Source organism: Halomonas sp. AOP30-A1-24 (assembly GCF_052378165.1).
GTDB lineage: Bacteria > Pseudomonadota > Gammaproteobacteria > Pseudomonadales > Halomonadaceae > Vreelandella > Vreelandella citrativorans.
The window spans coordinates 57672-173014 of record NZ_JBQSXL010000003.1; the positions used below are offsets into that span (position 1 = coordinate 57672).

A 115343-nucleotide genomic window follows, 5' to 3' on the forward strand; every position below is an offset into this window, starting at 1 on the left:
GGCATGATGATCCAATCTACCCCGGTGTCGTTCGGCGCCGTGGGCACGCCTATTATCGTGGGCGTGGGCAGCGGGCTGGACCGTGCGGGCATAACGACACAACTGGAAGCGGATGGCTCCACCTGGGGCACATTTTTCCAACTGATCACCAGCGAAGTGGCTATTACGCATGGCATCATCGGCATCTGCATGCCGCTGATTTTGGTACTGGTGATGGTGCGTTTCTTCGGCGCCAACCGCTCCTGGAAAGAGGGGCTTTCGATTGTACCGTTTGCCCTTTTCACAGGCATTTCATTTGTGATTCCTTATATGCTGGTGGGCGTTTTCCTGGGCCCGGAATTTCCCTCCATGATTGGTGCCATGGTCGGCCTGGCGATTGTTGTACCGGCAGCGCGTAAAGGCTTTTTACTTCCCAAAGATACCTGGGACTTTCCGGAATCAACCTCTTGGCCGGATGAGTGGATTGGCAACCTGCAAATCAAGCTTGAAGATGTGGCCGGAAAAGCCCCGATGTCTACCTTTATGGGTTGGGTTCCCTACGTATTGCTTGCGCTGTTCCTGGTAGCCTCACGAACCATTGAACCGCTGCGGGTGGCGCTCACCTCTATCAGTCTGGACTGGAACAATATTCTAGGCGAAACGGGCGTTAGCGGGGGTGTACAGCCGCTTTACCTGCCAGGCGGAATTATTTTGGCGGTAGTGATCGTGACCTACTTCCTGCACAAGATGAATCCGAGCAAAATAAGCGCGGCGGTATCAGAATCCACCAAAACGATATTGGGCGCAGGCTTTGTATTGATTTTCACCGTACCCATGGTACGTATTTTGATCAATTCAGGGGTTAACGGGGCGGACCTGGTGTCAATGCCGGTAATGATGGCGCAGGCAGTTGCTCATGGCATGGGCAACATTTATCCCTTCTTCGCCCCCACTGTGGGCGCCATGGGTGCCTTTATTGCAGGTTCCAATGCGGTTTCTAACCTGATGCTGGCAGAGTTCCAATTTAACGTCGCCCAAACGCTGGGTGTTTCAACTGCCATGATGGTGGCTCTGCAGGCAGTCGGTGCCGCTGCGGGTAACATGATTGCGATTCACAATGTTGTGGCGGCTTCTGCGACCGTTGGCCTGTTGGGCCGTGAAGGTACGACCATTCGTAAGACTATTATCCCCACCATCTACTATCTTGTCTTCGCGGGCATTATTGCGATGGTAGCGTTCTATGTGCTTGGCGTTACGGACCCACTTATGTAGAACATCTGACTAGCGTCACCCTTTACGACACCCCAAGCCTGCCTTGGGGTGTCGTGCTTTAAACGCAAGGAACGTCGTTAGAAAGCCGCGCATTCGTTGATGTGATCGCTAATGTAATAGTTGACGTGCTAATCGATGCGTTTTAGCGAGGTGGCATGCTGCTGGCCGCGTATGACATAGCTTTGCGCGTTCAGCTTAAGCCCTTCTATGGCATCAGCAGAAAGCGTGCGTACTACCCGCGCAGGTGAGCCCACAATCAGCGAGTTGGGCGGAAACACAGCGCCCTCTTTAATAAATGCCCCCGCACCTACTAGGCTATTTTCGCCGATCACCGCGCCGTTAAGCACCACGGCTTGAATACCGATCAAACAGCCATCGCCTACGCTACAACCATGCAGCATGGCCTGGTGGCCCACCGTGACACCGCGCCCCACTTTGAGCGGATATCCTGGGTCGGCATGCAATACCGCGCCATCCTGAATATTGCTCTCTTCGCCTATTTCCAAAAGGTCGCTGTCACCGCGCAACACCGCTTGATACCAGACGCTGGAGCGTGCTTTTAAGGTTACCTGCCCTATCACGTCTGCGGTTTCAGCAACGTACACGTCGTCATGAATATCAGGCTGGTGCTCACCGAACTGGTAAATAGCCACATCGCTCTCCTTTGATTATTGTCATCGCCTAGGCTAGCGTCTGTGTCAGCCGCTGAGCAACGTGAATCTTTTAGCCAGGTACTTTATCAAGCCAGCATTTTCATCAACCAGGCATTTTCATCAGCAAAGCATTACCACGGCTCCATACGCATGGCTGAGCGCTCCAGACGTTCGCTCTCTACTTCCAGCTCCCGTAGCAGCTCGGTAATGCTGGTGAGATGCTCCAGCGCCACCTGCCTGGCCTGTTCGGCGTCGCCTGCGACAACCGCATCATGCAGCCGGGCATGCTGGCGGTTGATCATTTCACGCGGGCCCGTACGGTGGTAAAGATGCTTAACCGAGGCAAATACCGAACTTAGCAGCAGGTCGGTCAGGCTTTGCAGTGTATGTACCAGCACCGGGTTGTGCGATGCCTGGGAGACGGCGAGATGAAAGGCGTGGTCAAGCCGCGCCAGCCGCTCAACGTCAATGCTCTCGGCGTGCTCGGCATAATCCGCCAGCTCCTGGTAGCGCCGGGTAATCAACACGCGGTCCATGGAGGTACCTCTCGTCGCCGCCAAAAAAGCCGACTCTCCTTCCAGCAGAGCGCGCACTTCGAGCAGATCAAACAGCGTGCGCGGGTGATCATGGAACAGGTGCATCAACGGGCTTTTATCCTGCATGGGGAGAAGCGATGCCACGGTTGAGCCATGCCCTTGGCGAGTTTCAATCACGCCTCTGCTACGTAGAATGCGCAGGCCTTCACGCAGCGAGGCTCTGGATACTTTAAGCCGCTCGCAGAGGCGCCGTTCAGAAGGCAGCAGTTGGCCAGGCCGAAAGACGCCATCCAGAATCAAGCGCTCCAAACGGGCGGCAACATGGTCAGGCGTACGCAGGCCAAGTACAGGTTCTTGATTGGAAAAGGACATCTGTTTTCTCTCATCCAGGCGCTGGTTGGTCGCCCATGGCAAGGTAAGATTTACCCGTTGGCAAGCAGGCGGCAGCGCGTTTCAACATCGACTAATTACTGGTCTGACCATTGCACCACACCCTGGACAGCCGCACAAAAAAAGCTCAGATTGATGCCATAGCGAATTGACCGTGCGGTTACCTTTAACGATAAAAAAACCAGAGAAGTTGTGATGAATATTCTCTTTGATGAGCGCCTTGACGGCGAGCTGGTCCACCGCGATAAAGCCGAGGTTTTAAGCGATATACAGCAGGCAGTGCCCTCCATGACCCTGCTGCACCGGGAAGAAGACCTGCGCCCTTTTGAGTGCGATGGCTTGGCGGCGTACCGGGTGCTACCCATGCTGGTGGCGCTGCCTGAGAACCTTGAGCAGGTTGAAGCCCTGCTAAAGCGCTGCCACGCACTTGATGTACCCGTAGTGACGCGCGGTGCGGGCACCGGCCTTTCCGGCGGCGCACTTCCGCTGGAACAAGGTGTGCTGCTGGTAATGTCGCGTTTTAATCGTATTTTAAGCGTTGACCCGGACGCCCGCCTGGCGCGTGTGCAGCCGGGGGTACGCAACCTGGCTATTTCTGAAGCGGCCGCGCCTTACGGGCTTTACTACGCCCCTGACCCGTCATCTCAAATCGCCTGCTCAATTGGTGGCAACGTGGCAGAAAACGCAGGCGGCGTGCACTGTTTAAAGTACGGGCTCACGGTGCATAACGTACTTCGTGTTGATGTGCTTACTATTGAAGGCGAGCACATGACGCTGGGCGCCGAGTCGCTGGATGCGCCGGGGTTTGATCTTCTAGCACTGATGAATGGTTCAGAGGGCATGCTCGGTGTGGTGACTGAAATTACCGTTAAGCTGTTGCCCAAGCCGGAAACCGCCAAGGTCTTGATGGCAAGCTTCAACGATATTGAAAAAGCGGGCCGAGCGGTGGGCGATATTATTGCCGCAGGCATCATTCCAGGCGGGCTGGAAATGATGGACAGGCTAGCCATTAAAGCGGCTGAAGATTTTGTTAAAGCGGGCTACCCCATGGATGCTGAAGCCATTTTGCTGTGTGAGCTGGATGGCGTTGAGGCAGATGTAGATGACGACTGTGAAACGGTACGTCGGGTACTCGAAAAGGCAGGCGCCACACAGATTCAGCAGGCCCGCGATGAGGCTGAGCGAGCCATGTTTTGGGCCGGACGTAAAAATGCCTTCCCTGCGGTTGGCCGTATGTCGCCAGACTACTACTGCATGGACGGTACGATCCCGCGCCGCGAATTGCCGCGCGTACTCAAGGGTATCGCCGCACTTTCTGAACAGAGTGGCCTGGACGTGGCCAACGTGTTTCACGCAGGCGATGGCAACATGCACCCGCTGATTCTGTTTGATGCCAACAAAGAGGGGCAGCTTGCGCTTGCCGAGGACGTTGGCGGCAAGATTCTGGAGCTTTGCGTGGAAGCGGGCGGGTCCATTACCGGCGAGCACGGCGTGGGGCGCGAAAAAATCAATCAGATGTGCAGCCAGTTCCAGACCGATGAGATCCGCATTTTTCATGCGCTAAAAGCCGCATTTGATGCAAAGCGCCTGCTAAACCCCGGTAAAAACATCCCTACGCTTGCTCGCTGTGCCGAATTTGGCGCCATGCATGTGCATAACAATGAATTGCCGCACCCGGAGCTTCCGCGGTTTTGATGGCATAAGGAACACTCATGACCGATCTAGCGATTAACGCCGCAGACCGCGATATTTCTGAGCGCCTGTGTGACCAGGTGCGTAACGCCTATGAAACGCGCACGCCACTGCGTATTGCAGGGGGGAACACTCGTGCGTTTTATGGCCGCCCTGTGGAAGGCCAGCCGCTGCACATGGCAGAGCACAGCGGCATTGTCTCTTACGACCCGGTAGAGCTGGTGGTCACCGTGCGGGCGGGCACACGACTAAGCCTGCTTCAGGCAGCGCTTGCCGAACACCATCAAATGCTCCCCTTTGAGCCGCCCTCCTTTGGTGAGAACAGCACCATTGGCGGCGCTGTGGCCACCGGGCTTTCTGGCCCCCGGCGCCCCTGGGCGGGTGCCGCACGCGACTTTGTGCTCGGCACACGCATTATTACCCAAGAGGGCAAACTGCTGCGCTTTGGTGGCGAGGTGATGAAAAACGTGGCGGGGTATGATCTTTCCCGCTTAATGACCGGTGCCCAAGGCACGCTTGGCGTACTGGCCGATATCTCCTTTAAGGTGCTGCCTGTTCCCACCGCAAGCCACTGTCTGCGCCTGCCACTAAGCCTTGAAGAGGCCTTACACAAACTGGCTGAACTTGGCCGCGAGCCGCTGCCCATCACTGCCGCAGCCTGGCACGCAGGCGAGTTATTTATTCGCCTGGAGGGGGGCGAAAGCTCGGTAAAAGCGACCCGTGAGCGCTTGGGTGGCGAACCGCTGGAGGCCAGCTTTTGGGCCTCGCTGCGTGATCATACCCATGACTTCTTTAAGTACCGCGATGCCCCACCGCTGTGGCGCCTTTCACTCCCTCCGAACACTGCCCCGCTTGCATTGGATATTCCCCAGCAAGATATCTTTTACGACTGGGGCGGCAGCCAGCGCTGGGTAAAAACCTCACTGGATGCAACAACGTTACGCAAGGCATGCCAGGCCGCCGGCGGGCACGCTACCTGCTACACCCCGCAGGCGCAAGGCGGAGCCGCTGAGCCCTTTACGCCATTAAACAGCGTGGTTGAAAAGTATCACCGTAGGCTGAAAACGGAGCTGGATACTCACGCTATTTTTAATCCCGGTCGTCTTTATGCGGCGCTTTAATCAGGAGAACTGATATGCAAACGCATTTTACCGATGCGGATCTTCAAAAGCCGCATATTCAGGAGGCGGAGCGCATTTTGCGCACCTGCGTACACTGCGGTTTCTGTAACGCGACCTGCCCCACTTACCAGTTGCTGGGCGATGAGCGTGACGGCCCCCGCGGGCGCATCTACCTGATGAAGGAGCTGCTGGAAAGCCACGACGACGATGACCAGGTCACCGCAGAAACCCGGCTGCACCTGGACCGCTGCCTGACTTGCCAGAACTGTGAAACCACCTGCCCTTCCGGGGTCGAGTATCACAAGCTATTAAATATCGGCCGCGCTGAAATTGAGCGTCGAGTACCGCGCCCGCCAGCCGAGCGTGCCCAGCGCTACGCGCTGCGTAAAATGATGGTGGAGCCAACGCGCTTCAAGGCGCTGCTTAAACTGGGCCAAACCTTCAAGCCGCTGGTGCCAAGCAAGCTACGCAATAAAATGCCAGCCGCGCCCGTTGATGCCGGCAAACGGCCGGGCAGTACGCAGCATACTCGGAAAATGCTGATGCTAGAGGGATGCGTGCAGCCTGGGTTATCGCCCAACACCAACGCCGCCACAGCGCGGCTGCTGGACCGATTGGATATTAGCTTAACGCCCGTCACAGAGGCGGGCTGCTGCGGGGCCATTGACTTTCACCTCAACGCCCAGGATGACGGCCGAGCACGCATGCGCGCCAACATTGACGCTTGGTGGCCACATATTGAGCAAGGAGCGGAAGCTATTGTTCAAACGGCCAGTGGCTGCGGGGCATTTATCAAAGAGTATGGCTATATGCTCAAGGATGACCCGCGCTATGCTGAAAAAGCCCAGAGAGTCAGTGCGCTGGCAAAAGACATTGTTGAGATACTTCGAGAGGAGCCCCTGGACGCCCTTCAGGTAAAAGAGACTCAGCGACTGGCCTTTCACTGCCCTTGCACGCTACAACACGCCCAGAAGCTTAACGGCGCGGTTGAAAGCGTATTAACCACGCTAGGGTTTACGCTGACCCCGGTGCAGGATGCTCATCTCTGCTGCGGTTCAGCGGGCACCTACTCGGTCACCCAGCCGGAACTCGCCACACAGCTGCGCGACAATAAGCTCAATGCCCTGGAAGCAGGCAACCCAGCGCTTATCGTAACGGCTAATATTGGCTGCCAAACGCACCTGGCAGGCGCGAACCGGACGCCGGTTCGTCACTGGGTCGAAGTGGTAGACGCCGCACTCGCTCAATAAAACTCATTAACCAACCAACAGGAAATACCATGCAAACCAAAGCCGTACTGACGCTTACCGATATCAACAAGATACTTGATGCCGCGCAACAAGAAGCGGACAACAACCGCTGGCCGGTGACGATTGTGGTCACTGACGATGGCGGCCACCTGCTGGCGCTACGTCGCCTGGATGGAGCCGCGCCCTTTAGCGCGGAGATCGCCTCTCATAAAGCGCGTAATGCCGCTATTGGCCGCAAGGAAACGCAGGTGTTTGAAGAGATGATTAACGGTGGCCGCACTGCATTTGTTTCCGCGCCTTTCCCTGGCTTATTGTCTGGTGGCGTTCCAGTGATCGTCGATGGGCAAGTGATCGGCGCGGTAGGTATTTCCGGTGTAAAACCTGAGCAGGACGTCCAGATTGCCAAGGCAGGTGTTAGCGCGGTTGCCTGACTGGCGTAACCAACCAGCGCACATACGAAAAACCCCGGATCATTGATCCGGGGTTTTAGAATTCGTTCGGTATAAACTGAAGGTGCTTAATGGCGGACCGGACGAGACTCGAACTCGCGACCTCCGGCGTGACAGGCCGGCATTCTAACCAACTGAACTACCGGTCCACATATAAGGCACTTAACGCGGTATTACAATGACAACCATTTAAAATGGACTTTAAATGGTGGGTGGTACTGGGTTCGAACCAGTGACCCCCAGCTTGTAAGGCTGGTGCTCTCCCAACTGAGCTAACCACCCAAGGTGTTGATCTTCATCAACGAATCTGCAAGTTATCGTGGCGGACCGGACGAGACTCGAACTCGCGACCTCCGGCGTGACAGGCCGGCATTCTAACCAACTGAACTACCGGTCCGAATAGCGATAACTGCTACAAAGTAAACCGTATGATGATGGCGGACCGGACGAGACTCGAACTCGCGACCTCCGGCGTGACAGGCCGGCATTCTAACCAACTGAACTACCGGTCCGCATTACATCATGCTGATATTACTTTGGTACTGCTTTACGTTTCCAGGCCATCTTTCGATGGTGGGTGGTACTGGGTTCGAACCAGTGACCCCCAGCTTGTAAGGCTGGTGCTCTCCCAACTGAGCTAACCACCCGCTGGTCACGTGGCGCTGCATTCTACAGAAGCCTCGCTGAATGTCAACACGTTATGTTTAAACTTTGTGATTTAAACCAGCGCGTTGCTCACATTCCCGAAGGCGTTCCATGAGCGCGGACGAAGGATGCCGCAAGTGAGGCCGCCTCGTCAATCAAAAACTCATGTTTTAATCCAGAAGCGCGCCGTGGCTTAAAGTCATGGTCACCATCAGTTAGCCAGTCAAGCCTGGTTTGAGGCGTTAATGGATAGCCAATTACTTCTTCACGCGTACCAAACGGGTCACGCTCGCCTTGTAGTATCAATACCGGACAGTGAATATCAGGCCAGTGACTTAACCGACGTTTTTCAGGCGCTTTCGGCGGATGAAACGGATAGCCTGCGGCGATAACACCAGGGCAAGCCTGCTGGCTGGCCAACATCGTCGCAATTCGTCCGCCCATCGACTTTCCGCCCACCCACAGCGGCGATGCCGCCAATGGCGCAAGCAGACGATACCAGGCAGTAAAATGCGCTACCGTGTGAGCAACCGGCGGTGGCGGGCGGCGTTTACCCTGTTGATTAATCTGCTGCATATAGGGAAAGTCAATCGCAAACACCTGAAGCCCCTGGGCTGCCAGCCCATTGATCATGCGCTGCATAAAAGATGACTGATGCCCAGCGCCTGCACCATGCGCCCATAAAATTCGCCCGATATGCGCCCGCCCCACCACTGCCAGCGGCCCAAGCCCCTCCACCAAAAAGAAGCCGGGGGCTTCAGTTTGCGCCAAGGCATCTTCCAGCGCGTCTGGCGGAAGGGGCAAATATCCTGCATAAGCGTCTGGCATCACTGTTTTCTTTCTCCTGGCATTTTAATCCGTTAAACCTTCACTATTCATTCAAGAGTTTTCCGATGGCTGCTACCTTAAGGAAACACTCTTGCCTGATAAAACGTTGATGATACGGTTATTTAAAGCACAGGCAGCGAGGCCATGACAACGTTATCGGCCTCCTCTTGTTACCACTGTGGCAGCCCTGTTCCGAGCAATGCGCCTTGGCATATAACGCTGGATGCCACCACGTACCCGTTGTGCTGCCCAGGCTGCGAGGCCGTTGCCCATGCCATTGTACAGGGCGGCCTGGAGCGCTATTACCAGCAGCGCACTGAGCTGCCCGAAACGCCTGCCGGAGAGACACTCGATAGCGATGCCTGGGCGTATTTCGACAGCCCTGAATTTGAGGCAAAATTCCGGAAAACGTTGCCCTCTGGCGTCGACAGTGACCAGTTAAGCGCTACGCTCGCGGTAGAAGGTATTACCTGTAATGCCTGTGGCTGGTTAATTGAACATCGCTTAAATGCGCTGAAGGGCATCATTTCAAGTGCCGTCGATTTATCACGGCGTCGCCTTCACGTTAGCTGGCAACCCAGCAAGCTTAAGCTTTCCCAGCTACTGGCCGAGCTTGCCGGTATTGGCTACAGCGCCCTGCCTTTTGAGCCAGACCCTGCACAGGAACGCGTGCGCTATAAAAAGCGTCTGTGCGCATTGCGGCTGGGAGTATCGGGGGCGTGCCTTCTCGGTATCACGCTGCTCATGCTTTTTTTGCCGAGTGAAGCACGAGGGGATCTCAATACGCATACTACTACGCTGCTTCACTGGCTTCCCATGATACTGGCAACGCTTATCATGCTGTTTGCCACGCCGCCTTTTTTTCGACAAGCGCTTGTCGATATAAAGCGTGGCTTGTTGGGTCCGGCCGTGCCTACTGCCCTGGCACTGGGCTGCGCTTACCTGGCCAGCGGCTACGCATCGTTTTTTCACACAGGGGAGCACTACGTTGGCATGTACGTTGGCATGATTGCGCTGCTCACAACGCTGTTACTACTTTTTGGCTGCGCTCGATCATTGTCAGGCTTGAGAAGCCCTCAAGACACATTTAAAGGAGCCCTACCCGCCACGACCATTCGGCGTAACCCCGACAAAAGCGAGCGAATTTTACCCGCGTGTGAGCTTTGCCCAGGTGATCGTATCGTAGTGAATGCGGGGCAGCGGATACCTGCTGACGGCGTTATCGAGCAAGGCGCATCAAGCCTGAACACCTCACAGCTCACCGGCGAACCGCTCCCGGTGAGTTACGCTATAGGAGATAGCGTGCTGGCAGGCTGCCAAAACCTCGAAAACCCGCTGGTGATTAACGTAGTCCAACCGCCTGCCCGCGCCCGTATTGCAGCGCTAGGCGCCTTGGTTGGCGCTGCTTTTACTGGGAAGCACCTGGCCAGTATTAATGCGCACGGCGTGCACAAGTGGGCCGTTGGCCTGCTTATCATAACGCTGAGTGTGGCAGCCCTCTGGTGGTGGTTTAAACCGCTAATGGCATTGGATGTACTGCTTTCGCTGCTAATAGCAGGCAGCCCGTGCGCACTGGCGTTGGCAACCCCAGCGGCGCTAACGGTCGCTTACCAGCAGTTACTTACACGAGGCGTGGTGATAACGAACCCTCGCGCCCTGCTTTCATTGGCCACAACAACGCAGTCTGCCGATGAGGCGATAGCGTCTTGCTCAGACGTGGTCATACTCAGCCCACGAAGCGGGCGCGCCGTAGAAACTCTAACCATTGCCCGCGCCGCGCAGCGCTGCATACAACACTCAATGGGCATGGCGGCCTCCATCAGCGTGATAGCGCTTATCTTGGCAGCGGTGGGCGTTCTATCGCCGTTTGGCGCTATTGCGAGCGCAGGCGCCAGTGTGCTTGCCGTCATTGCCAATACGCTACGCTTTTCACACAGGCTATCTACTTCCAACGTATCCACCTCCCATTTATCCACTTCAGCAGTCAAAGGCGTGCCATGAACCCGACCGGGCTTGACCTTCCTCCGCTTATTGCCGCGTTTGTGTTTGGGTTGATGGGCGGGGCCCACTGCATCGGCATGTGCGGAGGCGTCATGAGCGCATTAACCTTTGCCATCCCGCCCAGCATGCGTAGCTCGGCGCGTATGGGCGGCCTACTGCTAAGCTACAACTTGGGCCGAATATTAAGCTACATGACGGCAGGCGCGCTGGTAGCCGCGTTGGGCACCGTGCTTTCGCCCTCACTGCTGGCGCGCCAGCTGTTGCAAGGCGTTGCAGCGCTCATGCTGATTCTCATGGCGCTGTATATTGCTAACTGGTGGAAAGGGCTTTTACGCGTGGAAGCCGTGGGCAAACGATTATGGCGTCACCTTGAGCCCTGGGGCCGACGCTTGATGCCGGTGGTTCATTTCCCTCAGGCATTCGCGCTAGGCGCCATTTGGGGCTGGCTGCCCTGTGGGCTGGTGTATTCAATGCTGGCTTGGAGCCTGGCGACGGCCCGGCCGCTTCAAGGGGCTTTATTAATGGGGGCTTTTGGCCTGGGCACCCTGCCTGCGCTACTGGCCACGGGACTTGCCGCACGCAAGCTTAATCATCTTATTCGTCACCCCGCGACAAGAACCATCGCCGCGCTCGTCATTATCGGCTTTGCCGTATGGCAGCTTTGGGCACTCAACATGCACTCAGGTGGGCATTCAGGCGGACACTCACACGCCAATCATTGACCTGGCGCAACGCACTACAGCGCTATGTTCTCTAGCCTATCGGTAGCTTTTAAAAACGTATTTTCAGCTACCGGAGCGCCTCTTCATGCCTGTATGTGCCACGGCTGTCCCCTCATCCGTTACTGCTACCGCGTCATCCAGCACCCGCTGGGATGACGCATTGCTGCGCCGTTATGATAAAAGCGGCCCACGCTACACCTCCTACCCGACGGCGCTGGCCTTTCACGAAGGGTTTACCGCCGAAGATGCGACCCAGGCCATTGAGCGCAGCAACGCAAGTCAGCGCCCGCTTTCCATCTATGTCCATATCCCGTTTTGTCGCAAAATCTGCTTTTATTGCGCGTGCAATAAAATTGCGACGAAAAACACCGCCCTGGCCGAGTCGTATCTCTATCGGCTAGATCGTGAGATGGTCCTGACGGCCCGTCATCTGGATACAAAGCGCCCTGTCAATCAGTTGCACTGGGGCGGAGGCACCCCTACGTTTCTTTCACTGGAGCAGATGGGCGACTTGATTGACCGCCTGGACGCACGCTTCGGTCTTTCAAACGCACCAGAGCGTGACTACGCCATTGAGATCGACCCGCGCGAAGCCGATGTTTTAACCCTGCGCCACCTGCAGTCTTTGGGCTTCAACCGCCTGAGCCTTGGCGTACAGGACCTGGACCCACGCGTTCAAAAGGCGATTAACCGTCATCAGCCTCGCGTGCTTACCGAAACACTAATGGATGAAGCACACCGGTTGGGCTTTCTCTCGCTGAATCTGGATTTAATCTACGGTCTGCCCTTTCAAACGGAAAGGAGCTTCGCCAAGACGCTTGAACAGGTGATCGCGTTAAATCCGGCGCGTTTATCCGTGTTTAATTACGCGCATTTGCCTGAACGCTTCAAGCCTCAGCGACGTATCAGCGTGGATGACCTGCCAGGTGCGGATGAAAAGCTTTCGATTCTGCGTACGACCATCGACATGCTGACCGCTGCGGGCTATCAACATATTGGGATGGATCACTTTGCCAAACCCAATGACAGCCTGGCGGTTGCCCAAGCCAACGGCACCCTACAGCGCAATTTTCAGGGCTACTCCAGCCATGCCAGATGCGATCTTATCGGTCTGGGCGTGTCAGCTATTTCCCGAATAGGCGATAGCTATGCGCAAAACCCTACTGACCTGGCTAGCTACGAAGAGAACCTGGATCAAGGTCGACTGGCTACCGTGAAAGGCGTACGATTAAATCAGGATGACCTAATACGAGCCGACGTTATCGAACGTTTAATGTGCGATATGCGCCTGGATTTAGCAGCGGTTAGCCGGCAATGGCAGGTTAACGCCAACGACTACTTTGCCAGTGCGCTGGAAAGCCTACGCACTGCTGAACAGGACGGGCTAATCGTTCGCTTGGATGATACGCTTGAGGCGACGCCAATGGGCCGTTTACTGATTCGCCAACTGGCCATGGCGTTTGATGCTTACCTTCCGGGGCACTCAGGCCAACGCTACTCAAGAATCGTTTAACCGGCGGCATCAACGCCTGCGGTAGATAGCCATTTAGGCAAAAGAGAAACAGGGAGATAGTCATGCTACCCTCGACAAGCCAACGACGCTCGCTTCTTCAAGAAGCACGCTGTCAGACCTGCAGCCTAAGCTCGCTTTGCCTTCCACTAGCGCTTGAGCTTGAAGGCATGGGGCAGTTTGATGCCATCATCAGACGCCGAGCACCGCTGAAAAAGGGCGAAACACTGTTTCGTCAAGGCGACCGTTTTACCAGTGTGTATGCCGTTCGCTCAGGCAGCCTAAAACAGGTAACCAGCGAAGGTAATGGCAACGATCAGCTCACTAACTTCTTTTTGCCCAGCGAGCTTGTCGGATTGGACGGCATTGACGAAGAGCACTACCCAGGCAGCGTGATTGCCCTTGAAACCACCACCATCTGCGAAATTCCCTTTGATCGGCTGGACCTGCTTTCAGAGGAGCTGCCGGAGCTTCGTGGTCAGCTGTACCGCAGTATGAGCAAGGAGCTTCGCGATGACCGGCGCATGATGCGCCTGTTGTCGCGCAAAACCGCCGACCAGCGGCTGGCCAGTTTTCTACTGACGCTTTCAGAGCGTTTTCGGCGTCGGGGTTACTCGCCTTACAGCTTTAGGCTTTCAATGGCGCGTGCGGATATCGGCAATTATCTGGGGCTGGCGGTTGAGACGGTCAGCCGTATCTTGAGCCGTTTTCAGCAGCAAGACGTGGTGGCCGTCTCAGGGCGCGAGGTTAACATCCTCGATATGCAGCGGCTTATAGCGCTTGCTGAAGAGGAAGAGCCGGTGATTAGCTCACGTTAAATGCTTCAATACGCCCCGCCATTAGCGCTTCCTGTTTGGCTTCCAGTCCCGCAAAGTCAAACAGGTCGCGGTCGGCTAGCTGCGAAGGCGCGACGTTAGTGACCGCTTTAAACATGCTTTCCAAACGACCCGGATGCTTTTTGTCCCACTCGGCCAGCATTTCCTTAACGACCTGACGCTGCATGTTCGGCTGCGAACCGCACAGGTTGCAGGGAATAATCGGGAACTCCATCAGGCGCGAAAACTCCGCAATATCCGCCTCTTTACAGTAGGCCAGCGGACGAATCACGACATTCTTGCCGTCATCGGAAAGCAGCTTGGGCGGCATTGCCTTCAGGCTGCCGCCAAAGAACATATTGAGAAACAGCGTTTCCAGAATATCTTCACGATGATGACCAAGGGCGATCTTGTTGGCGCCAATTTCTTCGGCAAACCCGTAAAGCGACCCGCGCCTTAACCGCGAGCAAAGCGCGCAAGTTGTCTTGCCTTCCGGCGTTTTTTCTTTCACTACCGAGTATGTATCGCGCTCCAGAATGCGGTACTCCACGCCGAGTTTTTCCAGATACCGGGGCAGTATATGCTCAGGAAAACCAGGCTGCTTTTGGTCCATATTGACCGCCACCAGTGAAAAATTCACCGGCGCATTGCGCTGCAGGTTGCGTAAAATCTCAAGCATGGTGTAGCTGTCTTTCCCCCCCGACAGGCAGACCATGATCCGATCGCCTTCATTGATCATTTGGTAATCGATAATTGCATTACCTACCTCGCGCCGCAGCCGCTTTTGCAACTTGTTGAATTCGCGTTTCTGTTTGGCATCCTCAAGCGCCGGCTGGCCTTGCAGGTCAGGCGTCGGTGCAACGGTTGCCGCGGCGGGGTCAAAATGATCAAGGTGTTGCATGATATAAGCACTGCCAATGGTAGAAGGAGCAGCCGCTATTCTAACAATACTCCCGCCGTTCACCCAACTGGCAAAATCACGTCGTTACTATGATCATAACTACGGTCATCACTATGGTTATCAATACGGTTATCAATACGGTTATCAATACGGCCATCGGCACAGGCACCACTACGCTAGAAGCTAACCCGACTGCGTCATATCACGCTGTAAGCGCATATACAGCAAGGCGCTTGCGGTGGCTTTACCTAGCAATCTCTGGGTCGAGATAGTAGGCACTTGCCAGCAGGCCAACGCCTCGGAAAACGGTTGGGAAGACTCCACTAACGGGTGTAAACGGCGCAATTGGCGTTGATGCAGTTTGGCCACATCGACCTGAACATTAGGTAGCCCAAACCCGAGGTGCGCTCTAAAGGCTCTATTAAGCATGCAAAACTGCTGGTCCAGTTGCCACCCGACCAGCGGCCGGTTGCCAATAAAATCGGTAAACGCATGCAGTGTCTCGGCACAGAGGGGTACCGCCGTGGCGGGATTGTAAAGCTGCTGATGCTGGCGCAGCACCGGCTGGTCAACCGTTTGAGGGTCGGCAAACGTTGCCACCCACGGCTGGCTTGTGTGCACTTGCTGTTGATTAAGTACCACAGCAGCCACACTTAATACCGGCGTTTCACCGGGTAGTGATTCGCAAGCCAGCGCCACTAGCTCTTCCCCCATATAGGGCTGGAAAAGCCAGGCGTAAGGCGAATTCGCATAGCGGCGCCGATCTCGCTCACGCTTAAACGTTCTGCGCAGCGTTTGCCCCAGCAGTGCCATGCCTTTTTTGCTGCCTTGCATAGCGCTGCTCATGAATATTCTAAATGGTAACGATAGGAGAGGCGCTGTTTAAAGTCTTTAACGATATGTAGCGACTCGCGCAATAAATCGCGCTCAAGTGACGAGAGCTCTTGCACCACCACGTGATTGGAGCGCGCATCGTCCATATCCTGCCCGCTAAGTTGCTGTTTAAGACGCAGCTCGGTCAACAGTGAAAGTGCCTCTCCTAAATCATCAGCGGTGCGTCGTTCAAGGCGGCCATCATCAACCAGTGCCGTCAACCTGCCCAGCGTCGAGGTTACGCTGATGCGCCGCTCAAGCGCCATGGTACGTACACCGTGGACAATCGGAAAAATGCCGCCTTTTTTGATATCGATACCGTGCTGAGGCTTTTTAAGCGAACCAAAAAGCGTCAGCGGTGTTGAAAAACGCAGAGCCGCACGCGCAAAGTAGGAAAGCAGAATTTCATCATGGGCACAGCGCGCAAATAGCGCCTCGCGCACGCTTTCAAGTAAACATGGATTCCCTGCCATTGAATGAGCATCCAGCATAATGGCAAGTTTCATTAAACTATCGCCATCGCGCACGTTGGCCCATTGAGCAATACGCTTCTTCCACTGAGAAACGCTGGCAACCCACTCGGGGTTAGAGACCATGATATTACCAGGGCACGGCGGGTAACCCAGTTTTATGAGCGTCTCGGTTAAGGCCTGCATATCATCGGCGACACTTGGCCACTGGGCGTCGTCGTCTAAAATCAGACCGTTATCCTGATCCGTTTTCAAAATTTGCTCGCCGCGCCCTTCACTCCCCATCACCATCAGGCAGCTATGCTGATGATGCTCCTCATTGATAACAAAATCCCAGGCCTTGCTCATAATCCGGCCATTCAAGGCCGCCAGCAGGTCCATGGCAAAATTAAGCTTAACGCCTTGTGCCATCAGGGCTGTGACGAGTTCAGGGGTGCGATGACTAGCAACTGCCAACGTTTCCAAGTCATCAGCCTGCTCCACCTGCAGACTAACAACATAACTTCGGCTGGAAAAATAACTCAGCACATCCGTCAGCTCGACCACGCCTTTTAAGGCGGCCTGCTCCATCACCACAACGCGGGTAACCTTGTGCCGAGTCATTAACACCAGGGCTTCAAACAGGTACTGCTCAGGCGTTACCGTGACAAGGGAGAAGTGCGCCACCTGCCCCACCAGAGTGGCTGACGTGAAGCCGCTCACGACTAGGCCATTGAGCAAATCGGTTTTCGTCACCATGCCAAGCTTGCCTTGGGTGTCCACCAGCAGGCTATCAGCATGGCTTTCGTTAAGCTTTTCAACCGCCCTGGCAATAGTGGTAGAAGCATCCATCAGCAGGGGCGCTCGCATACATTCACTGATGCGAGCCAGCATAAAGCCTGCCATGGTGACGCCACCGTCGGCGCGTTTTTCTGTCAACAAGCGCGCCTTGTGAGCAAGTGACTGCCTAAAGAACTGCTCAAAAGGAGGGTACTGGCGACAAAGCTGGCTAAACAGATGGCTGGGCATGGTGTAGCAAAGGCACTCCTGCTCAGCCTGAAAACGGTAGCGGCTTTTTCCGTTCAAGATGCTAATGGCGCCAAACAAGTCCCCTGCCGTGTAGTGCCCAATGTGAGCACTTGCCGCAGGCAAGGAGGGGTCTATCTCAGCGACGTCTCCCTTATGAATAAGAAAAACGTAAGCACCCTGCTCGCCCATTTCCAGGATAATGTCATCGCGGTCAAAATAGGCAAGGTCCATGCCTCGACGAACATGCTCGCGCCCCGTGTCATCAAGCAACGTAAATGGCAGTTGGGACAGATCAACATCAACCATGGGGCATGTCCTTACACTACAAAAGAAAAAAGCGACGTCCGTAAAATTGGAAGTACGTCAATCAACGGGTGAGGTACTTCTTTCTGGTTTACGGTGTTTAAGAGCCAGCCTACTACTTTTTATTAGTAACGGTAGCGTCAGACTACTGCCTAGCATAAGCCCTTCTCAATAAAGTAAACCAATTAACCCAAATAAGCCTGTACAAAACCTGCCACTAAGAAACACATACTACTCTATATACCTTTATCTATTATTCCAACGTCGCCCGACGTTGGTTTAAACGACTAAAGTAGCACCTCCCCAGCAACTAACCGTTAGTATTGAACGCTATTTTAAAGTAGCAAATATTATCTTTTAACCAAACCCTAGACCATCGTTCAACTAACGAGTAGTCTGCTGAAAAAATGTACGTAAAAACGCTAATATTCAGCCATTTGAAACTCTTTATTTAGTCTATAGTAGATAGTGATACCAAAGTCTGGGATTATTTTTTAGCGATTATTGTCCAGTATTGACAATGCATCATTCAGGGTAATTGCACAGTGCTAACCAAAACTTACCAAAATCTCATAAAACGCTTGTATCAACGGCAATAATCAATAACCAACCAAGAGACAAAACCAAGCGGTAGGTAGTTTTAGCGTGCAATTACCCTGACATGCTAAACGCTATTCCTGGTGAACTTTCCAAACCTAAAAACACAAGTGGAGAGCAACACAATGGCAGATGACAAATCCAATGCTGCGGAATACTGGAAAGCCAACGTTCGTTTAATTACCGGATGCCTTATTGTGTGGGCCTTCGTGTCTTACGGATGCGCGATTTTGTTTAGACCGCTTCTAGCAAGCATTCAAATAGGGGGAACAGACCTGGGCTTCTGGTTTGCTCAGCAGGGCTCGATCCTTACCTTTATTGCTCTGATCTTCTTCTACGCCTGGAGAATGAATCAGCTCGATAAGAAATTTGGCCTTGAGGAGTAAGTCAGAATGAGCCAATTTGCAATCAACCTGCTTTTTGTAGGCGCCTCCTTTGCGCTCTATATCGGTATCGCGATATGGGCGCGCGCGGGCTCCACAAAAGAGTTCTATGTGGCTGGCGGTGGTGTTCACCCGATCACTAACGGTATGGCCACAGCGGCCGACTGGATGTCAGCGGCCTCGTTTATTTCCATGGCGGGCCTGATCGCCTCCGGCGGTTACGCCAACTCAACCTACCTGATGGGCTGGACCGGCGGCTTCGTTATTCTGGCTATGCTGCTCGCTCCCTACCTGCGTAAATTCGGCAAGTTTACCGTTCCAGACTTTATCGGTGAGCGCTTCTATAGCCGTACCGCTCGGGTCGTCGCGGTTATCTGCCTGATTATCGCATCAGTTACTTATGTAATCGGGCAAATGACCGGGGCTGGCGTTGCCTTCTCACGCTTTCTGGAAGTACCCAGCACTTGGGGCATCTGGATCGCTGCGGGAATTGTTTTCCTGTACGCCGTCTTCGGCGGCATGAAGGGCATCACCTATACCCAGGTCGCCCAGTACATCGTACTGATTGTGGCCTACACCATCCCGGCTGTGTTCATTTCCATGCAGTTGACGGGCAACCCCATCCCCATGTTCGGTATGTTCAGCTCCCACACGGAATCTGGCCTGCCACTGCTGCAAAAGCTTGATGATGTCGTCATGGCACTTGGGTTTCAAGATTACACCGCCGACGTCGACAACAAGCTGAATATGGTGCTGTTCACGCTCTCGCTAATGATCGGTACCGCTGGCCTTCCCCACGTTATCATTCGCTTCTTCACGGTTCCCAAGGTGGCTGACGCACGCTGGTCTGCGGGCTGGGCGCTGGTCTTCATCGCTCTGTTGTACCTAACAGCGCCAGCCGTAGCCTCCATGGCACGTCTGAACCTGATGACCACCATTTATCCGGAGCTAACCGGCCAGGTTGAAAATTATGAGGAGGCCAGTGCCGAGCCAATCCTCTACGAAGATCGTCCTGAGTGGTTCCGCACCTGGGAAGAGACTGGCCTGATCACGTTCTTTGACTTTAACGATGATGGCCGCATCCAGTTCTATAACGATGCCAACACTGAGTTTGACGTTATCGCTGATAGTCGCGGCTGGGAAGGCAATGAACTGACGGTCAACAATGACATTTTGGTTCTGGCTAACCCTGAAATCGCCAACCTACCCGGCTGGGTAATTGGCTTGATCGCGGCGGGCGGTATTGCGGCCGCCCTCTCGACAGCGGCGGGTCTGCTTCTCGCTATCTCGTCGGCGATCAGTCATGACTTAATCAAGAACACGATCAACCCGAATATCAGCGAGAAGAAGGAGATGTTAGCAGCACGCATCTCAATGGGCGGGGCTATCTTGCTGGCCACCTATCTTGGCTTGAACCCGCCAGGGTTTGCGGCACAGACCGTCGCCCTGGCCTTCGGTATTGCCGGCGCCTCGCTGTTCCCGGTACTGATGATGGGTATTTTCTCAACTCGCATGAACAGCACCGGAGCCGTGGCCGGTATGCTGTCAGGCCTGGCGTGTACCCTGCTGTATATCTTTACCTACCTCGGCTGGTTCTTTATCCCGGGCACCAACATGCTGCCCAATACGCCGGATAACTGGCTGTTCGGTATCTCCCCGCTCTCCTTCGGTGCGGTGGGCGCCATGATCAACTTTGCCGTTGCCTTCCTTGTCTCTAGCATGACGGCGCCGCCGCCTAAAGAGATCCAGGAGCTAGTGCAAAGCGTACGCTATCCAAAAGGTGCTGGTGCCGCAGTTGATCACTAAGCCATAATCGTTCCTGAATGCGCTCGCCAGAGCGCATTTCACGGAACCCATGTCGAACCGGGCTTCCTTTGGGAAGCCCGTTCTCTTTCAGGAAATCGCTTTATGATATGGCACTTGATTGCCGCTATTTTTGCTGCACTGGCCGCTGCGGGGATTGGTTTGATTCTGCGCAATCTATCTCGCAACCGGCTTCCTAAATGGATAGTGCCGGTGTTTGCGGGGCTGGGTATGCTCGGTTATCAGATTCACGTGGAGTACTCGTGGTTTGAGCACAAACAACACCAGTTACCTGAATCATCCGTCATCGTCAGTAGTGCCACCGGAACAGAAGTATGGCGCCCATGGACGTTTGTTTTCCCCATCACGACCCAGTTTAGCGTGGTGGATAGCGATAACATTATTACCCGCGATATTGAAGGTGATCAGGTGGTAGAGTTTATTCTTTACCAGTTCATTCGCCGTCATACCGATTTTGTGTCTACTCAGCCCTACTTGCTGAACTGCGAAAGCCGTGAACTGGTGCCGCTAAGCAACGAGGCTGGCGAGGCGCAGTTGAGCGAACTTCGTCTCTTGCGCGAAACATCCACGCTGTTAGCCACCGTATGCGGGAATGCCGACGCATAGGAGAGACGCAAGCGTTGCTCTTCGCCTAGAATGGGGCTCTTTACACGCGCCGCTCGCTGGGCGAGATAAACGTTGGTGGGGGAAATAGGCATGTTTCACGGTGGGCTGCTGGTCGCGGTATCCTTTCTTTATATCGCGATTCTCTTCGGTATTGCCTGGCACGGCGACCGCCGTGCCCGTACCCACGGCGCCAGCCGCCGGCGCCCCCTCATGTATAGCCTGGCGCTGGCCATTTACTGCACCTCCTGGACATTTTACGGCGCGGTAGGCCAGGCAGCCACGGCAGGCTGGTCCTTTGCGAGTATTTTTGTTGGTCCTATCCTGACATTTTTACTGTTTTGGCCGGTTCTCGCCAAAATGATCCGCGTTGCCAAACACCAAAACGTCACTTCTATCGCGGACTTTATCGCCTCGCGCTACGGAAAGACGCAGTCGCTTGCCGCGTTTGCAAGCCTGGTCGCGCTGATCGGAACACTTCCCTATATCGCGCTACAGCTAAAGGCTGTCTCGTCCACGTTTAGCGTGCTAACCGATGCCAGCGATAGCGTGGGAAGCCCGCTCTTTGGCGACACCGCCTTTTATGTAGCCGTTATTATGGCTGTGTTTGCCATTTTGTTTGGTACCCGTCATACCGATGCGACCGAGCACCATGAAGGCTTGATTCATGCCGTCGCCTTTGAATCCATCGTCAAACTTGTCGCATTTATTGTGCTAGGCGCCTTTGTTACCTGGGGCATGTTCGATGGCTTAAGCGAGCTAATGGGGCACGCAGAGAGCCAGCTTGGCCTTCAGCGCCAGCTCGCCAACCAGGACTTCGGCCAAAGTTTTTGGGCACAAACGCTGCTCGCGATGCTGGCGATTCTCTGCCTGCCACGTCAATTCCATGTGGCCGTGGTTGAAAATATTCACCCGGATGACGCCACCAAAGCCCGCTGGCTGTTTCCGCTTTATCTGTTGGCTATCGCTTTTTTCGTTGTGCCCTTGGCCGCAGCCGGGTTACTGCTCTTTTCAGAGAGCGGCGTCGAGCCTGATACCTATGTGTTGGCGCTTTCCATGGCCTCGGGCCATGAGTGGTTAGCGCTGCTGACCTTCATTGGCGGGTTTTCAGCCGCCACCGGCATGGTGATTGTTGCAGCGGTCGCCGTTTCCATCATGATCTCCAATGAAATTGTTATCCCGGCCCTGTTCCGGTTGCGCTGGTTTGATACCAAAGCCCGTGACTACGGACGCCTGGTCCTGCGAGCCCGTCGCATCACCATTGCTGTCGTGTTGGCGATGTCCTACGGCTTTTACCGACTCATCGCCGAGCTCACTTCGCTTGCTTCTATCGGCATGCTCTCCTTTGCAGCCGCCGCGCAGTTTGCCCCTGCGGTCATTGGCGGGCTTTACTGGAAACGCGGTAACCGGTTGGGCGTTATCGTGGGGATGAACGCAGGCTTTGCCATCTGGGTTTACAGCCTCTTGTTGCCCGCCATGACGAATGCCGGCGTGTTGCCCCTGGCATGGCTCTCAGACGGCCCGATGGGGATTGCCTGGCTCTCCCCCACCGCCCTTTTTGGCCTGAACCTGGGGGATAGCTTTACCCACGGCGTCATGCTATCGCTGGGCGTTAACCTGTTTTGCTATATCTTCATCTCCCAGGTGACCTCGCAGCGAGTGGTTGAGCGTATCCAGGCCTCGCTATTTGTCGATAGTGTTGAAACGCGCCAGACCTCGGTGAACCGCCCGTGGACAGGTGCCACGACGGTGGGCGACCTAAAAGTATTATGTGAGCGCTTTTTGGGCGCAAGCCAGGTGGAACGGGCATTTGAGGATTACGCGCGCCGCCTGGGCAAGCCACTGGACTACAGCACACGCGCCTCCATTGATGTTATTCAATTTACCGAGCGGTTTCTTGCCTCGGTACTCGGCGCATCCTCGGCACGCATTGTCGTTAACTCAGCGCTACAAGGACGCGGAATCGGCATTTCCGATGTTATCTCTATTGTTGATGAAGCGTCACAGGTACTGGAGTTCAACCGGGCACTGCTGCAGGCCACTATCGAAAACATTAACCAAGGGATTAGCGTTGTTGACCAAAATCTGTGCCTGGTCGTCTGGAACCAACGCTATCTTGAGCTGTTCCGCTTTCCCGACCATTTAATTCGCGTCGGCGCGCCAATTGATCGCATCTTCCGCTATAACGCTCATAACAGCGAATATGGCCCGGGCGACCCCGAAGAGCATGTCCAGCTACTGCTGGATAATATTCGCGAAGGTCACCCTCATCGCTACGTGCGCTATCGTCAGGATGGCAGCGTGCTGGAAGTTCAGGGTAATCCGATGCCCGGCGGTGGATTTGTTTACACGTACCAGGATATTACCCAGCAAAAGCGGATTGAAGAGGCACTGATTCGTTCCGAAAACAATATCCGTATTTACACCGATAATGTCCCTGCGCTCATTGCCTACTTTGATAAAGAGTGCCGCTACCTGTTTACCAACCGCGCCTATGAGCAAGCATTTAACATTGATCGTAATGCGGTGATTGGCCGGCGCTTTGAGGATGTGCTGTCACTTAAGCAGTCAGAAGAGCGTGGCCCTTGGGTCGCCCGAGCACTGAATGGAGAACGGGTAAGTTTTGAAGTCTCCATGCACGTCCACGATGTCATGCGCCATATGCTGGTCACCTATACCCCTCACTTTGGCGACAGCCAGTCGATTCTGGGTTTTTTCTCGCTTTATCAAGATATTACCGAGCGCCGACAAGCTGAAATAGCGCTTGAAGAGACCAATGAAACACTAGAAGAGCGCGTTCGCGAGCGCACCCAAGCACTTTCTGAAGCCAACGCCGCCCTGCGTCAGGAGAACCGTGTTCGCGCCGAGGCCGAGCAGGCCCTGCGCCAGGCCAAGCAACTGGCAGAAGATGCCAACGCCTCTAAAACACGCTTTTTAGCAGCAGCAAGCCACGATTTATTGCAGCCGCTGAATGCTGCTCGACTGTTTACGTCAGCGCTTATGCAAAACGTAACCACTCCGGATACGCAGCGTACCATCGGGCATATTGATAACTCGCTACAGGCCGCTGAAGAGCTGTTGAGCACGTTGTTGGATATCTCCAAACTGGACGCTGGCGCGCTGACACCGCGCCGCAGCCACTTTGCACTCGCCGATATATTCCGCCCGCTGCGCGCTGAATTTGAAGTCATGGCCGATAACCGCGGCCTGGATCTCAACGTTGTGCCAACCCAGCTATGGGTTGATTCGGACCCGCAGATGCTGCGTCGGATCGTGCAAAACTTCCTTTCCAACGCGGTGCGTTATACGCAGGATGGGCATGTGCTGCTGGGCTGTCGTCGCCAAGGACAGCGGCTTTTAATAGAAGTCTGGGACAGCGGCCCCGGCATCCCCGAGTCCAAGCTCACGGAAATCTTTCAGGAGTTCCGCCGTCTGGATCAGGTATCGCGTCACAAGGAGAGTGAAAAAGGCTTGGGACTTGGGCTCTCTATTGCTGATCGCATGAGCCGAGTGCTTGACCACCCGATTAAGGTTCGCTCCTGGGAAGGCATTGGTACCGTGTTCTCCGTCAGCGTGCCTGTGGTAGCGGCCAGGGCAATCACCGCTGCCGAGCAAGAGCCTACCAACCGGCGCAGCGGCAATAAGCTAGCCGGTGCGCGCATTGTGTGTATAGACAATGAAACCCTGATTTTGGAAGGTATGACCGCCATGCTCAGCGGCTGGGGGTGTGAAGTCTTTACCGCCACCAGCATTGGGGGCGCTAAATCCATCCTGCGCAACATGGATGGCGACCCGGATGCGATCCTCGCTGACTATCACCTGGACAATGAAGTGACCGGCTTGATGGCTCTGGACGCACTGAGCGAGCGCTTATCGGGCGCGGTGCCCGGCATTGTGATTACCGCTGACCGTACCGAAGCCGTTGCGGACATGGTCAAACGCGACGGCTATCAACTGCTGCTGAAACCGGTAAAACCTGCCGCCCTTCGCGCGCTATTGACCCGCACGTTACAGGCCAGCCGGGCCAATACATAGCCTATATGTACCGCAGAAAAAAACCGCTTACGTTGCGCGTAAGCGGTTTTTTTTAATCACGCCACGAGAGCGTTTATGACTCGACTTTAGGCGGCTCGACTTCCAGTTTTTGCGCCGCAATGACCGCTTGTGTGCGCGAATGAACGCCCAGCTTACGTAAAATCGCCGTCACATGGGCTTTAATCGTTGCTTCAGAAACGTTGAGCTCGTAGGCAATCTGCTTATTGAGCAGCCCTTCGGTTAGCATATTCAACACACGAAACTGCTGGGGCGTTAACGAAGCAATCGCTTCGGCAAAGCGCGACTCCTCTTCACTGGTCTCTTCCAACACGTTAGCCAACGCTTCTGGCAGCCAGACTTCACCCTGAAGAATTTCGCCTACCGCTTCAGCAATCAGCTGCAACGACGATGATTTAGGAATAAAGCCCGAAGCACCGTAGTCAATTGCCCGCCGCACGACGTAAGGTTCATCACTGCCCGACACCACCGCCACCGGAATATCCGGCATTTGGCCACGCAACTGAATGAGCCCTGAAAAGCCATGCGCCCCAGGCATGTGCAAGTCCAGCAAGATCAGGTCGGCATCAGGATGGCGATTGACCACTTCCGTTGTGGCTTCCATGGTGTCGGCTTCGACAATCTCAGCCTGCGGGGCTAATTGGCGCAAGGCCTGAGTGAGCGCTGCACGAAACAGCGGATGGTCGTCTGCAACGATAAACTTATGGGCTACTGCCATGGATATTCCTCCGGTTCCTCGTGCAGCGGAAATACGTGCCGCTACGACGCTAGGCTCAAACGGTCAACGCATGGTACCCCAAGGTTTCTTCATGCCCAAGCATACCTGCATATTTTGTCATCATTATGTCACCCTTTTAAACGCAACAGTGCCGACCCTCTGGTCGGCACTACAACGCATAAGCGCAGCATGCTGCTATTTGCGCTCTTTTTGGCTGACACTCATCAACTTACGTAGCACTCATCACGCTTAAGCCACTGAGTAGTAAGCTACTATTGATTGGCTCGATGCTCAATCAATTCGTCAACCACTGAGGGGTCAGCCAGCGTGCTTGTGTCCCCCAGGCCGTCGCATTCGTTGGCCGCAATCTTGCGCAAGATACGCCGCATAATCTTGCCCGAGCGCGTTTTAGGCAGCCCCGGCGCCCACTGGATCACATCGGGGGAGGCAATAGGCCCAATATCTTTACGTACCCACTGGGTCAGCTCTTTCTTAAGCTCATCAGATGGCTCAATGCTATCGTTCAGTGTTACATAGATATAGATGCCCTGCCCCTTGATATCGTGGGGGAAACCTACCACCGCCGCTTCAGCCACCGCCGAGTGAGCAACCAGCGAGGACTCTATTTCTGCGGTGCCCATGCGATGGCCCGACACATTAAGCACGTCATCCACACGTCCGGTAATCCAGTAATAGCCATCTTCATCACGACGGCAGCCGTCGCCGGTGAAGTACATGCCATCGTAGGTGGAGAAGTAGGTCTGCACAAAGCGTTCGTGATCGCCCCAGATAGAGCGCGCCTGCCCCGGCCAGGAATCAAGGATCACCAGATTGCCTTCGGCGGCGCCTTCCAGCTGGTGGCCTTCGTTATCCACCAAGGCTGGTTGTACGCCAAAGAAGGGCAACGTGGCAGAGCCAGGTTTTAGATCCATTGCGCCGGGCAGCGGAGAAATCATGATGCCGCCGGTTTCCGTTTGCCACCAGGTATCCACAATGGGGCAGTTTTCGTTGCCAATCACCCGATAGAACCACTCCCAAGCTTCCGGGTTAATCGGCTCGCCTACCGAACCCAGCAGGCGCAGGCTGTCGCGTGAGCTGGTGCTCATCACGTTGTCACCATGGGCCATCAGGGCACGCACGGCAGTGGGCGCGGTGTACAGAATGTTGACCTTATGCTTATCAACAATTTCACCCAAGCGCCCATGAGTCGGATAGCTGGGCACGCCTTCAAACATCAACGTGGTCGCACCGTTGGCAAGCGGCCCGTAGACGATATAGCTGTGTCCGGTCACCCAGCCCACATCAGCGCTGCACCAATAGACCTCGCCCTCCTGGTAATCAAACACATACTGGTGAGTCATGGCGGCGTAGGTAAGGTAGCCACCCGTCGTGTGCTTAAGGCCTTTAGGTGCACCTGTTGAGCCGGACGTATACAGGATAAACAACGGATCTTCGGCGCCCACCGGCTCGGCGTCGCACACCGCTTGCTGTCGATCAACCAATTCATCAAACCAGAGATCGCGGCCTTCTTTCCAGTCGATGTCACCGCCGGTACGTTTTACGACCAGTACGTTCTTGCAGACGTCGGTGCCTTCGCGGGTGAGTGCTGAATCGACGTTCTCCTTGAGCGGCACGTGTTTGCCACCACGCACTGACTCGTCGGCGGTAATAATCAGTTTGGAATCAGCACCAATAATCCGCTGGGCTACCGCATCGGGCGAAAAGCCACCAAAGACGACCGAGTGGACCGCACCAATCCGTGCGCAGGCAAGCATTGCCATGGCCGCTTCTGGGATCATGGGCATGTACATCGTCACCGTATCGCCTTTCTCAACACCCAGCGACTTCAGAGCATTGGCCAATTGGCAGGTGCGCTCATGCAGTTCACGATAGGTAATGTGCTTGGATTCATCAGGATTATCGCCTTCCCAGATAATCGCCGTTTGATCACCGCGCTGTTCAAGGTGCCGGTCAAGGCAGTTGGCACTCACGTTGAGTACGCCGTCCTCAAACCACCGAATATCCACATTATCCCGTTTAAATGAGGTGTTCTTGATGATGGTTGGCACTTTAATCCAATCAAGACGCTTGGCCTGCTCTGCCCAGAAACCTTCGGGATCATCCTTGGACTGCTGGTACATGGCCGTGAACTTTTCTTTATCGGCCCAGGCGTTGGCGGCGATAGCATCGCGCACCGGATAGACGTTTTGATGTTCGCTCATAGTTGCCTCATGTCCGTAGAAACGCACTCTCAATAGGAATGTAGTCGGTATTATTCTTTGTTGCCCCGACACCACTGAATGTTCCCCTAGCATAAACCTCCCTTAGGCGGCTTCCTCTTAGACATTGGTATTAACATTTTTTATTTAAAAAACAGCAACCTGGATGACTTTCAACGATTATCGTAAGCGATATAGACCAACGTCTCCTGGCAATGACGACAACGATAGCGGCGCCCCTTGTTAACTAGCGCATGGCGCCTGGCCGTCAACAGGTGTTCACGGCAGGCGCACTGATAGCGGTAAGGTGCAGGCTGAGCCTTATGAACGTCGAAGCGGTGGGTAACGTGAGGGGCTAGCCCAAACAAGTCCCGCATCACGGTTTTCCACTCTTGCCCGTGTGGTTTTAAGCGTCGCCCGTCACGTAGATGAAACACCAGCCAATGCGCCATCTCATGCGGAATCACATCGTTAAAAAACGCAGTACGATTGTCACTAAGCAAAATAAAATTAAACCGCAGGCCACCGCGCCCCCAATGGGCTTGCCCCGCTGAAGCGCCCTTTAAGTCAAACCATACCCGGGGCCGCGGCAACTGCGGATACACTTCCAGGCAGCGCTGCCACGCTTGCTCGACCCGGCTTAATGCCGCTTTTTGTAGCGCCTCGGGTGACAGCGCCGCCAATTCATCTTCCGGCCAAGGCGGCAGCGGCAATGTACCCGTTAGCGATGCGCCTATTAGTGATAAACTTGTCATGAATGAATGCCTAAATGATGGTTACCCATTAGTATCATTTTTTAAACGACCCAACTCATGAGGCTTGCTATGGCAGAGCGCCCCGACGATGCAAACGCGCCAGAGACTGTCCCTCCGCAGCCACTGCTGACCGATGAGCAGCTCGACAGGCTGGATGATTTCCTCGACTCAGACCAGGTCGATGAAGACGCGCTGGACGTGATCTCCGCCCACGGCTTTCTCGTGGCACTCGCGGTAGCCCCCAGCGAAGTATCACCGGCCCAGTGGCTCGTTGAGCTGTTTCAAGGCGAACCGCGCTATGCCGATGATAACGAGCGCAATGAAATTGTTAATCTGCTAACCCTGCTGCGCAACAATGCAATGGCCGTGCTGGAGCAAGGCGGGCTTCCTGAACTGCCTTTTGATTTAACCCTGGATGGGCTGCCTGCGGAAGAAACACCGATTGGCGACTGGTGCGCGGGCTTTATGGAAGGCGTCTTCAGCGATGAAAGCGCGTGGTTCCAGGAGGATGAAGAAGCCGCGGCAACACTGCTTTTGCCCTTTATGCTGCTTTCCGGGCTATTTGATGATGAGCCCGACATGGCCGAGATGGCAAGCGACACGGCACACCAGGAAAGCCTGGTCGCGCAATTGCCAGAGCTCGTGCTTGATTTGTATTTGCATTACCGCGTTCCACCGGAAACGCCCAAACCCAAGCCGCGCAAAAAAACGCCTGCCAAGAACCGCAAGCGTCGCTAAGTCAGTGTTCATTCAACCCGGTATCGTTACTTAAGCCGGGTAATCACTGAATCCAGCGTACCAAATATCCATTCAAAGGCGCGCTGCTTCCAGGAGCGCGCGGCCCACTCCTCGGCCAGCACTTCCTTGCTGGCCGAAAAATTACGCTCAAACATAGCGCACACATCCTGAGCAAGCCGCTCGTCCATCACTTCCTGATTGGCCTCCAGGTTCCAGTGCAGATTCCAGTGATCGAAGTTACACGAGCCAATACTCACCCAGTCATCCGCGAGTACAAATTTGGCATGAATAAACGTCGGCTGGAATTCGTAAATGCGTACGCCCGCTTTAAGCATCGACTGATAAAAACGTTGTCCTGCGTAACGCACGCTGGGGTGGTCATGCTTCGCGCCGGGCAGCAAAAGGCGTACATCCACGCCCTGCTTTGCAGCCCGCGCCAAGCGACGGCGCAGTGTAAACGTAGGCACGAAATAGGGCGTACAGAGCCAAAGGCGCCCTTGAACGCCCTGCACCCGGCGGTAAAGCGAGTGACGAATCGCCTGATACCGGTAGCCTCGGCCCTGTATGGCTCGGCCGATTGCCCCGCCTTCAAACGCCTCTGCCTGGCGCTGTTGAGGAAGAGGCGCCGGAGGACGCTTATCCTCTGCGCGTGTTAAGCGCGAACGCCAAAGGGTGCGAAAAAGCATCTCCCAGTCGGCGATGACCGGGCCTTCAATACGCACGGCAATGTCGTACCATGCCTCTAAAAATTCATCGACGGCGCCAAACCCACCGGTAAAGGCTATTTGTCCATCGACCACTATAATTTTGCGGTGGTCACGACTAAGGTTCCGGGCCAGTGAGTGGAGCCCCACCGGATTGAAAAAGCGCAGCGCCACGCCCGCGTCAAGAAGCCGCTCGCGGTCGCTGCTAGCAAGCCCCTTGGAACCAAAGCCATCCAACAGCAGATACACCCTTACACCCCGCTGGGCTGCCGTTGTTAGTGCTTGTATCACCTGGTCAGCAAGCGCTCCCGACTCCATCAAGTAAAGCTCAACCAACACATAGTGATTGGCGTGGTTGATGGCTTCAAGCATGGCGGGTAGAAAGCGAGACGCCTCTGGCAGCAGGGTAAATCGATTGCCCGCATGCCATGTCAGGGGCTGATACTTCATAGCGCTCTGCTCCTGATGAAATACCTCGTTAATGCGTAATGGGTATCGACTCAACGATGAAGCGACTGCTTAACATAGAGATCATAGCGGCTGGTCTTTCCCTCCAACACATGCTGAGGCGCGGGGCCTGCAATCGGAGGGGCTTTACGGGGACGTTTTACCACCACCCGGTGTGTCGCTACCTCCAGAGCGGCTTCCAACAAACGCGGCGCATCATCGTCATCGCCCGCCAATTCGCGAAACAGGCGCATCTCTTTTTTGACCAGCGCCGACTTTTCCCGATGCGGAAACATCGGGTCCAGGTGCACGACCTGTGGATCAAACGCGGCCTTGGCAACCAACGCTTCTAGCGACTGAGCCGCGTCGCCATGGCGCAAGGTCATGCGAGCGATGATATCAGCGATATCATGCGCTTTAGCGGCTCTCAGCAGGCCGTCTTCCAACAGCGCGGCAATCGCGCCGACACGCTCAACCAGCAGCACATGAGCGCCCAGTGCGGCCAGTACAAAGGCATCCCGCCCAAGCCCTGCCGTCGCATCGACAACGCTTGGCGTCACGCCTTTAGCAAGCCCGCACGCCTTGGCAACCAGTTGGCCTCGCCCACCGCCAAACTGACGCCGATGGGCTGCTTTACCTGCAGCAAAATCAACGCTTAGCGGTTTACCATAGCGTTTTTCATCCCCTGCCAGCACTAAACGTCCCTCGCAATACGTAAGCGCCAGTCCTTCTGGGAGTACGGCCTTTTCAGGCAGACTCATGCCGGCTTTTTCCAGGCAACGTTATTGCGCAAATACACCGGCTGCGCCAGATGCGCCGGCTGACCTAACCCTGCCGCTAAATCATCGGCACCCAACCAGGCCATCTCTTCAGCACGAGGTTCCATATCAACCAGGTGCTGGCTCATGCTCACTTGCACCGTGGCTGCAAAGCGCTCCCAAAGCGTAAAACCTGAGCCTACGCCGACCCAGTCAGCTTCATCTTCAGGTAGTGAAAACGCTTCTGGGGCCAACACGGCTTCAGCTTGCTCCAGTCTCACGCTATCGTTCAAACAGTGCCATGTGGCCGCGTAGATCTCGCCCATACGCGCATCCAGAGCAGTGACGATATAGCGAAAGTGAAAGCGCCGATGGGCCTGGAGAGCCAACGCTTTGAGCGTTGAGACGCCGAGTAATGGGCGGTCCAAACCAAAGGCCAGGCCTTGTGCCGTTCCGGTAGCGATTCTCAGCCCGGTAAATGAGCCCGGCCCTTGTCCAAAGGCAATGGCGTCGAGCGCCGCCGGTGTAATCTGCGCTTGCGCTAACAGCTCGTCCACCATCGGCATTAACCGCCGAGTATGCGCACGCGGCGTCATCTCGTAGCGCGCTAGACATTCGCGGTCAGCGCCGTTCTGACGTAGCAGTGCTACCGAGCAGGCGCTGGATGAGGCATCTAGCGCAAGAAGGTGTAACGACATAGCAATTCCGCACTCGTGATAAGTAGTCGAACATTATACCTTTAGTGCGCCCATACGACGATGGCCCGCGCTTGGCGGGCCATCGGCTTAGCGAGCATCGTTTAATCAGCCAAGGGCTTCTTTTACCTGGCGCGTAATATCGGCAACGCTGCCTACGCCTTCAACACGGTGGTACTGGGGCGCTGCTTCAGCGTCCTTGTTTGCCCACTGCTGGTAGTAATCCACCAGCGGTGCCGTTTGATCGTGATAAACCGACAAGCGGTTACGAACGGTTGATTCCTGGTCATCTTCACGCTGAATAAGCTGCTCGCCCGTTACATCGTCTTTGCCAGGCTCTTTAGGCGGATTATGATCGACGTGGTAAACACGCCCGGACGCCGGGTGAACGCGGCGACCCGCCAAGCGGTTGACAATTTCTTCATCCGGGACAGCGATCTCAAGCACGTGGTCAATCTTCACGCCACCCTCTTTCATGGCATCGGCCTGAGGGATGGTCCGCGGGAACCCGTCAAACAGGAACCCGTTCTCGCAATCTGGCTGGCTGATACGCTCTTTCACCAAGTCAATAATGATCTGATCGGACACCAGGCCACCACTGTTCATTATCTCTTTAACTTTTAGCCCCAGCTCGGTGCCGTCTTTGATTGCCGCGCGTAGCATATCCCCGGTGGAAATCTGAGGAATCTTGAACTGCTCACAAATATATTGAGCTTGAGTCCCTTTCCCCGCGCCGGGGGCACCCAACAGGATTAAACGCATGGCCACTGCTCCTTGAAAGTAAAACGCAATAAAATGAATTAACCGACAATAACCGGGCCACTCATGCGGCACAACTCCCCAAAAGCCTGAGAAGGGTATTTTTGTAAGATTTTTTTAAATAAAACAGCCAAGTGATGCACGCCAGGCGCACCGACCGCCTCGTTTGAAGCGCTAAACGCAAACGGCGCCCATCACTGGGCGCCGTTGACTAAACCTAATTTGCAGCTACTTTCTCATATACTGCTGCGTGGATTGCCGTGATACCGCATCAAACGGCGCCACGACAATCCACATCATGCCGACAACCTGATCACAGCAACAAGCGGCGAATATCGGTCAACACATCCGCCAGGAATGCCGTGAAACGCGCAGCATCCGCCCCGTTAATCGCCCGGTGATCATAGGAAAGCGACAGCGGCATCATCAAGCGCGGTTGGAAGGCACCACCATCCCAAACCGGCTTCATTTGGGCTTTGGAAACACCCAAAATAGCCACCTCAGGCGCATTCACGATCGGCGTAAACGCCGTGCCACCAATCGAACCCAGGCTCGAAATAGTGAAACAGCCACCGGTCATCTCTTCCCGCTTGAGCTTCTTGGTTTGTGCCTTTTTACCCAGCTCTGCCATGTCCTTGGCAATCTCGATCAAGGACTTCTTATCGGCATCACGCAGTACCGGCACCATCAAGCCATCAGGGGTATCAACAGCAATACCGATATGAACGTAGTTCTTCCATACCAGCGTTTCGCCGTCGCCTTTTAAGCTGACATTAAACTGCGGGAACTTACGCAGCGCAAAAGCACACGCTTTCACCAGGAAGGGCAGCGGGGTTAACTTGGCCCCCTGCGCTTCGGCTTCGGCTTTCATCGACTTACGGAAGTTCTCAAGCTCGGTGATATCCGCTTCGTCAAACTGGGTAACGTGAGGCACGTTAAGCCAGCTGCGATGCAAATTGGTCGCGCCCATCTTAAGCAGACGACCCATCGGCTTCTCTTCGACTTCACCGAACTGGCTGAAGTCGACTTCCGGAATCGGCGGAATACCGGCGCCACCCGTGGCGGCAGCTGCTCCGCCCGGTGCTTGTGCCTTACCCTGGTTCGCAATGACCTGCTTCACATAGGCCTGAACGTCCTCTTTGAGCACGCGCTCTTTGGGGCCGCTGGGCTTAACCAGGCCAATGTCGACGCCAAACTCGCGGGCCAGCATACGCACGGCTGGGCCTGCGTGTACCAACTTGCCATCACGCGGCTTGTGCGCGGCCATTTGCGCTTCAGGGCTGGGCGTACCGCCTACGGTTGATGCGCCCTGCTTGGCAGTGCTCTTCTCAGCAGTTTTCTGAGCAGTCTCCTTCTTCGGCGCTGGCTTGGAAGCGGCTTTCTTCGCGCCCGCTACTTCCATATAACCAATGATATCGCCTTCAGAAACGGTATCACCCTCTTTAACGGTCAGCTCAAGGAGCTTGCCTTTATAGGGGCTGGGAACGTCCATGGAGGCTTTATCAGATTCCAGCGTAATCAACGGATCTTCTTCGCTGATCTCATCGCCTACTGCCACACCGATTTCAATAATCGGTACGTCGGTAGAGCCGGAAATATCCGGAACGCGGATCTCCTTGCGCTCTGGCTCGCCGCTGGCCGCGTCGTCTTCGCTGTCGTCGCTGCGGGTATCTTCAGGCTCACTGCTGGAGGCGCTCGCCTCTTCCTCAGCAGGCGCTTCACCGTCGGCCTCGTCGCCACCTTCACCTTCGACTTCCATCTGGCCGATAACATCGCCTTCAGAAACCGTGTCGCCTTCTTTAACGGTAAACGCGACAATTTTACCGGTATGCGGGCTCGGCACGTCCATGGAGGCTTTATCAGACTCCAGGGTGATCAGCGTATCTTCAGCATCGATACTATCGCCTTCACTCACCGCAACTTCGATGATCTCAACGTTGTCAGAGCCGCCTAGGTCCGGCACCTTGATATCCACGGTTTGCTTACCGCCACCGGATTTCCTGGCGCTTTTCTGCTCGGCCTTGGGCTTCTCTTCGGCCGCAGGGGCTTCTTTCTGCTCGGGTTCGGACGCTTGCTTGTCGTCCTCTTCCTCGGCATCGCCGCCGCCTTCCGCTTCCAGCTCAACGATATCGTCGCCTTCGGAAACGGTATCGCCTTCTTTAACCAGCACTTTAACGACTTTACCGCCCTTCGGGGCCGGGATATCCATGCTGGCTTTATCAGACTCCAGCGTGATCAGGGTGTCTTCCGCTGCAATGACGTCGCCTTCCGACACCGCGATCTCGATGATTTCGACACCTTCGCTACCGCCGATGTCGGGCACTTTGATGATTTCGCTACTCAAGGTCGCGCTCCTTTCAAATCGGATCGAGCCGGCGGGTACTTAACCCGCCGGGCAGCGGTTTAGCTGGTCAGCGGGTTCGGCTTGTTAGCGTCGATGCCATATTTGTTCATGGCTTCGCCAACCTGCTTACGTTCAATCTCGCCACGCTCAGCCAGTGCACGCAGGGCCGCTACAACAACGAAGTAGCGATCCACCTCGAAGAAGTAACGCAGCTTCTTACGCGTGTCCGAACGACCATAGCCATCGGTACCCAGAACAGTATAGTCGCCTGGTACCCATGCACGGACCTGATCCGCATAGAGCTTCATGTAATCCGTCGAAGCAATGACCGGACCGTCACGGCCTTCCAGACATTTCGTCACGTGCGGCTTATTGGCCTCAGCGTCCGGATTCAGGAAGGATTCACGCTCAAGCAGCAGCGCTTCACGACGCAGTTCGTTAAAGCTGGTCACGCTCCAGATATCAGCGCCAACACCCCAGTCTTTTTCGAGCAGCTCAGCGGCGGCTTCCACTTCACGCAGAATGGTGCCAGACCCCATCAGCTGAACGCGGCCCTTGTCGCCCTTCGTCTCACGCAGCAGGTACATGCCTTTGACGATATCGTCGACCGGTACGTTTTCAAGCTCCGGATGCTCATAGTTCTCGTTCATCACGGTCAGGTAGTAGAAGCAGTTCTCTTTATCAGTGAACATGCGCTTCAAACCATCCTGAACGATGACAGCGACTTCGTGACCGTACGTGGGGTCGTAGCTACGGCAGTTAGGAATGGTCGACGCCTGGATTAAGCTGTGGCCATCCTGGTGCTGCAAACCTTCGCCATTAAGCGTCGTACGCCCGGCGGTACCACCGACCATAAAGCCACGTGCCTGCAGGTCACCTGCGGCCCAGGCCAAGTCGCCAATGCGCTGGAAGCCAAACATCGAGTAGTAGATGTAGAACGGCAACAGCGTCAGGTGGTTATTGCTGTAAGACGTGGCAGCCGCCATCCACGCGGACATCGCGCCGGCTTCCGTAATACCTTCTTCGAGAACCTGACCTTTCTGGTCCTCGCGGTAGTACATGATTTGGCCTTTATCCATCGGCTCATACTTCTGGCCTTCGGCGGTATAAATGCCGAGCTGACGGAACATACCTTCCATACCGAAGGTACGCGCTTCATCAGGGATAATCGGAACGACCAGCTTGCCAAGCTTCTTGTCTTTAACCAAGCCATTGAGCACGCGCACAAAGGACATGGTGGTCGATACTTCACGACCTTTTGAACCGGCCATTTGCGTGGCGAAGGTTTTGTCTTCAAGCGTGGGGATTTCCAACGCTTCAAAATCGCTTTTGCGGCTAGGCAGATAGCCGTTTAAGCGCTCGCGTTGCAGGTGCATATACTTAAGCTCGGGCGAATCATCTTCCGGCTTGTAGTAAGGCACTTCCTTGAGCTGCTCATCGGAAAGCGGAATACCGAAGCGATCGCGGAAGGTCCGCAGTGCTTCATACTCCATGCTTTTCACCTGGTGCGCTTCGTTGGCTGCTTCGCCATCGCCGCTACCCATACCGTAACCTTTTACCGTATGCGCCAGGATAACCGTCGGCTTACCGTTAGTGGAGTTAACGGCTTCATGGTAGGCCGCATAGACCTTGAACGGGTCGTGGCCACCGCGATTGAGCTTCCAGATATCATCATCGGAAAGATCTTTAACCATTTCTTCGGTTTCAGGATACTTACCAAAGAAGTGCTCACGGGTGTAAGAGCCGCCGTTAGCCTTGTAGTTCTGGTACTCACCGTCGACCGCTTCATCCATACGTTTTTGAAGGACGCCTTTACTATCCTTCTCAAACAACGGATCCCAGTGACGCCCCCAAACGACTTTAATTACGTTCCAACCGGCACCGCGGAAAACGCCTTCAAACTCGTCCATAACGCGAGAGTTACCGCGCACAGGGCCGTCCAGACGCTGCAAGTTACAGTTGATAACGAAGATCAGATTATCCAGGTTCTCACGACCTGCCAGTGAGATGGCACCCAGGGATTCCGGCTCATCACACTCGCCATCGCCCATGAAACACCAGATCTTGCGATCGTACATGTCTTTCATTTCACGATGATGCAGGTACTTCATCACGTGGGCCTGGTAGATCGCCTGGATTGGGCCAAGGCCCATGGAGACGGTCGGGAACTGCCAGTAATCCGGCATCAGCCAAGGGTGCGGATACGATGACAAGCCATCGCCATCTACTTCCTGACGGAATCTATCCATCTGATCTTCAGACAGACGACCTTCCAGGAAGGAGCGTGCGTAAATGCCCGGTGCTACGTGACCCTGGATGTAGATCAGGTCTCCAGCGAAGTCATCTTTAGGCGCACGGAAGAAGTGGTTAAAGCCCACATCATAAAGGGTTGCCGATGACATAAAGCTGGCAATGTGGCCGCCAAGCCCGGGGTTGGCCCGGTTATTACGAATGACCTGGGCGATCGCGTTGTAGCGAATCAAGGAGCGAATGCGCCGCTCCATGAACAGATCACCAGGCATCCGCGCTTCACGATGCAGCGGAATCGTGTTGCGGTGCGGGGTTGTCACCGAGAAGGGCACCTTCATCCCGTCCCGGCGCAATCGATCCGCCAGGCGGGTCATCAGGTAACGGGCGCGATCTTCGCCCTCACGATCCAGCACCGATTCCAGGGATTCCAGCCACTCCGTGGTTTCGACCGGATCGAGATCTTCTCTTGTCTCCAGACTCATAGAGGTCTCTCCGAATGACGATAAATGACATGAGCCCCGCCAACCCGTACGGGTTTGGGGCAGCTGCGGTGATTGATGGCCACCGCAGAAAAGCATTTGCGCGGTAACGCTAATGTTTTTTTAGCTCTATATTCAACGAGCTACAGACCACTGAATGTAGTAAAGCTACATAAATGTCGTAAAAGTTAGCCTTTTGTATATAGGAAGATACCGCAAAGTCGCCACGCTGCCAATTCCGGAGTAGTGGAAAAGCGTATCGAAAACAAACTATTGCACTGCAACATAGACGCTTCGACGGTGCTTCCTATTACCCTTTATGCGTAGGCAGTGTAGCTAAACTACCGTTTTATTTTCTTGTCGTTGAACAACTTAATCGCTCTTTTTAAAGCGTATCAAGGTGGATTTTCGCCAAACACTGGTAAAAGTAGGCCCAATCAAAGGCGGGCCCTGGGTCCGTTTTACGCAGCGGCGCGATATGCGCATGACCCGTCATTCGTGATGCATCAAGCGCTGGGTAGCGAACCATTAACCACTGAGTGACTTCTGCCAGCGCGTGGTACTGCGCCTTGGTAAAGGGCGTTATGTCATCACCTTCCAACTCAATGCCCAGTGAAATGTCATTCAATGCCTGCCGCCACTGCATGGCGTGGCTATCCCACCAGCGTGAACGCCCAGCGTGCCAGGCGCGCTGATCCGTATTCACGAACTGCACGCACTCACCATCACGCCGGATAAGCAGGTGCGCTGAAACGCGTAAATGGGCAATCTCGGCAAAAAAAGGGTGCTGGTCCGTTGCCAGTTGATTAGTGAACAGCGTCTCTATCGCATCACCACTAAATTGCCCAGGAGGTAAACTGATCGCATGCAGTACCAATAACGATACTTCATCAGTAGGTCGCGCATCATAATTGGGCGAGTCAACCCTGCGCGCCCTGCCCCACCAGCCGTCGTGTGTCTGGTCATTAATCACCCACAAAGTCTCCTTTACGTCGCGCTCTTTTCACTGCTCTCATTAGCGGCCCTCTTTTACTATAATGCCGGTCTCATTTGATCATGCCCAGAGAGCTCACCGCCATGAATAACCAAAATGCGCTAGCTGAAGAGATCAGCACCTGCGTGACTCGCCTGCTTAACGAAGATATAGGCTCAGGCGATATTACTGCCCAGCTAATTCCCGAGGACCAGTGGGCAACAGCGACGGTGATTACCCGTGAGTCTGCGGTGCTGTGTGGGACTGCGTGGGTCGATGAAATTTTTCAGCAGTTGGATGCGCGCGTCACGCTTCGCTGGCTAGCCGCTGACGGTGACTTGCTGGATGAAGGCCAAGGCTTTTTGGAACTGGAAGGCCCGGCACGTAGTTTGTTAACCGGGGAGCGCGCGGCGCTCAACATGTTACAAACGCTGTCTGCCACGGCAACCGCAACGCGCCGCTACGTCAACTTGATTGAGGGTACCGGCGTTCGCCTGCTCGATACCCGCAAAACGCTTCCCGGCCTGCGTTTGGCGCAAAAATACGCCGTTACGTGCGGCGGAGGCCACAATCATCGAATAGGTCTTTGGGATGCATTCTTAATCAAGGAGAACCACATTTCGGCATGCGGCGGCATCAAGGCCGCGGTGAGTCAGGCAAGGGCACTTGCCAAGGATGTGCCGGTAGAGGTGGAAGTAGAGACCTTTGAAGAGCTTGACCAGGCATTGGCGGCCGGGGCTGACATCATCATGCTGGATAATTTCGCACTTGAAGATTTGTACGTAGCAGTCGAACTGAACGGCGGGCGCGCCACGCTTGAGGCCTCAGGCAATGTCGATGCGGCTACGCTCAAAGCGATTGCCGATACGGGGATCGACTGTATTTCCAGCGGCGCGCTGACCAAAGATATCCAGTCCATTGATCTCTCCATGCGAATTACCCGCAGCTATAGCGTATAGCCAGGGGTCAGCTTCAGAGTTAGTCTCAAGCTCAGGTTTCAATCGCACTCAGGCGCTTTTCCATCCGATAACGCTGAAGTGACTCACCGCTTCGTTCAACCCACTGCTCGCCCAGGTTTTCCCAGCCTCGGCGCAGCAGGCGGTCATAAAGCATCAGGCTCGCCTCAATCTCGATGCGATCAACTCCCCGCTCCAACAGCATACGCTCAGCATGAATCAACAGTGTGGTGCCAATACCACGCCCGGTCAGCGAGGGCCACACATACAGCGTTTCGATACGCCCTTCCTTCACATCAAGCTCAAGGAAGCCCACACAGCGCCCGTCGCACACCGCCACCAGTGTGGTGTAAAGCGCGTGGCGAACCGCCCAGGCGCTGGCTTCACGGGGCAGCGCATTGGCCCAGGCGCGCCGCTGGCTAAGCTCATAGTGGCTGGCTGCGCCTTGCATGACCGCATGGTAAAACACTTCTGCCTGGTCGGCGGCGTCGCGCGCTAAAGCAGCGCGGTAGGTCACCCTCGCCGCCGGGGCTTTTGGCGCAGAAAGCTCCTCGGTCGTTGGCATGCATCACCTCTAAGCAGTTATCGAAATGGGGATCAAGCATTCGGCGTATAACGTCAGCCTGCTTTATACTTGGCCGCCTATCTCAGCATAAGGCAGTAGCATGCACAATGCCCCTGAAAGTGCGTCCTTTACGCTGACGCCTATCGGTTACGTTGTTAGCGACTACCCGGACAAGTTTGGCATACCCCGCCAACCGGGCCTGGCGCAGGCGGCCAACGCCAGTCTCGTGCTAACGGCACCCTATAACGACCCCTTAACGGTGCGTGGACTGGAGGATTTTAGCCATCTTTGGGTGTCATTTATTTTTCATCAAAGCCCAGAGCGTTGGACGCCATTAGTACGCCCACCACGGCTTGGGGGCAACCGCAAGGTAGGTGTATTTGCCAGCCGCAGTACCCACCGACCTAATCGGCTGGGCCTCTCGCTGGTAACGCTGGCCGGTATCGAAACTCACCAAGGGGTTCGTTTAAGACTCGAAGGCTGCGATTTGGTGAGCGGCACCCCGGTGGTCGATATCAAGCCCTACCTGCCCTGGGCCGAAGCACGCCCTGAAGCTGTCGCCGGTTTTGCACCGCAAGCCCCCGTGTTGCTGCCCGTCACGTTCAGCCACGATGCGCTGGATACCTTGGCACGCCGCGTTGATAGCGCAAGCTTGTATGCCTTGATCGAGCAAGTGCTTGGGCAAGACCCACGCCCCGCTTACAAGCAAAGCGAGGAGCCTGGGCGTGTCTATGGCGTTAGGCTGAGCGATGTCGATGTGAAGTTTCGAGCCCTACACAACGACGAAGCCACCACGTTAGAAGTGGTGGCTATCGACATCATGACTGGCTAGTACGGGCGATCAGGCAGGAAAGGTGATTCCCAGACGCCGACCTACTTCTTCGTAGGCTTCGATCACGCCGCCCAGGCCTTGGCGGAAGCGGTCTTTATCCAGCTTCTCTCGGGTATTGGCATCCCACAGGCGGCAGCCATCCGGAGAGAACTCATCGCCCAGCACCACTTCGCCTTTGAACACGCCAAACTCAAGCTTGTAGTCCACCAGCAGCATATCGCCTTCGGCAAACAGTTGCTTTAACACGTGGTTAACCTTGAAGGTCAGCGTTTTCATCTTGGCCAGCTGCTCGGGCGTTGCCCAACCAAAGGTTTCTGCCAACGACTCGTTGATCATCGGGTCGCCTTTTTCGTCGTTCTTCAAGAACAGCTCAAAGGTAGGCGGCGTAAGTGCAACACCTTCTTCAACGCCCAGGCGTTTTACCAGCCCACCCGCAGCGATGTTGCGTACCACGCACTCGACCGGAATCATCTGCATTTTCTTAACAAGGCTCTCGGTATCGGAGAGTTGTTTTTCAAAATGCGTAGGGATACCGGCCTCTTGCAAACGCTCCATAATAAATGCGTTGAAGACGTTATTGACCATCCCTTTACGGGCCAGCGCTTCTTTCTTCTTACCATCAAAAGCGCTGGTGTCATCACGAAACTGCAGCACCAGCAGATCCGGATCATCGGTGTGATATACAGATTTTGCCTTACCGGCATAAAGTTCTTGGCGCTTTTCCATGACAGCTCCGAAAGGGATCAAATAAACAGATTAACGTAAATAGCCAGCAACACGTTCTAACAGCTCACGCTGGTCATCGGCATTAAACTCACGCTCACTGGCATTCACCGCGCGTAAAATGGTCTGATTGCCATCGGGCTGCAGCACAATACGTATTTCCTGGGGCATCTTGCGCACATCGGCACTAAATACAATTTGCAGCGGGTTGCGACCACGCTCAGTCTCGGTCATGTATTCCACCAGAAATTCATGACGCTCCGGGCTGGTAGCGAGCAGATTACGCTGACCTTGTAGGGTGAAATCCAACGCGAGATAGTGATTGAGTTCAGCCCAAACACGATCAATCGGCTGGGGAATGACAGCTTCCCACTCATCACCCTGCTGACGAAGCTGTAGCGTTTGCTGGGTATTCAAGCGCTGGGCATTCCAGGAGGAAGCCACGCTCTGTGACGCACTACGCGCCCCCAGAAACTCTTCCAAGGCGTCGAGGCAGCTCGTCATGGTCTGGCCACCACGCTCACAGCGCACTTCACTGCTGCCAGAACGCATGGCACTTTGCAGACGTAAATCGGCCTGCGACGTTACGATAACGCCCTGCGACGCATCGCTTTGCTCCACACCTAGTTGACGGCTACGCGCAAAGGACTCCAACTGCGGCCAGACGGCGCCCGTATCGGCCGCCACCACTAGCCAGCTTTGGCTACCTGCTTCCCGGCGTTCCACGTATTCGGGCTCTAGACCACTGCCAATCGATAACGACTGAGGAGCGCGTATTTCCGCAGCTTCTTCGATGCGGGCACCCTGCATGGCTGCTTGAGGAACGGGCAGTGCATCCTGATAGCGCTGCGCATTGCGGGTCTCTGGCAGCACCAGAGGGGGCGCCGGAGCGGCTTCTGTATAATCCAGGTTACGGTCGTGGTAATAACCATCGCGCGCGCAACCTGCCAGAGCGACAGCCGTTACGAGTGCCAGCGGTATCCATTTAAGCGCACGTTTTTCAAGCACAAAGCTCATCAAGCCACCTTAACAGTCAACAAATCAGTTAACCGGCAGCACATCACTGTGCTCCCGGTAACAAAGGGTATCGCGCTGGGTGTAATGAAAGAGCATTACTCCTCAATCACGCCCGCTAGCTGCAGCGCTTCACTGACAGTGGCGTGGTACTTCTCGGATAACCATGTCAGTGGCAAACGAATACCTGCATCCATATACCCCATCCGGTTAAGCGCCCATTTTACCGGTATAGGATTGGATTCAATGCCCAGATTAGTATGCAACGGCATTAAACGGGTATTAATTTGATGCGCTTTATCTGCATCGCCAGCGACAGCGGCCGCACATAGCTCATGCATTGCCTTAGGGGCAACGTTCGCCGTCACCGAAATATCACCATGCCCACCCATCAGCATAAACTCGCAGGCCGTCGCGTCATCACCGGAATACAGCATAAAGTCACTGCCCTTTAAGCGCGAAATTAGATCTTCTGCGCGCTCAAGGTTTCCAGTGGCATCTTTCAAACCGATGATGTTATCAACGCCTGCCAAGCGTACAACCGTTTCATTGTACAGGTCAGAGCAGGTACGCCCCGGCACGTTATACATGATAACCGGTAGTTTGCTGCCTTCTGCCACCGCCTTAAAGTGCTGGTACAAGCCTTCCTGAGTCGGCTTATTATAATAGGGGCAAACGGACAAACAGTAATCAGCCCCTACTTCACTGGCGTACCGAGCAAGCTCAACGGCTTCAGACGTCGCATTAGCACCCGTACCGGCGATCACCGGAATGCGTCCGTTGACCTCCTCCACCACACTGCGGATCACGTCAAAGTGCTCTGCAAACGTCATGGTCGTGGGCTCGCCAGTGGTGCCTGCGGCAACGATGCCGTCTGTTCCGTTATCAAGGTGGAAGTTCACCAGACGACGAAGCGCCTCCCAGTCGATGTCGCCATTGACTTTCATCGGCGTCGCCAGGGCGACGATGCTGCCTGTGATCATCCGTTTATTCCTCATCTACAAAATTATGAGACCAAGCCCAACATAGACATCCAGACAAGGCGCCGAACCACTCTTTTACGCATCATGGCGACTGCCCGTTTGGGCCTACAGAGGGTAAATGGTACTCAGGCGATTCGAGCCTGTACAGCGCAAACCGCTGTGAGTTTGTGATGCACACCTATCATGCCTTTGACATGCTGCCTCAGGTTGCGTGTAATCACCCTATAAGTCGTCAACGATTAGGAGTCTGCATGCATATCGAATTAGGCCAACCTGTCCCCGATTTTTCTGCAAGTGCGACGGGCGATACGACAATCACACTGTCGGAACTACGTGGCAAACAGGTCGTTATCTATTTTTATCCCAAGGCCAGCACACCCGGCTGCACCACCGAAGGCGGCGATTTCCGCGACCATAAAAAAGCGTTCGATAACGCCAATACGGTTATTTTAGGGGTGTCTCGGGACGGTTTGCGTGCCCAGGAAAATTTTAAAGCCAAGCAGGATTTTAACTTCCCGCTCATTTCCGACAAGGATGAAACTGTCTGTACGATATTTGATGTTATTAAACTGAAAAAAATGTACGGCAAGGAGCACCTGGGCATTGAGCGCAGTACTTTCTTAATAGATGCAGCAGGCAACCTTGCCAACGAATGGCGTGGCGTTAAAGTGCCAGGCCACGTAGAGGAAGTGCTGGCTGCCGCGGAAGCACTACACGCGAGTCGTTAATAAAAACGCCCGCCCGGTGTCGTCACCGAGCGGGCGTTAACTGTTCAAAAGACTCAGCGTGTTAAACCAAGGGCATTGTTAACCCTCGGGCAGCGGCCGTGCGGTCTTATGACTCCGCCTGGATAATACCCTCTTCCCCATTCTGCTCACGAACACCCCGCGGCCAAGCGTAGACCAACGCTTTTAGCAGTGTGGCCAACGGAATGGCGAAAAACACGCCCCAGAAGCCCCAAATACCGCCAAAGAAAAGCACCGCGACAATAATGGAAACGGGATGAATATTATTGGTTTCAGAAAACAGCACTGGCGACAGAACGTTTCCATCCAGTGCCTGAATCACGCCATAGGCAACCAGCACATAAATAAACTGATCGCTTAATCCAAAATGAAAACCTGCTACCGCCATGACCGGCAGTGTAGCCACCGCAGCGCCGATAAAAGGCACCAGCACCGAAAAGCCCACCAGAACGGCCAGCAGCGCTGTATACGGCAAGCCAAAAAAGGTAAAGGTGCCAAACGCTACCGTACCCACAATGATGATTTCGATGAACTTGCCCCGAATATAGTTCGCAATCTGATGATCCATTTCCTGCCAGATGCGCGTTAACAGCGCACGTTTTTGTGGCAACAGCGAAACCGCGAACCCAACCAGCGCCTCGCGGTCCTTCAGCATAAAGAAGACCAGAATGGGCACAAGGACGAGGTAAATAATCAGCGACATGACATTACCCAAAGAGGCCAAGGAGAGCGTCAGCGCACGCTGGCCTAGCTGGCTAATTTCACGGCTTGCTACACCGATCCAGCTCTGCATTTGATCAGGCGTAACCAGGTTTGGGTAGCGCGCCTGCATCTCATCCAACCACCCCTGGCCGCTGGCAAACATGCGCGGCGTTTCATGTACAAACCCTACCAACTGATTCCAAATCAGCGGCATTAAAATGAACGCAAGGGTTAGCAAAGCACTGATAAAGGCTAGAAAAATAAGAGTAACGGCTAAAAGATGAGGCATCCCTCTTCGCGTTAAAGCGCTCACCACCCCTTGCAGCAGAAAAGCCAGAACCAGCGCGGTAAAAAACGGCGCCAGCATGTGGCCAAACAAGATAATGGCCGTAAAGCCAGCCACCAATACCAGCAATAAGACGAGCGCTTCTTCATCAGAAAAATAGCGTTCAACCCAGCTTTTAAGAATAGTACGCATGGTCATTAGTGTGCGTCTCCCGCCTTACGTATCCAAAAAAAGTACGTGCCTTCATGCTGCTCTCGCGCCGCCATCTCATGATTGCCTTGATCAGTAAACGACGCTATATCGCGCCATGAGCCTGCATCAGTGGCACGCACTTCAAGCAACTGCCCAGCCGCCAAACCGGCTAACGCCTGTTTAGTCTTGAGTAACGGCATCGGACACGGCAGCCCACACGCATCAAGCACCACGTCTGGATGAAAACGTACGAATGATTCAGACATACCTGCTCCCTAAAAATGCCTGCATGATCTCGCCATTGTTGCATAAACTGTTTACGTTGCGATGATCACTGTTCACTTGATTTAACGGCACTTTACAGCATCAATCAATGTCACAGCGGTAACCGCTGCGCTTTACCCTTATCAATGAGGATGCCATGCCGCACATACGGACTGCTTATCCCCGCGGGCTCTGCGCGCTAATTGTTGCTTGCAGCATTAGCGTCTCAAGCCCGCCAAGCTACGCACTTAATGACTATCATCTGCCCACGCTTGGCGGTCCCTCGTCATCAGCCAGCAGTGAAGAGTTCCGTTTGGGCCGAGCATGGCTACGTCAGTTCCGGGCCCAGGCGCCTCAATGGCAAGACCCTATCGTAAGCGATTACCTGGAAAGCCTTGTGGCGCGCCTGCTGCCATACAGCCAATTGGGAGACCTGCAAACGACGATGGTGATGGTCGATAACCGATCACTCAATGCCTTTGCCGTTCCCGGTGGCGTGGTGGGAATCAATTCCGGGCTTTTTGCCTTTGCTGAAGATGAAGGTGCTTTTGTCTCGGTGATTGCTCATGAGCTTGGCCACTTATCACAGCGTCACTACGCCCGAGGTAGCGCGCGAGCAGAACAGACACAACTTCCTGCCATGGCAGCCATGCTAGCGGGCATGCTGGTAGCGGCCAGCGGAGGTGGCGAAGCGGGCCTTGCCGCCGCCATGGGCTCACAGGCCGCCCTAATCCAGGACCAGCTCAGCTACTCAAGACGTTTTGAGCAAGAGGCTGACCGTATCGGCTTACAGGCGATGGCCGATGCTGGCTACGACCCTCATGCCATGGTCCGCATGTTTTCTGCCATGCAACGCTTGGCGCGACTACAAGGCGGCAACCCGCCTGAGTTTCTATTGACCCACCCAGTTTCAGATAGCCGCTTAAGCGATGCACAAGGGCGTGCCTCGCAGCTCAGTGTGGCCAGCACCTATACCAGCAATACGCTTTACGACATGATGCGCGCTCGCGCCCTATTGAGCATTTACCAAAACTCCCCGCAACAAGCCGCTTCCCGCCTTGCCCAGGATGACGCAGAAGAGCCGGCACGACGCTTTCTAGAGGCATTAATAACTGCACGTAATGGTCAAACGGATCAAGCCTTACAAATGCTCGATCAACTGGCCACTGAGCTACCGGATTACGGCATGCTGCCTGCGTCTGCGGCAAGCGTCGCGCTGGATGCCCAACGCTATGATGAAGCCATTACCCGAAGCCAGCGCCTTTTGAGGCTGATGCCATCTTATCTGCCCGCCCAACTGATTTTGGCAGAGGCACAACTGCAGCGAGACCCAGAAGCCGCTTATCAGCTCCTGCGTAACATAACAGCGCAAAACCCTGAATATCCTCCTGGCTTTAACCTGCTAGCTGAAGCCGCTGGGCGAAGCGGGCACAACGGTTGGGGGCATTTGGCGCGCGCCGAGCATTTACAGCTGACAGGGCGAGTCGACCGAGGCATTCAGCAACTCTCACTGGCTCGCAACGCGGCCGAGCAAGAGAACGACCAGCAAGCGCTTGCACGTATTGAACAGCGCCGAGAAGCCTTTATTGAATACCGTAAAGCGCTGGATGACTTTTAACGACGTAACGCTTTGAAATGAATGACATGCATAAAGCTCTTGGCCTGCGAAGGGCCAGGAGCCTGATGGACTGATCACAGCGTGAAGCTGTTCTATTTAGCGTTGAAATTCAGCATACGCTCAAGCGGCTTTAGCGCTTTCTGGCGTAGCGACTCATCAACATGAATTTCCCCACTGCCGTAGCGCAGCGCATCCGCCAGATTATCCAGTGCATTCATGGCCATCCACGGGCAGTGTGCGCAGCTTCGGCAGGTAGCGCCATTACCGGCTGTCGGTGCTTCAAACAATGTCTTGCCCGGCACCGCTTGCTGCATCTTAAAGAAAATGCCGCGATCTGTTGCCACGATAAGCTGGTTATTGGGCAGTGTTTGAGCGGCCTTGATTAACTGGGACGTCGACCCCGCCACATCCGCCATGTTGACCACCGAGTCCGGCGATTCAGGATGCACCAGCACCGCCGCATCAGGATAAAGGCGTTTTAAGTCCTCAATACCTTTCGCCTTGAACTCTTCATGCACAATACAGGCGCCGTCCCACATCAGCATATCAGCGCCGGTTTTTTTCTGGATATATCCCCCCAGATGCTTATCCGGTGCCCAAAGGATTTTTTCACCTTTTGCCTGCAGGTGCTCAATCACGTCAACGGCAATGGATGACGTCACTACCCAGTCAGCACGCGCTTTGACAGCAGCCGACGTATTGGCATACACCACCACGGTACGGTCAGGGTTCGCATCGCAAAAGGCGCTGAACGCATCTACCGGGCAGCCAATATCCAGCGAACAGGTTGCCTCCAGCGTGGGCATCAATACGCGTTTTTCAGGCGAAAGTATTTTGGCTGTTTCCCCCATAAAACGCACACCTGCCACAATCAACGTAGTAGCATCATGCCGAGCGCCAAAGCGCGCCATTTCAAGGGAGTCTGCCACGCAGCCACCGGTTTCTTCCGCTAACTGCTGGATAGCGTCATCGGTGTAGTAGTGCGCGACCAAGACGGCATTGTGCGTGTGCAGCAGTTGCTTTATCTCTTCGACACGCGCTTGGTCTTCTGCGGGAATACGAGTAGGGCAATACGGGCTAGGGAGCGGAGCATCAAGCTCAGCTTGAGAAGTCATAATAGTCATCGTGTCTACCACTGTGACGAACAGGGAATCCCCCTGTTAAACACTAGTCGCGACCTGTGTCATCCACACATGCCGCTCGCGATTGCAACAGGCCGCTGCGTCTCTCGCGGTGACCTACTGCGCTACTAACTATTTCTCTAAACTATTTCTCTAAACTGTTTTCTCTTAACAGCTTTCTCTAATGAACTTTTCTTAATCACATTGCATGCAGCCATTGTGGTGGCAAATTGTTGTCTTCTGCAAGTGGTATATTGCGCGGCTGTGCACATCAGGCACACAGCAAAACGCCCCTGGCAGCAAGCTACCAAGGGTGTTGAATTTGGTGGGTCGTGTAGGATTCGAACCTACGACCAATTGATTAAAAGTCAACTGCTCTACCAACTGAGCTAACGACCCAAATTTTTGCTTACCGTACTGACATAGCGGTATGTCTAATTACGCTGTTCGATGGTGGGTCGTGTAGGATTCGAACCTACGACCAATTGATTAAAAGTCAACTGCTCTACCAACTGAGCTAACGACCCCTTCGAACGGATGCATATAGTACAGACCATGATCAGCCATGGCAAGAAGTTTTTAACTTTTTCCCGCACTGCACCCACAGGATTAGCCTTTGATCCCGCAGTGTAATTAAAGCGGGTTTCATGGCCCATGCGAGTCTCTACCGCCACGATCATGCCTGGTACAACAACGATCGTTTTAAGGTACCCAGATACTTAAAAGCCAGCCATCAAGCGATTGATGGCTGGCCAGTGCGAACCAATTTTCCACCCCTGGTTTGGGTAGTTATAAAATTAGCGGCGTTTAGGCTTGCGCATTGTCTGTACCGGACGACGCTTATTTTTGTCGCGGCTCCAACGGTTCTTCTCGTCAGGCGTCAGCTCAGGCACCTTACGTGCTTCAAGGTTAGCGATCGTGGCGAGATCATCGACTTCGTCTTGCGAAAGCTCGACCCACTCTCCCGCTTTAGCACGCTTATCAATAAAAATGTTGCCGTAACGCACACGCTTCAGGCGGCTAACCGTTAGCTCTTGAGACTCCCACAGGCGGCGCACCTCGCGGTTACGTCCCTCAAGAATGACGACGTGGAACCAGGTGTTGATACCTTCACCACCAAACTCTTGCACATCGGTAAAGCGAGCAGGGCCATCTTCCAGCATAACGCCATCCACCATCGCTACGATGTGTTCGCGCTTTACTTCGCCCATTACGCGCACGGCGTATTCACGCTCAACCTGGGTTGAGGGGTGCATTAACCGGTTGGCAAGCTCGCCATCGGTCGTGAAAAGCAGCAGACCGCTGGTATTGATATCCAGTCGGCCAATGGCAATCCAGCGCTCGCCTTTTAGCCGTGGCAAACGCTCAAATACGGTACGACGGCCTTCCGGGTCTTTACGGGTGCACAGCTCGCCTTCTGGCTTGTTGTACATGATGACGCGACGCGGCGCTTCGTTCTCGGGTCGCAGTGTAACGGGGCGGTCATCGAAACTTACTTTATCGCGAATTTCAACGCGGTCACCCAACTTGGCGACCTGGCTGTTGACCTTTACTCGGCCATCAGAAATAGCGGTTTCCATTTCGCGCCGCGAACCCAGCCCCGCTCGGGCAAGCACTTTCTGGAGTTTTTCACTAACGGGAGGGGTGTTGTTACTCTGAGTCATGATCGTCTGACCTCATATCATTGGTCTGCGTGCGTGCGCTGTCATCATGTGAGCGCTGCGCACGTGCCGCAAGTCGAGCTTCTAAATCAGCAAAACTTAGCGGCTGGGTTAACGCCGTCTCGGCGTGGTCGTCGGCTCTCTCAGCCGTCTTGGGTGGCGCATCCTGCACGCTTTCTGGCGCTTCGTCCAGTGTTTCTTTGGGCTTCTCTTCCTCACTCTCTTCTTCGAGGAGAGCCTCTTGTGAAGCCGGTAACTCAGCCTCTTCCCTCTTCTCCCAATTAACCAATTCATGCATGGGGGGAAGTGCATCCAGTGTTTTCAGGCCAAAATCGTCCAGAAAGCTTCGTGTAGTGGCGTAGACGGCTGGCCGCCCGGGCACATCGCGGTGGCCAACAACACGAACCCATCCACGCTCCATTAAGGTGCGCATGATCGAACTGCTCACGCTGACCCCGCGTACTTCTTCGATATCACCACGGGTGACAGGCTGCCGATAGGCAATCAACGACAGCGTTTCAAGCAGCGCACGCGAATATCGCTGGGGGCGTTCGTCCCAGAGGCGTGACACCCAATGCGCAAGGCGTGGCTGAATACGCAGCTGAAACCCTGATGCGGTTTCCACTAACTCTAACGCGCCCTCTTTATGGCGCAGAGCAAGGCGCGCTAATGCGTCACGCAACTCTCGTCTCGGCGGGCACTCATCGTCGATAAATAACGTTTCGAGCCGCTCGACATCCAACGGTTCGCCTGCGGCGAGCAGCGCGGCTTCTATAATGTTGTCTAAGGTGGTGTCCTTCATGGTGCCTCCTCATCAGGCTCAAAGGCAGGCTCTTCAAAGGCGCCGTCTGCTTCCTCAACAGCAAGCGTTTCAAAAGCGGCTTCTTCATCCACTATCGCGCCGCTGCGCGCCCGTACATGGATAGGAGAAAGTGGTGCGTTCTGGACAATTTCGATCATTGCCTCTTTCGCTAGCTCCAAAATAGCCATAAAGGTGACGACCACGCCTGCCCGCCCCTCTTCCATGGTAAACAGGGCTTCAAAAGGTGTGTAGCGTTGGTGTGCGCTGTCTTCGCTGAGCTGCTCCATGATCTTGAGCATACGCTCACGGGTAGACAGTACCTCACGGCTAATCTGATGGGACTGCGTTAATTCGGCACGTTTAAGGATATCGGAAAGAGCACTCAGCAGTTCGTCCAGTTCTACATCCGGGTGAATCACCCGCGACTCAAGCGGGGGTAAACCAGCCTGTACGCTAAACCAATCACGCCCTACGCGAGGCAATGTATCCAGCGTTTCAGCAGCGGCTTTTAAACGCTCATACTCTTGCAGGCGACGAATCAGCTCTGCCCGGGGGTCCTCTTCACCTTCGCCCTCCGCTTTGGGCGGCCGAGGCAGTAGCGAGCGCGATTTAATTTCCGCCAACATCGCGGCCATCAGCAAGTACTCACCGGCAAGCTCGATCTCCATCGCCTGCATCAGCTCTACGTACTCAATGTACTGGTGGGTAATCGCGGCCACGTTGATCGTCAAGATGTCTAAATTTTGCCGACGAATAAGGTAAAGCAAGAGATCCAGCGGTCCTTCAAAGGTTTCCAAAAAAACGCGCAGCGCCTCGGGAGGAATATACAAATCCTCCGGCAGTTGAGTAATGGGCTCATCGAACAGCCGCCCAAGCACCTCGACGATTGGCTCTTGTGCCAACGTAGCCATGCGTTCAGGATCAGCGGTGGCGTTGTGTGTGTCGCTCACTCAGTCGGTATCTCTTGGTCAGTGGGCATTAGGCTCTGTCTGAAAAGTGTCTGCGCTCGACAATACGGCGTTAAAAATTGGCTCGTGCGCGAGTCCGATCAAAATACTCATTTACACATGTAAACTCCGTTTTTTCGCCAATTTTTGCCTTGTCTTGTCTTCGCTCGTCGACTTTTCAGACAGCCCCTAGAAGGCAGTGTAACAAAGTCGGCACCTGACGTTGCGCCTGGCGCACGGTGCGTTAGCCTGCTTCGGCAGCTTTACGATAGCGTCCTTCGTAGTCGAAGAGCTTGTCGCGAATCTGGAAATGTCGGCCCACCTTGCGCCCGACCACAAAATCCGGATAGCGCAAGCGGCGCTGCTCGCTAATAACGTCCTCTGGCTTGAGGGGTTGCCAGGGCGTACCCGGAGCGCGCAAATGCCGACGCAAAAAGGCGGCATAAAAGGCGCGGCGCTGGGCGGGGGTTTCCAAAGCAAACCACTCAGAGAGTGTTGTGCCATCCTCATCGTAATAGGTCACTTTCAGACGCGGCAGACCACGGCCATTAAGGGTTGCGTCCAATTGCATGCCACTTACCCGTAATACTCGGGCATCTTTTAATTTGAGTGCATCTTTAAGCTTGTCATCAGCATCCACCAGCAGCTGTTCGCAGCCGTGGCAGCGACGCGCCGCAATATCATTCTCAGCGCCACAGTTATCGCACACCTTGAAGCGAAAGCGAAAATCACACTGGTGGCGCTTGCCTTTATCATCTTCAAGCAGCCCTTGGCAGCGGCGCCCAAAATGCTCAATGACCAGTTCGCCGTCGCGCTTGCCCCAAAACAGATTAGCGTGGCCGCAGGCCGGGCATTCAACCTGCACCGGCTCATTGTCGCCCGGCGGTTTTGGCTCGCCCACTTCTGGTGCGTAAAGGTCCCAGGGGTTGCCCGCGTAATCCAAAATAAGGCAATCCTGCTTACCTGGCGAGAGTCGAAGCCCCCGGCCCGCAATCTGCTGATAAAGGCTGACCGACTCCGTAGGCCGAAGCATCGCTATCAAATCTACATGCGGCGCATCAAAGCCGGTCGTCAGTACCGAGACATTCACCAGGTATTTAAGCTCACGCGCCTTAAAGGCATCAATCAGCTTAGTACGCTCCACCGACGGGGTCGCTCCGGTAATCAGCGCTGCCTGGTCGGCAGGCAAATACCCCATGATCTCTTCAGCGTGGGCGACAGTTGCTGCAAATATCATCACCCCATGCCGCTCAGTGGCACGCTCAACAATCTGACTGATAATCATGGGGGTGGCGCGATTGCCTGCCACGACGAGATTTAGCTCCGCTTCACGGTAATGGCCGTTTTCTGCCGACGCCAGCATGGAAAAATCATACCCTTCAATCGCCATATCCAGGCGTTTGGGTTCGGCAAGATAGCCTTGCTTGACCATCAAGCGCAGCGGCTGTTCGAACACGCAGTCACGAAAAAAGCTTGCGTCACTGCCGCGCACCATGCCGTGGTAATGACGATGGTAGATAAACCCTTGGCCTAGCCGGTAAGGCGTCGCGGTCAGCCCTAACACTTTCAACTTCGCGTTTTGTGCCCGCAGGTGATCAATCACTTGGCGGTAGCTTGCGTCTTTATCAAGCGACACCCGGTGGCACTCATCAATGACCAGCAGAGTGAAGCCTTCGTCATTGAACGCCTCCAGATTACGCACTACCGACTGCACCGAGCCAAACACGACCTGGCGCGACGCTTCCTTGCGCTTTAAACCCGCGCTGAAAATATCGGCTTTAAGCCCATAGGCCTGGTACTTGGCGTGATTCTGCTCCACCAGCTCGCGTACATGCGCCAATACCAATACGCGACCTCTCGCCAAGCGGGCCAGTTCGGCAATCACCAACGACTTCCCGCTTCCCGTAGGTAATACCACCACCGCGGGTTCGCTGGACGCACGAAAATGCGTAATAACACGTTTCACCGCGTCCGTTTGGTAAGGGCGTAAAGCAGGTGGCGGCATATAACTCCAACAGCCAGAAAATTACTTTGCTGGCTCAAGCGGGCAAGAGCAGCCAAGAACAGCGTTAGCCATAACGGCGGCCCAAGGGCCGCCGTTATGTGTTACGCATGGCTTAACGGCGTGAGATATTAACCGACCCAAACACGCGCGTTGCGGAACATGCGCAGCCAGGCACCATCTTCTGTCCACTCTGCCGGACGCCAGGAGTTGGTTACCGCGCGGGTAACGCGCTCCGGATGAGGCATCATGATCGTGACGCGGCCATCGGTGGTGGTTAACCCGGTGATACCTGACGGCGAACCGTTAGGGTTAGCTGGATAGCGCGTGGTCACCTGCCCATAGTTATCAATGTAACGAAGCGCAATCTGATTGCTGGATTGCATGCTACGCAGGTGCGCAGTATCGCGGAACTCAGCACGCCCTTCCCCATGGGCCACCGCAATAGGCAACAGAGAACCTTCCATGCCGGCCAGTAGAACCGAGGGCGTTTTTTCAACGCGCAGCATGGCTACCCGCGCCTCAAACTGCTCGGACTCGTTACGCACAAAGCCTGGCCAGTTTTCAGCCCCCGGGATCAACGACTTCAACTGCGAAAGCATCTGGCATCCGTTACACACGCCCAGCGAGAAGCTGTCTTCGCGGGTAAAGAAGGCGGCAAACTGATCGCGTGCCCGCTCGTTAAACAGCACGGATTTCGCCCAACCACCACCAGCGCCTAACACATCGCCGTAAGAGAAACCGCCACAGGCAACGAGCCCTTTGAACTCATCAAGAGCAACACGGCCTTCCAGAATGTCACTCATGTGAACATCAATGGCTTCAAAGCCGGCTTTATCAAATGCCCAGCCCATCTCGACCTGGCCATTAACGCCCTGCTCACGCAGTACCGCAACAGCGGGCTTGGCCATATTGATAAACGGCGCGCTGACATCCTCGTTAATATCAAACGTGGGCGTCGCTGAAAGGCCTGGGTCACGCGTATCGAGCAGGTTGTCGAACTCGTTTTTAGCGCACTCGGGATTATCGCGAAGTGCCTGCAAGCGATAGCTGGTTTCAGACCAGGTACGCTGTGTCAGTTGGCGAGTGGTTTCCAGCAGCGGCTCTTCAAACAGAGTTACTCGCACCTGGTCGTCGTAACGCGGCCGGGCGATAACGCCACAGGTTTCAATACCCGCTACTGCAAATTGCGCTAACACCTCTTCGGTGTGTTCGCGGTTGACCTGAATCACCGCACCCAACTCTTCCGAGAACAGCGCATTAAGCGCCTCAACGGGCTCGTCGATCATCCAGTCGAGTTTGATCTCAAGGCCGGCGTGCGCCGCAAAGGCCATTTCCAACAGCGTGACCAACAAGCCGCCATCACTACGGTCATGGTACGCCAGCAGCTTACCGTCACGATTAAGCCCTTGGATCACCTCAAAGAAGGCTTTGATATCTTCTGGGTCGTCGACATCCGGGCAGGTATCGCCTACCTGACCATATACCTGCGCCAGCGCAGAGCCGCCCAAGCGGTTTTGACCGTTCCCCAGGTCGATCAGAATAAGATCCGACTCATCTTGATCCAGGTTGATCTGTGGCGTCAGGGTTGCCATCGCGTCAGTCACAGGCGCGAAGCCGGTAATCACCACCGACAGCGGTGATGTAACGCTTTTCTCTTCGCTATCCCCTTGGTCACTCACATCCTGCCAGGAGGTACGCATCGACATGGAGTCTTTGCCGACCGGCACCGCAATACCTAACGCCGGGCAAAGCTCCATCCCCACCGCGTGAACCGCATCATAAAGCGCCTGATTTTCGCCAGGGTGATCAGCGGCGCTCATCCAGTTAGCAGAAAGCTTGATATCGCTTAGCTTGGCAATGGGCGCTGCCGCGAGATTCGTAATCGCCTCGGCGACCGCCAGGCGTGCGCTGGCGGCGGGGTTAATCAAGGCAACCGGCGGACGTTCCCCCATCGCCATCGCTTCACCGGCATGGGTGTCATAACTGGCCGTTGTGACCGCTACATCTGCAACCGGCACCTGCCAAGGGCCGACCATTTGGTCACGCGCCACTTGGCCTGTAATTGAGCGATCGCCAATGGTAATCAAGAAGCTCTTGGAGGCCACGGCGGGCAGGCGTAGGACGCGATCAAGCGCCTCACGCAGGTCGAGATTATCCAGCATTACACCGGAAAGCTCTGGCGCATGGCGCTCAAAGCTGCGCTGCATTTTCGGCGCTTTACCGAACAGCACGCTCATGGGCAGGTCAATCGGCTTGCTGTTGAAGTGGCCATCGCGCACTTCAAGATGGTGGTCAGCCTGCGCTTCACCCACCACCGCATAGGGGCAACGCTCGCGCTTACACAGCGCATCAAACGTTGCTAGGTCCTCAGCCGCAACGGCCAGCACGTAGCGTTCCTGCGCTTCGTTACACCAGATTTCAAGCGGGCTCATACCCGGCTCAGCATTAGGCACCGCACGTAAATCGAACAGCCCACCCCGGTTGCCGTCTTTAACAAGCTCCGGCAGCGCGTTGGAAAGACCACCCGCCCCCACATCGTGGATAAAGCAGATCGGGTTTTTGTCCCCCATCGCCCAGCAGCGGTCAATCACTTCCTGAGCACGTCGCTCGATTTCCGGGTTTTCACGCTGTACAGAAGCAAAGTCCAGGTCGGCACTTGAGGTGCCAGAAGACATGCTGGAGGCCGCGCCGCCGCCCAGACCGATCAACATCGCTGGGCCACCCATCACAATCAGCTTACCGCCGACAGGAATATCGCCCTTTTGAACGTGCTGGGCGCGAATATTGCCGTAACCACCCGCCAGCATGATCGGCTTGTGGAAACCTCGACGCTCAATACCGCCCTCGTTGAGGGTGTCCTGCTCATAGGTACGGAAGTAACCGGTAAGGTTTGGGCGGCCAAACTCGTTATTAAACGCCGCGCCGCCAATCGGGCCTTCCAGCATGATGGCAAGGGCGGACTGCATACGCTCGGGCTTGCCATAATCAAACGCTTCCCAAGGCTGTACAAACTCGGGGATACGCAGGTTGGAAACGGTAAAACCGGAAAGGCCCGCTTTGGGCTTACCGCCGATACCGGTGGCACCTTCATCGCGAATCTCACCACCCGAGCCTGTCGCCGCACCGGGGAACGGTGCTATCGCGGTGGGATGGTTATGGGTTTCCACCTTCATCAGAATGTGAATCGGCTCCTGATGCGTCCCGTACAGCGCACGCTCTCCCTCAGCACCGGTCAGCGGCGTGGGATAAAAACGACCCGCCTGGCTGCCTTTGATAACGGCGGCGTTATCGCTATAGGCTGACAAGACGTTTTCAGGAGAGGTTGCAAAGGTGTTCTTGATCATCTTGAACAGCGAATGGGTTTGCGGCTCGCCGTCAATGATCCAGTCCGCGTTGAAGATTTTATGTCGGCAGTGCTCAGAGTTCGCCTGGGCGAACATCATCAGCTCAATGTCGGTGGGGTTGCGCTGAAGCTCGTTAAAGGCATCAACCAGGTAGTCGACTTCGTCATCGGCAAGCGCCAAACCCAACTCACGGTTAGCGGTTACCAGCGCATCGCGTCCGCTGTTTAAAATATCCACGCTACCCAGCGGTGCCGGGTCGTGGTGAGCAAATAGCGCCGCCGCTTCAGCCGCGTCATTAAGCACGGTTTCGGTCATTCGGTCGTGCAGCAGCGCCATCAGCGCAGTCAGGCTCTCTTCGCTGGGCGCACGGCTAAACCCTACCCGATAATCAACGCCACGCTCTATGCGGCGAATGCCCGACAGCCCACAGTTATGCGCAATATCCGTCGCTTTTGATGACCAGGGCGACTGGGTACCTAACCGCGGTACGACCAGAAAACGTTGAGCGTCGGCAGGTATCTCGGCATGGGTAGGGATGCCGTAATCCAACAGTTGCGCCAAACGCTCGAGAGAGGCATCACTGAGTTCTTCACGGTGGTCAATCAAATGAACATAGTGGGCAGACAGCGCCTCCACCTCGGGAACACGTTCACGCAGCACCGTTAGCAACCGTGTATGACGGAAGGTAGAAAGGGCGGGCGCGCCTCGCAATTCGAGCATATCCTGAAGCCTCTAGAGCAGGGAGAATTCGTGCAGGGAAATAGCAGGCCGCTAGGCGACCCCTTAAATGACACTTATTGAGCCCTATGATACTGGAAAGCGGCGGCCACACGAAATCAACAAGGTGACAGCATGGCGATGGCTGGGTATTGTGGCTGCTTGTTTCATGCCGACAAGACCTTATGCCGACATTGATTTATGCCCATTCTTTAGCGCACGCTCGCCTTTATTTAACCTTATTTATCATCATCTTATTGGTACTTGCGCCCACGCTTCCCAAGGTGCCACATGGTGAGCATTTAACGCATATCCAGGCAAAAGATTTTATCACGGCTCAAACGCGCAACACGCCCACGACCTACTACGAAGGCCGCCAGGGACCCACTGGGTTTGAGTATGAGCTGATGCATCAGTTTGCCGAGTATTTGGGAGTAAGCCTCAACCTCAACGCCAAGCATCATCCTGAAAGCGTATTGTCGGCCGTGCGTGAACAGGGCGATTTTGGCGCTGCCGCCCTACCCCTACTCCCTGACGCATCCGATGTGCACTACACCCGCCCCATCATTCAAATGCAACCACTGCTGGTGTACCGGCGCGGTTTACACGGCATAAAGGCACCCAGCGATCTGGTAGGCCTTGAGATTGGCACGCTAAGCCAGGCAGGTACCAGCGAAGCGCTGCGTGAGTTGCAGCGCGACTACGCTGACTTAAGCTGGAAAGAGTCTCACGAGCTGGATGTCGATGAACTGCTTGTCCAGGTCGAGAGCGGCGTGCTGGACGCAGCGGTTATTTTTGATCATCAGTTCCGGCTTAACCGACTCTTTTTCCCCAATGTAGAGCGCGGCTTTTTAATGGGCGACCCGCTTTCCATGGTATGGGCGCTTCCTCGCGGCCGCGGTTTAGGGCTGCTCGAAGCCGCCAATGACTTCCTGCAAACCCTTCAGGAAAATGGCACGCTCGACCACCTGGTTAACCGCTACTTTGGCCATGACGATTATTTAGAGTACGTGGGTACGCGCACCTTTTTAACGCACCTGGATGCACGTTTACCCCAGTTTGCCGACCTGTTTAAACAGGCGGCACGTGACACAGGTTTTGACTGGAAACTGCTGGCGGCAGTGGGTTATCAGGAATCCCACTGGGACGCGGAAGCGGTGTCACCCACCGGCGTGCGAGGCGTTATGATGCTCACCCACCCTACCGCCAGCGAAATGGGTGTGGATAACCGCCGAGACGCGGCGCAAAGCATTGATGGTGGCGCCCGCTACCTGCGCAGCCTAAAAGACCGCCTGCCTGAAAGCATTACCGGAGATGATCGTCTTTATATGGCCATGGCGGCCTACAATGTTGGCCTTGGTCACCTTTACGATGCACGTAAAATTACCGAAGAGCTCGGTGGGGACCCCAACCGTTGGCAAGATGTTCGCGAGGCGCTTCCCCTGTTACAGCAACAGGAGTGGCATAGCCAAACGCGCCACGGCTATGCGCGTGGTGGTGAGCCGGTCATTTATGTGCGCAATATCCGGCGCTACTATGAGATGCTTGAGTACGTTGAGCACAGCCGTCAGCAATTTTTCCAGTTAGGTCAAACCGCAACCGGCGGTTCTCTCCTACTGCCATTTGAGTTAATTCCGCCGTTGAATCAATAGCCTCACTACAGAGCCTTCCAGCTCGAGCCCACGTTGCCCTTCGTGGTTAAAGAAAATTTCTGGTGTTTGGATTACGCTTTTCAAATAGCAGGTAAAAACGTACTGGCGATTACAAGCGTTTATCCTGCGCCTGCGACCAGGGCATTGTACCTCAGTACTTTATGCCAACCTGGTTGGATAAGCAGTTGGCCATGTCTGGTTAAACCAATAGAAACGGGGTAGATAGATAAGAGTTGGTTACATCAAAAACCATTAATGACTTCGCCGGAAGGCATGCACAGCCATCAGCTAACCGACCACGTACTGTTTCCTACTTGGCAGGCGGCTTCCGCCAGATTCAGGTTCAAGGGAGTGACGATGAAAGACACCGAACTGACTCAGCGTAAGAACGACCATCTGGATATCGTGCTACACCCACGCCAGGCCGTCGGCACCCTTCGTCCAGGTTTTGAACACTGGCGCTTTGAGCATTGTGCGCTGCCGGAATTAAACCTGGATGATATTGATCTGGGGACTTACCTGTTCGGGCAACCTCTAAAAGCGCCCATCCTCATCAGTTCGATGACCGGCGGAGCGAGTCGAGCCAAGGATATCAACCGGCACTTGGCAGAGGCCGCTCAAACGCTGGGCCTTGCCATGGGCGTGGGTTCACAACGCGTGGCCATTGAAGGCGAAGCCAACTGGGGCCTCACGAGCGAACTGCGCCGAATTGCTCCCGACATCCCATTGCTGGCCAACCTGGGAGCCGCCCAAATTAAAGGCGAACGCGGGCTTGATTATGCCCGACGCGCGGTCGATATGATCGAAGCTAACGCACTCATTATTCATCTCAACCCGCTACAGGAAGCGCTACAAACAGGTGGAGATCGCGATTGGCGAGGCATACTCACCGCCATTGAGCGCACCGTTGCCAAACTGGAAGTGCCTGTGGTGGTCAAGGAAGTTGGGGCTGGGCTTTCTGTTTCTGTGGGTCGCCAACTTTCCGAAGCAGGCGTGGCGATGCTGGACGTTGCGGGTGCGGGTGGCACCAGTTGGGCGGCAGTTGAAGGCGAGCGCGCCAGCACACCTCAAGCGCGTGCCATCGCCATGGCCTTCGCCGATTGGGGAATCCCCACCTCACAAGCACTGCACGATTTGCGCCAGGCACTGCCCGGTATGCCGCTGATCGCTTCAGGCGGGGTGGCCAGCGGTATTGATGCGGCTAAAGCGCTCTGTTTAGGCGCTCATCTGGTAGGTCAGGCAGCGGCGGTGCTGAGCAGTGCCACCACCTCCAGCGATGCCGTTATCGAGCACTTTCAAACGCTCATTGAGCAGCTGCGCGTTGCCTGTTTTTGTACCGGCAGCGCTGACCTGGTCGCGTTAAAGCACGCGACGCTTACGCAGGCTGAGGCGGGGGCATGAGCCACTACGCAGTCATATCACCACTATGATACAACCACGCTAACGCACTCCAAGCCTTTGCTCTGCAACTCATTGTGCGTGGCCACCAGGTGACGTTTATCCCGCGGCTTCTTGACACGCCAGAGAGCTATAAAACACGCTAGCGCCTTGCCGCAAAAAACGCTTTTAATAACTTGCTGGCCGATGGCGCCAGCACGCCCGCCGTCACCTCCACATGGTGATTAAACCACGGTTGGGCCAGCAGGTTAGCCTTGGACTCCACCATACCGGTACGAGGCTCAGCAGCGCCATAAACCAAACGCTTTAGGCGTGCATGCACAATGGCCCCCGCGCACATCATGCACGGCTCCAACGTGACATACAGCGTACACCCTTCCAGCCGGTAGTTGGCTCTCTGCTGCCCGGCTTCACGCAGGGCACGAATTTCCGCATGGCCGCTAGGGTCACAGCTAAGCACTGGCGCATTGTGGGCAGCGGCAAGAATCTCTCCTTCGCTATTCACCACCACGGCCCCTACCGGCACTTCACCCGCCTCAGCCGCCAAATGCGCCTGTTCAAGGGCGCGGTGCATGTAAAATTCATCGCTGCGTATCAAGGCAAACTCCGCTAAGGTAGCAAAATGATGGTAGCAACGGCGGCCTCGCCGTATGTGATATCCGCCACTATGGGCAACAATAGATAGCACCAAGGATACCTGGAATGACCGACGCGCTGAATACGTTAGTAAACCTGCTTGAGCTTGAAGTCCTCGAAGAGACGCTCTTTCGAGGGCAAAGCCAAGACCTGGGCTTTCCTCAGCTTTATGGTGGACAGGTGCTTGGTCAAGCGCTCGCGGCGGCCTCACGTACGGTACCCGCTGAGCGTCACCCACACTCTCAACACGGTTACTTTCTTCGCCCTGGCGACCCGCATCGCCCAGTGGTCTATCAGGTGGATAACGTACGCGATGGCGGGAGCTTTACCACGCGCCGCGTTACGGCGATTCAAAAAGGCCGACCGATCTTCTTCTGTAGCGCGTCGTTTCACAGCCCTGAAGAAGGTTTTCATCACCAGCGCGCCATGCCCCATGTCGAGTCGCCGGAAGCCTTGATTGAGAGCGGCGCCGCCAAGCACTCACGTTTTCCGGGCCACCCTATCGAGTTTTTGCATATTAAAGGCAATCCAGATAGCGGCGACCCGGCTGGGCAATGTTTATGGTTTCGCTTTGCAGGCACGCTGCCTGATGCCCCCACCCTGCACCGGCACTTGCTCTCCTACGCCTCTGATTTCAATCTACTGACCACCAGCCTACTGCCCCACGGCATTCAGTTCACTGACCCAAAACTGCGTATCGCAAGCCTTGACCACGCGCTATGGCTCCATGAGGACGCACGGCTGGATGAGTGGCTTTTATACGTGATTGATTCCCCTTGGGCAGGCAACTCGCGAGGCCTGGCACGCGGTCATATCTATCGCCGTGATGGCCGCTTGATTGCCTCTACCGCCCAGGAAGGGCTAACACGCGTGCATGACGAGCCGATTCGCTAAGCTTCGTACAAAAGCCTTTAGAAACCGCTCCTTAAAAGCACAACGCCCGCAGCAAGTGCGGGCGTTGAAAGGAGCCATCAAACCGGCGTGTTAAACACCCGAAACATCACTGGCCATAAGCCTCATTGATCGTTTTGAGGGGGTAGTGAGCCGGGTACGGTTTGCGCGCCACGCCTGAATCTACTGCCGCCTGAGCCACTGCGGAAGAAACGCGCTCCAGCAAGCGAATATCGACCGGCGTGGGGATAATGTACTCACGACCAAAGCTCATTTCCGTACGCTCATAGGCATTCAACACTTCCTCGGGAACCGGCTCGCGGGCCAGATCCTTAAGTGCATGCACAGCGGCAAGCTTCATGGCTTCGTTAATCCGTGTAGCGCGCACATCCAACGCCCCACGGAAAATAAACGGGAAGCCCAACACGTTGTTTACCTGGTTAGGGAAGTCTGAACGGCCGGTCGCCATAATCACATCCGGGCGCGCTTCACGGGCAACGTCAGGATGAATTTCCGGGTCCGGGTTGGTGCAGGCGAAAATCACCGGGTCAGCGGCCATCTTTTTAACCTGCTCAGCCGACAGCAAGCCCGGGCCGGAAAGACCGATAAACACATCGGCGCCGTCGATAGCATCATCCAGAGTGCGCATTTCGGTATCCAGCGCAAACTCTGCCTTGTACTCATTGATACCATCACGGCCGGTATGGATAACGCCACGGCGATCCAGCATCACCAGGTTCTCTTTTTTGGCGCCACACGAAACCAGTAGGCGCATGCAGGCAATCGCTGCCGCACCGGCCCCCATGCAAACGATCTTCACGCTATCTATCGTTTTACCAGCGATTTCCAACGCGTTCAGCATACCCGCGGCCGTTACAATAGCCGTGCCGTGCTGGTCATCGTGAAAGACGGGGATATTGCAGCGCTCAACCAGCGCTTTTTCAATCTCAAAGCACTCGGGCGCTTTGATATCTTCAAGATTAATGCCGCCCCAAGTATCGGCAATGCGGGCAACGGTGTCGATAAACGCCTGCGGGCTTTCTGCGTCTACCTCAATATCTACCGAGTTGATCCCGGCAAAGCACTTGAACAGCACGCCCTTGCCTTCCATCACCGGCTTACTGGCCAGCGGGCCAAGATTCCCCAAGCCTAAAATGGCGCTGCCATCGGTAATAACGGCGACCAAATTACCCTTGCCCGTATAACGGTAAGCATTTTCAGGATCGCGGGCAATTTCGCGAACCGGCTCAGCAACGCCAGGGCTATATGCCAGTGCCAAGTCCCGGGCTGTTGCGGTGGGCTTGGTTAACTCCACCGATAGCTTGCCGGGAATCGGTTTCGCATGATAGTCCAGTGCTGCCTGCTTATTTGCATCCGTCATAATGAGGGTCCAATTAGCCTAAAGTAGATATAAGTGCTTCCAGAATATAGAAAAACTCAAGACGCCTCAAGCGCGTCGTCAACTCAAAAAGAAAACGCTTTTTTAGCGATTTTTCCTTCACGTTAATTACTTTTCCCAACCATTTGCTGAATCTTATGCAGAAGCATTTTAGCTATAACGCATTGCTTATTGCTGTATCGCAGCATTTATGAAAAACCCTTCCATCTCGCCATTTGTTCATCCAAACAGGCATTTATAGAAATTCGCCCATAAAAAAACCCACGCCGTAGCGTGGGTTTTTCTTACAAGTACCTGGTATTTTACCCGCACTTGCAGTGTGGCTGATCCGTTAGGATTAGCCGCGCTTAACAGCAGCGCCGAAACGCTTGTTGAAGCGCTCTACACGGCCACCGGTGGTCGCTTGCTTCTGCTTACCTGTGTAGAACGGGTGGCAGTTGGAGCATACGTCTAGCGAGAAATCCTGGCCAGAAGTAGAGCCCACCTGGAAGCTAGCACCGCAAGAGCAGTTAGCGGTGACCGTATTGTAATTCGGGTGAATACCTTGTCTCATCGTGATGATCTCTCAAGCGGTATGCCGCCACCTGATCCGTTGCCAGGCACCGCATACGGGTTTGGAAAAACTACTAACCGGTTAACCGTCTGATCGTTTAGATTCAGAGCGGCCGCATATTTTAGCAAAACTTATCGCCGGAGGCCAATTGCCTGACACTGTTTCTTTGCAGGTGCTAAAAGTCGCCTTGCCGTCCCCACTCCGACGCCTGTTTGATTACCTGCCCGCCAGCCGCACTCCCCCTTGCGGCTGGCAGCCTGGGCTTCGTGTACGCGTACCCTTTGGGCGGCGCGAAGTGGTGGGCGTGGTAGTTGAACTGGCTGCCACCAGCGAACTACCACGCAGCCAGTTACGTGCTGTCAGCGAAGCGCTGGATGATGCACCACTTCCCAATGACTGGCTGTGGCTATGCCGGTTTGCCGCACGCTACTACCAACACAGCCTGGGCGATACGCTCCATCATGCGCTGCCTGCACGGCTGCGCCAGGGCCACCCAATGGCTGGGCGCACGCAAACGCTGTGGTTTGCCGTAACGCATACCCCGCCGGATTTAAGCCGAGCGCCCAAACAAGCCGAGCTGTATGCGCTTTTATGCCAGCATCCGCACGGCCTGCCTTCACGGGCTGTCAGCGCCCACGGCTTTAGCCGCGACCAGCTGCTAGCACTGGGCAAGAAGGGGCTGGTCACCCACCAGGAAATCACCCTGACCGCCCCCGAGACGCCGAGTGGCAGTTTGCTTGCCACACCGGCACTGCCGCTCAATCGTGAGCAGGCCACCGCCCTTGCGGCGCTACACGAAAAGCTTGAAAGCTACCACCCTTGCCTGCTGGAAGGCGTTACCGGCAGCGGCAAGACAGAAGTGTATCTGCAGCTTATTGAAGCAATTGCCGCCAAAGGCAAGCAGTCGCTGGTATTGGTGCCGGAAATCGGCCTGACGCCGCAAACCCTGGCGCGCTTTAGAAACCGTTTTCGGGTGCCCGTGGTGGCACTCCACTCCGGCTTAACCGACCCCGAACGGCTGGACGTTTGGGAAGCCGCGGCAAACGGGCGGGCGCTGATTATCATCGGAACACGCTCGGCGATCTTTACCCCGCTTGCCAACCTAGGCGCGATCATTGTCGATGAAGAGCACGACGGCTCTTACAAGCAGCACGACGGGCTGCGTTACCACGCCCGCGACCTGGCCGTTGCACGCGCTCATTACCACGGCATTCCACTACTGCTGGGCAGCGCCACACCTTCGCTTGAGAGCCTACAGCAGGCGCTTTCCGGTAGTTATCGCCACCTGCGCCTTACTCAGCGGCCCAGCCGTCATCAGCCCGCCAAGCTGGAGCTTCTTGATTTACGCCACCAGCGCCGCCAGGGGGGCCTGCTACCGGGTGCTATCAAAGCGATCAAAAGCACCTTGAGTGCGGGCAAGCAGGTGCTGATTTTCATCAACCGGCGCGGCTTTGCGCCGTCGCTTGCCTGCCACGCCTGCGGCTGGATGGCGGAATGCGGCCAGTGCGACTCACGCATGACGCTGCACCGCCAGCCGCCGCTACTTGCCTGCCACCACTGCGATAGCCGTCGCGCCCTGCCGGATGCCTGCCCCGAGTGCGGCAGCGGCGACTTACGTGCGCTGGGAAGCGGCACCGAGCGTACCGAAGAGACGCTCCAGGGCCTTTTCCCCAAGGTCACCGTGCACCGTATTGATCGCGACAGCACCCGCAAGAAAGACAGCTTTGAGCAGATCCTAAAGGAGATTCAGCGGGGTGAGCCTTGCCTGCTGGTGGGTACGCAGATGCTTGCCAAAGGGCATCATCTGCCTCACGTCACACTGGTGGTTGTGGTGAATGCTGACGGCGGTCTTTACGCCGCCGACTTCCGTGCCCTGGAGCATAGCGCGCAGCTGCTGGAACAGGTGGCCGGGCGCGCAGGACGTGCAGCCGACCAGGGGCGGGTACTGGTGCAAACACTGCATCCGGATGACCCTCACTTAGGGCTGCTGGCCGAACAGGGCTATGGAGCATTGGCGAGAAACTTACTGGAAGAGCGCCGCCAGGCACACCTGCCGCCGTTCACGTTTATGGCGCTACTACGGATCGAAAGCCCCCAGGAACCGGCGGCCCTTGCCTTAGCGCAACAGGCAGGCCAAGCGCTGCGCGAGTGGCTGAAAACGTCGGGCCTTACCACTTACTGCCTGGGCCCCGTGCCTGCGCCCATGGAGCGACGCCAAAATCGCTACCACATGCACTTGATGCTGACCGCCAATAAGCGCAGTCAATTGCACGTGGCGGCCAGTTGGCTGGTGCAATGGCTTGAGGCCAACCGCGAGGCGCGCAAGGTGCGCTGGTCGATTGATATCGACCCTCAAACGCTTGCCTAGCCTGCGTCGCCGCCGTTGAAAATAGCCAGGATTGCCAAGGGCACTTATGCAAGGATCGCATCAACACCTTTGAAACTGCGCGCCAAATGCTGATAATGGCCGCTTTGCTGATGCACTTCGTAAGTGCGCACTTGCACACGCCGCCACCGACGTTACCCGGATACCTAAATGAAAGACACGATTGTTTCCCTGCTCAACGGCGCCATTGATGCGCTTAAGCACCAAGGCGTGCTGCCTGATGACCTTCAGCCCAACATCAAAGTTGACCCCACCAAAGACAAGGCGCACGGCGATTACGCCACGAACCTGGCACTCATGCTGGCCAAGCCTGCTGGTAAAAACCCTCGTGAGCTGGCCGAGGCGCTGATTGCCGCGCTGCCAGAAAGCGATGCACTTCAAAAAACCGAAATTGCTGGGCCCGGGTTTATCAACTTTTTTGCCGCCGCAGATGCCGCCGCCCAAATTGTGGCGCAAGTGCTGGATAGCGGCGACGCCTTTGGCCGCAGCATGGTGGGTAAGGCGGAAAAAGTGCAGGTCGAATTTGTATCGGCCAACCCAACAGGCCCGTTACACGTAGGCCACGGCCGCGGCGCCGCGATTGGCGACTGCCTGTGCCGCCTGCTGGAAGCAACCGGTTACGACGTCACGCGTGAGTTTTACTACAACGATGCCGGCGCGCAGATTGCCAACCTGGCCCGTTCGGTACAGGCGCGCGCCAAAAATCTGGGCCCTGATGATGAAAGCTGGCCGGAAGACGGCTATCGCGGCGAATACATTACCGATGTCGCTAACGACTACCTGGCGGGTAAAACGGTCACTGCCGATGACCGTGAAGTAACCGCTAAGGCAGACGCTGATGACCTGGAGGCCATTCAAGAGTTTGCCGTTGCCTGGCTGCGTCGCGAACAGGATCTGGACCTAAAGGCTTTCGGCGTTGAATTTGACGTGTACTTCCTGGAGTCATCGCTTTATCAGGACGGCAAGGTCAACGAAGCGGTTGAAAAACTCGTCGCCAACGGCCACACCTATGAAGAAGATGGCGCCATGTGGCTGCGTACCACTGACTTTGGCGATGACAAAGACCGCGTCATGCGCAAGCGTGAAGGCGGCTATACCTACTTCCTGCCCGACGTTGCTTACCACCTGGATAAATGGCAGCGCGGCTTTACCACCGTGATTAACGAGCAGGGGGCCGACCACCACTCGACCGTTACCCGTGTGCGTGCGGGCCTTCAAGCGCTGGAAGTGGGCATTCCCAAAGGCTGGCCCGACTACGTACTGCACCAGATGGTGATGGTCACGCGCTCTGGCGTTGAAGTAAAACTCTCCAAGCGGGCAGGCAGCTACGTTACGGTGCGTGACCTGATTGATGAAGTGGGCCGTGATGCCACGCGCTTCTTCCTCGCTGCACGCCGCGCCGACTCACAGCTAACTTTCGATATTGACCTGGCGCGCTCACAGTCCAACGACAACCCGGTGTACTACATTCAGTACGCCCACGCACGCGTAAGCAGCATGCTGCGTAAAACAGAGGCAGCGGGCCAGCCTTTTGATCATGCCTTGGCGCTTGCCAACCTCGCGCTGCTGGGAAGCGACCAGGAAAAAGCCGTGCTTAACCGCCTGGCGCGCTATCCAGAAGTGGTTCAAAACGCGGCGAAAAACCGCGAACCGCAGCAAGTGGCGCAGTATCTACTGGACCTGGCGGGGGATTTCCATACCTGCTACAACGCGGTCAAAGTCATGGTCGAAGACGATACGCTTCGTAACGTGCGTCTCTCGCTGGGTCTGGCAACCCGTCAGGTACTGCGTAATGGCCTGGACTTGATGGGCGTTAGTGCCCCCGAGGAGATGTAAGCCATGGCCAGCCCGCGCAAAAAGCCTGCTCGCCCTCGCCAGGGCGCTACCTCGCAGCGTAAAGCCCCTCGCTCCACCAAAGGCAGAGGGTTTCGCCTGCCGGGCTGGGTATGGGGTCTTGCCGGTATGGCCGCAGGTTTTTTCCTTGCTCAGCACCAGCACGGCACGGCGCCCTGGCAGGACACGCCAAGTGACCAGCCGCAGGCAACGGTACTCTCCAAACCCGAAAGTGCCGAGCGTGCCGCCGCCAGGGAAAACGAAACCGCAAGCGAACCCTCGATGCCCACGTTCGAGTTCTATACCTTGCTGCCTGAAACCGAGGTCATTGCCCCGGGTGTCACGCTTCCTTCAAGCGTTACCCGCCCGGAAGTTGCCGAGCAAGTTGATGTGCAAGCCGCCGAGAGCGCCTCAACCCAAACGTCATCAACTGACGACCCTATCGCTCAGGTGATTGCGGCCAACACGCGGCCGGAAGAGCAGGCAAGTACCGCGCAGCCGACAGCCCCCGCCAGCACCAGCGCGCCTAATCGCTACGTATTGCAGGCCGCTTCGTTTCGTGAGCTAAGCGATGCCGAGCAACTACGCAGCCGGTTACGTAATTTGAGCCTACTGGCGCAAATCAGCGAAGTGCAAGCAGGCGGCGATACGTGGCACCGTGTCCAGGTAGGCCCTTACGAAGACACACGCGAGTTGAACCGCGCCCAGGATTTAATGACCACGCAAGGCATTGAACCCTTGTTGATACAGCTGCAAAACTGATTTTAATAACCGGGCCTCAAACGAATAAAGCGGTAGGCGTTACCCAGCGGGCGGTTGATTTTTTATCAGCCGCCCGCATTTTATTGTTCATCGTCTTTTATAGGCGGTCGCTCTATCATCGTTTAAGCGGCCGTTCAGTTATCGGGAGCACGCCTCCCCCAAGGAGTTATCTCCATGACCACTATCGTATCCGTACGTCGCGGTAATCAGGTTGCCCTGGCAGGCGACGGCCAGGTATCACTTGGCAACACCGTGATGAAAGGCAACGCCAGCAAGGTGCGTCGCCTTTACCGTGGCAAGGTGCTCGCCGGTTTTGCAGGCGGCACCGCTGACGCATTTACGCTGTTTGAGCGCTTTGAAGCCCAGCTTGAAAAGTACCAGGGTCACTTGACCAAGGCGGCCGTTGAGCTAGCCAAAGACTGGCGCACCGACCGTGCCCTGCGCCGGTTGGAAGCGCTGCTTGCCGTCGCTGACCACAGCGCCTCGCTGATCATTACCGGCAACGGCGATGTGGTTGAGCCTGAACGCGGCATTATCGCGATTGGCTCAGGCGGCAACTTTGCCCAGGCAAGTGCCCGAGCGCTACTTGAGAATACCGAGCTTTCCGCGCGTGAAATCACCGAGAAATCGCTCCAAATTGCCGGTGACATCTGTGTATTCACCAACCATCACGTGACGCTCGAAGAGCTGAATACCAACGAACGTTGAGGCTGACTTAATGACTCAGATGACACCCCGCGAAATCGTCCACGCGCTTGATCAATACATCATCGGCCAGCAAGACGCCAAGCGCGCCGTTGCCATTGCGCTGCGCAATCGCTGGCGCCGCATGCAGCTTGACGACGACCTGCGTCCTGAAGTAACCCCGAAAAATATTTTGATGATCGGGCCGACCGGTGTGGGTAAAACCGAGATTGCGCGCCGTTTAGCGAAACTCGCCCGTGCGCCGTTTATCAAAGTAGAAGCTACTAAATTTACCGAGGTAGGCTACGTTGGACGCGATGTGGAATCCATCATTCGTGATTTGATGGAATCGGCCATGAAAATGGTGCGCGAGCATGCCAAAGAGGAAGTCGGCCATCGTGCCGACGATGCCGCTGAAGATCGCGTGCTTGATGCGCTTCTGCCGCCGCCCCGCGGCCAGGAAGACAAGCCTCGTGAAGACTCCAGCACGCGTCAAAGCTTTCGCAAAAAACTGCGCGAAGGCCAGCTGGATGATAAAGAGATAGATATAGAGGTATCTTCCCAGAGCGCGGGTGTCGACATCATGACGCCGCCCGGCATGGAAGAGATGACCAATCAACTGCAGAGCCTGTTTTCCAACATGGGCCAGCAGAAACGCGAGCAGCGCCGCGTAACGGTCAAAGAAGCGCTGGTACTACTGCGCGATGAAGAAGCCGGCAAGCTGGTGAATGAAGATGAAATCAAAGCGCGTGCCGTTGAGGCCGTAGAGCAGCACGGCATCGTGTTCCTCGATGAGATCGACAAAGTTGCCAAGGGCAGCGGACAATCCAGCGGTGGTGAAGTTTCTCGTGAAGGTGTTCAGCGTGACCTGCTACCGTTGATCGAAGGCTCTACGGTTTCCACCAAGTACGGCATGGTAAAAACTGACCATATCCTGTTCATCGCATCCGGCGCTTTCCACTTGGCGCGTCCGTCTGACTTGATCCCCGAGTTACAGGGCCGTCTGCCGATCCGCGTGGAGCTTGATGCGCTAACGCCGGGCGACTTCAAGCGCATTCTGACCGAGCCATCCGCATCATTGACCAAACAGTACCAGGCGCTGCTGGCAACCGAAGGGCTGGGTATTGAGTTCACCCCTGACGGGATTGAGCGTATCGCCGAGATCTCCTGGCAGGTTAACGAAGGCACCGAAAACATCGGCGCTCGCCGCTTGCACACCGTGATGGAGCGCTTGCTGGAAGAAGCCTCGTTCAAGGGCGGCGATATGGACAGCCCGCTGGTCATTGATGCCAATTATGTGAATGCCCAACTAGGTGAACTGGCTGTCGACGAAGACCTGTCGCGCTATATCCTGTAATGATCGCTTAAATCGCTTGCCCACTGATGCCTGCTTCAATGGGGCGCAGAAGGTGGGCAAGCTATCTCGGCAATGAGCCAAGAGGTTTGTGCATGAACGCTCCCGCCCCCAACCGGGTTCACTATCATAAAAAGGCCCGCGAACTTGAGCTTGGCTATGCCAGCGGTGAGAGCTTCCGGTTGCCGATAGAGTTTTTGCGGGTTTACTCGCCCTCTGCGGAGGTACGTGGTCATGGCGGTGATACCGCTGTGCTTCAAGTCGGTAAAAAGGATGTTGGGCTACAAAACATCGTCCAGACAGGCAACTATGCGCTACAGCTTTACTTTGATGACGGGCATAGCAGCGGCATTTATAGCTGGGAATACCTGTTTGAACTCGCCACGCATCAAAAAGCCTATTGGGAGAACTACCTGCAGCGGCTAAAAGAAGCCGGTGCATCGCGCGAGCCGGCAGGTATCCAATTCAAGCAGCTGTGATTCGAGAATCGAGAAGCATGCTTCAAGAACCATAATCCAAGAACCAAACTCAAAAACCATGACCCAGCGCATCCGACCAGGCGCAGACAAATTGGGGCAGACAAGGCTACAATATCGCCAACCTTTTTATACGACGACCATCTGGTCGATTGTTACCGCCTCGAACTCGGGAGCTAAAGCCCCATGAGCCCCACGGAAAAGCGCACCACCGATTTTGGTTATCAAGAAGTCCCGGTCGACGAGAAAGCATCACGTGTAGCGGATGTATTCCACTCTGTCGCCGCCCGTTACGACGTTATGAACGACTTAATGTCGATGGGCATCCACCGTGTATGGAAACGCTTTACCATTGAGCGTGCGGGCGTTCGCCCCGGCCACCACGTTTTAGATATCGCGGGGGGCACCGGAGATTTAACCCTTAAGTTCTCACGTATTGTTGGCCCGCGCGGCAAAGTCGTGCTTGCCGACATCAACGCCTCCATGCTGAAGGTTGGCCGCGACAAGCTGATGGATAATGGCGTCGGTGGCAATGTTGAATACGTTCAGGCCAACGCTGAGTGCTTGCCCTTCCCTGATAATAGCTTTGACTGTATTACGATTGCGTTCGGCTTGCGTAATGTGACCAACAAAGACGCCGCGCTACGCTCCATGGCCCGCGTGCTAAAACCGGGCGGCCGCTTGCTGGTGCTGGAGTTCTCCAAGCCCAATAACCCGCTGCTTTCTAAAGCCTACGATGAGTACTCTTTCCGCCTGCTGCCTAAAATGGGCGAGCTTGTCGCTGGAGACGGCGAAAGCTACCGCTATTTAGCTGAGTCCATTCGCATGCACCCGAACCAGGAAACACTTAAAGCGATGATGGAAGCAGCAGGCCTTGAGCGGGTGGAGTACACCAACCTGACAGGCGGCATTGTGGCCCTGCACCGTGGCATCAAGTTATGACGTTATCGTCGATAGTGGTATCAACGATCACGAGGTCAGCATGCTGTTAACCCCGACACTTGTGTTGGCCGGTTGTGAACGTACGCTTAATGCCCTGCTCGCTCGCGACCCTGCCGCACCGGCTCGCTTAGCGGCCCTGGCGGGCAGTCGGCTTTTGGTGCGTTTGGAAAAGCCACATCTGCAGCTGGTACTGCATTACCATTTGGCAGGTATTGACCTACTCCGTGGCGACGACGTAGACGAAGCCGATGTCGACGCAGTGGTAGAACTCACGCCTGAAACCTTCTCTGAATGGATCAGCGGCGCTTCCATTGAGCGGCTCATGTTTGACGGCAAGCTCGCGGTGCGCGGACGCCTTCATCTGCTGGAGGCTACCCGCGACCTGCTGTTTGACCTGGATATCGACTGGGAAGCCGAGCTTGCCAATTGGTTGGGCGATATCCCCGCTCACTCGTTGGCCGAAGGCGTGCGCCGCCTGACGCGCTGGGGGCTGCGTACCAAAAATGAGCTTCTTCAGGATGTCTCAGAGTATGTATTTGAAGAAGCGCGTTTACTGCCAGGCCGCCAGCAGCGTGATGTGCTGCGTGACCACTTAACCGAACTTGAAGTGGCAACTGACCGTTTGGAAGCCCGCTTTAACCGACTCCATCGCCGTCTGGTGCGTGACTCATCGCTTGCCTCACAGGAGCCGTCGGCATGAGCCTGCGTCTGTTCAAAATTCTTTGGATTATTGCGCGCCATCGGCTAGACACTCTGATCCCCATGGAGCGGCTGCCGTTTTGGCTACGAGCGCTTTTATGGTTTTCACCGCTACAGCTTTTTTCGGTTGGTCATCGCAGTCGTGGCGAGCGATTGCGCCTGGCGCTGGAAGCGCTGGGGCCTATTTTTATCAAGTTTGGCCAGATGCTCTCCACGCGTCGAGACCTCTTGCCGGATGATGTCGCCAACGAGCTTAGACGCCTACAGGATCAGGTGCCGCCCTTTCCGGGCGAACTTGCCGCCGCCCGGGTCGAAAAAGAGCTGGAGATGTCACTTGATGTAGCGTTCGCTGAATTCGAGCAGGCACCGCTTGCCTCGGCATCCATCGCCCAGGTACATGCGGCCAAGCTACATAGCGGCGAAGAGGTGGTGGTTAAAATTATCCGCCCCGGTATCGACCGCATCATGCGCCAGGACATGGCACTGATGTATCAGGTTGCCAAACTGTTTGCCAAGGTGCCTGAAGCCCGCCGACTGCGCCCGGTCGAAGTGATTCGCGACTATGAGGCCACGCTATTCGACGAACTGGACCTTTATAAAGAAGCGGCCAACACCTCACAGCTCAAGCGTAACTTCAAGGATTCACCGCTGCTGTTTGTACCGACTATTTATTGGCCTTTCACACGTCGACACGTGATGGTTCAGGAGCGTATTCGCGGTGTACCCGTCGCGGATATGGAGACGCTGACCGCCCGTGGGGTCAACTTAAAGAAACTCGCTGAGCGCGGCGTAGAACTCTTTTTTACCCAGGTATTTCGCGACAACTTCTTCCACGCGGATATGCACCCGGGTAATATTTTTGTTAATTGCGATAATCCCGAAGATCCTCAATACATTGCGATCGACTGTGGGATTGTGGGCAGTTTAACCCGCGAGGATCAGGACTATCTCGCGCGTAACCTTTTGGCATTTTTCCATCAAGACTATTATGAAGTCGCCGCGCTGCACATCGAATCTGGCTGGGTGGGCGAGAATACTCGCGCGAATGAGTTTGCCGCGGCCATCCGCACCGTTTGCGAGCCGATCCTTGAAAAGCCTTTAAAAGACATTTCTTTTGGCCAAGTACTGTTAGGGCTTTTTCAAACGGCTCGGCGCTTTAATATGGAAGTCCAGCCTCAGTTGGTACTGCTGCAAAAGACCCTGCTCAATATTGAAGGCCTTGGCCGCCAGCTCTATCCGGAACTTGATCTGTGGAGCACTGCCAAGCCCTATCTTGAGCAGTGGATGAAAGACCGCGCGGGCATTAGCGGGCTGTGGGAGTCGTTAAAGCGCCAAGCGCCTGAGCTTTCTCATCAGTTGCCTGAACTGCCCGTTCTTGCCCACCAGGCGCTGACCCGGATGGAAGTTGAACATCGCCAGCGTCACCAACAGGTCGACTCGATTCATCACATGCAGCGCCAAATGGCGGATCAAGGAAAACGCCATCACCGCTTACGGATTGGTCTGCTCCTGGTAGCAATTGCACTGGCCTGGCAACCGCTTGTCAGTTGGGCCGCTACTCAGGATTGGCCGATTTTAGGCGCAGCCGCCATTGGCTTGCTGCTACTGTTATGGCAATAGCGTTGTTATAAACGTGGTTGGACGTTCGCACGTGGTGGGACTTTCACTAACGAATGATGATGCTCACTGTTGTAAAGGAGACTCATGAATACCCCTTTAACGTCTAATCACGCCCCCGTGCTGGACACCCTCGCCGAGGTACTAAAGCAGCGGCGCAGCGCTTCTTCTGAAGATTCTTACGTTGCCTCCTTGCATCATAAGGGTTTGAACAAGATACTCGAAAAAGTGGGTGAAGAAGCCACCGAAACGCTGCTTGCCGCAAAGGATGCAGAACACGGCAGCCCCGAGCAGCACCAGGCACTGGTCTCGGAAACCGCCGACCTCTGGTTCCATACGCTGGTTATGCTCTCTCACCTGGAGCTGGATCATCAGGATGTGTTAAACGAGTTGGCGCGGCGCTTTGGCATTTCCGGCCATGACGAAAAAGCCGCACGTACGCCATAATAAATAACACGCATTTGAATTAACGAGGATACGCATATGTTAGGTGGCATCAGTATTTGGCAGCTGCTAATTGTATTAGGCATCATTATTTTAATCTTCGGCACCAAAAAGCTACGCAATGTGGGCACCGACCTGGGCGGCGCGGTTAAAGGCTTTAAAAAAGCGGTGCATGAAGATGAGAAAGACGACGAAAAGAAAGACGCCGAGCCTCCGCATGCCAAGGTTAGCCACGAAGAACCTGGCAACACTTATGACGTTCAGGCCGAAGAAAATCGCAAGGCCCGTAACGAAGAGCCCAAATAATTTATGTTGGATATCGGCTTTCTTGAACTGATGCTTGTCGGTGTCGTGGGACTACTGGTACTTGGCCCTGAGCGCCTCCCTCGGGCGGCGCGTACGGCAGGCCTTTGGGTTGGTAAAATCAAGCGCACGATATCCGGCATGCAGCGCGAAATTAGCGCGCAGCTTGAAGCAGAAGAGCTGCGCCAAACGCTGAACGAGCAGCAAAAGACCATTAACGATAGTCTGAAGAGTGCTAAAAAAGACGTTGAGAGTATTCTCGACACTCCCTCCTCGCGCAGCACTTCTTCATCGGCAAGCCAGAGTGAAACGGAGCAACGTGTAGCCCAGGCAAGTGCCCAGTTGGATGAAGCGCAGCGGGAAGTGAACGAAGCGGCGCCCCACACCTCCAACGAGCCCTTAAAGGCGACCTCTAAAAAGGATAGTCAGAACCCATGAGTACCTCTGGCGACGCTCGGGAACCCCAGAACGATCAGCAGCAGGCCCCATTGATTGAGCATTTGATTGAGCTTCGCATGCGCCTTGTCCGTGCGGTGGTGGTCATTTTAGTGGTTTTTCTGGGCCTTTATGCTTTTGCCAATGATATCTATGGCTTTGTGGCCGAGCCGCTGATGGCTCTGCTACCGCCGGGTTCGCAGATGATTGCGACCGAAGTAGCCTCGCCCTTTCTAGCGCCCTTTAAGCTAACCCTGGTGGTCGCCGTTTTTATCGCTATACCCTTTGTACTGCATCAGGCATGGGCGTTTATCGCGCCAGGGCTATACGATAATGAAAAAGCCTTGGCGATTCCCATTCTGGTCTCAAGTATTGGGCTTTTTTATGCGGGTGCGGCTTTTGCCTACTATGTGGTGTTTCCGCTGCTGTTTGCCTTTTTCACCCAGGCCGGGCCTGAAAACGTCACGGTCATGACCGATATTAACCAGTACCTGAACTTTGTACTGAAGCTCTTTTTCGCCTTTGGCGTGGCGTTTGAAATCCCCATTGCGACCTTTTTGTTAATCCTGTCGGGCGCCACCAGCGTAGAGAGCCTTTCCAAAAAGCGGCCCTATGTTTTTCTGGGCTGCTTTGTCATAGGGATGCTGCTAACGCCGCCAGATGTGGTATCACAAAGCCTGTTGGCACTGCCCATGTATCTGCTTTACGAGGTAGGCCTGCTGTTTGGTCGCCTGGTGCGCAAGCGGCGTGATGAGCAAGCCACCGAGGAGCAGTAGCCGTAAACGGCGCTTCTACCACCTGAAACCCACCGCATCGCTATTGACGTTATCATCACGTTAAAAAGCCTCTGTCATTATTCATGACAGAGGCTTTTTTTATAGCGCAGCGTCTACCGCTTATTAGTCCATCATTTCGTCAATGCGGTCTACCAGCTTAAAAATACCGGTGGCGGCTTCACTGATACGCGTTGCCAGCATATAGGCGGGCGTGGTGACCACTCGGTGCTCCAAGTCGACCACGATGTCATCCACTGCACAGCTGCGATGCAGGCCACCCATGGCGCTGATAGCCCCCGACACACTTGGGTCATGGCCCACGGTAACCGCAACACCCTCACCCAAAAGCCGTGGCACCAATACCGGCGCAATACACATTAACCCAATCGGTTTTTCCTCTTCCCGAAAGCCGGAAAGCGCGTCTTTTAGTGCCTCCAACACCTGCATGCCGTCCCCTGCGCTTGCAAAGTCAGACAAATTCTTCGCCACGCCAAACCCACCCGGCACAATGACCGCGTCAAACTCATCAGCCTTTAGCTCAGTCATCGGCTGGATGTCGCCACGTGCAAGGCGCGCTGACTCCTGAAGCACGTTGCGTGACTCACCTTCTACAGCTTCCTGAGTGAGGTGGTTAACAACATGATGTTGCTCAATATCGGGCGCAAAGCAGCGATAACCGATGCCCAACTGGTCCAAACGCAACAGCGTTAACGTGGTTTCATAAATTTCAGAACCATCAAAAACGCCACAACCCGCTAATACCACTGCCACCTGTTTGGTCATGCCTATCTCCCTTATCGCAGTGTCTGCCGAATGCAATACAGCAAAGCAATCGCTCACTTTAGTCAGTGTGGCGGTTTGCCACAAGACGGCTTTCGCCGTAAGACATGCCTGATATACTCAATCCAAGCCTATGGGCATCTTTATTTATGACCCTTTATTACGGAGAGATCTCTTGAGCACACTCACTCCCCGCCAGTTTCCCAACACTCGGCTGCGCCGCATGCGCCGCGATGATTTTTCCCGTAGGTTGATGCAGGAAGTGACCCTGACACCGTCTGATTTAATCTTGCCGGTGTTTGTTTTAGAGGGTGAAAATCAGCGTGAAGCCATTGCTTCCATGCCTGGCGTTGAGCGCCTGTCGATTGATTTATTGATTGAACAAGCCAAGGAAGCGTTTGCCTTAGGTATTCCCGCGCTGGCGCTCTTCCCAGTGGTAGGTACCGAGCAGAAAAGCGAGCTTGCCGAAGAGGCTTATAATGCCAACGGACTGGTTCAGCGCAGCGTGCGCGCGCTCAAAGAGGCGTTGCCTGAGTTGGGCATTATTACCGATGTCGCCCTGGACCCTTACACCAGCCACGGCCAGGACGGTATTTTAGATGAGCAAGGCTACGTTCAGAACGACCGCACGGTAGAAACGCTGCTTAAGCAGGCACTTTCCCATGCTGAAGCCGGGGCGGATGTTGTCGCGCCTTCAGACATGATGGATGGTCGCATTGGCGCTATCCGCCAAGTACTTGAGCAAGAGCTTCTGCACAATGTGCGGATCATGGCCTACAGCGCCAAGTACGCTTCCAAATACTACGGCCCGTTTCGTGACGCGGTCGGCTCGGCGGCCAATCTAGGCAAAGCCGACAAACGTACCTACCAGATGGACCCGGCCAATAGCGATGAAGCGCTGCACGAAGTGGCCATGGATATCAGTGAAGGCGCTGACATGGTCATGGTGAAACCCGGCATGCCCTATCTGGACGTGGTGCACCGGGTTAAAACCGAGCTTAAAGTGCCCACCTTTGCCTATCAGGTAAGTGGCGAATACGCCATGCACCGCGCCGCGTTCGATAACGGCTGGCTGGAAGCCGAGCCGGTGATTCTGGAATCACTGATGTGCTTTAAACGTGCCGGGGCCGACGGTATCTTGACGTATTTTGCCCTGGAAGCCGCTCGACTATTGCAGAACCAACGCTAGAAGCCCGCCCTCAAGATGACAGATATATGACATTTTTCTGTCATCTTTCTCCCGCATACTGCTTTGCACGGCAGGTATCACGCTATGCTAGTTTGAAGCCATTAATGCGGGGGAGCCTTATATGGACGATCACGTTACACCATCTACAGCGCTATCACTGAGCGAACTACCCAACGTTGAAATGGATGGTTTACCGTTACGCATTAATCGTACGCCCAACGGTGTGCACGCCAAGGATACCCTTAGTGAAACCGATCTGGACGATCCCCAACTCTATTTAAACCGCGAGCTTTCCCACCTTCAATTTAATATTCGCGTTCTGGAACAGGCACTGGACGATGCGCATCCACTGCTTAATCGACTGATGTTCCTGCTTATTTTCTCATCCAACATGGATGAATTTTTTGAAATTCGCGTGGCGGGTTTAAAACACCAGATGGCCATGGGCGATGATACAACAGCGGCCGATGGCCGTTTGCCCAAGGCGGTGCTTGCTGAAATTTCCGAAATTGCCCACCAGCAGATCTCTCGTCAGTACAAAATTCTTAACGACACGCTGCTACCCGCCCTGGAGCAACAGGGCCTGCGTTTTCGGCGCCGCGCACAGTGGACCGAAGCGCAAAAGCAGTGGGTACATGAGATGTTTAATAACGAGATCATGCCCGTCATCAGCCCGATAGGCCTTGATCCTTCGCACCCGTTCCCACGGCTGGTCAATAAGAGCCTTAACTTTATTGTTGAGCTGGAAGGTAAAGATGCCTTTGGCCGCGCAGGCGGCATGGCCATTCTTCCTGCCCCTCGCTCGCTCCCGCGTTTAATGGCACTTCCCAAAGCGCTCTGCGCCGAAGGCTACTCTGAATATATCTTCCTCTCCTCCATGATTCACGCCCATGCTGAGGAGCTATTTCCCGGTATGCGCGTACGCGGCTGCTATCAATTCCGATTGACGCGCAACGCCGACATGACCGTCGACCCGGAAGAGGTTTCTGACCTGGCCTCGGCGCTGCGAGGCGAGCTGCTGGCCCGCCGTTATGGCAGAGGTGTACGCCTGGAAGTCGCCGATAATTGCCCCGACGACTTGACCAACTTTTTAATGCGCCAGTTTGAGCTTGATGCCGAGGATCTCTATCGCGTTGAAGGGCCCGTTAACCTGACCCGCATGATGTCGGTGCTGGGAGACGTTGATCGCCCCGAACTGGTGTATCGCCCGTATACGCCGAGTGTGCCCAAGACGCTTAAAATCGGCTCCATGTTTGACTCGATTGCCAGAAACGATGTTTTGCTTCACCACCCCTTCCAGTCGTTCTCACCTATTGAGGAACTACTGCGTGAGGCGGCTCGCGACCCAAACGTTCTGGCCATTAAACAGACGCTTTACCGCACCGGCGCCGAATCGCCTATTGTGAGCGCGCTAGTGGATGCCGCGAGTCAAGGTAAGGAAGTCACCGTCGTTATCGAGCTACGCGCACGCTTTGACGAAGCGGATAACCTTCAGCTTGCCTCTCGCCTACAGGAAGCCGGGGCCATCGTTATTTACGGCATTATGGCGTATAAAACCCACGCCAAGATGCTGCATATTGTCCGGCGTGAAAAGGGCGAGCTGCGCCACTACGCGCACATGGGTACGGGCAACTATCACTCTAAAACCGCCAAGCTTTACACCGACTACAGCCTGTTAACCGCCAACAAAGCGCTATGTGCCGATGTGCACAAGGTCTTCCAGCAGCTTTCAGGGATGGGCCGGGCGCGCAAAATTGATACGCTGCTGCACGCACCGTTTACGCTGCATGAGCGTTTGGTGGAGATGATTGACCGTGAAGCACAGCTGGCACAAAAGGGTAAGCGCGGGCATATCATTATCAAGTGTAATTCACTCACCGAGCCCAGGCTGATTAAAGCGCTTTACCGTGCCTCCCAGGCGGGCGTTGAGTGCGATTTGATTATCCGTGGCATGTGCTGCCTAAAACCCAACCTTCCGGGCATTTCTGAAAACATTCGTGTGCGCTCGATTATTGGCCGTTTTCTGGAACACACCCGGGTGTTTCACTTCCATAACGACGGTAAATCGGAAACCTGGTGTTCAAGCGCTGACTTTATGTCGCGCAACATGTTCCACCGGGTCGAAACCTGCTTTCCGCTATTGGACAAAAAGCTCGCCACCCGAGTGCGTAAAGACCTGGAAACCTACCTGGTCGATAATTGCCAGAGCTGGCTGCTGCAAAGCGATGGCTCCTATCGCTTACAGGACCCCGGTGATAGCGATGCGATCAGCGCTCAGGAGACCCTGCTTTACGCGTTCGCATCCAAAAGCTAGCACAATGTGCATGACCGGAAAAATCCAGTAAGCGCAGTAATGCCGTTAATAAGCGGCTTTACTGCTGGCAAGCACGCTTCTCACACTTTTAAACTCATGCAAAGACGCCTACGCCAATAGCCAAGTACATGAGAGACTGTCATGATAAATCCTTTCAAATTGAAAGATATTATCCATGATTGAGTTACGCCACCTACGCACACTGCTTGCCCTACGTGAAACGGGTTCACTGGTGGAGGCCGCCGAACGCGTTCACCTTACCCAATCGGCCCTTTCGCATCAGCTCAAAGACCTGGAAGGTCGGGTTAACAGCCCGCTTTTTGTGCGTAAAACACGGCCCGTCGAGTTTACTCGGGCAGGTTTACGGCTATTAGCCCTGGCCGACCAGATACTTCCGGAAGTGCGCAAAGCCGAACGCGATGTGGCCCGGCTGGCGGGGAGCGAGCAGGGGCGGCTGCACATGGCCATTGAGTGCCACAGCTGCTTTCAATGGCTAATGCCTACCGTCGATTACTTTCGCGACCACTGGCCGGAAGTGGAAATTGATATTCCCAGCGGCCATCACTTTGACCCGCTACCGGCGCTGGCACGCGAGCAGTTGGATCTGGTCATTACTGCCGACCCTCAGGCACTGGAGGGTGTTCACTATGCGCCGCTGTTTCGCTATGAAGGGCTTTTGGCCGTAGCACGTCAGCACGCTTATGCAGGGAAGCTCTTTATCGAGCCTCAAGCCCTGGCAGACCAAACGCTGATCACCTACCCCGTAGAGCAGGCACGCCTGGATGTGTTTACGCAGTTTTTGGACCCAGCAAACGTACGTCCTCAGGAGATTCGCACCGCCGAACTTACCATCATGATGATGCAGTTGGTCGCCAGCGGCCGAGGCGTATGTGCCCTGCCCAACTGGGCGCTAACGGAGTATCTGGAGCGCGATTACGTCAGCGCCGTTAAGCTGGGTGAAAACGGCATTTGGAGCACGCTGTACGCGGCCGTTCGAGAAGAGACGCTGGAAGCGCCCTGGATGAAGGATTTTCTACGTACCGCACGTGAAACCTCGTTTGCGGTACTCACAGGCATTAAACCAGCGACTCACGACGAGGAATCAGCAACGTAAAGCGTGCGCCACCCAACGCAGGGCTGGTATCTACGGTGACGCTGCCGCCGTGGCCCGCCATAATCTTTTGCACGATGGAGAGGCCCAAGCCGTAGCCTCCCAGGCTGCGGGCCCGACTATCGTCCAGCCGAGTAAACGGCTTAAAAATATCCACACGGGCATCTGCCGGAATGCCTGGGCCGTCATCCTCAACATCAATACGCACCAGCTGATCTTCGCTCCAAAGCCGGATAATAAGGTGTTTTTTGCCATAGCGGCAGGCGTTACCCACCAGGTTTTGCAGCGCCCGCTGTAAATAGCGAGGCTCGGCTAAAAGCTCAATATCCGGCCCATCCGCCAGTTCAATAGTAAGCCCTTCATTGAGTGGCGCCAGCGTATCAATCACACGCTCGGCCATTGCCCGGCAGTCCACCAGCGCCATTTCAAGCTCGGCCCCGTTCACCGTTTCACCGCCCAAGCGAGCATAGGTAAGGATTTCATCCACCAACTCGTCAAGCTCCGAAATATCGGCATCAATTCCCTGCAACTGGCGCCGAATAGCGGGCTGATCAGTCATGTCCTCGACCATCTGTACGGCAAAGCGAATACGCGCCACCGGCGTGCGAAGCTCATGGGAGACCGCACGAATCATCTCTTGCTGGCCACGCAGCAGCGTTTGCACTTGGCTGGCCATGCCGTTAAACGCCATGCCTAACCGGCCCAGAAAGTCGTCACTTTCTATTTTTACGCGCGTTTCAAGACGGCCGCTGGCAATGCGGGTAGCCGCCAGTTCAAGGCGCGCCATACGTGCTTCGATGCTGCGCATAATCAGATAGATAATTAAACCCAGCACAGCCATGACACCAATCAACAGCGGCAATTGTAAATTCATGGGCAGCGTATCACCGCGCGAGACAGGACCGGCCATTAACCAGACGTCTTCATCGGGCAGTTGATAAAGCAGGCTAACGGCCAGTTTTTCGGATACGAGCAGCGTTAATACGTTGCCTAACGCCAGTTGGCTTTGCTGTTGAGACGTTATGTTATCGGGCAGCGTATTAAGCAGAGTGAGCGGCCAGTTGCCGGAACGCAGCGACGCCAGGCTGGCTTCTCGCTCGTCACTCGGCAAGGCTTTTAGCCACTCGCCCAGCAGCAGCAGGCTGCCCTCCCATTGGCGTTCGCTCCAGGCAGGCAGGGTCGCTTCCAAAAACCATTGGCTTTCAGGCACTCGCTGACGAAGACGCCAAGGATCTTCAGTCACTAATACGCTACCACGCTCAATACGTTTATCAGCAAAGTAGCCAAGCTCTACCTCACTCATACGCCGCAAAGTAAGCTGCATACCCAGCCGCTCGGCAAAGTAATTAACCAGCGAATTTCTTTCTTCTTCGGAGGCATCGGCCAGTTGCTGGGTCATTAATGACATGGGCAGTGCTGCCAACTGCTCGTGGTAATCCTCACGCCGTACTTGTTCAATAAAAGAGCGGCCGCCGAGCGCGATGAGCAGTACGACACAAAGCGCCAAGCCTAGCAGTAGATAGAATTTTAAAAACGCGCTATGGCTAAGCAGCCGCTGCATAAATCCTTTTCCTTTCCTGTGTTGATCAGCTGTCCTTCACGAAAAGGTAGCCTTTGCTGCGCACTGTCTTGATTCGATGAGGCTGGTTGGGGTCATCACCCACCTTGGGTCGAATACGCGATACGCGTACATCGATAGAACGATCCTGGCCATCGTACTTAATGCCACGTAACTCATTGAAGATTTCTTCACGGGTCAATACCCGGCCCGCATTGCGGGCAAGTAACCACAACAGGTCGAACTCGGCGCTGGTTAAATCAATACGCTCACCGGCAAGCCACGCTTCTCGGGTCGCATTATCGATTTCCAGATTTTCAAACCGTAGGCGCATTTCGCCATTGGGCGCTGGGCCATCTGCACGCCGTAACAAGGCACGCATACGGGCGAGCAACACACGAGGCTGCACCGGTTTGGGCACATAGTCATCTGCCCCCATTTCCAACCCAAGAATTTGGTCCACGTCGTCAGTGCGTGCCGTCAACATCATGATGGGGCCCGCAAAATTGGGCCGCACTCGGCGACAAATCGACAAACCATCCTCGCCGGGCAACATCAAATCCAAAATGACCAAGTCAGGCTGTAGCGTAAGAATGCGGTCCATCCCTTTCACCCCATCGGCCTCTAGCGTGACCTGGAAACCGTTGGCTTCCAGATAGTCGCGAGTCAGCTCAGCCAAGCGCTGATCATCCTCTATGATCAGAATATGATCCTGAACGGGATAGTCAGGCATAACGGTTTCTTGTGACCCAAGCGCCTGAAATTTCTGTTCCAAGTGATTATCCATCTTATCCTTCACTCCGCTTAGGCAGTTAGTCATTCATGTCGTCAGTCGTTCTCAAAAGGTAGCCGGTTACCTGTTCACAGGATACCTCAAAACCCAGCAAACACTTCTCCTGAGCAGTAGCCGCTTTTCTCTACTCGCCGTCGCACACCGCTTGATTCTTCCAAAACAGAGGACTAATGTAGACAGAGGACTGTCGACAATCTGGCTGGAGGAGTAAGCCATGAAAGATGGTAAAGCTAAAAGTGTTATCAAGCGTGTTTATGTTCCTACTCAAGTGCGCGATTTACCCAACGGGGAAAGAGTAACCATCCCTGGCCACTATAAAGCGCCGCCCAGTAATGGAAACAGTGCGTAATGGTACATACTTATAGAAAAGGCAGGCGCGATGCCTGCCTTTTTTAAAGCCGATATTTGCAGCGCCACCGCTAACCGGCAGCGCAGCCTTTAGCCCGCTTGGCTATCCTTTGGGCCCTAATAGTAGCCATGCAATCAGGCCTACCAGTGGGAAGATCAGCAGCGCTAATATCCACAGCACTTTAGCCAGACCGCCTGCTGAACTTTTAGCAACTTTGACAATGGCCCAAATAATAATAATGAGCCAAATCAGACCTAGTAATCCACCGACTTCAATACCCATAGCCACTCCTTGCCTATTTGTTTCCGTGGGCTTTTAGCTAAGCACACCAATACACTATTCACAAGTATCGCTTATGCATCGGGTAGGCTCAGAACCATTTCGCCGCTGCGTATTTCAATATTCAGCAGATGCAAAAAACTCATCCCCAGCAGCACGACATGGTTCTCCATGCCGGGGCTGATGGAGCCTTGTACATTGCGGATATTGATCCCCCCCAGCGTTACTTCATCAAGCTGAGTAAGGTTTCCTTGTACGCGACCGTTGGCCGTATTAAACCAGGCGCTGCGCCCACGTTCGAGCCCCAACCGATTGGCCAGCTCATCTGAAACGGCCACATAGGTAGCGCCGGTATCCAGTAAAAACGTCACCGGCTCACCGTTAATTTCGCCCGGTGCTTCAAAGTGCCCCGAACGGTTACGCTGTAAAGTAACGGGGCCGCCGTCAGTCGCAGTCTGCACGATATGGGCATTAGGGTTCAGTATTTTTTCCATCCCCCCATCCAGCCACCAGGTACCCAAGCCGATTAACAGTACCCAGAAAAGCAGCATCATCACGATGCTGCCACGCTGTGCTGTCTGCATTATGTGCTCCCCGTTTGCGGTATATTAAGCGCTCTGCCACGCGATGGCGGCATCACGCCCTCGTCGCTCATTAACGTTTGCACAAATCAGCATTGCGATAACAAACAGGCCTGCACATAAAAGGATAGACGCTTGTAGGCCAATCATCGCTTGCAGTACACCCAGCATCACGATGCCTAGCACGCCTGCCAATTTATTCGCCAGACCCCAAAAGCCAAAAAACTCAGCCGATTTTTCAAGCGGTGAAAACACCCCCACCAAGGCGCGGCTTGCCGACTGACTAGACCCTAAACTGAGCCCCGCCAGGCAACCAACCGCTAGAAAGACATGCTGTGCCTGCCACTGCCAACCAAAACGCACATTGGCCCAAGCGGTTATTTCGGGCGTTGCCCAAATGGCAATAATCGCAACCACCCACAGGCCAAGCGTTATTTGATAGGTGTGTTTCGCGCCTAACCGATCCTGAAGCCAGCCAAACCCGAGCGCTCCGGCCGCCGCGGTTATCTGAACGATAATAAACATGATATTACGTACACTTTCATCCCAGCCAATCACTTGGGCGCCATAGATAAACGCAAACGCAATAATGATGTAGACCCCCGCCATGGAAAACAGCAGCGAGACCAGGAACACGCTCAAGTCTTTGAAATAGCGCAACTCATGCAGGGTTGAACGTACGCGCTGTTGAGCAATGTCCCAATACGCCACCCCAGAAGGTTTGGGCGTGCCGCGCTCTTTAAGCCACAGGAAGGTGGGAATAGCGGTAATCAAGAAAAAACCGGCCGCGAAGGGCCCCACCCAGCGGATACGCTCATAGTTTTCAACGGTTGCCTCCCCCAGTACGACGAGGGTAAAGCCCGCCGCAAACAGCCCGCCAATATACCCAAGCGACCAGCCAAACCCGGAAATCTTGCCAAGCTTTTCAGGCGGCCCAAGCTCCGGTAGAAAGGCCGCAATAAAGGATTCCCCCATGGAGTAGGCGTAATTGGACAGCACAATCAGGACAAGCCCCAGCACGACATAGCCGGGAGATACAAAGTAAAGCATCGCGGTGGTGACGACCGTGGCCAGATAGCTAAAAAACAGAAAGCGTTTTTTCTCGGCCCGATAATCCATAATCGCACCGCAAAGTGGGGCCGTTACGACCACCATTAAATAGCTGACCGCTAGCGCCAAGCTCCATAGAAAGTTGGCCAACCGAAAACCATCGCCTCGATCCCCTACAATCACGGTGGTAAACAACTCACCAAACACCACCGTAATGATCAGCAAGGTGTACGCCTGATTAGCGAAATCAAACATGGCCCAGCCGAATATTTCGCGGCGTGAAGCGTAGGAAGAAGCAGCCTTGGCAGCATTTAGCAACATCGGGAGTCTCTCTTTAGGGGCAGTGGCAAGCCTGCACATTAGCGCCTGTAAAGTATGACAAAACGCTTAAAGCTTACTGTATAAGAAAACGCCCGGCTTATCGCCGGGCGCTTTGACTGCATTTCAACCAGGACTGCGTTACACCAGGTTGGCCTACAAAAGCCAATGTGCCAGGACAGCCGACAGGCCAATCACCAGTGCCGTTACAACGGCGACCGTAACGACGCGGTCCAACCAGCGGTCCAGCCAACGCTCAAGCGCCTGCCCCTTGGGTTGGCGTCGTGTTGCACCGTGGCGTCCTCGCCGAGCCATCAGCATCCTCGCTCCATGTGTTTGCTCCTGAAGACCTGATTAAGTTCACCTAGCTATTAATACGCCGATTGATAACATTAGGTGCACGGCGTAAGCGCTCCTCTTCGCCCATCTGCTCAGCTTCAAAGGCATCGGCGCCAACAGGCGTTTCACCGTGGCGACGATAAAGCTGGGTCAACATAGCCTTACGGTCTGCGCGTAGCTCACGTACCAGCACAATGACCATCATATACAGAATAAAGGTAAACGGTAGTGCCGACAGCACCGCTGCTGACTGAAGCCCGGAAAGGCCTCCCGCCACAATCAACGTTAAACAAATTGCCGCAATCAGCACACCCCAGATGATACGTTTATAAAGCGGGGGATTAATAGAGCCGTTGTCGGTCATCTGCGCCACGATATAAGAAGCAGAGTCAGCCGATGTTACCAAAAAGATAAAGATGAGCATCATGGCAACAACAGAAAGTACGTTAGAGAACGGCATCAACTCGAACATTTTAAACAGCGCCACGGTGATATTTTCCTGAGTGGCAGCCGCTAAGCCTACATTTGTGCCGTTAAGCTCCATGTTTAGCGCTGCTCCCCCAAATACGCCAATCCAGAGACAAGCCAACAGCGGCGGAACCAGCAATACACCAAACACATACTCTTTAATTGTACGGCCACGGGACACGCGCGCAATAAACGTACCTACAAACGGTGACCATGCAATGACCCAGGCCCAATAGAAAATCGTCCAGCTACTGGCCCACTCATTATCACTATACGGGGAGATACGTAGACTCATCCCAATAAAGTTCTGAAGGTAGTCACCAATGCCTAGCGTAATCGTTTCAAGGATCGCAATGGTCGGGCCGGTCACCAATACGTACACCATTAGCCCGATGCACAGCACCATGTTCAGGTTTGAAAGGCGCTTAATACCTTTATCAAGCCCTGACCATGTTGACGCCATATAGGCGCAGAACATCACCAGCAAAATAATAAACTGCCAAAATCCATTTTCCGGCAAGCCAAAAACAGCGTTCAAGCCGCCGTTCATCTGTAATACCCCAAGCCCTAGCGAGGTTGCCACCCCCATTACGGTTGCGACAACCGCAAATACATCCAACCACGAGGCATAAGGACGAAGCCGCGGCCTTTTAGCGGTAACGGACGAAAGCACCGATGAAACAAGCCCCGCTTGGCCTTTGCGAAACTGGAAATAGGCAATGATCAGGCCCACCACCGAAAAGGCCGCCCATTGGTGAACGCCCCAGTTGAAGTAACTGTATTGAATAGCGTAGCGGGCAGCGGCTTCCGTTTCGGCCGGCACATCGCCATAGGGCGGCTCAATATAGTGCGTCATGGGTTCGGCCATACCATAAAACACGAGCCCTACACCAAACCCGGCTGCCAGCAGCATGCTAATCCATGAGAAAAAAGTGTAGTTGGGCGTACTGTCCTGAGGCCCCAAACGCACCTTGCCATATTTGCTAAAGGCGAGTGAAAACAGGAACACAACGAACCCAAATACAGAAAATAGATAAAACCAACCAAAAAGCCGTGTTACCGATGCGAGAGCCGACTCGGCTGCACTTCCGAACCCTTCGGGAAAGGCTGCGCCCACTACGACCAGGCTGAAAATGATGACAGCCGATGCAATAAACACCGACTTTCCTCCATGATTTGCCATACAACCACCTTGTTAGATAAGTAATTGAATGAAAGAAACTATACATAGACGCTGTAACCCTAGCGGGTTAACGATGTTTATGTACAGTCTTCGTTTATTCATGAAGGGCATGCGTATTTAACGCCGTTATCTAAATGGGCAAACAATTGTTTTCCGTCACCTTCTTTAGCGCGCTCACTGCACCAAGATAAAACAACAAATGTCCCCTTTTTAACCAAGCCGCATCATTTTGGTGCTAGCGATCCTATCCAGCAGGGTCTTCTATCGCGTGTTAATGGATACTGGTTGCCAACGGTATTTTGTTGCGTATCGGCAATGATGTGATTATTGGCGGCGCCATTACTCTTAATGTAGCAAGATATAGGCCAGCCTTCAGTGAACTTGGCTAACAAACTATGTTCCAATAAGGCACACGACGATGGAGGCTTTTATGCCACAGATGAATCGCGATCAACGTAACGCCGCTTGGCAAGCTGCTCAACAATGGCGTACACGCGCAGCGCAGTCGCAGCCCGGCGGGCTAATGGGCAGCTTAAAATTGCTGCTAACGTGGCTGGCGTTTGGCGTGCTAATGGTGGTTGGCGTCATATTAGGCCTGTTCTTTCTTTTAATTGGCTGGGCCATGATGCCTTTTGTGCGCCATAAAATGAAAAAGCGAATGGAGCAGATGCGCGCTGAGCAAGCTCAGGATATTGGCGGCGGCTACGCAGAGCCTCATACGCGGTCACATCAGCAGGATGTTCTGGAAGGAAGTTACGAGGTAAAAACACACGAAGATAACAAGGCAACGCCGCGTGATTAACGGCGCTAATCATCGGCATGAGGCTTCCCAAAGCAATAAGGAAGCCTTTATGACGGCTCCTCTGTTCTGAATAGCGGCGTTTGACTGAAAGACGCAAAGCTAATTCTCCAGAACAAACTACTCGAGCCCAACTTTCAAGCCCTGGTTTAGGGCTCTAAAAAGCGTTGCCAAAGGGCTTCGACGGCAGCGCGATGCTCCTTAAAGTCATCGACCTCACCAATGAGTTTCTCGCCAGTCAGTGCTGCGCGGTGTGTTCTACTGCGGTAGGCCAGATAAGCTTCTTTTAACTGCTCAGCCTCCTCTGAAGGTAAGTGCCCACTCTCGGCAAGCATCTCTAAAATACGCATATTATCGCTGTAGGTAGCCAGCGAGGGTGTTTGGTTAGCCAGCGCTAACACCGCGTACTGACAGAGAAATTCAATGTCCACCATGCCACCAGCATCGTGCTTTAAATTAAAGCTCGGTTCCTGGGTTTTACTGCCCAAGTGGTCACGCATTTTGTGGCGCATGTTGACTACATCATCACGCAGGGCGTGTTTATCACGCTGCCTGCCCAGAATGTCTCCACGAATCTGGTTAAACCGTTCGGCAAGCGCACTGCTTCCGGCGACGACCCGTGCACGCACTAGCGCCTGATGCTCCCAGGTCCAGGCATTTTGCTGTTGATAGTCGGCAAAGGCATCAAGCGAGGTCACCAATAGCCCCGCATTACCTGAGGGGCGCAAGCGCATATCGACGTCGTACAAGCTGCCCGCGGGCGTCACCGCGGTTAGCAGGTGGATAATGCGTTGGCCCAAACGGGTAAAAAACAGCGGCGTATCAATGGGTCGAGGACCGTCGGTAGCCCCTTTACCGTCGCTATCATGCAGAAAAACCAGGTCAAGATCAGAGCCATAACCCAGCTCGATACCGCCCAACTTTCCATAGCCAATAATCAGAAAAGCCGGTTCATGGTCGTTAAGCCCCTTGGGCACTCCGTGCTTACGGGTCACATGTTTCCAGGCCATCGCCAAAACGGCGTCCAGAATCACTTCAGCGATATAGGTTAAGTAATCACTTACTTTCATCAAATGCCGTGTACCAGCGATATCAGAGGCGGCAACATGAAGCATTTTGGCATGTTTAAATACCCGCAATGCTTCAAGCTGGGCTTCTTCATCATCTTCAGGCAGCCGGTTTAACGTTTGACGCAATTCATCGGCCAAGCGTGCTTTATCCGCTGGGGTGTAGAGAGTTTCTGGCGTTAACAGCTCATCCAACAGAATCGGATAACGAGAAAGGCGCTCGGCAATCCATGGGCTGGCAACGCATAAGCGCATGAGATGCTCAAGCGCCTGAGGATTTTCACGCAGCAGCGCTAAATAGGCGGTTCGCCTTAGTACCGCCTCAATCAAAGGCTGCACGCGGGCAAGCGCGATATCCGGTGTCTCATTTTCAGCCACGGCGGCCAGCAGTAGTGGCATTAGCGCATCAAGACGCTCAAAGCCGATTCGCTGCATACTTTGCACCTGGCGCGATTGATAGAAACTCTGCAGACGCTTCAATACCTGATCGGGCTCGGCAAATCCTGCACTGTGTAAGTAAGCGGTTGCTTCGTCCGCTTCCAGCTCGTTGCGCCAGATCAACCGCCACTGCGCAGGCGCCAAGCGGCTTGCGTCGCTGGTTTCTTCCGCATCCTCCTCGGGGTCAGCAATCACGGCATCAAAATGACGCCGAACACGCTCTCTAACATCATCAAGCGCCGCCATCAGTAGTGCCCAGTCTTGATAGCCCATGGCAAAAGCAACCCGGGCCTGGTCGGTCTCATCCGTCGGCAGCATTTGCGTCTGGCGGTCTTCAAGCGCTTGGATGACATGTTCCAGGTCACGCAGAAATGCGTAATCAGGCATTAGTTCATCGACCACCGCTTGGGGCAGTAGCCCCAGCTCGGGCAAGCGATTCAAGGCCGTTTTCAACGACGTTACCTGCAGCTCCGTATCCCGCCCGCCACGAATCAGTTGGAACGCCTGCACCACAAATTCCACTTCGCGAATGCCACCAGGGCCGAGCTTGATATTGCTCTGCATCCCTTTGCGCTTTACTTCACGGTTAATCATGGCTTTTAGCTCGCGCAGCGACTCAATAGCGCCAAAGTCCAGATAACGGCGATATACAAACGGGCGCAGGCCAGCCAATAGCTCAACCCCCGCCTCTATATCTCCCGCCACCGGGCGCGCCTTGAGCAGGGCGTAACGCTCCCACTCGCGTCCCTGGTCCTGATAGTAGCTTGAGAGCATGGCAAAACTGCCTACCAGCGGTCCGCCATCGCCTAACGGCCGCAAGCGCATATCCACCCGAAAGACAAAGCCATCTGCGGTCATGGCATCCAGCGCGGCAATCAGCTTTTGGCCCAGCTTGGTAAAGTATTCTTGATGCTCCAGCGGCTTGCGCCCGCCCTGCGTCTCGCCTTTTTCAGGGAAGGCAAAAATCAGGTCGATATCAGAGGAGAGATTCAGTTCGCCCGCGCCCAGCTTCCCCATTCCAAGAACGACCAAGCGCTGGGCAGCGCCATCGGCACGGGGCGCTGGCATACCCCAACGAGGCGCATAAAAACCTTCAAGCCAACGTAAAGCGGCTTCAAGACACAACTCAGCCAGTTGAGAAACCGCGTGAGCGGTATCCCACATGGTATAACCATCAGGCCGATTTAGATCCCGCCAGATGATGCCCACCATTCGTGCACGCCGAAAACGCCGCAACACACGCTGCATGGTCGCTTCATCTTCTGCGCGTTCCAGTGCGTCGTGCAGCCACTGTTGTTGATCATGGCGGGCCGGTGCCATATCCAATTCGCCGTTGGCTTCAAGCGCTGTAAGCCAGCCCGGGTAGCGGGTGAACGTATCCAGCACAAAGGTGGATACGCTTAGCACCTTGGCCAGCGCCTCGCGACGTGGTTGAGTAAGCGCTTGCCAACCTTCCGAGGGCAGCGGTTGCTGGGTCAATGAGGCAGTATTATCCGCTTGACCAAGCGCATCGTTCAGTCGCTGGCCCACCTTCTGGCCCTCTTGCTGAAGCACCTCAGGCAGCGCGTTTAAAGATATAAACGAATTATCCTGTTGCATAGCTACCTCACCGCCAAGCGCTTACACGCTAGCCAAAGATTTTTTGCCAACCCAAGAGCCCCCAGGTAAGCCCGGCCATTATTAACGACAGCATGACGGCGGCGGACCCAATATCCTTGGCCCGCCCGGAAAGTTCGTGATGCTCTGTACCAATGCGGTCGACCACGTTTTCAATCGCACTGTTTAACAGCTCAACAATGAGCACGAAAAACAAGCTGCCCACCAGCAGTAACCAGCTTAGCGAGTCATTACTGATCCACCAGGCAAAAGGCAACAACACGGCGGTAATACACACTTCCTGGCGAAAGGCCGTTTCGTTACGAAAGGCAGCCTTTAATCCTTTCCAGGAGTAGCGTGTTGAGTACACCAAATGGGTTAGACCGGTATGCTCTGGTTTCATGCAAGTCGTCTCACTTTAAGCGTCGAGGAAATTAATTAGCCAGAATCATTGCGTCCAAATCGAGCGACAACGGATCAAGCACCTCAGACCAGCTTATATAAGGAGTGTTACCACTTCCGTTCACCAATACACTAAAAACACCCCAACGCCCGGAGGCCGTACGAAAGTAACCTGCTACAGCGCGTACGGCAAAAGGCTGATTCAGCGTACCTGTTTTGAGCATGACGTTATCTTGAAACGTGGATGAGCCGCGTCGAATAAATCGCATGACGCCGTTGGCAGGCGACTGAAAGGCGGCCACGAAGCTTGGAAACAGCGAACTCTTCAGATACATGTCCTCCAGCATTACATTAACGCCATGAGCCGAGGTACGGTTTTCTGTCGTCAGTCCACTACCGCTATATAAGGTGACAGGACCGTGGCCTGATAAGCTCTCGGCATAAACTTCCAGCGCTGAACCCGCCTGACGCAGCTGGGCTTGCGGCGTTTCCACCAGGTTTAAGGCCAGCACATCAGCCATATAGTTATTGGAGTAGTTCATGGTGCGCAGCAGGAGCTCTTGTAGCGGCTGGCTATCCACCGCCGCCAAGCGCTTCGCACTGGCAAGAGGCTGAGTGGAAGTGACACGCCATGGGTCCCTGACAGCAATGCCCGCCTGGTTTAGCATGCCAAGCAGTATCTGCGCGGTCTCTTCAGCGGCGTCGCCGGCTCCTCGATAAATATCCCGAGCCATGGCGTTGGTCGAAATTTGCCCACTCAGGCGCATTACATCGCCACGCTCATCGGTTACGCGCTCGGCGCTAATTTCGGTTCCGCTATTGGCCGGACGTGTGATGACCTGGTTATCGATATCAATTAATGGTAACTGGCTATCGCAAAGCGTGGTACGAGCGGGCTCACCCGCCACTTGAGAAGGGGCTACGTTGACACACCAGCTGCCGAAATTAACCCCCGCGGAGGTAAGCGGCGCGCTATAAGCATTGGTCACACGGGTGCGGGCGTTGCAGCGGTCGCTGGTAATACAGTCGACAGGGCCAAAACGCCACTGGCTTACGACGAGCGCACCATCCACTTCATCAACACCGGCCATTTGTAAGCGCTGCACCAGGCGCCACAGATTTTCTGTCGTAAGCCCTGGGTCGCCGCCGCCTTCAAACACCAGGTCCCCACGCAAAATGCCGTTATCGATAGCGCCACTGCTTACCAGCTGGCTGGTAAAGCGATGCTGAGGGCCAAAGCGATTTAATAGGGCGGCCGCCATATAGGCTTTGGTAACAGAGGCGGGCGCCATCTGGCTCGCCGGGTTAATGCTTCCCAGCAACTCAGGCGCATCAGTATCAAGCAGGCGCGCCTCCGCGCTTATCGCAAACCCCTTATCCTGCAACTGCCCCAAACGGCTAAAATCGGCAAATAGCGCAGGGCTCACCAGTAGTGAAGCGGCGGCTACCCCGGCGGTCATCGTCACACGCCACTTGCGCACCGTTGCTTTAAAGAAGTACGTCACTGTTATCGGCCTCAATGTCTATTCATTTTGAAAACACGTGCATCACCACCACACCTACCACTATCAGGGCGATATCCATCCGCGCGGACAGGCCAGGTTTTTCGCCTAACACAAACGTTATAAGCGCTCGAGTTGAACCTGTAAGCGCCAAAGCGTTTGGCCGCTTTTATCGTATTTAGCTTCAAAGGGGGTTAAGTACTCACTATCGGGCGTCCATACGCCGATGTCTGCTTGCCTTCCCGTTACTTGCGCGACTGCCAAGGCAAACTCCTCAATATAAAGCGGCCAGTTGGAGCGCACCTCAAGCTGGCCACCAAGTGCCAACAGTGTGGGTAAAACCGGGTGCCCATGCCAGCGCATCTTTAAATGAGCGGCCTTGGGGTACGGATTGGGGTATAACAAATAGTGGCGTTCAGGTTGCCACCGCGCCTGATCCGCCAGGCGCCAAAAGTCAACCAGGTCCGCCCGGACCAGCAACGCATTATCCGGTAGCGCGCCATGATCACGCCCTAGCCTATCTTCACTGCGATCGACCCCGATCACGGCATGGTCAGGGAACTGTGCAGCCAATTGGCGGGTCGAAATTCCAACACCGCACCCGGCATCGATGATCAGCGGCGCATGACGCGCTTGATACCAGCGGTTAGCCTGCTCAAATGCTTCCTGAGTATGAGCCGCAATGGGTTTACGTAGTGGCGTTGCCAACGCTCGATCGATCCGGCGCGCTAGATCATGGTGAGGGCCTGGCTGATTGGATATAACGGGGCGAGAAGTGTTCTGCATGCCATCCCTCAGACTTAAAAAGAGGTGATTCTATCAGTCTCCTGCGCTTGCAGCATGACGTCATAAGGTGCCCGGTGCTATGATCACGCCCGAGATATTTATTAAGCTCAATGGCCGCGTACTTTTTACCCTGCCATTGACGATAACTGTTATTAAAAACCACCGCACCACGAGGAACCCGGCTTGTCACACTTACCGGTGATTGTCGGCATGGGCGGCATCAATCCCGCCGGCAGGACCTCAGGCCATCAGGCCTTCCGTCGTACCGTGCTTGATGCCCTTCCCGCTGACCAGCAGCGCCAGACCCTGGAGGGCCTGGCGGCCCTTATGCAGCTTGTCGAGCACTCCGAAAAAGGGTGGCACGATCGCGCAGGCCAGCCCGTAAACTCGCCTGCTCAGTCGTTACGTGATCAGGTGCTTAACCACACATTGGTTCGCCGCAACGAGGACCCCAGGTTCCTGGAGCCGGGGCTGCCTGCCAATCGTCAGGCCAGCCTTCAGTTGAGCGAGCCGCTGCGCTTTACGCTGCGCCGCCGCCAGCTTCCGGAAAATTTACCGGAAAACTGGCAGGTCCGCGAACTGGGCGCCCGTGAGGTAGAGGTCACCGTACCGGCAGGCGTTTTTGAGACGCTGCTGCCCGACGCTCAGCGCCCCAAGGTATGTGCAGCCGCGCAGCTTCCTCACGGTTTTGAACCGGCAAGCCTGTACCGCAGCGTGCATCACCCTCGCGGACTCTCGATGGCGATTTTTGGCGCCAGCGACTGCCTGGGTGCCAGCGGTTTATCCTGGGAGACGCTGCGCCAAACGCTTAATCCTGACCACATCGCTGTTTATGCAGGCAACTCCATTGGTCAGTTGGATGATGCTGGCTGGGGCGGTTTGATGAAGAGTTTGGTGAGCGGTCAACGCGCCACCTCAAAACAGATGCCGTTAGGGTACGGGCAAATGCCCGCCGACTTTTTAAATGCCTATGTGCTGGGTAGCGTTGGCAGTACCGGGGCGGTATTAGGCGCCTGCGCCAGTTTTCTCTATAACTTGCGCTTGGGTACTGAAGATATTCGTTCGGGGCGACGCAGAGTGGTCATGGTAGGCACCGCTGATGCGCCGATCACCCCGGAAATTATTGAAGGCTTTCGCGCGATGGGCGCCCTGGCAGACGACGCTAGCTTAAAAGCGCTGGATGCCCTGGAGCTATTAACAGATGCGGATTACCAGCGCGCCAGCCGACCGTTTGCGCTTAACTGTGGTTTTACCATGGCAGAAGCCAGCCAGTTTATCCTGCTAATGGATGACTCGCTGGCGCTTGAACTGGGCGCAGACATTCTGGGCTCGGTACCGGATGTCTTTGTTAACGCTGACGGCTTTAAACGCTCGATTTCCGCGCCGGGTATTGGCAATTACATTACCCTGGGCAAGGCCGCATCGCTGGTGCGCGACCTGTTAGGCGAAAAAGCACTAAGAGAGCGCAGTTTTCTGCATGCTCACGGCACCAGCACGCCGAAAAATCGCACGACTGAGTCCCATGTGCTGGATGAAATTGCCCGTGCGAATGGCATTACCGACTGGCCAGTCGTCGCCATCAAGTCATTTATTGGCCACTCCCAAGGCTCGGCAGCGGGCGACCAGCTCGTAAGCGCGCTCGGCAGTTTTGCCCATGACATATTGCCCGGCATCCCCACGCTTAATGAAGTGGCTGACGATGTCTACGCCGACCGGCTGCATTTTTTCCAAACCCCTATCGCCTTTAAAGCAGATGCTGCCTTTATTAATGCCAAGGGCTTTGGCGGCAATAACGCCACCGGCGTGGTGCTTTCACCCGATGTTACCGAACGCCTGTTGCTCCAGCGCCATGGCGCCGATGCCATCAATGCTTGGAAAACGCGTCGTGAAACCGTACGCGCCCAAGCAGATGCCTATCTGGCTCAAGCGGATAGAGGCCACTATGCGCCGCGCTATCAGTTTGGCGAAGAGGTGCTGGAAGGGCCGGAGCTGGATATTCACGCTGACCGCATTCATATTCCAGGCTATGCCCAGGCGGTATCGCTTACCAGTGATAACCCCTTTGGTAGCATCAACGAGGAGCCCTCGGAATGAACATGCCACGCGTCAATATTGCCGTGTACCCTGGCACTTTTGATCCGATCACCAACGGTCACATGGACCTTATAGCGCGTGGCGCGAGGATGTTCGAGAAGGTCATCATTGCCGTAGCAGCCAGCCCCGGCAAGCGGCCAAGCCTTGATTTAGAAGCCCGCATGTCCTTGGCTAAAGACGTTTGTGCGGCGCTTTCCAACGTTGAAGTAGTGGGTTTTTCCAATCTGCTGACGACCTTTATGCACGAGCAAGGCGCCACCATCATTCTACGTGGCCTGCGTGGCGCATCCGATTTTGAGTACGAACTTCAGCTTGCCAACATGAATCGCGCTCAAAACCCGGAGCTGGAAAGCGTTTTTCTAACGCCTGGCGTAGAAAACTCGTATATTTCCTCCACGATTGTGCGTGAAATTGCCAAATTGGGCGGCGATATTTCACCACTGGTACCTTCCCAGGTCGCAGAAGCCTTGCGTAAGCACTACACTACGTAACCACTAACATTGTTGAGTAAAACACTCGGGTATTTCTTGCCGTTATTCCCGGGTGTGCCAGCCATTTGCGAGGTATGCCCATGGCACTGATGATCACCGATGAATGCATTAATTGCGACGTCTGCGAGCCCGAATGTCCGAACGATGCTATCTCGCCCGGCGAAGAGATTTACATCATCAATCCAAACCTGTGCACCGAGTGCGTTGGCCATTTCGATGAGCCACAGTGCCAGCAGGTTTGCCCGGTAGACTGTATTCCGCTTGACCCGGCACGCAAGGAAACGCAGCAGCAGCTGTTAGAGAAGTACCGCATTATTACCGCTGCCTAAGCGACGATTCGCGTGCGTATATGGGCCATCGCATGGCCAATTATCCTTTCCAATATTACCGTCCCACTGCTGGGCCTGGTCGATACCGCGGTGGTTGGGCACCTGCCCGATTCACGCTATCTGGCGGCGGTGACGCTGGGCGCCACTCTTTTCAGCTTTCTTTACTGGGGCTTTGGTTTCTTGCGCATGGGCACCACCGGGCTGGTCGCTCAGGCTATCGGCCGTGAAAGTGATAGCGATGTGCGCCTGTTACTGGGCCAATCGCTGATCATTGCTGGGGCGATTGGTGCGCTGCTGATTCTTTTCTCGTCACCGCTTATTTCCTTAGGGCTTTGGTTGCTGGACGGTAGCGAGGTAGCTACGCCGCTGGCCCGTGAATATGCCGAAATACGCCTATGGTCGGCGCCTGCCGTGTTGGCCAACTATGCAATATTGGGATGGTTTTTAGGCCAACAAAACTCTCGCGTTACGCTGATGATTTTGTTGCTGACCAACAGCGTCAATATCGTTCTCGACCTGTGGTTTGTGGTGGGCCTGGGCATGACCAGCAATGGTGTTGCCTGGGCAAGCGTTATTGCCGACTACAGTGCACTAGGGTTTGGCGGCTATTTGGTGACGCGCCAACTTAAAACGCTTTCTGGGCATTTATCGCGTGTACGCCTGCTGGCACTGTCGGCCTATACGGCCCTTTTCAATATCAACGCCAACCTGTTTGTACGCACGCTTGGCTTGCTGTTCGTCATGGCCTTCTTTACGGCTCAAGGGGCGCGCCAAGGCGATACGGTGCTGGCCGCCAATGCAGTGCTGCTGCAATTTATTATGCTCACCAGCTACGCCCTGGATGGCTTTGCCCACGCGGCAGAATCGCTGGTGGGTCGCGCCTTTGGTCGCCGTGACTGGCAGGAGCTTTCACTCATTGTTCGCAGGGCAGCCCAATTCTCCTTTTGGACAGCGGCCGGTGCCTCACTGGGGTTTGCCCTTGGCGGCAATCAGTTGGTGGCACTTTTAACCGGGCTTGACGAAGTACGCACTGCCGCCGCGTTATACCTTCCGTGGATGGTGGTGATGCCGCTGATTGCCGTTTGGAGCTATCTTCTGGATGGCGTGTTTATTGGTGCTACCGCCGTGCGTGAAATGCGCAATAGTATCTTTATCGCCATGCTGGTTTACCTGCCGGCCTGGTGGCTGACCCAAGGTCTTGGCAATCATGGCTTATGGTTCGCTTTTACCCTGTTTATTACGGTGCGTTCAGGTGTATTGATTGGTTACTATCGACGCTACCGTCACTCGCGTTGGCAATAAGCGTTTAAACCCGTCCTCCCGTTATTGGCTAGCTGCGCTATCGTTCTAAAGTACGTCTTTAAATGTGAAAGCCATGGCGCATCACCGTATATTAGCCATGTACTTCCTATAACAAACAAGAGAGCCCGCCATGCTAAAAATGATATCGAAACCAGCGGTTAAGCTGGTTGAGCGTTATCTACCCGACCCGTATATTTTTGTTTTGCTACTGACGATCGTGGCGGCCGCTGCCGCCATTGCCGTGGAGCGCCAAACGCCCCTTGCGGTGATGCGCATGTGGGGAGACGGCTTTTGGGGCTTGTTAACCTTCTCGATGCAAATGCTGCTGGTCCTGGTAACCGGCTTTATGCTGGCAAGCTCACCACCCGTGAAGCGTATCCTGCAAAAGCTTGCCGGAACGGCAAAAAGTGCCGGTGGCGCGATTATCCTGGTGACGCTGGTCTCGCTTGTGGCCAGCTGGATTAACTGGGGATTTGGCCTGGTGGTGGGGGCACTGTTTGCCAAGGAGTTAGCTCGGTTGGTACGCGTGGATTACCGCTTGCTCGTGGCGAGTGCCTACTCGGGCTTCATCGTGTGGCACGGTGGCCTTGCGGGTTCCGTGCCGCTGACTATCGCCACCGAAGGACACTTCACTGCCGATGCGATTGGCGTGATTGGCACCGGCTCAACGATCTTCGCCTTTTTTAACCTGGCGATTGTTGTGTGTCTGTTTATCGCGGTACCACTGGTTAATCGGTTAATGCTGCCCGACGAAAAAGACAGTGTGTATGTCGATAGCAAGCTGCTTGAAGATGCCCCCGCGCCGAAGGAGCGTATTACCCGCCCGGCGGAAAAACTCGAAAATAGCCTGGTACTTTCGCTACTGGTGGGCGTGCCAGGGCTTTTGTATCTGCTTGATCACTTTATTCTTCGGGGCGGCGGTTTAAACCTGAATATCGTGAACTTTCTGTTTCTGTTTTTAGCTATCGTACTTCATCGCACGCCACGCAGTTTGCTTATTAGCCTTAACGAAGCCATTAAGGGTGGCGCTGGCATCGTTATTCAGTTTCCGTTTTATGCCGGCATTATGGCCATTATGGTGCAGTCAGGCTTGGCCCAAAGCATGTCGGAGTGGCTAATCTCGTTTGCGACAGCAACCTCGCTGCCCTTTTGGTCGTTTATTAGCGCCGGCATTGTTAACCTGTTTGTGCCTTCCGGCGGCGGCCAGTGGGCAGTGCAAGCGCCCGTGATGCTGCCAGCGGCCCAGGCGCTGGGTGCCGATATCTCACGGGTGGCCATGGCCGTTGCCTGGGGCGATGCCTGGACTAACTTGCTGCAACCTTTCTGGGCGCTGCCGGTGCTTGCCATCGCTGGCCTAAAAGCCAAAGATATTATGGGCTTCTGCCTGATTCAGCTGTTTGTCACCGGGGTGATTATTTCCATAGGCTTGGTCTGGTTCTAAGCTTTTATCTGCCCGCCCCACAGGGCGGGCAGCGTTAACCAAGGACACGTTATGTCAGATGCCGCACACACGGCCTTACCAGGACAGCATGAGCTGTCAATGACCGTACTAATGACGCCCGATATGGCGAACTTCAGCGGTAAAGTACACGGGGGCGCTATTCTTAAAAAACTGGATGAAGTCGCTTACGCTTGTGCCAGCCGCTATTCGGGCCACTATGTCGTCACCCTTTCCGTCGACCAGGTGCTATTTAAACAGCCCATTCACGTGGGCGAACTCGTCACTTTTCTGGCCTGCGTTAACCATGTTGGTCGCTCCTCAATGGAGATCGGCATTAAGGTGGTCGCCGAAGATATCCGTAATAAGCTCATCCGCCATACCAACAGTTGCTACCTCACCATGGTCGCGGTGGACCCTGACGGAAAACCCGCCAGCGTTCCCCCTTTGACGCTTACCACCCCTATTCAACAGCTCCGTTTTGAAAAAGCAGCACTGCGAAAAAAGCATCGTAAACAGACAGAGCAGGAAGAAAAACTTACCCAGCAGCACTATCAGGCGCAGGCTTAACTGCCAGGCGCAGGCTTAATAGGCTAGCCCGGATATTACGAGGCGTCGCAGGCAGCGGCCGAATCAGGTGGGCTAAGCGCTTGATGCTGCTTTAATACCCATTCACAAGGAGGTTACATGCCCACCAGACGGCGCTACCCACAATTGCCCAAGCCCGTTGAGTACGCTCATATTGGCTGGGATTTACTGATTCTCATCGCGGTGGTGCTTAATTTAGGGCTTTTGCTGTTTGATTCACTGTTTTTAATCGAGCCTGTTAACCAGGCCATTGCAGGCCTGGCACCCACCTTTTATACATTTTACGACACCCAAGTCCATAGCCGCTTTTTTACGATTGATCTGTTCTTTGTCGCTTTTTTTGTTGCCGATGTTCTGCTGGGCTGGACCGTCGCCGTGGCCGAAAGGCGCTATCATCGCTGGTTTTTCTACCCCTTTGTGCACTGGTATGACGTTCTGGGCTGTATTCCATTAAGCGGTTTTCGCCTACTCAGAATACTGCGTGTGGTGTCATTACTTCATCGCTTACATCGTCTGCGGCTTATTAATATTACTCACTGGTCGATATATCAATTTTTCTTTAAATATTACGATATCCTGCTTGAAGAACTTTCTGATCGTATCGCGCTACGGCTTTTGGGCAATGTACAGCAGCAAATTCTGGCCAGCGACTCGCTAACTGAGCGGGTGGTCGACCGAGTCATCATGCCGCGCAAAAAGCAGTTGATTAGTGAAATTGTGCAGCGTCTGGAAAGTACCGTGGGCGAGGCGTACCAACAAAATCGCACGCACGCGATGCAAGCCATTGATGAACTTGTAAGCCGCACGCTACGTGAAAGGCCTGAGATTCAGCGCTTGCACCGCCTGCCGATGGGCCAAACCGCCACGAATGCCATGCAGGCGTCTATTAGCGGCGTTGCCCAACGGTTAGTGGATGAGCTTGCGCTGGGCATCCACTCTCCCGAGTTTAGGCAAGTGGTTGAACGCACCGCAGAGAGCGGCTTTAACAGCTGGCTGACCGTCGATGAAGGCAGCCAACGAATCACAGAATTGGTGCTTTACGATATGCTTGAAATGCTTAAAGAGCAGGTAAATCGCCAGCGTTGGAAGGATCGTTATGAATAGTCAGTGGGTTATTCTTGGGCCAGCCGCCCTTTACATGATGTCGATGACCCTAACGCCCGGCCCTAATAACATTATGTTAACCGCGTCAGGCGCCAACTTTGGCTTTAAACGCACGCTGCCACATATGGTGGGTATTGTCGGCGGCTGCTTTTTGCTGTTTTTCAGTATTGCTTTGGGGTTAGGCGTGCTGTTTGAGCGCTATCCTTCCCTACAATTAGCCCTGCGCTGGTTAGGCAGTGCTTACTTGCTCTACCTCGCATGGAAAATTGCCAGCGCGCCACCGCCTGATTTAAAGAGCAAGGCACACAGCGTACCCCTTACCTTCTGGCAGGCCGCCGCGTTTCAATTCGCCAATCCCAAGGCGTGGGTCATGGGGCTTGCGTTAATCGCGGGGTTTATTCCTGATCAGGGTTCAACCGTTGCAAACGCGTTAATCCTGGTGGGTTTTGTAGAGCTGGTTGCCTTCCCCTGTTTAGCGCTATGGGCGGGGTTTGGCATGGCGATCGGTCATTGGATTAAAAGCGACGGTGCCTGGCGAATATTTAACGTCACCATGGGAGTGCTCACCGCCGCTTGTGTAGTGCTGATATTGCGCTAACCGCAGCGTAAAGCTTCGACCATTTCATTACTATCAACATGGATATTCAAGCGGTCCGGTCGGTGGTCCATAGTGGCCACATCGCCTGGACGTAGCACGCGCACCTGGCGCGACTGACTTTCGCTTTGCAACTGCGCAACGTTCGCTTCATCGAAGGCCTCGCCTATGGCGTAGCGAATTGAGGCGGTATCGCAGCTGTCCATGGGTATCGGTTGGCCATTTTGATCACCCGAACCCGACGTTCTAGCCGCATCAGAACCGGCAGCGCATGCAGAAAGCAGAATAATGCCGCCGCTGGCGGCTAATAATTTCACGTACTGAAACCCATAAGTGAATCGCCACGTATTCATAAACCTACCCCGAATGATTATTAACATGCAGGCCAAACACACAGTGGGCCAAGCAATTGCCTGGCCCACTCGACATCGTCAAGGGTTCATGGACCTTAGCTTGCGGCGTCCTGAACGGCTTGGCCGCCTCTTTCCACATCCTGGCCTGCGCCAGCCACCGTGTTACAACCGGCCAACGCGCCTGCTGTCATAAGTAGAATAAAACCAGTCGCTAAAAGTTTTTTCATTTGAGTTCTCCTTAACGTGTCTAGCAACAGCCCCTCTGGTAGCGCCTACCTTTTCCAAGGGGTACTTTTAGCGTAACAGTGTTTGGTTAATTTCGCCTGTTTTCCCGAAGGTTGCCCTCTACACCGCGTCATCTACCCAAAGCATCGGCTATCATATACACCATTGAAGACTACCTGGAGCGCGCTCTTTGAACGATTTCACTCTCGACCAACGTCTGGACGCTGACACCTTCCCCATCGCCGACCTGCCACTTTGCCGTGTGCTGTTAATGAATGACGCGCGCTATCCTTGGGTGATTCTGGTGCCTCGGCTGAATAATATCAGCGAAGTATTTGAGCTTTCCGAGCCTGACCAGGCCCAGCTATGGCGGGAAGCCACCCAACTGGGCAGCGTGATGAAAACCCTCTTCGAGGGCGATAAACTGAACATCGCCACCTTGGGCAACGTCGTCAAACAGCTGCATATCCACGTGGTCGTGCGCCACCAGGCTGATGCCACTTGGCCTGCGCCGGTATGGGGCAATGGCAGCGCCGAACCGTATGAGTTGGAGTCACTTGCCGACCTGCGCGATCAACTTATTGCGCATATTGACCGCTTAAACGCTTAGCTGCTGTCAGGGCCTTAAAAGCGGGCTGCTTTGCCTTGCGGGCGGCTCGCCAAGCAAGGGCGCCCTGGCGGGTTGAGAAACACTCGTCGTGACAAGCATAACGCCCAATAGAACAATCAACATGCCGCCGGCAAGCGCCGCCCAGCCCACCACTTTATGCGCCGACTGAGAAGCGTGCTGCTGCCTGGCTAAACGCTGCGTTGCCCAGCGGCGTGCAAACACGCTGGCAAGCGCCAACGCCGACACCGTAATTCCTGTACCCAGCGACATGGCCAGTACCGACAAAACGCCAACATAAAATTGCCCCAATAGGCTGGCGGCGCCGAGTAAAAGTACCGCGCCACTGCAAGGACGCATACCAATCGCGCCGACCGTCATGATGGCGGTACGCCAATCCAACGCTTGCTCGGGTTCGATATGATGCGCGCCGCCACAGCAGTGGTGGTGGCCATGACTGTGGTCGTGATGGAGATGATGGCCATTGCCGTGGTCGTGCTGAACCGGATAAAACGCAATAGGCTGATAAGCGCGGCGCAGCTGCTTGTAAGCCCGAACGCATAGCCAAACACCCAATAGCGTTATGAGTAAAAAACTGGCCTGCTCAACCCAAACAACACTGCCCATGGCCTGACGCGTTAGCCACCCCAGGCCGTGCACCAGAATGGCTACCATGACGATGGCAGTCACGCCTTGCAACAGCGACGCGGCAAACGAAAGTCCTAGCGCGCGTCGCACGGCGCCCCCATGAGAGGCCAGATACGTTGCCAGCACCGCCTTCCCGTGCCCAGGCCCTGCCGCGTGAAAAACGCCGTAACCAAAACTGACACTCAATAATACCCACCAGGTGGCTTGAGAAGGTTCGCGGGCAAGCTCGGTAATCGCCAGCGTGAGCGAGCGGTTAAAGCTCCGCTGCCAAGCCAGCATCTGGTAGCTTGTGCCCTGTAATCCCCCTTCCCATAGAAATATCACGGCCCCGGCAGCAAGTGCTAATAGCGCAATCAGCATAATGGGGCGGCGCATAACGAGTGATCGCATAAAGCACTACCTTATTTCATACATTCATAGAATTCGTCGGGTCTGCGGCTTGTGATTAGCGGCAATCAACACGCCCCGTTTCGGCAAAAAATCGTCCAAGCCCTGGTTCGGCTTCCTCATCCTGGTCCAGCAGAGCAGCTTGCAGGACCAGCTCAGGGTCAGGTTCGGCGATTAAGATGCTTAGCTCGCAGGCAGGTTCTCCGTGCAGCACCAAGGCGTCGTCTTTAGGCTGGTTATTTTCTGACTCGTGAACCATCTCGATATAATACGTTGGATCGTATATTTGATAATCAAGCACATGGCCCGCCAAGGGTTGGGGCGTTTGTAGCGGGAGGATAAACGTAAAGCTAAGCCGCCCGTCATGTTCCCTAGCCGTGTATTCGGTTACCTCACCCAATGCCAACGGCTCTCCATCCAGACGAACGTCTGTAAAGTAGTGCTGACCCGCAAGATTATCGCGTATTTCAGTGCCTAATCGGTCAAGCCCAACCTCCAGGCTAACGCCATCCACATGCTGGAGCTCTTCAAACACCACTAGGCTATAAAAAGGGTCCATCCGCCATGCGTGATGCAACCCACGCACAACGCCCTCCTCGTCGGTCATGACCCGGATACTAAAATCAATCCAGCCATGCGGATGTGCGGTTGCAAGCGGGCTCATCAGCAAGCCGATCAATCCAGCGCCCAGCGCCCAACATTTGCCGCTATAAAAAGTACTTACTCTTTGATCACCACACTGCTTCACGGTGCTAATCCCAACGTTGCTTGTAAATCCACTAGCCACGGATCCAATAAATAAGGCGCCAATGGTTGATTGCCACGCCAGGCCATGACACTCACCTGGCTACCACTCCCGGCTTCACTCACCTGCAGTTGCAAACGGTATTCAGGCCAGCGGGCTAGCGAGGCTTCTGCACGCCCTAGGGCCAAATCGGCGTGGCGTACCACATACCCTTGCTTCATCATCAGCTCGACAGCGCTTCGAAACGTCGTGTCGACCGAGGCTGGATAGACAAGCTCACGCGGGACAGACGGCGACGTCGTTGCACAGCCGGTAAGCCATGCACCCAAAAGCATCACGCCCACCCACCTGATATCCCAACGGCCTCGCCTCATAACCCTCTCCCGGTTGGCACCCTGTATTGCTCAAGCGCCGTTTGAAAGCGCTGACAAAAATCATCGTTGCTCGCACTGTACGACTCTCGCATATCGCCCAGATGGTCGAAGCGGCGGATATCGCGCGAGATACGAATATGGTCGTCGTGGATCAACAGCGAGACCCGTTCGACCTCGACTGGCTGCTGTTGCAGCCCGCCCCCAAAACCCATTCCGATGCCGATACCGCCGCCGCCTCCCAATCCAAACCCGCCGAAGGCACGTATGCCGCGCCCATAACCGTAGGCGTTATCATAAGGGTCGTAATAGCCACGCAGCGCTTGAGTGCGGCTAGTGGTAACCAAGCCTAACGTCGCATCCGTCGAATTCAGTTCAAATCCCGATTCGGTGAGCAGAGCAACGCTTTGGCGAAGCACTTCCTGGGAGTCTCTTTCAGCACTGTTAGAAAAATAGCAGGCCGCTGAGGGGGCAGGCTCGGCCTGGGGCAGACGGTCTGGCGTCACCTGGCAGCCAGCCAGCGCCAGCAGGCAGGTTAAGCTAATCGGTATCGACTTCATGTTAGATCCTCAAGCGATGATCACAACGGGTCTATCAGCAACTGGTCTATCAGCAAGCAGCGCGTTAAGCTCCTCTCATCATTACAATAGATTAGAGACCGTCATTTGCGGAGATTGTGCGATGAATATCCTGCTTTGCCCCGATAGTTTTAAAGACGCCCTAAGCGCTGAGTTAGCAGCCAAGGCGATGGCTAAAGGCGTACGTAGTGCGGTCCCCGACGCGCAAACACACTGCTGCCCGTTGGCTGATGGTGGCGAAGGAAGTCTGGATGCATTAATTGCCGCAACCGGTGCCAAGCGGTGCTATCAAACGGTTCACGATGCACTTGGACGACCCCGCGATGCCGCCTGGGGTTGGCTTAGCGAACAGCGTACCGCGTTTATCGAACTGGCAGAAGCCAGCGGATTACAACACTTAAGCCCTCAAGAGCGCAACGCGCTACAAACCTCCACCTTTGGGGTAGGTGAGTTATTTCTCGCAGCGCTTAACCAGGGCGCCGAAAACGTACTGCTACTGCTAGGAGGAAGCGCCACCAACGATGGCGGTGCTGGCATGCTACAAGCCCTGGGCGCCAGGTTTCAGGATGCACATGGCAAGCCACTTGCGCCAGGCGGTGCTGCGCTTGCAGGCCTTGAATCGCTGGATATTTCTGGGCTGGACCCACGCTTGGCCTCACTCAACGTGGAAGCAGCGGTGGATGTGGATAACCCACTGCTGGGTGAACGGGGCGCCAGTGCGGTATTTGGCCCTCAAAAAGGCGCCTCCCCTGAAGAGGTAGCTCAGCTTGACTTGGCGCTTGCCCGCTTTGCCGACATTTGCGCCAGCGCGTTGGCGCATGACTACCGAGACCTGCCCGGCGCAGGTGCCGCAGGCGGAATGGGGTTTGCAGCCAGCGCGTTTCTTAACGCGACACTGAAACCGGGCATCGAATTGATTATGCAGCACGCGAATATGCCCACTCTGCTCAATAACGCTGACCTGATCATTACCGGTGAGGGACGCCTGGATGGGCAAAGCATGTCGGGCAAAACACCCATTGGCGTTTCCCGTGCGGCCAAGCGCTTGGGTAAACCTGTGGTTATTTTAGCGGGCAGCCTGGGCGATGGCTGGCAAGCCTGTCTTGATGAAGGTGTAACCGCGGCCTTTGCCTTGGCCGATGGCCCCATGACGCTGGAACAGGCTTTACCCAGAACAGCCGAGTTGTTGGCGGCACGCTGTGAAACAATTATTCGTTTATGGTTAACCCCGGCGGCCCCTTGAAAAACATCTCGAACGGCAGCATTACTGTTGTTAGGCAGCATTCGTGAAAGCCACGTCGATACATGGTCCGTTTTAATATCCAGTTATTAACACCGGGCGGTGTTGCCGTCACGGTAATGTCGTAACGCTATGAGTACGATGCAAAAAACCTGTTTTGCAATGTTCCAGCAGCGTTTTATGCTAATCAAACGATTTGATAGCCGTGCTACACGGCTCCAACAAGGAGAGACAGCATGACCGATACCAATAGCATCGGCCTTCATGAAGGCAGTGCCAGCCAGCTTGCCGAGAAACTCAACCACCTGCTGGCGAACTATCAGATTTTTTACATGAACGTGCGCGGCTACCACTGGAACGTGAAGGGTAGCGACTTTTTTGAACTACACGCCAAGTTTGAAGAGTTTTACACGGACCTGCTGACCAAGGTAGATGAAGTCGCCGAGCGTATCCTCACCCTGAGTCACAAGCCGGTACATGCCTACAGTGACTACGCCACGCTTTCGCATATTCAGGAAGATAAAGACGTACACGACGGCAAAGCCTGCGTTAACGGCATTATCAAAGGATACCAGGTCCTGATTGAGCTTCAACGCGAAGTGCTCTCACTCGCCTCTGACGCTGATGATGAAGGGACAGCCTCACTAGCCAGCGACTACATTCGCGAGCAGGAAAAAACCATCTGGATGCTGAACGCCTATCTCGGTAAGTGATAAGCGCTCTTCTTAGCGATAGATGCAAAAACGGCACCCTCGCGGTGCCGTTTTTGTTTAGCTGAGACTAGCCTTTCTGAGCGAGGTCTTCCATCAACGCGCGCAGCATACGCCAGAACTCATCGACCGATGCAAGCTCCACCCGCTCATCCGGGGAGTGAGCTCCACGAATCAGCGGGCCAAACGAGATCATATCCAGGTGGGGATATTTACTGCCCAGAATGCCGCACTCAAGCCCCGCATGAATGACCTTAACAGCGGGCTCTTTCCCAAACAGCGCGGCATGGCGTTTGTTAAAAATCGCTAACAGCGCACTGCCAGGATTCGGCGCCCAACCGGGGTAGCTATTCTCGACACGGACACGTGCGCCAATCAACCCAAACAGTGCCTCAAAGCGGTCGGCCAAAGCGATCATTGCGGTATCGTGCAAGGAGCGTACCAGCGCACATAGATGCAAACGCCCCTCTTCCAGGCTGAGTACGCCCAGATTATTGGACGTTTCAACAACACCGGGCACATCAGCGCTCATGCGCTCGACGCCGCAGGGCGCTGCGTGAAGCGCGGCCACCAACATGGCACTGGCGTCCAGGGTTAGCGGGTCTACTGACACATTATTCACCGCACGCGTTGCCGTCAGCACCAGACCGCTATCGCCACTGCCAAGCTCGGCACGCAGGGTACTTTCCAGCGCTTTTAGCGCGTCGAAGGCGGCATCCACTTCGTCAGCGGGCAAGGCCAGCTGAGCAAACGCTTCACGAGGAATCGCATTACGCAGCGTACCGCCGTGGTAGCTAACCAGCCGCCCATCAAACCCTTCAAGGGTACGCAGCGCACGCACCAGCAGGCGATTGGCATTGCCCAGCGGCTTGTGGATATCCATGCCTGAATGGCCGCCTTTAAGGCCTGTCAGTGCAATCTCGACCAGTTGCTCATCGTCGCGTAGCTTGGCAACGGGTAGCTGGGCATCCACCACCACATCGCCACCGCCCGCGCAGCCGATATACACTTCACCGCGGTCTTCACTGTCCAGGTTAAGCAGCAATGAGCCTTTCAGCCAGTTCTCTGCCAGGTTCAGCGCGCCTCCCATTGAGGTCTCTTCTTCCAGAGTAAACAGCGCTTCAAGCGGACCATGGGTAAGCTCTGCATCCTCAAGTACGGCAAGAATAGCCGCTACGCCCATTCCGTTGTCCGCACCAAGCGTTGTGCCATCGGCGTGCAACCAGCCATCGGCTACATAGGTGCTTATTGGATCACGCGAAAAATCATGGGTGCTATCTGCATTGGCCTGGGCCACCATATCCAGATGGCCCTGCAAAATAACCCCAGGGGCGTGTTCGCAGCCAGGTGATGCCGGCTTACAAATGCGTAAATTGCCAAAACTATCGCGGTCGTGAGCAAGCCCTTGAGCATCGGCCCAGGCTTCTAGTATCGCGACCAACGCAGCTTCCTGGCCAGAAGGGCGCGGCGTATTACACAGCGTACGAAAATGGCGCCAAACGATAGGCGGCGTTAACGCGTCTAAATGTGCGTTCATAAAAGCTCTTCATTATCGGTAACCGACCCACTTTACTCCTCAAGGCGACGAGGGAAAAGCATGCATTGACGCCACCTGCCCCACCGCTTGGCGTAGTGCACGAACGGACGCATTATGCGCAGCGGCTAAAGGTTGGTTTTGAAAGGCCCACGCCGCCAGTTGGTGATGCGCGGTTGCCATGCCTGATGAGGGCACGTGGCTGGCTTCTCGCGCCAGTGCTTGTAGCGCAGGTCGCGCCAGCGCCGGGTCACGATGCGCATAGGCGACATCGTTGATGGCTTGGCGCTCCTTTGCGGTTAGCGGTGCAGAAGGCAGCCCGCGTAGTAACAGTGTGACTACCTCGGCGGGCAGCGTGGTTAATTCAAAGGCCAGCAAGCTGGGCAGCGCTGCGCTGAACCCTGCCGTTAACGAATGCAGTACCGCGCGCCCCTCAACGTTCAGCGCTTTGGCAACCATCACCGCAAATTCCCCGGTAGCCGCTTCACGGGTGATGCCCAGCCGCACGGGCTGAAACCCTTGGGCAAGCCAGAAGCGTAGTAGCGACGCTTCGGCGCCGAAGGTGGCGCCATAAAGCGCAATGCCTTGCTGCGCGGCCTCCTGAACATCCTCGGCAATAAGCTGTTGCCCCAGGCCTTCCCGGCGGCGCTCTGGATGAGTGGCGATACGCACGACACGCCGCCAACGGGCGGTCAGTGCTGTACGGCTGCCCATGTGGGCGGCCAGCGACTGCGCCATCAAATGCCCTTGCGGGCGGCGCTCGCCCCGTGCGACTTGCTCGGCAAGCGAGGCATCAAAACCGCCCTCTTCTCGTGCCACCAGAACCGCTTGAGGGGCATGTTTGTGCCCCAGTAGACGCAGCGTGGTTCCGGGTCCGTCTAACAGCTGACGCACGTCACTTGGAGAGGTCCGGTAGTGAGACTGCACCAACAGGCCAAACAGCGCTTCAAGAGCAGCTTCCTCCTGGGCAAGGCAGGCACGTTCGAGTGTATATGAGTTATCCGCGTAATTGTCACGTTGCCCCAAGGCTGGCAAAGGCGCCTTGAGTAGCAGCAACCGGTTGATCGCGGCTTCAAGAGGATCACCGGCACTCCAGCGAATGGGGGTGTCCAGCGTCAAGGCTTTCCATTGCGGCGTCAGCCGGGTCAATACGTCTTTAAAGCGCAAGGCAAACCCTCGCCCTGAACCTTCGTAGCCATCAACGGTGGTCGCAAACGCAATACGCGGAAACGCCGCCAGCCACTGGCCTAACAAGGCAGCAGGAATCGCCGCGGCTTCATCCACCATTAAATAGCTGCCATCGCCTCCCAACTGTTTGGCCGCAACGTGCTCGGTCAGTACATCCGGGGGCAAAAAGCTCAGCTCGCGGTTATCTGCGAGTTGAAAGCGCCCTGGGGCGATGCGCGCTCCGTCAGGGCACAGGGCTTCAAGCCGAGCGAACAGACTCTCCACGGCGCTTAACCTGGGAGCTGTCACAATGATATTCGAGGTTCCATTTTCTAAAAGGCGTGCGCAAGCGATCCCAAGCGCGGCACTTTTACCCCGCCCACGATCAGCGGTAATCACCACTGGGCGGCGGCGCTTCAAACGTACAAGCTGGGCAACGATAGCCGATTGATCCGCCGTGAGACACGCGCTATCGCTAACGCTCTGTGGACAATTCGTGCTGGCGGGTAAACGGGGAAGCTTTGGCACTCCAGGGGCATGCCAAGGGATGACATCTGTACGCTCATAAAGCAGGCGAGCCAATCGCGCCAGATAGTGCGACGTTAACTGCTCCCAGTGCCAAGGGTGGTCAGCAAAACGCGCGTAATCCGGGTCCGGATGACGGCCCCAAGGCTTGGGAGTAATAAGCACCAGCAAGCCTCCCGCTGTCAACGTGCCTGCCAGCGCGCCTAGCGCGTCAGGATCAAAGCCCGCCTCGCCACTGGCATCCAGCACGATGAGCTGATGCTCTGCACCTAAACGCGTGCGCGCCTTACGGGGCGTTATCCAGGGCGCAACGGGCACATCATCGGCCTGATGAGCGACCCATAAAGGTGCTGTCCAGTTAGCAGCCTGCCACAGCCGATGCGCGTGGGCACGGCATTCGCAAGGCCTACCGGTTAGCCATACCAGTTGACGCCAACGCCTCCTCTCCAGCCGCCTGGAATGGGCAACTAGCGTTTGAACTGGCCGCTCACTAATCATGCTTAACGTTCTCGTCAATCTGGCTGGCGATGACAACCCTAGCATCGCGACTCCTGGCACACGCCCCTTGGTTAAGACTTTGGTTGAGCAAAATATCTATTTTCAACGTTTATAGCCTCAACACGTTTTACAAAAATGTGAAACAAGAACAGCAAGCAATTGATTTAAAATTAAATATTGTCTTAATAATCGAAAAATTTAGTGTTTATTTACTTGGCTTACTGATATTGCGCCGCAGCGGGGAGAGTATGCTAACTTACTCTTGAAGCATCGCCACTTTACGTACGCGTCAACTTCTTAGCTACGCTTTCCTGCATCACGGTAACAAATACTAACAATGCCTTATGCCAACCAGGAAAAATAACATGAAAATGATCACTCGATTCAGCCTTACCAGTCTGGCGGCAAGCGTGACGTTAGCCGCACTCGCTACGACAGCACAAGCACAAGAGCAGTGGACAATGACTTCCACATGGCCTGACAACCTTGATCTCATCAAGATTGACCAGCATTGGGTTGAGCTGGTGAATAAATTGGCAGGTGATGAACTACAAATTAGTTTCCGGGCCGGAGGCACTCTGATGCCTGGCACCGAAGTGTTTGATGCGACTGAAACCGGCAGCATAGAAGCTGCAGGCGATTGGCCAGGTTACTGGGCAGGCTTAAATCCTGCTTTTTCACCACTAGCCACTACTACAAGCCTATTTAACGGCGTTGATTACCTTAACTGGATTCAGCAATGGGGCGGGCGTGAACTCTATGAAGATATTTATGGCCAGTTCAACATGATGTATCTGCCCTACGGTATTACTAACAACGAGTCCGGATTTATGGGCCGTACCCCCATTGCAAGTATTGCTGACCTTGAGGGCAAGCGTTTGCGTCTTTCAGGCCGTGACCAAGGGCGCGTACTGGAACAGCTGGGTGGCTCTCAAGTAACGCTTGCAGGGGGCGAAATTTACCAGGCGATAGAGCGCGGAGTGATTGACGCTGGTGAGTTCTCAACACCCGGTGTTGACTACAATGCAGGCTTCGCCGAAGTCGCCGATAACTGGGCCACGCCGGGCTGGCATCAGTCGGCCAGCGTCTTTGGCGTAATGATTAATAAAGATGCTTGGGATGCACTTTCCGAGGAAACCCAAGAGAAATTACGTATCGCCGCGGATGCCACAATGGCTTGGTCGCTGGCCTGGTCTGAATTTGAGTCCAACGCGGCTACCCAGCAGTTTATTGATGCTGGGGTGACCATTAACCAGTTTTCAGAAGAAGATCTTGCACGCATTCAGGAAGTGACCAATCAGGTGATCGTGCAAGGCGCCTGTGAAAATCCCGATCATGCCAAGGTCTATCACTCCATGATTACCTATTTGCAGGATTATGCGACATGGCGTGACGTTTCCGCCCCCTTCAACATGAGCCGAACCATGGATAATTTGCCGTCATTGGAAGAGATCGAAGCCTGCCTGTAAGGCGCTCA

Annotated in this window: 102 protein-coding genes and 7 tRNA genes (1 of these 109 only partly in view); 51 read left to right on the forward strand and 58 right to left on the reverse strand. The window is 55.0% G+C overall.

Annotated features, from left to right (window positions below; translation table 11 throughout):
• Positions 1 to 1251: the 3' portion of an L-lactate permease gene (locus ACT3TJ_RS02485; protein ID WP_444665439.1), read on the forward strand. Its footprint begins 441 nt before the window's first position; the window shows 1251 of its 1692 coding nt (coding positions 442-1692); its start codon lies beyond the left edge, outside the window; it ends in the stop codon at positions 1249 to 1251.
• Between the two features lie 128 nt (positions 1252 to 1379).
• On the opposite strand, the gene ACT3TJ_RS02490 is transcribed toward ACT3TJ_RS02485, so the two are convergent.
• Positions 1380 to 1904, reverse strand: a complete 525-nt coding sequence (locus ACT3TJ_RS02490) for a gamma carbonic anhydrase family protein (protein WP_172117437.1) — start codon at positions 1902 to 1904, stop codon at positions 1380 to 1382.
• Positions 1905 to 2035: 131 nt separating this feature from the next.
• Entirely contained in the window at positions 2036 to 2812 is a 777-nt protein-coding gene (gene glcC, locus ACT3TJ_RS02495) for a transcriptional regulator GlcC (RefSeq protein ID WP_193057144.1), read from the reverse strand.
• A gap of 213 nt (positions 2813 to 3025) precedes the next feature.
• Between glcC and glcD the strand changes: the two genes are divergently transcribed.
• Genes glcD through ACT3TJ_RS02515 form a run of 4 tightly spaced genes read left to right on the forward strand, consistent with a single transcriptional unit; the run spans position 3026 to position 7324 of the window.
• Complete coding sequence (gene glcD, locus ACT3TJ_RS02500; RefSeq protein WP_444665440.1) at positions 3026 to 4525, forward strand: glycolate oxidase subunit GlcD; 1500 nt, start codon at positions 3026 to 3028, stop codon at positions 4523 to 4525.
• Between the two features lie 17 nt (positions 4526 to 4542).
• Positions 4543 to 5643 (forward strand): glycolate oxidase subunit GlcE, encoded by a 1101-nt coding sequence (gene glcE / locus ACT3TJ_RS02505; RefSeq protein WP_444621520.1) that lies wholly within the window; start codon positions 4543 to 4545, stop codon positions 5641 to 5643.
• Between the two features lie 14 nt (positions 5644 to 5657).
• Positions 5658 to 6893, forward strand: a complete 1236-nt coding sequence (gene glcF / locus ACT3TJ_RS02510; protein WP_444621519.1) for a glycolate oxidase subunit GlcF — start codon at positions 5658 to 5660, stop codon at positions 6891 to 6893.
• 29 nt (positions 6894 to 6922) lie between these two features.
• Positions 6923 to 7324: a GlcG/HbpS family heme-binding protein gene (locus ACT3TJ_RS02515; RefSeq protein WP_087111863.1), complete on the forward strand. Its 402-nt coding sequence runs from the start codon at positions 6923 to 6925 to the stop codon at positions 7322 to 7324.
• 90 nt (positions 7325 to 7414) lie between these two features.
• Here ACT3TJ_RS02515 and ACT3TJ_RS02520 read toward each other — a convergent pair.
• The 6 genes from ACT3TJ_RS02520 to ACT3TJ_RS02545 form a co-directional block, all read right to left on the reverse strand.
• Positions 7415 to 7491, reverse strand: a tRNA-Asp gene (locus ACT3TJ_RS02520).
• A gap of 57 nt (positions 7492 to 7548) precedes the next feature.
• A tRNA-Val gene (locus tag ACT3TJ_RS02525) sits at positions 7549 to 7624 on the reverse strand.
• Between the two features lie 38 nt (positions 7625 to 7662).
• Positions 7663 to 7739 (reverse strand) — tRNA-Asp (locus ACT3TJ_RS02530).
• Between the two features lie 38 nt (positions 7740 to 7777).
• Positions 7778 to 7854, reverse strand: a tRNA-Asp gene (locus ACT3TJ_RS02535).
• Between the two features lie 59 nt (positions 7855 to 7913).
• Positions 7914 to 7989: transfer RNA gene (locus ACT3TJ_RS02540), tRNA-Val, on the reverse strand.
• Positions 7990 to 8077: 88 nt separating this feature from the next.
• A complete protein-coding gene (locus tag ACT3TJ_RS02545; protein WP_444665441.1) occupies positions 8078 to 8815 on the reverse strand; it encodes an alpha/beta fold hydrolase in 738 nt (245 codons plus the stop codon).
• 144 nt (positions 8816 to 8959) lie between these two features.
• Here ACT3TJ_RS02545 and ACT3TJ_RS02550 point away from each other — a divergent pair, with 144 nt between their 5' ends.
• The 4 genes from ACT3TJ_RS02550 to fnr all read left to right on the forward strand — a co-directional run bounded on the left by ACT3TJ_RS02550 (position 8960) and on the right by fnr (position 13866).
• Positions 8960 to 10816, forward strand: a complete 1857-nt coding sequence (locus tag ACT3TJ_RS02550; protein WP_444621517.1) for a heavy metal translocating P-type ATPase metal-binding domain-containing protein — start codon at positions 8960 to 8962, stop codon at positions 10814 to 10816.
• Positions 10813 to 11538: a sulfite exporter TauE/SafE family protein gene (locus ACT3TJ_RS02555; RefSeq protein ID WP_193053271.1), complete on the forward strand. Its 726-nt coding sequence runs from the start codon at positions 10813 to 10815 to the stop codon at positions 11536 to 11538. Before ACT3TJ_RS02550 ends, ACT3TJ_RS02555 begins: the two co-directional genes overlap by 4 nt.
• 85 nt (positions 11539 to 11623) lie before the next feature.
• Positions 11624 to 13051: an oxygen-independent coproporphyrinogen III oxidase gene (gene hemN, locus ACT3TJ_RS02560; protein ID WP_193056878.1), complete on the forward strand. Its 1428-nt coding sequence runs from the start codon at positions 11624 to 11626 to the stop codon at positions 13049 to 13051.
• Positions 13052 to 13113: 62 nt separating this feature from the next.
• A complete protein-coding gene (gene fnr, locus ACT3TJ_RS02565) occupies positions 13114 to 13866 on the forward strand; it encodes a fumarate/nitrate reduction transcriptional regulator Fnr (protein WP_172117427.1) in 753 nt (250 codons plus the stop codon).
• On the opposite strand, the gene ttcA is transcribed toward fnr, so the two are convergent.
• The 3 genes from ttcA to ACT3TJ_RS02580 all read right to left on the reverse strand — a co-directional run bounded on the left by ttcA (position 13853) and on the right by ACT3TJ_RS02580 (position 17421).
• Positions 13853 to 14764 carry a tRNA 2-thiocytidine(32) synthetase TtcA gene (gene ttcA / locus ACT3TJ_RS02570; RefSeq protein WP_444621515.1) on the reverse strand — a complete coding sequence of 304 codons (912 nt, stop codon included), beginning with the start codon at positions 14762 to 14764 and terminating at the stop codon, positions 13853 to 13855. The genes fnr and ttcA overlap by 14 nt on opposite strands.
• Positions 14765 to 14947: 183 nt before the next feature.
• Positions 14948 to 15598 (reverse strand): DNA polymerase III subunit epsilon, encoded by a 651-nt coding sequence (locus ACT3TJ_RS02575; protein WP_193056877.1) that lies wholly within the window; start codon positions 15596 to 15598, stop codon positions 14948 to 14950.
• An 8-nt stretch (positions 15599 to 15606) separates the two neighbouring features.
• Entirely contained in the window at positions 15607 to 17421 is a 1815-nt protein-coding gene (locus tag ACT3TJ_RS02580; RefSeq protein WP_444621514.1) for a putative nucleotidyltransferase substrate binding domain-containing protein, read from the reverse strand.
• Between the two features lie 719 nt (positions 17422 to 18140).
• Here ACT3TJ_RS02580 and ACT3TJ_RS02585 point away from each other — a divergent pair.
• From ACT3TJ_RS02585 to ACT3TJ_RS02600, 4 genes are all read left to right on the forward strand, one after another.
• Positions 18141 to 18401: a DUF4212 domain-containing protein gene (locus ACT3TJ_RS02585; protein WP_087105999.1), complete on the forward strand. Its 261-nt coding sequence runs from the start codon at positions 18141 to 18143 to the stop codon at positions 18399 to 18401.
• Between the two features lie 6 nt (positions 18402 to 18407).
• Positions 18408 to 20204, forward strand: coding sequence for a sodium:solute symporter family protein (locus ACT3TJ_RS02590; protein ID WP_444621513.1), 1797 nt, complete (start codon positions 18408 to 18410; stop codon positions 20202 to 20204).
• A gap of 102 nt (positions 20205 to 20306) precedes the next feature.
• Positions 20307 to 20828: a hypothetical protein gene (locus tag ACT3TJ_RS02595; RefSeq protein ID WP_172117421.1), complete on the forward strand. Its 522-nt coding sequence runs from the start codon at positions 20307 to 20309 to the stop codon at positions 20826 to 20828.
• A gap of 90 nt (positions 20829 to 20918) precedes the next feature.
• Positions 20919 to 24860 carry a hybrid sensor histidine kinase/response regulator gene (locus ACT3TJ_RS02600; RefSeq protein WP_444665442.1) on the forward strand — a complete coding sequence of 1314 codons (3942 nt, stop codon included), beginning with the start codon at positions 20919 to 20921 and terminating at the stop codon, positions 24858 to 24860.
• 73 nt (positions 24861 to 24933) lie between these two features.
• Here ACT3TJ_RS02600 and ACT3TJ_RS02605 read toward each other — a convergent pair whose 3' ends face one another.
• The 3 genes from ACT3TJ_RS02605 to ACT3TJ_RS02615 form a co-directional block, all read right to left on the reverse strand.
• The gene (locus tag ACT3TJ_RS02605) at positions 24934 to 25596 is read right to left on the reverse strand and encodes a LuxR C-terminal-related transcriptional regulator (RefSeq protein WP_016916171.1); all 663 of its coding nucleotides are present in this window, start codon (positions 25594 to 25596) and stop codon (positions 24934 to 24936) included.
• 272 nt (positions 25597 to 25868) lie between these two features.
• Entirely contained in the window at positions 25869 to 27818 is a 1950-nt protein-coding gene (gene acs, locus ACT3TJ_RS02610; RefSeq protein WP_193053276.1) for an acetate--CoA ligase, read from the reverse strand.
• 170 nt (positions 27819 to 27988) lie between these two features.
• Positions 27989 to 28570, reverse strand: a complete 582-nt coding sequence (locus ACT3TJ_RS02615; protein WP_172117418.1) for a SprT family zinc-dependent metalloprotease — start codon at positions 28568 to 28570, stop codon at positions 27989 to 27991.
• A 69-nt stretch (positions 28571 to 28639) separates the two neighbouring features.
• Between ACT3TJ_RS02615 and ACT3TJ_RS02620 the strand changes: the two genes are divergently transcribed.
• A complete protein-coding gene (locus tag ACT3TJ_RS02620; protein ID WP_172117417.1) occupies positions 28640 to 29308 on the forward strand; it encodes a YecA/YgfB family protein in 669 nt (222 codons plus the stop codon).
• Between the two features lie 26 nt (positions 29309 to 29334).
• On the opposite strand, the gene ACT3TJ_RS02625 is transcribed toward ACT3TJ_RS02620, so the two are convergent.
• From ACT3TJ_RS02625 to ampD, 7 genes are all read right to left on the reverse strand, one after another.
• Entirely contained in the window at positions 29335 to 30462 is a 1128-nt protein-coding gene (locus ACT3TJ_RS02625; RefSeq protein WP_193056874.1) for a phospholipase D-like domain-containing protein, read from the reverse strand.
• Positions 30463 to 30512: 50 nt separating this feature from the next.
• On the reverse strand, positions 30513 to 31220 hold the full coding sequence (locus ACT3TJ_RS02630; RefSeq protein WP_193056873.1) for a class I SAM-dependent methyltransferase: 708 nt from the start codon (positions 31218 to 31220) through the stop codon (positions 30513 to 30515).
• Positions 31217 to 31915, reverse strand: a complete 699-nt coding sequence (gene tsaB / locus ACT3TJ_RS02635) for a tRNA (adenosine(37)-N6)-threonylcarbamoyltransferase complex dimerization subunit type 1 TsaB (RefSeq protein WP_193056872.1) — start codon at positions 31913 to 31915, stop codon at positions 31217 to 31219. Before tsaB ends, ACT3TJ_RS02630 begins: the two co-directional genes overlap by 4 nt.
• A 105-nt stretch (positions 31916 to 32020) precedes the next feature.
• On the reverse strand, positions 32021 to 32674 hold the full coding sequence (adk, locus tag ACT3TJ_RS02640) for an adenylate kinase (protein WP_172117413.1): 654 nt from the start codon (positions 32672 to 32674) through the stop codon (positions 32021 to 32023).
• A gap of 310 nt (positions 32675 to 32984) precedes the next feature.
• Complete coding sequence (gene aceF, locus ACT3TJ_RS02645; RefSeq protein WP_193056871.1) at positions 32985 to 35015, reverse strand: pyruvate dehydrogenase complex dihydrolipoyllysine-residue acetyltransferase; 2031 nt, start codon at positions 35013 to 35015, stop codon at positions 32985 to 32987.
• Between the two features lie 59 nt (positions 35016 to 35074).
• Positions 35075 to 37747 (reverse strand): pyruvate dehydrogenase (acetyl-transferring), homodimeric type, encoded by a 2673-nt coding sequence (gene aceE, locus ACT3TJ_RS02650; RefSeq protein WP_193056869.1) that lies wholly within the window; start codon positions 37745 to 37747, stop codon positions 35075 to 35077.
• Positions 37748 to 38129: 382 nt separating this feature from the next.
• Positions 38130 to 38714 (reverse strand): 1,6-anhydro-N-acetylmuramyl-L-alanine amidase AmpD, encoded by a 585-nt coding sequence (ampD, locus tag ACT3TJ_RS02655; protein WP_193056887.1) that lies wholly within the window; start codon positions 38712 to 38714, stop codon positions 38130 to 38132.
• A 107-nt stretch (positions 38715 to 38821) separates the two neighbouring features.
• Between ampD and nadC the strand changes: the two genes are divergently transcribed.
• The gene (nadC, locus tag ACT3TJ_RS02660) at positions 38822 to 39676 is read left to right on the forward strand and encodes a carboxylating nicotinate-nucleotide diphosphorylase (RefSeq protein WP_193056867.1); all 855 of its coding nucleotides are present in this window, start codon (positions 38822 to 38824) and stop codon (positions 39674 to 39676) included.
• Between the two features lie 31 nt (positions 39677 to 39707).
• On the opposite strand, the gene ACT3TJ_RS02665 is transcribed toward nadC, so the two are convergent.
• Positions 39708 to 40238 carry a GNAT family N-acetyltransferase gene (locus ACT3TJ_RS02665; protein ID WP_193056866.1) on the reverse strand — a complete coding sequence of 177 codons (531 nt, stop codon included), beginning with the start codon at positions 40236 to 40238 and terminating at the stop codon, positions 39708 to 39710.
• A 100-nt stretch (positions 40239 to 40338) separates the two neighbouring features.
• Here ACT3TJ_RS02665 and tsaA point away from each other — a divergent pair, with 100 nt between their 5' ends.
• Positions 40339 to 41070 (forward strand): tRNA (N6-threonylcarbamoyladenosine(37)-N6)-methyltransferase TrmO, encoded by a 732-nt coding sequence (tsaA, locus tag ACT3TJ_RS02670; RefSeq protein ID WP_193056864.1) that lies wholly within the window; start codon positions 40339 to 40341, stop codon positions 41068 to 41070.
• Positions 41071 to 41079: 9 nt separating this feature from the next.
• Here tsaA and purC read toward each other — a convergent pair whose 3' ends face one another.
• The 3 genes from purC to dapA all read right to left on the reverse strand — a co-directional run bounded on the left by purC (position 41080) and on the right by dapA (position 43790).
• A complete protein-coding gene (gene purC / locus ACT3TJ_RS02675; protein WP_172117407.1) occupies positions 41080 to 41796 on the reverse strand; it encodes a phosphoribosylaminoimidazolesuccinocarboxamide synthase in 717 nt (238 codons plus the stop codon).
• 30 nt (positions 41797 to 41826) lie between these two features.
• Positions 41827 to 42810 carry an outer membrane protein assembly factor BamC gene (bamC, locus tag ACT3TJ_RS02680; protein ID WP_193056862.1) on the reverse strand — a complete coding sequence of 328 codons (984 nt, stop codon included), beginning with the start codon at positions 42808 to 42810 and terminating at the stop codon, positions 41827 to 41829.
• A gap of 95 nt (positions 42811 to 42905) precedes the next feature.
• On the reverse strand, positions 42906 to 43790 hold the full coding sequence (gene dapA / locus ACT3TJ_RS02685; RefSeq protein WP_172117405.1) for a 4-hydroxy-tetrahydrodipicolinate synthase: 885 nt from the start codon (positions 43788 to 43790) through the stop codon (positions 42906 to 42908).
• Positions 43791 to 44041: 251 nt separating this feature from the next.
• Between dapA and ACT3TJ_RS02690 the strand changes: the two genes are divergently transcribed.
• Positions 44042 to 44518 (forward strand): peroxiredoxin, encoded by a 477-nt coding sequence (locus ACT3TJ_RS02690; protein WP_193053283.1) that lies wholly within the window; start codon positions 44042 to 44044, stop codon positions 44516 to 44518.
• 106 nt (positions 44519 to 44624) lie between these two features.
• Here the strand turns inward: ACT3TJ_RS02690 and ACT3TJ_RS02695 are convergent, their stop codons facing one another.
• Positions 44625 to 45722: an AI-2E family transporter gene (locus tag ACT3TJ_RS02695; RefSeq protein WP_441677243.1), complete on the reverse strand. Its 1098-nt coding sequence runs from the start codon at positions 45720 to 45722 to the stop codon at positions 44625 to 44627.
• Positions 45722 to 45982, reverse strand: a complete 261-nt coding sequence (locus ACT3TJ_RS02700; protein ID WP_172117402.1) for a sulfurtransferase TusA family protein — start codon at positions 45980 to 45982, stop codon at positions 45722 to 45724. The genes ACT3TJ_RS02695 and ACT3TJ_RS02700 overlap by 1 nt, the downstream gene beginning before the upstream one ends.
• A 155-nt stretch (positions 45983 to 46137) precedes the next feature.
• On the opposite strand from ACT3TJ_RS02700, the gene ACT3TJ_RS02705 reads away from it, so the two are divergent.
• The gene (locus ACT3TJ_RS02705; RefSeq protein WP_444621502.1) at positions 46138 to 47598 is read left to right on the forward strand and encodes a M48 family metalloprotease; all 1461 of its coding nucleotides are present in this window, start codon (positions 46138 to 46140) and stop codon (positions 47596 to 47598) included.
• A 92-nt stretch (positions 47599 to 47690) separates the two neighbouring features.
• On the opposite strand, the gene nadA is transcribed toward ACT3TJ_RS02705, so the two are convergent.
• The 8 genes from nadA to purL form a co-directional block, all read right to left on the reverse strand.
• On the reverse strand, positions 47691 to 48722 hold the full coding sequence (gene nadA / locus ACT3TJ_RS02710; protein WP_444621501.1) for a quinolinate synthase NadA: 1032 nt from the start codon (positions 48720 to 48722) through the stop codon (positions 47691 to 47693).
• 320 nt (positions 48723 to 49042) lie between these two features.
• Positions 49043 to 49118, reverse strand: a tRNA-Lys gene (locus ACT3TJ_RS02715).
• A 52-nt stretch (positions 49119 to 49170) separates the two neighbouring features.
• Positions 49171 to 49246 (reverse strand) — tRNA-Lys (locus ACT3TJ_RS02720).
• A 270-nt stretch (positions 49247 to 49516) separates the two neighbouring features.
• Complete coding sequence (rluB, locus tag ACT3TJ_RS02725; RefSeq protein WP_087105950.1) at positions 49517 to 50383, reverse strand: 23S rRNA pseudouridine(2605) synthase RluB; 867 nt, start codon at positions 50381 to 50383, stop codon at positions 49517 to 49519.
• On the reverse strand, positions 50370 to 51182 hold the full coding sequence (gene scpB / locus ACT3TJ_RS02730) for an SMC-Scp complex subunit ScpB (protein WP_441677250.1): 813 nt from the start codon (positions 51180 to 51182) through the stop codon (positions 50370 to 50372). The genes rluB and scpB overlap by 14 nt, the downstream gene beginning before the upstream one ends.
• Positions 51179 to 52093, reverse strand: coding sequence for a segregation and condensation protein A (locus ACT3TJ_RS02735; RefSeq protein ID WP_441677326.1), 915 nt, complete (start codon positions 52091 to 52093; stop codon positions 51179 to 51181). Before ACT3TJ_RS02735 ends, scpB begins: the two co-directional genes overlap by 4 nt.
• A 280-nt stretch (positions 52094 to 52373) precedes the next feature.
• A complete protein-coding gene (locus ACT3TJ_RS02740) occupies positions 52374 to 54134 on the reverse strand; it encodes a DEAD/DEAH box helicase (protein WP_193056856.1) in 1761 nt (586 codons plus the stop codon).
• A 128-nt stretch (positions 54135 to 54262) separates the two neighbouring features.
• Positions 54263 to 58198 (reverse strand): phosphoribosylformylglycinamidine synthase, encoded by a 3936-nt coding sequence (gene purL / locus ACT3TJ_RS02745; protein ID WP_193056855.1) that lies wholly within the window; start codon positions 58196 to 58198, stop codon positions 54263 to 54265.
• A 182-nt stretch (positions 58199 to 58380) separates the two neighbouring features.
• On the opposite strand from purL, the gene mltF reads away from it, so the two are divergent.
• Together mltF and fni are read left to right on the forward strand one after the other, a co-directional pair.
• Complete coding sequence (mltF, locus tag ACT3TJ_RS02750) at positions 58381 to 59847, forward strand: membrane-bound lytic murein transglycosylase MltF (RefSeq protein WP_193056854.1); 1467 nt, start codon at positions 58381 to 58383, stop codon at positions 59845 to 59847.
• A 357-nt stretch (positions 59848 to 60204) separates the two neighbouring features.
• A complete protein-coding gene (fni, locus tag ACT3TJ_RS02755) occupies positions 60205 to 61248 on the forward strand; it encodes a type 2 isopentenyl-diphosphate Delta-isomerase (protein WP_193056853.1) in 1044 nt (347 codons plus the stop codon).
• Between the two features lie 139 nt (positions 61249 to 61387).
• Here the strand turns inward: fni and tadA are convergent, their stop codons facing one another.
• Positions 61388 to 61840: a tRNA adenosine(34) deaminase TadA gene (gene tadA / locus ACT3TJ_RS02760; protein ID WP_318779695.1), complete on the reverse strand. Its 453-nt coding sequence runs from the start codon at positions 61838 to 61840 to the stop codon at positions 61388 to 61390.
• Between the two features lie 107 nt (positions 61841 to 61947).
• Here tadA and ACT3TJ_RS02765 point away from each other — a divergent pair, with 107 nt between their 5' ends.
• The gene (locus ACT3TJ_RS02765) at positions 61948 to 62775 is read left to right on the forward strand and encodes an acyl-CoA thioesterase (protein ID WP_193056852.1); all 828 of its coding nucleotides are present in this window, start codon (positions 61948 to 61950) and stop codon (positions 62773 to 62775) included.
• A gap of 106 nt (positions 62776 to 62881) precedes the next feature.
• Here ACT3TJ_RS02765 and ACT3TJ_RS02770 read toward each other — a convergent pair whose 3' ends face one another.
• Positions 62882 to 64153 carry a malic enzyme-like NAD(P)-binding protein gene (locus ACT3TJ_RS02770; RefSeq protein ID WP_087105936.1) on the reverse strand — a complete coding sequence of 424 codons (1272 nt, stop codon included), beginning with the start codon at positions 64151 to 64153 and terminating at the stop codon, positions 62882 to 62884.
• Between the two features lie 355 nt (positions 64154 to 64508).
• The gene (gene rpmE / locus ACT3TJ_RS02775) at positions 64509 to 64724 is read right to left on the reverse strand and encodes a 50S ribosomal protein L31 (RefSeq protein WP_087105934.1); all 216 of its coding nucleotides are present in this window, start codon (positions 64722 to 64724) and stop codon (positions 64509 to 64511) included.
• Positions 64725 to 64872: 148 nt separating this feature from the next.
• Between rpmE and ACT3TJ_RS02780 the strand changes: the two genes are divergently transcribed.
• From ACT3TJ_RS02780 to tatC, 13 genes are all read left to right on the forward strand, one after another.
• Positions 64873 to 67092 (forward strand): primosomal protein N', encoded by a 2220-nt coding sequence (locus ACT3TJ_RS02780; RefSeq protein WP_193056851.1) that lies wholly within the window; start codon positions 64873 to 64875, stop codon positions 67090 to 67092.
• Positions 67093 to 67260: 168 nt separating this feature from the next.
• Positions 67261 to 68946 (forward strand): arginine--tRNA ligase, encoded by a 1686-nt coding sequence (gene argS / locus ACT3TJ_RS02785; protein ID WP_193056850.1) that lies wholly within the window; start codon positions 67261 to 67263, stop codon positions 68944 to 68946.
• A 3-nt stretch (positions 68947 to 68949) separates the two neighbouring features.
• A complete protein-coding gene (locus ACT3TJ_RS02790) occupies positions 68950 to 69705 on the forward strand; it encodes an SPOR domain-containing protein (RefSeq protein WP_193056849.1) in 756 nt (251 codons plus the stop codon).
• A gap of 174 nt (positions 69706 to 69879) precedes the next feature.
• Complete coding sequence (hslV, locus tag ACT3TJ_RS02795) at positions 69880 to 70413, forward strand: ATP-dependent protease subunit HslV (RefSeq protein ID WP_172117389.1); 534 nt, start codon at positions 69880 to 69882, stop codon at positions 70411 to 70413.
• Between the two features lie 10 nt (positions 70414 to 70423).
• Complete coding sequence (hslU, locus tag ACT3TJ_RS02800) at positions 70424 to 71746, forward strand: ATP-dependent protease ATPase subunit HslU (protein ID WP_172117388.1); 1323 nt, start codon at positions 70424 to 70426, stop codon at positions 71744 to 71746.
• A 92-nt stretch (positions 71747 to 71838) separates the two neighbouring features.
• Positions 71839 to 72222 (forward strand): gamma-butyrobetaine hydroxylase-like domain-containing protein, encoded by a 384-nt coding sequence (locus tag ACT3TJ_RS02805; RefSeq protein ID WP_172117387.1) that lies wholly within the window; start codon positions 71839 to 71841, stop codon positions 72220 to 72222.
• Positions 72223 to 72405: 183 nt separating this feature from the next.
• On the forward strand, positions 72406 to 73161 hold the full coding sequence (gene ubiE / locus ACT3TJ_RS02810; RefSeq protein WP_172117386.1) for a bifunctional demethylmenaquinone methyltransferase/2-methoxy-6-polyprenyl-1,4-benzoquinol methylase UbiE: 756 nt from the start codon (positions 72406 to 72408) through the stop codon (positions 73159 to 73161).
• A gap of 40 nt (positions 73162 to 73201) precedes the next feature.
• Positions 73202 to 73861 carry a ubiquinone biosynthesis accessory factor UbiJ gene (locus ACT3TJ_RS02815; RefSeq protein ID WP_087105919.1) on the forward strand — a complete coding sequence of 220 codons (660 nt, stop codon included), beginning with the start codon at positions 73202 to 73204 and terminating at the stop codon, positions 73859 to 73861.
• Positions 73858 to 75480 (forward strand): ubiquinone biosynthesis regulatory protein kinase UbiB, encoded by a 1623-nt coding sequence (gene ubiB / locus ACT3TJ_RS02820; protein WP_444621497.1) that lies wholly within the window; start codon positions 73858 to 73860, stop codon positions 75478 to 75480. Before ACT3TJ_RS02815 ends, ubiB begins: the two co-directional genes overlap by 4 nt.
• 84 nt (positions 75481 to 75564) lie before the next feature.
• A complete protein-coding gene (locus ACT3TJ_RS02825) occupies positions 75565 to 75924 on the forward strand; it encodes a phosphoribosyl-ATP diphosphatase (protein WP_444621496.1) in 360 nt (119 codons plus the stop codon).
• A 36-nt stretch (positions 75925 to 75960) separates the two neighbouring features.
• On the forward strand, positions 75961 to 76227 hold the full coding sequence (tatA, locus tag ACT3TJ_RS02830) for a Sec-independent protein translocase subunit TatA (protein ID WP_193053297.1): 267 nt from the start codon (positions 75961 to 75963) through the stop codon (positions 76225 to 76227).
• Positions 76228 to 76230: 3 nt separating this feature from the next.
• Entirely contained in the window at positions 76231 to 76662 is a 432-nt protein-coding gene (gene tatB / locus ACT3TJ_RS02835; protein WP_193056847.1) for a Sec-independent protein translocase protein TatB, read from the forward strand.
• A complete protein-coding gene (gene tatC / locus ACT3TJ_RS02840) occupies positions 76659 to 77435 on the forward strand; it encodes a twin-arginine translocase subunit TatC (protein ID WP_193056846.1) in 777 nt (258 codons plus the stop codon). Before tatB ends, tatC begins: the two co-directional genes overlap by 4 nt.
• Before the next feature lie 123 nt (positions 77436 to 77558).
• On the opposite strand, the gene elbB is transcribed toward tatC, so the two are convergent.
• Entirely contained in the window at positions 77559 to 78218 is a 660-nt protein-coding gene (gene elbB / locus ACT3TJ_RS02845; RefSeq protein ID WP_193056845.1) for an isoprenoid biosynthesis glyoxalase ElbB, read from the reverse strand.
• A gap of 172 nt (positions 78219 to 78390) precedes the next feature.
• On the opposite strand from elbB, the gene hemB reads away from it, so the two are divergent.
• From hemB to ACT3TJ_RS02860, 3 genes are all read left to right on the forward strand, one after another.
• The gene (gene hemB / locus ACT3TJ_RS02850; protein WP_444621495.1) at positions 78391 to 79404 is read left to right on the forward strand and encodes a porphobilinogen synthase; all 1014 of its coding nucleotides are present in this window, start codon (positions 78391 to 78393) and stop codon (positions 79402 to 79404) included.
• 121 nt (positions 79405 to 79525) lie between these two features.
• Positions 79526 to 81718 carry a polyphosphate kinase 1 gene (ppk1, locus tag ACT3TJ_RS02855; RefSeq protein ID WP_444621494.1) on the forward strand — a complete coding sequence of 731 codons (2193 nt, stop codon included), beginning with the start codon at positions 79526 to 79528 and terminating at the stop codon, positions 81716 to 81718.
• Between the two features lie 175 nt (positions 81719 to 81893).
• Positions 81894 to 82832 carry a LysR family transcriptional regulator gene (locus tag ACT3TJ_RS02860; RefSeq protein ID WP_172117377.1) on the forward strand — a complete coding sequence of 313 codons (939 nt, stop codon included), beginning with the start codon at positions 81894 to 81896 and terminating at the stop codon, positions 82830 to 82832.
• Here ACT3TJ_RS02860 and ACT3TJ_RS02865 read toward each other — a convergent pair.
• Together ACT3TJ_RS02865 and ACT3TJ_RS02870 are read right to left on the reverse strand one after the other, a co-directional pair.
• Complete coding sequence (locus ACT3TJ_RS02865; protein WP_444621493.1) at positions 82795 to 84390, reverse strand: ATP-binding protein; 1596 nt, start codon at positions 84388 to 84390, stop codon at positions 82795 to 82797. The genes ACT3TJ_RS02860 and ACT3TJ_RS02865 overlap by 38 nt on opposite strands.
• 25 nt (positions 84391 to 84415) lie before the next feature.
• Positions 84416 to 85174 (reverse strand): winged helix-turn-helix domain-containing protein, encoded by a 759-nt coding sequence (locus ACT3TJ_RS02870; protein WP_319941254.1) that lies wholly within the window; start codon positions 85172 to 85174, stop codon positions 84416 to 84418.
• Between the two features lie 220 nt (positions 85175 to 85394).
• Here ACT3TJ_RS02870 and ACT3TJ_RS02875 point away from each other — a divergent pair, with 220 nt between their 5' ends.
• Complete coding sequence (locus ACT3TJ_RS02875; protein WP_254908543.1) at positions 85395 to 85529, forward strand: hypothetical protein; 135 nt, start codon at positions 85395 to 85397, stop codon at positions 85527 to 85529.
• A gap of 102 nt (positions 85530 to 85631) precedes the next feature.
• Here the strand turns inward: ACT3TJ_RS02875 and ACT3TJ_RS02880 are convergent, their stop codons facing one another.
• The 5 genes from ACT3TJ_RS02880 to ACT3TJ_RS02900 all read right to left on the reverse strand — a co-directional run bounded on the left by ACT3TJ_RS02880 (position 85632) and on the right by ACT3TJ_RS02900 (position 89747).
• Positions 85632 to 85811 carry a PLDc N-terminal domain-containing protein gene (locus ACT3TJ_RS02880; RefSeq protein WP_172117375.1) on the reverse strand — a complete coding sequence of 60 codons (180 nt, stop codon included), beginning with the start codon at positions 85809 to 85811 and terminating at the stop codon, positions 85632 to 85634.
• A gap of 71 nt (positions 85812 to 85882) precedes the next feature.
• On the reverse strand, positions 85883 to 86392 hold the full coding sequence (locus ACT3TJ_RS02885) for a retropepsin-like aspartic protease family protein (protein ID WP_172117374.1): 510 nt from the start codon (positions 86390 to 86392) through the stop codon (positions 85883 to 85885).
• Between the two features lie 24 nt (positions 86393 to 86416).
• Positions 86417 to 87760 carry an MFS transporter gene (locus tag ACT3TJ_RS02890; RefSeq protein WP_444621492.1) on the reverse strand — a complete coding sequence of 448 codons (1344 nt, stop codon included), beginning with the start codon at positions 87758 to 87760 and terminating at the stop codon, positions 86417 to 86419.
• Between the two features lie 153 nt (positions 87761 to 87913).
• Positions 87914 to 88078 (reverse strand): hypothetical protein, encoded by a 165-nt coding sequence (locus tag ACT3TJ_RS02895; protein ID WP_172117332.1) that lies wholly within the window; start codon positions 88076 to 88078, stop codon positions 87914 to 87916.
• A 43-nt stretch (positions 88079 to 88121) separates the two neighbouring features.
• Positions 88122 to 89747: a BCCT family transporter gene (locus ACT3TJ_RS02900; protein ID WP_172117372.1), complete on the reverse strand. Its 1626-nt coding sequence runs from the start codon at positions 89745 to 89747 to the stop codon at positions 88122 to 88124.
• Between the two features lie 430 nt (positions 89748 to 90177).
• On the opposite strand from ACT3TJ_RS02900, the gene ACT3TJ_RS02905 reads away from it, so the two are divergent.
• On the forward strand, positions 90178 to 90549 hold the full coding sequence (locus tag ACT3TJ_RS02905) for a hypothetical protein (RefSeq protein WP_172117370.1): 372 nt from the start codon (positions 90178 to 90180) through the stop codon (positions 90547 to 90549).
• A 146-nt stretch (positions 90550 to 90695) separates the two neighbouring features.
• On the opposite strand, the gene glnE is transcribed toward ACT3TJ_RS02905, so the two are convergent.
• The 4 genes from glnE to trmB all read right to left on the reverse strand — a co-directional run bounded on the left by glnE (position 90696) and on the right by trmB (position 96337).
• Positions 90696 to 93650: a bifunctional [glutamate--ammonia ligase]-adenylyl-L-tyrosine phosphorylase/[glutamate--ammonia-ligase] adenylyltransferase gene (gene glnE, locus ACT3TJ_RS02910; RefSeq protein ID WP_444621491.1), complete on the reverse strand. Its 2955-nt coding sequence runs from the start codon at positions 93648 to 93650 to the stop codon at positions 90696 to 90698.
• A 28-nt stretch (positions 93651 to 93678) separates the two neighbouring features.
• Positions 93679 to 94050, reverse strand: a complete 372-nt coding sequence (locus tag ACT3TJ_RS02915) for a diacylglycerol kinase (RefSeq protein WP_172117368.1) — start codon at positions 94048 to 94050, stop codon at positions 93679 to 93681.
• A 31-nt stretch (positions 94051 to 94081) separates the two neighbouring features.
• A complete protein-coding gene (dacB, locus tag ACT3TJ_RS02920) occupies positions 94082 to 95509 on the reverse strand; it encodes a D-alanyl-D-alanine carboxypeptidase/D-alanyl-D-alanine endopeptidase (protein WP_444621537.1) in 1428 nt (475 codons plus the stop codon).
• Between the two features lie 162 nt (positions 95510 to 95671).
• Positions 95672 to 96337, reverse strand: coding sequence for a tRNA (guanine(46)-N(7))-methyltransferase TrmB (gene trmB, locus ACT3TJ_RS02925; RefSeq protein WP_172117367.1), 666 nt, complete (start codon positions 96335 to 96337; stop codon positions 95672 to 95674).
• A 210-nt stretch (positions 96338 to 96547) separates the two neighbouring features.
• Between trmB and ACT3TJ_RS02930 the strand changes: the two genes are divergently transcribed.
• From ACT3TJ_RS02930 to ACT3TJ_RS02965, 8 genes are all read left to right on the forward strand, one after another.
• Complete coding sequence (locus tag ACT3TJ_RS02930) at positions 96548 to 98431, forward strand: beta-ketoacyl synthase (protein ID WP_444621536.1); 1884 nt, start codon at positions 96548 to 96550, stop codon at positions 98429 to 98431.
• Entirely contained in the window at positions 98428 to 98922 is a 495-nt protein-coding gene (gene coaD, locus ACT3TJ_RS02935) for a pantetheine-phosphate adenylyltransferase (RefSeq protein ID WP_444621490.1), read from the forward strand. Before ACT3TJ_RS02930 ends, coaD begins: the two co-directional genes overlap by 4 nt.
• Before the next feature lie 80 nt (positions 98923 to 99002).
• Positions 99003 to 99251 (forward strand): YfhL family 4Fe-4S dicluster ferredoxin, encoded by a 249-nt coding sequence (locus ACT3TJ_RS02940; RefSeq protein WP_087105869.1) that lies wholly within the window; start codon positions 99003 to 99005, stop codon positions 99249 to 99251.
• A 12-nt stretch (positions 99252 to 99263) separates the two neighbouring features.
• The gene (locus tag ACT3TJ_RS02945) at positions 99264 to 100553 is read left to right on the forward strand and encodes an MATE family efflux transporter (RefSeq protein ID WP_444621489.1); all 1290 of its coding nucleotides are present in this window, start codon (positions 99264 to 99266) and stop codon (positions 100551 to 100553) included.
• A gap of 130 nt (positions 100554 to 100683) precedes the next feature.
• Positions 100684 to 101994 carry a short-chain fatty acid transporter gene (locus ACT3TJ_RS02950; protein ID WP_172117364.1) on the forward strand — a complete coding sequence of 437 codons (1311 nt, stop codon included), beginning with the start codon at positions 100684 to 100686 and terminating at the stop codon, positions 101992 to 101994.
• Positions 101995 to 102045: 51 nt separating this feature from the next.
• Entirely contained in the window at positions 102046 to 102561 is a 516-nt protein-coding gene (locus tag ACT3TJ_RS02955) for an acyl-CoA thioesterase (protein ID WP_193053314.1), read from the forward strand.
• A gap of 117 nt (positions 102562 to 102678) precedes the next feature.
• Positions 102679 to 103683: an ion transporter gene (locus ACT3TJ_RS02960; RefSeq protein WP_444621488.1), complete on the forward strand. Its 1005-nt coding sequence runs from the start codon at positions 102679 to 102681 to the stop codon at positions 103681 to 103683.
• Complete coding sequence (locus ACT3TJ_RS02965) at positions 103676 to 104281, forward strand: LysE family translocator (RefSeq protein WP_444621487.1); 606 nt, start codon at positions 103676 to 103678, stop codon at positions 104279 to 104281. The genes ACT3TJ_RS02960 and ACT3TJ_RS02965 overlap by 8 nt, the downstream gene beginning before the upstream one ends.
• Here ACT3TJ_RS02965 and ACT3TJ_RS02970 read toward each other — a convergent pair.
• Together ACT3TJ_RS02970 and ACT3TJ_RS02975 are read right to left on the reverse strand one after the other, a co-directional pair.
• Positions 104278 to 104595, reverse strand: coding sequence for an I78 family peptidase inhibitor (locus ACT3TJ_RS02970; RefSeq protein WP_444621486.1), 318 nt, complete (start codon positions 104593 to 104595; stop codon positions 104278 to 104280). The genes ACT3TJ_RS02965 and ACT3TJ_RS02970 overlap by 4 nt on opposite strands.
• Positions 104596 to 104726: 131 nt before the next feature.
• The gene (locus ACT3TJ_RS02975) at positions 104727 to 104858 is read right to left on the reverse strand and encodes an entericidin A/B family lipoprotein (RefSeq protein WP_087105855.1); all 132 of its coding nucleotides are present in this window, start codon (positions 104856 to 104858) and stop codon (positions 104727 to 104729) included.
• A gap of 188 nt (positions 104859 to 105046) precedes the next feature.
• Here ACT3TJ_RS02975 and ACT3TJ_RS02980 point away from each other — a divergent pair, with 188 nt between their 5' ends.
• Positions 105047 to 105466 (forward strand): HIT domain-containing protein, encoded by a 420-nt coding sequence (locus ACT3TJ_RS02980; protein ID WP_193053317.1) that lies wholly within the window; start codon positions 105047 to 105049, stop codon positions 105464 to 105466.
• Positions 105467 to 105472: 6 nt separating this feature from the next.
• Here ACT3TJ_RS02980 and ACT3TJ_RS02985 read toward each other — a convergent pair whose 3' ends face one another.
• From ACT3TJ_RS02985 to ACT3TJ_RS03000, 4 genes are read right to left on the reverse strand one after another with little or no spacing between them, the layout of a single operon-like run.
• Positions 105473 to 106501 carry a nickel/cobalt transporter gene (locus ACT3TJ_RS02985; RefSeq protein WP_444621485.1) on the reverse strand — a complete coding sequence of 343 codons (1029 nt, stop codon included), beginning with the start codon at positions 106499 to 106501 and terminating at the stop codon, positions 105473 to 105475.
• Between the two features lie 55 nt (positions 106502 to 106556).
• Complete coding sequence (locus tag ACT3TJ_RS02990; protein WP_264298632.1) at positions 106557 to 107189, reverse strand: DUF1007 family protein; 633 nt, start codon at positions 107187 to 107189, stop codon at positions 106557 to 106559.
• A gap of 53 nt (positions 107190 to 107242) precedes the next feature.
• Positions 107243 to 107617, reverse strand: coding sequence for a hypothetical protein (locus tag ACT3TJ_RS02995; protein ID WP_444621484.1), 375 nt, complete (start codon positions 107615 to 107617; stop codon positions 107243 to 107245).
• On the reverse strand, positions 107614 to 108174 hold the full coding sequence (locus tag ACT3TJ_RS03000) for a hypothetical protein (RefSeq protein WP_444621483.1): 561 nt from the start codon (positions 108172 to 108174) through the stop codon (positions 107614 to 107616). Before ACT3TJ_RS03000 ends, ACT3TJ_RS02995 begins: the two co-directional genes overlap by 4 nt.
• A gap of 121 nt (positions 108175 to 108295) precedes the next feature.
• On the opposite strand from ACT3TJ_RS03000, the gene ACT3TJ_RS03005 reads away from it, so the two are divergent.
• Together ACT3TJ_RS03005 and ACT3TJ_RS03010 are read left to right on the forward strand one after the other, a co-directional pair.
• Positions 108296 to 109435 carry a glycerate kinase gene (locus ACT3TJ_RS03005; protein ID WP_444621482.1) on the forward strand — a complete coding sequence of 380 codons (1140 nt, stop codon included), beginning with the start codon at positions 108296 to 108298 and terminating at the stop codon, positions 109433 to 109435.
• Positions 109436 to 109668: 233 nt separating this feature from the next.
• Positions 109669 to 110145, forward strand: coding sequence for a Dps family protein (locus ACT3TJ_RS03010; RefSeq protein WP_172117354.1), 477 nt, complete (start codon positions 109669 to 109671; stop codon positions 110143 to 110145).
• A gap of 67 nt (positions 110146 to 110212) precedes the next feature.
• Here ACT3TJ_RS03010 and ACT3TJ_RS03015 read toward each other — a convergent pair whose 3' ends face one another.
• Together ACT3TJ_RS03015 and ACT3TJ_RS03020 are read right to left on the reverse strand one after the other, a co-directional pair.
• Positions 110213 to 111679 (reverse strand): aminoacyl-histidine dipeptidase, encoded by a 1467-nt coding sequence (locus tag ACT3TJ_RS03015; protein ID WP_444621481.1) that lies wholly within the window; start codon positions 111677 to 111679, stop codon positions 110213 to 110215.
• Positions 111680 to 111718: 39 nt separating this feature from the next.
• The gene (locus ACT3TJ_RS03020; protein WP_444621480.1) at positions 111719 to 113866 is read right to left on the reverse strand and encodes a tRNA(Met) cytidine acetyltransferase TmcA; all 2148 of its coding nucleotides are present in this window, start codon (positions 113864 to 113866) and stop codon (positions 111719 to 111721) included.
• Between the two features lie 365 nt (positions 113867 to 114231).
• On the opposite strand from ACT3TJ_RS03020, the gene dctP reads away from it, so the two are divergent.
• Positions 114232 to 115335 carry a TRAP transporter substrate-binding protein DctP gene (gene dctP / locus ACT3TJ_RS03025; RefSeq protein ID WP_444621479.1) on the forward strand — a complete coding sequence of 368 codons (1104 nt, stop codon included), beginning with the start codon at positions 114232 to 114234 and terminating at the stop codon, positions 115333 to 115335.
• Positions 115336 to 115343: the final 8 nt, after the last annotated feature.

Coding starts and splice junctions, on each gene's coding strand:
- glcC (WP_193057144.1), bottom strand. CDS start 2,812: ATGTCCTTTTCCAATCAAGAACCTGTACTTGGCCTGCGTACGCCTGAC.
- glcD (WP_444665440.1), top strand. CDS start 3,026: ATGAATATTCTCTTTGATGAGCGCCTTGACGGCGAGCTGGTCCACCGC.
- glcE (WP_444621520.1), top strand. CDS start 4,543: ATGACCGATCTAGCGATTAACGCCGCAGACCGCGATATTTCTGAGCGC.
- glcF (WP_444621519.1), top strand. CDS start 5,658: ATGCAAACGCATTTTACCGATGCGGATCTTCAAAAGCCGCATATTCAG.
- ACT3TJ_RS02515 (WP_087111863.1), top strand. CDS start 6,923: ATGCAAACCAAAGCCGTACTGACGCTTACCGATATCAACAAGATACTT.
- ACT3TJ_RS02545 (WP_444665441.1), bottom strand. CDS start 8,815: ATGCCAGACGCTTATGCAGGATATTTGCCCCTTCCGCCAGACGCGCTG.
- ACT3TJ_RS02550 (WP_444621517.1), top strand. CDS start 8,960: ATGACAACGTTATCGGCCTCCTCTTGTTACCACTGTGGCAGCCCTGTT.
- ACT3TJ_RS02555 (WP_193053271.1), top strand. CDS start 10,813: ATGAACCCGACCGGGCTTGACCTTCCTCCGCTTATTGCCGCGTTTGTG.
- hemN (WP_193056878.1), top strand. CDS start 11,624: ATGCCTGTATGTGCCACGGCTGTCCCCTCATCCGTTACTGCTACCGCG.
- fnr (WP_172117427.1), top strand. CDS start 13,114: ATGCTACCCTCGACAAGCCAACGACGCTCGCTTCTTCAAGAAGCACGC.
- ttcA (WP_444621515.1), bottom strand. CDS start 14,764: ATGCAACACCTTGATCATTTTGACCCCGCCGCGGCAACCGTTGCACCG.
- ACT3TJ_RS02575 (WP_193056877.1), bottom strand. CDS start 15,598: ATGCAAGGCAGCAAAAAAGGCATGGCACTGCTGGGGCAAACGCTGCGC.
- ACT3TJ_RS02580 (WP_444621514.1), bottom strand. CDS start 17,421: ATGGTTGATGTTGATCTGTCCCAACTGCCATTTACGTTGCTTGATGAC.
- ACT3TJ_RS02585 (WP_087105999.1), top strand. CDS start 18,141: ATGGCAGATGACAAATCCAATGCTGCGGAATACTGGAAAGCCAACGTT.
- ACT3TJ_RS02590 (WP_444621513.1), top strand. CDS start 18,408: ATGAGCCAATTTGCAATCAACCTGCTTTTTGTAGGCGCCTCCTTTGCG.
- ACT3TJ_RS02595 (WP_172117421.1), top strand. CDS start 20,307: ATGATATGGCACTTGATTGCCGCTATTTTTGCTGCACTGGCCGCTGCG.
- ACT3TJ_RS02600 (WP_444665442.1), top strand. CDS start 20,919: ATGTTTCACGGTGGGCTGCTGGTCGCGGTATCCTTTCTTTATATCGCG.
- ACT3TJ_RS02605 (WP_016916171.1), bottom strand. CDS start 25,596: ATGGCAGTAGCCCATAAGTTTATCGTTGCAGACGACCATCCGCTGTTT.
- acs (WP_193053276.1), bottom strand. CDS start 27,818: ATGAGCGAACATCAAAACGTCTATCCGGTGCGCGATGCTATCGCCGCC.
- ACT3TJ_RS02615 (WP_172117418.1), bottom strand. CDS start 28,570: ATGACAAGTTTATCACTAATAGGCGCATCGCTAACGGGTACATTGCCG.
- ACT3TJ_RS02620 (WP_172117417.1), top strand. CDS start 28,640: ATGGCAGAGCGCCCCGACGATGCAAACGCGCCAGAGACTGTCCCTCCG.
- ACT3TJ_RS02625 (WP_193056874.1), bottom strand. CDS start 30,462: ATGAAGTATCAGCCCCTGACATGGCATGCGGGCAATCGATTTACCCTG.
- ACT3TJ_RS02630 (WP_193056873.1), bottom strand. CDS start 31,220: ATGAGTCTGCCTGAAAAGGCCGTACTCCCAGAAGGACTGGCGCTTACG.
- tsaB (WP_193056872.1), bottom strand. CDS start 31,915: ATGTCGTTACACCTTCTTGCGCTAGATGCCTCATCCAGCGCCTGCTCG.
- adk (WP_172117413.1), bottom strand. CDS start 32,674: ATGCGTTTAATCCTGTTGGGTGCCCCCGGCGCGGGGAAAGGGACTCAA.
- aceE (WP_193056869.1), bottom strand. CDS start 37,747: ATGAGTCTGGAGACAAGAGAAGATCTCGATCCGGTCGAAACCACGGAG.
- nadC (WP_193056867.1), top strand. CDS start 38,822: ATGAATAACCAAAATGCGCTAGCTGAAGAGATCAGCACCTGCGTGACT.
- ACT3TJ_RS02665 (WP_193056866.1), bottom strand. CDS start 40,238: ATGCCAACGACCGAGGAGCTTTCTGCGCCAAAAGCCCCGGCGGCGAGG.
- tsaA (WP_193056864.1), top strand. CDS start 40,339: ATGCACAATGCCCCTGAAAGTGCGTCCTTTACGCTGACGCCTATCGGT.
- purC (WP_172117407.1), bottom strand. CDS start 41,796: ATGGAAAAGCGCCAAGAACTTTATGCCGGTAAGGCAAAATCTGTATAT.
- bamC (WP_193056862.1), bottom strand. CDS start 42,810: ATGAGCTTTGTGCTTGAAAAACGTGCGCTTAAATGGATACCGCTGGCA.
- dapA (WP_172117405.1), bottom strand. CDS start 43,790: ATGATCACAGGCAGCATCGTCGCCCTGGCGACGCCGATGAAAGTCAAT.
- ACT3TJ_RS02690 (WP_193053283.1), top strand. CDS start 44,042: ATGCATATCGAATTAGGCCAACCTGTCCCCGATTTTTCTGCAAGTGCG.
- ACT3TJ_RS02695 (WP_441677243.1), bottom strand. CDS start 45,722: ATGACCATGCGTACTATTCTTAAAAGCTGGGTTGAACGCTATTTTTCT.
- ACT3TJ_RS02700 (WP_172117402.1), bottom strand. CDS start 45,982: ATGTCTGAATCATTCGTACGTTTTCATCCAGACGTGGTGCTTGATGCG.
- ACT3TJ_RS02705 (WP_444621502.1), top strand. CDS start 46,138: ATGCCGCACATACGGACTGCTTATCCCCGCGGGCTCTGCGCGCTAATT.
- nadA (WP_444621501.1), bottom strand. CDS start 48,722: ATGACTATTATGACTTCTCAAGCTGAGCTTGATGCTCCGCTCCCTAGC.
- rluB (WP_087105950.1), bottom strand. CDS start 50,383: ATGACTCAGAGTAACAACACCCCTCCCGTTAGTGAAAAACTCCAGAAA.
- scpB (WP_441677250.1), bottom strand. CDS start 51,182: ATGAAGGACACCACCTTAGACAACATTATAGAAGCCGCGCTGCTCGCC.
- ACT3TJ_RS02735 (WP_441677326.1), bottom strand. CDS start 52,093: ATGGCTACGTTGGCACAAGAGCCAATCGTCGAGGTGCTTGGGCGGCTG.
- ACT3TJ_RS02740 (WP_193056856.1), bottom strand. CDS start 54,134: ATGCCGCCACCTGCTTTACGCCCTTACCAAACGGACGCGGTGAAACGT.
- purL (WP_193056855.1), bottom strand. CDS start 58,198: ATGCTCGAATTGCGAGGCGCGCCCGCCCTTTCTACCTTCCGTCATACA.
- mltF (WP_193056854.1), top strand. CDS start 58,381: ATGCCGACATTGATTTATGCCCATTCTTTAGCGCACGCTCGCCTTTAT.
- fni (WP_193056853.1), top strand. CDS start 60,205: ATGAAAGACACCGAACTGACTCAGCGTAAGAACGACCATCTGGATATC.
- ACT3TJ_RS02765 (WP_193056852.1), top strand. CDS start 61,948: ATGACCGACGCGCTGAATACGTTAGTAAACCTGCTTGAGCTTGAAGTC.
- ACT3TJ_RS02770 (WP_087105936.1), bottom strand. CDS start 64,153: ATGACGGATGCAAATAAGCAGGCAGCACTGGACTATCATGCGAAACCG.
- rpmE (WP_087105934.1), bottom strand. CDS start 64,724: ATGAGACAAGGTATTCACCCGAATTACAATACGGTCACCGCTAACTGC.
- argS (WP_193056850.1), top strand. CDS start 67,261: ATGAAAGACACGATTGTTTCCCTGCTCAACGGCGCCATTGATGCGCTT.
- ACT3TJ_RS02790 (WP_193056849.1), top strand. CDS start 68,950: ATGGCCAGCCCGCGCAAAAAGCCTGCTCGCCCTCGCCAGGGCGCTACC.
- hslV (WP_172117389.1), top strand. CDS start 69,880: ATGACCACTATCGTATCCGTACGTCGCGGTAATCAGGTTGCCCTGGCA.
- hslU (WP_172117388.1), top strand. CDS start 70,424: ATGACTCAGATGACACCCCGCGAAATCGTCCACGCGCTTGATCAATAC.
- ACT3TJ_RS02805 (WP_172117387.1), top strand. CDS start 71,839: ATGAACGCTCCCGCCCCCAACCGGGTTCACTATCATAAAAAGGCCCGC.
- ubiE (WP_172117386.1), top strand. CDS start 72,406: ATGAGCCCCACGGAAAAGCGCACCACCGATTTTGGTTATCAAGAAGTC.
- ACT3TJ_RS02815 (WP_087105919.1), top strand. CDS start 73,202: ATGCTGTTAACCCCGACACTTGTGTTGGCCGGTTGTGAACGTACGCTT.
- ubiB (WP_444621497.1), top strand. CDS start 73,858: ATGAGCCTGCGTCTGTTCAAAATTCTTTGGATTATTGCGCGCCATCGG.
- ACT3TJ_RS02825 (WP_444621496.1), top strand. CDS start 75,565: ATGAATACCCCTTTAACGTCTAATCACGCCCCCGTGCTGGACACCCTC.
- tatA (WP_193053297.1), top strand. CDS start 75,961: ATGTTAGGTGGCATCAGTATTTGGCAGCTGCTAATTGTATTAGGCATC.
- tatB (WP_193056847.1), top strand. CDS start 76,231: ATGTTGGATATCGGCTTTCTTGAACTGATGCTTGTCGGTGTCGTGGGA.
- tatC (WP_193056846.1), top strand. CDS start 76,659: ATGAGTACCTCTGGCGACGCTCGGGAACCCCAGAACGATCAGCAGCAG.
- elbB (WP_193056845.1), bottom strand. CDS start 78,218: ATGACCAAACAGGTGGCAGTGGTATTAGCGGGTTGTGGCGTTTTTGAT.
- ppk1 (WP_444621494.1), top strand. CDS start 79,526: ATGGACGATCACGTTACACCATCTACAGCGCTATCACTGAGCGAACTA.
- ACT3TJ_RS02860 (WP_172117377.1), top strand. CDS start 81,894: ATGATTGAGTTACGCCACCTACGCACACTGCTTGCCCTACGTGAAACG.
- ACT3TJ_RS02865 (WP_444621493.1), bottom strand. CDS start 84,390: ATGCAGCGGCTGCTTAGCCATAGCGCGTTTTTAAAATTCTATCTACTG.
- ACT3TJ_RS02870 (WP_319941254.1), bottom strand. CDS start 85,174: ATGGATAATCACTTGGAACAGAAATTTCAGGCGCTTGGGTCACAAGAA.
- ACT3TJ_RS02875 (WP_254908543.1), top strand. CDS start 85,395: ATGAAAGATGGTAAAGCTAAAAGTGTTATCAAGCGTGTTTATGTTCCT.
- ACT3TJ_RS02880 (WP_172117375.1), bottom strand. CDS start 85,811: ATGGGTATTGAAGTCGGTGGATTACTAGGTCTGATTTGGCTCATTATT.
- ACT3TJ_RS02885 (WP_172117374.1), bottom strand. CDS start 86,392: ATGCAGACAGCACAGCGTGGCAGCATCGTGATGATGCTGCTTTTCTGG.
- ACT3TJ_RS02890 (WP_444621492.1), bottom strand. CDS start 87,760: ATGTTGCTAAATGCTGCCAAGGCTGCTTCTTCCTACGCTTCACGCCGC.
- ACT3TJ_RS02895 (WP_172117332.1), bottom strand. CDS start 88,078: ATGCTGATGGCTCGGCGAGGACGCCACGGTGCAACACGACGCCAACCC.
- ACT3TJ_RS02900 (WP_172117372.1), bottom strand. CDS start 89,747: ATGGCAAATCATGGAGGAAAGTCGGTGTTTATTGCATCGGCTGTCATC.
- ACT3TJ_RS02905 (WP_172117370.1), top strand. CDS start 90,178: ATGCCACAGATGAATCGCGATCAACGTAACGCCGCTTGGCAAGCTGCT.
- glnE (WP_444621491.1), bottom strand. CDS start 93,650: ATGCAACAGGATAATTCGTTTATATCTTTAAACGCGCTGCCTGAGGTG.
- ACT3TJ_RS02915 (WP_172117368.1), bottom strand. CDS start 94,050: ATGAAACCAGAGCATACCGGTCTAACCCATTTGGTGTACTCAACACGC.
- dacB (WP_444621537.1), bottom strand. CDS start 95,509: ATGACCGCCGGGGTAGCCGCCGCTTCACTACTGGTGAGCCCTGCGCTA.
- trmB (WP_172117367.1), bottom strand. CDS start 96,337: ATGCAGAACACTTCTCGCCCCGTTATATCCAATCAGCCAGGCCCTCAC.
- ACT3TJ_RS02930 (WP_444621536.1), top strand. CDS start 96,548: ATGGGCGGCATCAATCCCGCCGGCAGGACCTCAGGCCATCAGGCCTTC.
- coaD (WP_444621490.1), top strand. CDS start 98,428: ATGAACATGCCACGCGTCAATATTGCCGTGTACCCTGGCACTTTTGAT.
- ACT3TJ_RS02940 (WP_087105869.1), top strand. CDS start 99,003: ATGGCACTGATGATCACCGATGAATGCATTAATTGCGACGTCTGCGAG.
- ACT3TJ_RS02950 (WP_172117364.1), top strand. CDS start 100,684: ATGCTAAAAATGATATCGAAACCAGCGGTTAAGCTGGTTGAGCGTTAT.
- ACT3TJ_RS02955 (WP_193053314.1), top strand. CDS start 102,046: ATGTCAGATGCCGCACACACGGCCTTACCAGGACAGCATGAGCTGTCA.
- ACT3TJ_RS02960 (WP_444621488.1), top strand. CDS start 102,679: ATGCCCACCAGACGGCGCTACCCACAATTGCCCAAGCCCGTTGAGTAC.
- ACT3TJ_RS02965 (WP_444621487.1), top strand. CDS start 103,676: ATGAATAGTCAGTGGGTTATTCTTGGGCCAGCCGCCCTTTACATGATG.
- ACT3TJ_RS02975 (WP_087105855.1), bottom strand. CDS start 104,858: ATGAAAAAACTTTTAGCGACTGGTTTTATTCTACTTATGACAGCAGGC.
- ACT3TJ_RS02985 (WP_444621485.1), bottom strand. CDS start 106,501: ATGCGATCACTCGTTATGCGCCGCCCCATTATGCTGATTGCGCTATTA.
- ACT3TJ_RS02995 (WP_444621484.1), bottom strand. CDS start 107,617: ATGAGGCGAGGCCGTTGGGATATCAGGTGGGTGGGCGTGATGCTTTTG.
- ACT3TJ_RS03000 (WP_444621483.1), bottom strand. CDS start 108,174: ATGAAGTCGATACCGATTAGCTTAACCTGCCTGCTGGCGCTGGCTGGC.
- ACT3TJ_RS03005 (WP_444621482.1), top strand. CDS start 108,296: ATGAATATCCTGCTTTGCCCCGATAGTTTTAAAGACGCCCTAAGCGCT.
- ACT3TJ_RS03010 (WP_172117354.1), top strand. CDS start 109,669: ATGACCGATACCAATAGCATCGGCCTTCATGAAGGCAGTGCCAGCCAG.
- ACT3TJ_RS03015 (WP_444621481.1), bottom strand. CDS start 111,679: ATGAACGCACATTTAGACGCGTTAACGCCGCCTATCGTTTGGCGCCAT.
- ACT3TJ_RS03020 (WP_444621480.1), bottom strand. CDS start 113,866: ATGATTAGTGAGCGGCCAGTTCAAACGCTAGTTGCCCATTCCAGGCGG.
- dctP (WP_444621479.1), top strand. CDS start 114,232: ATGAAAATGATCACTCGATTCAGCCTTACCAGTCTGGCGGCAAGCGTG.